Below are 113,141 nucleotides of genomic sequence, written 5' to 3'. Positions count from 1 at the left end.
GGGGCACGGCGCCGAACCCCTGCAGCGGGGGCGGCAGCTGGTCCTTGGCTGCCGGCTCGGCCGGGATCGTCGCCGTCTTCTCGATATGGAACCGGCCGCCGTCGCGCCACCAGGTCCAGATCGAGCCCTCGAGGTTGGTCGTGTCGACCACGACGCCGAGGAAACCGTACTCGCGCACCGGATCATGCGCCGGGCGCACCTCGAGCGCCATCTGGTGATTGGCGCCGAGATCGATGGTCTGGATGTTGCGGCGGGCGCGCAAGTCCCAGAAGTGGACCCGGTGGCCGTATTTGTTCGAGAGCAGGTCCTCCGGCACGAGGCCGTTCTCGAACTGCGGCGGCAGTGCCCACTCGCTCGTCACCATGTAGTCGCGCGGCAGGTTCCACCAGAAATCATAGTGCAGGGTCTGGGGGCCGCGATCGATCTCCCAGCGCCCGAGCACCTCGAACGTCTCGCAATCCATGATGAAGATGCCGGGTGGTCCATCGGTTCCGTCCGGGCCGCTGCCGCCCAGCGTGCTGACGTAGATGCCGTCCGGCCCGCAATGGACCGTGTGGGGGCGCGAGTAGCCGGTCTTCTTGAAGATCTCCTCGGGCTCGATGATCTTGCAGATCTGCGCCTTCGTGGGGTCCGGCTTCGTGTCCACGACATAGATGCGCGAGGACCGGATCCCGGGAATGATCAGGTAGCGCCGCTCGAGGAACGCGTGGCCGGAGAGCGGCGACAGGACCGAGGAACAGGCGTTCCAGCCGAAATGGTGAAACTCGTCCCCCTTGTTGGGCATCGTCACCAGATGGACGACCTGGCTGAAGGTCGGCGAGCCGGGCTTCACGTCGATCACGGCGAGGGCGTCCGGCTTCGAGAAGTCCGGGCTCAGCAGCAACGTATAGGCGATGTTCTCAGGGGCTGCTTCGATCGCCAGCTTGGGCGATGCGTGGAAGGTCGGATCGGGCCTCATCATGGGAGTGCCTCCCTGTCCGGGCGGGACGTATCTGACGGGAATGACGATATCGCCTCGCCATTCGACATGCCAGACGTAGTGGAAAGATCGCTGCTGCTGGCGATGGCGCTCGGGGCGTCGCCCCTTGGGGATCGGCGGGTCAGGTCTTATCTCTTCCGCCACCATCCCTGCGCTCGCGGCAACGCGCGTCTGCGTAAAGGGCCTGGGCAATGCGCTCGTGCAGGACTAGCGTATCCGGCCCTTGGACCGGCTTAAGGCGCATCACTCGAAGGCGGCATCGACGGACATCATGGCGGGCTACGATTTCGACCTCTTCACCATCGGCGCCGGCTCGGGCGGCGTTTCCGGCTCGCGCCGCGCGGCCTCCTATGGCGCCCGGGTCGGCATATGCGAGGACAGCCGGGTCGGCGGCACTTGCGTCATCCGCGGCTGTGTCCCGAAGAAGCTGCTCGTCTACGGCGCGCATTTCGCCGAGGACTTCGCCGACGCGGCCGGCTACGGCTGGACGGTCGGCGAGACCCGGTTCGACTGGGCGAGCCTGATCGCGGCCAAGAACCGCGAGACCGACCGGCTCAACGGCATCTACAAGAAGCTGCTCGCCGACAGCGGGGTGAAGCTCTACGAGAAGCGCGGCAGGATCATCGATCCGCACACGGTCGAGGTCGGCGGCGAGCGTTTCACCGCCGAGCGCATCCTGATCGCGACCGGCGCCCGGCCGGTGGCGCCCGAGATCCCCGGCATCGAGCATTCGATCTCGTCGAACGAGGCGCTCGACCTGCCGGAACTGCCGAAGCGTGTCGCGGTCGTCGGCGGCGGCTATATCGCAGTCGAGTTCGCCGGCATCTTCGCGGCCTTGGGCAGTGCGGTGACGCTCGTCATCCGCGGCGAGCGGGTGCTGCGCGGCTTCGACGAGGACGTGCGCGAGAGCCTGACCGAGGCGCTCAGCCGCCACGGCATCCAGATCCGTCCGCGCACTGAAATCGCCCGCATCGACAAGGGGGCGGGGGGGCTGATCCTGACGACGGCCACCGGGGCCACGATCGAGGTCGACCAGGTGCTCTACGCTACGGGCCGGGAGCCGAACACGCGCGCCCATTCGACGGCCTTCCGGGCGAATACCGAGGGCGTCGGGCTCGAGAATGTCGGCATCCCGACCGACGAGACGGGCGCCGTCGCAGTCGACGAATGGTCGCGGACGTGCGTGCCGTCGATCTATGCCGTTGGCGACGTTACCAACCGGCTCAACCTGACGCCGGTCGCGATCGCCGAGGCGCGGGCGCTCGCCGAGACGCTGTTCAACGACAATCCGACGAAGTTCGACCCGACCGGCGTGCCGACGGCCGTGTTCAGCCAGCCGCCGATCGCAACCGTTGGCCTGACCGAGGCCGAGGCACGGGCGGAGGTCGGTGCGGTCGACGTCTATCGCGCGCGGTTCCGCCCGATGAAGCACACGCTCACCGGGCGCGAAGAGCGCACGATGATGAAGCTCGTGGTCGATCGCGCGACCGACCGGGTGCTGGGCTGCCACATGCTGGGCGCCGACGCGCCGGAGATCATCCAAGGCCTGGCGATCGCGCTCAAGTGCGGCGCCACCAAGCGGCAGTTCGACCAGACGGTCGGCATCCACCCGACCGCAGCCGAGGAGTTCGTCACCATGCGCGACAAGCTCCCCGATCCGGTGGCAAAGGCTGCCGAATAGCAAGAGACGAGGCGGAAATGGCCGAGAAATGGTCCCCTGACAGCTGGCGCGGCCAGCCGATCGTCCAGGTGCCGGAATATCCGGACCGGGATGCGCTGAAGTCGGTCGAGGGGCTCCTGCGCAACTTCCCGCCGCTCGTGTTCGCGGGCGAGGCGCGGCGCCTGAAGACGGCGCTCGCCGACGCCTGCGAGGGCAAGGCCTTCCTGCTGCAGGGCGGCGACTGTGCCGAGAGCTTCGCCGAGTTCCGGGCGAACAATATCCGCGACACGTTCCGCGTCATGCTGCAGATGGCGGTCGTGCTCACCTTCGGCGCGGCCGTGCCGGTCGTGAAGCTCGGGCGCCTCGCCGGTCAGTTCGCAAAGCCGCGCTCTTCGTCCATGGAGACGATCGGCGAAGTGAGCCTGCCGTCCTACCGCGGCGACATCATCAACGGCATGGACTTCACCGCGGCCGCGCGCGTGCCAGATCCGCAGCGCATGGTGCAGGCCTACAGCCAGTCGGCGGCGACGCTCAACCTGCTGCGCGCGTTCGCGAGCGGCGGCTATGCCGACCTGCACCAGGTCCATCTCTGGAACCAGGGCTTCGTCGCGAAGAGCCCGCAGGGCGAGCGCTACCAGGCGCTGGCCGACCGGCTGACCGAGACGCTCGACTTCATGGCGGCTTGCGGCTTCACCTCGGCGACGAGCCCGCAGATCCGCGAGACCGAGTTCTTCACCTCGCACGAGGCGCTGCTCCTGCCCTACGAAGAGGCGCTGACCCGCGTCGATTCGACCTCGGGCGAGTGGTACGACTGCTCGGCCCACCTGGTCTGGATCGGCGACCGCACGCGCCAGCTCGACGGTGCCCATGTCGAATTCGCGCGCGGCATCAAGAACCCGATCGGGCTCAAGGCCGGCCCCACGACCAACCCCGACGACCTCCTGCGCCTGATCGACATCCTCAATCCGGCGAACGAGCCCGGCCGTCTCTCGCTCATCACGCGCATGAGCTCGGAGAAGGTGACGGAGCTGCTGCCGCCACTCGTGCGCGCGGTCGAACGCGAGGGCCGCAAGGTCGTCTGGGTGTGCGACCCGATGCACGGCAACACGCATACGTCCTCGACCGGCTACAAGACGCGCTCGTTCGACCGGATCATCAAGGAGGTGCGCGGCTTCTTCGACGTGCACCAGGCCGAGGGCACCCAGGCCGGCGGCGTGCATTTCGAGATGACCGGCCAGGAAGTGACCGAATGCATCGGCGGCGCCCAGGCGATCAGCGACAGCTCCTTGGGCGATCGCTATCACACCCATTGCGACCCGCGGCTCAACGCCAGCCAGTCGCTGGAGCTCGCGTTCCTCATGGCGGAAGAATTGAAGTCGCGGCGGCTCGCCATGGGCAAGCCGTCGGGGTCGGCGCTGGCGGCGGCGTCCTGACATGCCGGACGCTGCCCGCAGCCGTCGGCGAGCGGTCAGCCACATGCCGGACCTCGCCAATGTGCCGAAGCTGACCGACCATTATTTCCTGCGCACCAAGCAGGTGGTCGAGCGGTTCGGCGACAAGGAAGTGACCTATGCCGTGTTCATGCGCCGGCCGGTCATCTCGACGCCGCGCCTCGTCGTCGAGTTCCTGGAGAAGGCGGCGCGCGAGCGCGGCGTCCGCTTCGGGATCGAGCTCTTGCGCAAGGAAGGCGAATGGGTCGGCGCAGGCGACCCGCTCATCTACATTACCGGGCCGCTCCGGCACCTGATCGACCTCGAGACGCTCTATCTGCAGCGGCTGGGCGCGCCCTGTGTCGCCGCCTACAACGCCTATGTCATGTGCCAGGAGCTGCCGAAGGTCGCGTTCATCGCCATGGACGCGCGCCATTGCGCCGGCGCCGAGATGGCGGAGATGATGGCCTATGCCGCTTCGGTCGGCTCGGCCGCCGCCAAGGCCGAGGTCGGCGCCATCGGCTTCATCGGCAATGCCACGACCGAGACCGCGCACTATTTCGACCGGGAGAGCGGCCTCGGCACCATGCCGCATGCCCTGATCGGCTACGCTGGTTCGACCGTGCGCGCGGCCGAAATGTATCACGAGACCTTCCCGGACGAGCCGCTCACCATCCTTGCCGACTTCTTCGGCCAGGAGATCACCGACGCCCTGGCGGTCGCCCGGCGCTTCCCGGAGCTCGCGGCGGCCGGCCGGCTCTCGGTCCGGCTCGACACCCACGGCGGCCGCTACATCGAAGGGCTCGACCTCGCACGATCATACGAGGTGCTGGAGCGCCATGCGCCGAAGTCGATCCGCGGCTACCGGACCGAGGCGGAGCTGCGCTACCTGGTCGGCACCGGCGTCTCGGCGGCGGCGATCTGGGCGCTCCGCAAGGCGCTCGACAAGGCCGGCTTCAAGAAGGTGAAGATCGTCGGCTCCTCCGGCTTCTCGCCGGCCAAGTGCCGAATGATGGCGGCGGCCAACGCGCCCCTGGACGTGGTCGGCACCGGCTCCTACCTGCCCGACCAATGGCCCGAGACCTATGCGACGGCCGACATCGTCGCCTACGACGGCGTGCCGCTCGTCAAGCTCGGCCGCGAGTTCCTGCTGCGCAAGCCGGCCGACGCGGAAACGGCGGGGAAGTAGGGGGCGTTTGAGTCCCTCGCCCGCGTGAGCGGGAGAGTGAGGGCCGTTCGGCTGAAACACCCTCTCCCACTCGCGTGGGCGAGGGCTTGAAACTCCCTACCCCGGCAGGCTGACCAGCACCTGCAGGCCGCCTTCGGGGCGGTTGGTGAGGGCGATCTCGCCGCCGTGGCCGCGGATGATCGAGCGGGCGATCGACAGGCCGAGGCCGGTGCCGCCGGTGTCGCGGTTGCGCGAGGCCTCGAGACGGACGAACGGCTGGAATACCTTTTCCCGGTCGGTAGCCGCGATGCCGGGCCCGTGGTCGGCGATGGCGATCCGGCAGCCCTCGGCCGTGTCTGCAAACGCGATTTCGACCGCTTCGCCGTATTTGATCGCATTGTCGACCAGGTTGCCGAATGCGCGCCGGAGCGCCACCGGCCGGCCCTGGATGATGCGCCGGCTGGGGCCCGCGTAGCTCGCCTCGTGGCCGGCGTCGACCGCCTCGTCGACCATGCTTTCCAGAAGGCTCGGCAGGTCGATCGGGGTCATGGGCTCGTTCGCCGCATCGTCGCGCGCGAAGGCGAGCGTGGCCTCGATCATCTCGGCCATCTGGTCAAGGTCGCCCAGCATGCGGTCGCGCTGCTCCTCGTCCTCGACGAACTCGGCCCTGAGCCGAAGGCGGGTGATGGGCGTGCGCAGGTCGTGCGAGATCGCGGCCACCATCTGGGTGCGATCCTCGATGAAGCGCTGCACGCTCGCCTGCATGCCGTTGAAGGCGCGGGCGGCCCGACGCAGCTCGGTCGGGCCCATCTCGGCGATGGGTGCTGCCTTGGGATCGCGGCCGAACCGTTCGGCGGCGGTCGTGAACAGCTCGATCGGCCGGGCGAGCAGGCGGGTCGAAACGAGCGTCACCAGCGTGATCGAGAGCACGACGATCAGGATGCCAATGATGCGGCGCTCCCAGCGCGAGAGGCCCCAGCTGGGCTGGGCGACGGTGAAGACCACCCAGCTGCCGTCGGTGAGGCGGATGGCGCCGCTGCGGGCCCAGGTCAGGCGCTCGCCGTGATGGAACATCAGGGGCGAGTCGGGCGGCAGGTCCTTGGGCTTGAAGACGCGAATGTCGCGTGTCGGGTCATGCAGCAGGTGGCGCAATTCCTCGATCGGACCGTCATCACCCTGCGGGACTATCGTGGCGGCCGAGGCCTCCGGCAGGGTCGGGAACCAACGCAAGAAATGATCGCTGGTGCTGGCGGCTTCGGCCAGCGCCGGGCGCCCGGCTGGCGGCGCGGCATCGAGCAGGCGCAGGCCGACCGCGGCCTCGTTCAGCAACCCCGAGTGCTCCAACGGCGGTCGGGCGAGGTTGCTGTTGAGCAGCGTGATGGACGCACCGATCAAGGAAGCGACGAGGATCGTCGCAAGAGCCGTGAGCGCCAGCCGGAGCGCCAGCGAGTCACAGAACAGCCGTGGTCGCAGCATTTCAGTGCCGCGTCACGGTGGTGGAGAAGATGTAGCCGCCGCTGCGCACCGTCTTGATCAGGGTCGGCTCCTTCGGATCCGCCTCGATCTTGCGCCGGAGCCGGCTCACCTGCACGTCGATCGACCGGTCGAACACGTCGGTCGCCCGCCCGCGCGCGATGTCGAGCAGCTGGTCGCGCGTCAGCACCCGGCCGGCATGGTCGGCGAACGCGACCAGGAGATCGAATTCGCCACCGGTCAGCTGCACGAGCGCGCCCTCCGGATTGCGCAGCTCGCGCTTGGCGAGATCGACTTTCCAGCCGTCGAACTCCAGCATGCCCGACGAGATCTCCTCGGTCGGGCGCTGGCGCAGCGTGCTGCGGCGAAGCACGGCCTTGACCCGCGCCAGGAGCTCGCGCGTGTTGAACGGCTTGCCCAGGTAGTCGTCGGCGCCGAGCTCGAGCCCGATGATGCGGTCGGTATCCTCGCGCATCGCGGTCAGCATGATGATCGGCACGGCGGAGTTCGCGCGGATCTTGCGGCAGAGGTCGAAGCCGTCGTCGCCCGGCAGCATCAGGTCGAGAATGATGAGATCGATGGCGCTCACCTCGAGCGTCCGGAACATCTGCCTGCCGTCGCGTGCCGTGGTGACGCGATAGTCGTAGCGGGCGAGGAACTTGGACAGAAGCGAGCAGATCTGCTCGTCGTCGTCCACGACCATAATGTGGGGAGTGCGGTTCATGGGACGATTATAGGGAGCCGACCAACCACGCCGACCATAAATTTGCGTCGTAAGTTTGCTATCCGGCAACCCGCAATAGTTCGTTACAAAGCCTCATCTTTCGTCAGGTTTCCAGGCACTTCCGACATCATCGGCACACGCCACTCGCTTAAAGACCCGCCCTCGAACAGCGAAGGAGGGTTGGAGTATGCGAATCGGCAGGAACGGAGCAATCGGTCGGTGGGGCGTGGCCATGGCGGGATGCCTCGTCGTGCTGTCCCCGGCGGCGCGGGCGGAGGACGACGAGGCCCCGACCGGTGGCCATGGGCGGGTCTGGAACCTGACCTTGGGCGGCGGCGTCGGGGTGATCCCGCACTACGAGGGTGCCGACCGCAGCCGGATCGAACCTCTTCCCTTTTTCAGCGCCAGCTACCGCGACATCGTCAGCCTCGGCATCGAAGGCCTGGGCGTAACTGTCTTCCGGGCGGATGGCTTCTCGGTGACGCCGACCATCGGCTACGACCGCGGCCGCAAGGAATCGACCGACAGCAACTTGAAGGGGCTGGGCACGATCCAGGCGGCGCTGACGGCCGGGGTCGTGCTCAAATATGAGACCGGGCCGTTCTCCTTCGCGCTCGCCCCGCGCGAATCGGTCATCCAGAACCGGGACGGCTTCGAGGCGACCGTCTCCGGCACCTATGCCTGGCGCCCGACAGCACGTCTCAGGGTCTCGTTCGGGCCGGAACTCACGCTCGCCGACAACCGGCGCGAGCGGACTTATTTCGGCGTCGATGCGCTGCAGTCGGCGCGCTCCGGCAAGCGTCTCTATAACCCGAGCGGCGGCGTCGAGAGCGTCGGCGCTGCAACTACCGTGAGCTACGCGCTCGACGACCATTGGCAGCTCATGACGCGACTCGCGGACGACGTGCTGGTCGGCGACGCGGCCGACAGCCCGATCGTGCGGTCGAAGAACCAGGCGACGGTCATGACCGGCGTCACCTATCACTTCTAAGTTCAGTCGCCGAAGCCGTAGAGGCGGGCAGGGTTCTCGACCAGCACCAGATGCCGCTGCCGTTCGTCCGGCACCCAGGTCTGGAGCAGGTCGAGCAGCTCCCCGTCGTTCGCCATGGGGCCGTCGATCGCGACATGGGGCCAGTCGGAGCCCCAGACGAGCCGCGTCGGGTCGGCGTCGAGCAGTGCCTGCGCGAAGGGGATCGTGTCGCGATAGGGCGGGCCTTCGACCGAGATGCGGTTGGCGCCGCTGAGCTTGACCCAGGTCCGCCCCTCGCGCACGAGCCGCAGCAGCTGCTTGAAGCCCGGATGGTCGACGCCCGCCGAGGTCGGTATGTGACCCATGTGGTCGATCACGATGTCGACCGGCAAGCGGGCGAGCCGGGGGGCGAGGGCAGGGAGCGTGCGGCAGTCGAGCAGCAGCTGGATATGCCAGCCGAAGCGCTCGATCCGCCTCGCGAGATCTTCCAGGTAATCCATCGAGACGCCGCCGCGGAACAGCATGTTGAGCCGGACGCCGCGGATACCGTTGCCGGCCATCCGGGCGAGCGCGTTGTCCGTGATGCTCGGGTCGATGACGGCGATGCCGCGCAGGCGATTGCGGTGCTTGGCGAGCGCATCGAGCGTGCAGGCATTGTCGGTGCCGAACACGCTCGGCTGCACGACGACGCCGCGCTCCAGCCCCAGCGTGTCGAGCAGGTTACGATAGGCGGCGAGCGGCGCCTCGGGCGGCGTGTAGCTGCGGTCGTCCTGCAGCTCGAACAGCTGGAACGGGCCGATCACATGGGCGTGGCAGTCAGTGGCGCCGGGCGGCATCGCGAAACTCGGCGGCCGAGGCCACGGGTCGGGACCTTGGCAAAGCGGCGCGTCATCCTCGTCCGACTGGCTCATGTCGTCTGCTCCCGGTTCCGAAGACAAGGTGCTTTGCGACGATACCCGCGAGACTTCCTTGGGCTAACCCCGCCGGCTATTCCCAGCCGGCCGCGGCCATCGCCGCCTCGGCCGCAGGCGTGAGCTTGCCGAGCTCGCCTACCGCCGAGGCATCGATCTTGAAGCGCCCGAGCCCGGCCAGCACCGGCGCCGCGTCGACGCCGGCCACGACCGGATATTCAAAATTGGCGGCGGCGAACAGTTTCTGCGTGTCCGGCTGCAGCAGGAATTCCAGCAGCTTCGCGGCCGAGCGGGGATGAGCCGCCCAGCGCGAGATACCGGCACCGACGATGTCGATCACAGTGCCGCGGTTCGCCTGATTGGGAAAGACGATCCCGACGTTGCTCACGACTTCTTGCTCCGTGACCTTGTCTGACGCCGCGAAACGGGCCCAGTAGCGCGTGTTGACGATCGAGACCGAGCCTTCGCCGTCGGCCATGGCCTGCAGTTGGTTCGTGTCGCCGCCCTGCGGCGGACGCGCCAGATTGGCGACCAACCCCTTGGCCCATGCCTCGGTCGCACTCCCGCCCAAGCTCGCGATCATCGACGCGACGAGCGCCTCATTATAGGGGCTCGTCGCCGAGCGGACCAGAATCTGGCCCCGGAATTTCTCGTTCGTCAGATCCTCGTAATTGGCGAGATCGGATGCCGCGAACCGATCCTTCTGGTAGGCGATCACGCGCGCCCAGTAGGCGAGGCCGACCCAGCGTGCGTCCTTGTCGCGCAGGGCTGCCGGCACGGCCTGAAGCGCCGCCGCAGACGTGATCGGCTGCAAGAGGCCCGCATCGGCGCAGCGCGCGAGCGTGGCGGCGCCGACCGACAGGATGAGGTCGGCCGAGGTGTTGGCTCCCTCCTTGGTCAGCCGCTCGAACAGCGGGTCGAAGTCCTCGTCGACCACGTCGACCGGGATGCCGGTCGCCTTGGTGAAAGCCTCGAAGACCGTGGCGTCCTCGGCCTGATGCCGGGTCGAATAGACCGTGAGCGGCCCCTGTCTATCGCCTGCTCGTGCCGATGGGGCCAATGGCAGAAGGGCCAGGGCGACAGCCAGAAGGTGCGTGAATTTCATAGGGCCAAACTTCATGAGCCGGACGGATCCGCGACATGGATCAACTGCTTGCCGAGATTCTTGCCCGCGAGCATGCCGATGAAGGCTTCAGGTGCGCGGGCCAGCCCCTCCGTCACATCCTCGCGATAGTGGACGAGGCCACCGCGCAGCCAGGCGCTCATGTCGGCCAGGAACTCGGCCCGGCGCGGATCATAGTCGAACACGAGGAACCCTTCCATCCGCGCGCGCTTGGCGAGGATCGTGCGCATCCAGCGGGCACCTGTGTCCTGGGTTTCGAGCTTGTCGTAGATCGCGACCGCGCCGCAGATGATGATCCGGGCCCGGAGCGCCACGTTCATCATGGCCGCGTCGTGGATGGCGCCGCCGACATTGTCGAAATAGACGTCGACGCCATTGGGCGCGAGGGCTGCGATCTCGGCCGAAAGCGCCGTCGCGTCCTTGCCGCGATAATCGATCGCCGCGTCGAAGCCCAGATCCTTCGTCACATAGGCGCATTTGTCGGCGCCGCCGGCGATGCCGATCACGCGGCAGCCCTTGAGCTTCGCGATCTGCCCCACGACCTGGCCGACAGCGCCTGCGGCGGCGCTCACCAGCACGGTCTCGCCGGGCTTTGGCTGGCCGATGTCGAGCAGCGCGAAATAGCCGGTCATGCCCGGCATGCCGAGCACGCCCAGATAGTAGGAGAGGGGGGCGGCCTTGCCGTCGACCTTGATCAGCCCCTTGGCCGGCAGCGCCGCGTATTCCTGCCAGCCGGTACGGCCGAGGACCGTGTCGCCCGGCACGAAGGTCGGGTCGTTGGATGCCACGACCTCGCTCACCGTCTCGCCGATCATGACCTCGCCGATCTGCACCGGCTGGGCGTAGGACTTGGCCTCGCTCATGCGGCCGCGCATGTAGGGATCGAGCGACAGATAGAGCGTGCGCAACAGGACCTCGCCCGTCGCGGGCACCGGGATCGGCGCCTCCTCCAGGCGGAAATCCGTCGGCTGCACCGGTCGGTTGACCGGGCGCTCGGCGAGTGTGATGCGATGGTTGACCGGCATGAGGCCCCCTCCAAGGCACGGGAAAGGCGCGATAGTAGCGCGCCCGGCGCGCGCGGTCTGCGATCCTGCGCCGGGGGCGCCCGGATGTCATCCATGCGGAGACCGCTGGTCTCCTCCGCACGGAAACGGTGGCTGCGTTGACATGGATCGGCCCGGTTTCTAGGTTTCCGGAAGGCGGCGGCAATGTTCGCGCGCATCCATGAGAGGCCCTGATCCCGTGCCGAGTACCGATCGTCTTAAGATCTCCCTGGCGCAGCTCAACCCGACGGTCGGCGACATCGCCGGCAACGCCGCGAAGCTCAAGGGCGCACTCGCGACCGCGCGCGACCAGGGGGCAGACCTCGTCGTCTCACCCGAGCTGTTCCTGGCCGGCTACCCGACCGAGGACCTGGTGCTGAAGCCGGCCTTCCTCGACGCGATCGAGCAGGCGGTCGACGCCCTCAAGCAGGAGACCGCGTCCGGCGGGCCGGCGTTGCTGGTGGGTGCTCCCTGGCGGCATGAGGGGCGAGTTTATAATGCCGCCCTGCTGCTCGATCGCGGCGAGCTCAGGACCGTCCGCTTCAAGCACGACCTGCCGAACTACGGCGTGTTCGACGAGAAGCGCGTGTTCGCCGCCGGCTCGCCGCCGGGGCCGATCGCGTTTCGCGGCGTGCGCCTTGGCGTCATGATCTGCGAGGACATGTGGACGCCGGACGTGACCGAGACACTCGAGGAATCCGGCGCGCAGATGCTGATCGTCATGAACGGCTCGCCGTTCGAGGCGGACAAGCAGGACGAGCGCGTGCAGCTCGCGGTCCAGCGCGTCAAGGAGAGCGGGCTCGCACTGCTCTACGTCAACCAGATCTGCGGCCAGGACGAGCTGGTGTTCGACGGTGCCTCCTTCGCGCTCGACCGCGAGTGCCGCCTCATGCTCCAGGCGCCTTCGTGGCAAGAGGCGGTTGTGCCGACCGACTGGCGGCTCGACGACGACGAGCGCTGGGTAATCGAGCCTGGCCTGATGGTACCGCCGGAGGAGGGGTTGGCCGCCACCTATCAGGCGATGGTGCTGGGCCTGCGTGACTACGTGACCAAGAACCGCTTCCCGGGCGTCGTGCTCGGCATGTCGGGGGGCATCGATTCGGCGCTGTCGGCGGCGGTTGCGGCCGACGCGCTCGGGCCCGACAAGGTGCATTGCGTGATGCTGCCTTACCACTACACCTCGTCCGACAGTCTCGAGGACGCCGAGGCTGCGGCCAAGCTCCTGGGCGTCGATTATCGCTCGGTCGCCATCGCGCCGGCGGTCGAGGCGTTCGGGGAGATGCTGGCACCGGCCTTTGCCGGGCGCGACAGCGACATCACCGAGGAGAACCTGCAGTCCCGCGCCCGGGGCATCACGCTCATGGCGCTCTCGAACAAGTTCGGCTGGATGGTGCTGTCGACCGGCAACAAATCCGAGATGTCGGTCGGATATGCGACGCTCTACGGCGACATGTGCGGTGGCTATGCGGTGCTGAAGGACATCTACAAGACGACCGTGTTCGCGCTCGCGCGCTGGCGCAACGCGAACAAGCCCGCGGGAGCACTCGGCCCCGACGGGCCGGTCATGCCGGAGCGCATCATCACCAAGCCGCCGACCGCGGAACTGAAGCCCAACCAGAAGGACCAGGACACGCTGCCGCCCTACGACGTGCTGGACGATATCCTGGAATGCCTGATCGAGCGCGAGATGACGCCCGATGCGATCGCGGCGCGCGGCCATGCGCCGGACACGGTCATGCGGGTCTGGCGCATGCTGGACCGGGCGGAGTACAAGCGTCGCCAGGCGCCCCCGGGCGTCAAGACGACGCGCCGCGCCTTCGGGCGGGATCGGCGCTACCCGATCACCAATTCGTTTCAGGGCGGCTGAGTGACCCCCATTCTGCGTTTCGCGCCGAGCCCGACGGGCCGGCTGCATCTCGGCAACGTCCGAACCGCCATCGTCAACTGGCTCTATGCCAGGAAATCCGGTGGCCGGCTCATGCTGCGCATCGACGATACCGACCTCGAGCGGTCGACGGCGGAACATGCCGTCGCGATCGAGACCGATCTCAAATGGCTCGGTCTCACCTGGGATCTGTTCGTCCGCCAGTCGGACCGGTTCGCGGAATACGCCGCCGCGGCCGACAAGCTGCGCGCGTCGGGGCGGCTCTATCCGTGCTTCGAGACGCCGGAGGAGCTCGAGCTCAAGCGCAAGCTGGCGCTGTCGCGCGGCCGGCCACCGATCTACGACCGGGCGGCCTTGAAGCTGACGCCGAAGGAGATCGCCGACAAGCTTGCCGCCGGCGAGAAGCCGACCTGGCGCTTCAAGCTCGAGCGCGGCACGACGGCCTGGACCGATCTCGTGCGCGGCCCGGTCGAGATCCAAGCCGGCAGCATGAGCGACCCGGTACTGATCAAGGCCGACGGCCAGCCGCTCTACACGCTCTCCTCGGTCGTCGACGACATCGCGTTCGAGATCACGCACATCATTCGCGGCGAGGATCACGTCGCCAACACGGCGGTGCAGATCCAGCTGTTCGAGGCTCTGGGCGGCAAGGTGCCGACCTTCGCCCATTTCTCGCTGATCGCCGACGCGCAGGGCGGCAAGCTGTCGAAGCGGGCCGGCGCCATCAGCCTCGAGAACTTGCGCGACGACGGCATCGAGCCGATGTCGATCCTGAGCCTGCTCGCCAAGCTCGGCACGTCGGACCCGATCGAGCTCCGCACCGATCAGACCCAGTTGGTGGGCGAATTCGACATCGCGAAGTTCGGCCGCAGCCAGCCGAAACTCGATATCGTCGAGCTCGAGCATCTGAATGCCAAGCTGATGCATGCACTGCCGTTCGAGGCTGTCGCCGACCGGCTGCCGGCCGGCGCCGATGCCGCGTTCTGGGACGCCGTGCGCGGCAATCTCCTGCGTCTGTCAGATGCGGGCGTCTGGTGGCAGGTCGTGCATGGCGAGATCACGCCGGACGTGAACGATAGGGATTTCATGGCGACGGCGGCTGGCCTATTGCCGGCGGGCCCGTTCGACGGCGACAGCTGGGCGCGCTGGACCGAGGCGGTCAAGGCCGAGACCGGGCGCAAGGGGCGGAGCCTGTTCCTGCCGCTGCGCCTTGCGCTCACCGGCCTCGATCACGGCCCGGAACTGGCCCGGCTCCTGCCGCTCATCGGGCGGGACAAGGCCTTGAAGCGGCTCGAAGGCCATGCGGCGTAGCGCCGGCGGCGTTTTGCGAGGGTGTGCCTGTCCGGACTAGCGCTGGACTTGCGCGGCCTCAGCACCGCATAAACCCTTCGGATCAGCCGTCTTCGCCCGAGAAAGAAGCGCCCGTGCCGCTCACGCTCCACAACACCGCCACCCGCCGCAAGGAAGCCTTCCGGCCGATCGACCCGACGAACGTTCGCATGTATGTCTGCGGACCGACGGTTTATTCCTATGCCCATATCGGCAACGCGCGGCCGGTCATCGTGTTCGACCTGTTGTTCCGCGTGTTGCGCACGGTCTATGGCGCGGACCATGTGACCTACGCCCGCAACATCACCGACGTCGACGACAAGATCATCGCGGCGGCGGCAAAGAGCGGCGAGACGATCCGCGAGGTGACGGAGCGCACCGGCCGCCAGTACGACCTGGACATGGCGGCGGTCGGCGCCCTGCCGCCGACGCTGACGCCGCGCGCGACCGAGCATATCGGCGAGATGGTGCGCATGATCGAGACGCTGGTCGAGCGCAGTCATGCCTATGTTGCCGAGGGGCATGTCCTCTTCTCCGTCGCCTCCCTGCCGACCTACGGCAGCCTGTCCGGCCGCAATCTCGACGACATGATCGCCGGCGCCCGGGTCGAGGTGGCGCCCTACAAGGCGGCTCCGGCCGACTTCGTGCTGTGGAAGCCGTCCAAGGACGGCGAGCCCGGTTGGGACAGCCCCTGGGGCCGCGGCCGGCCCGGCTGGCATATCGAATGCTCCGCCATGTCGGAGGCGCATCTGGGCGAGACCTTCGACATCCATGGCGGCGGCGTCGACCTGATCTTCCCGCACCATGAGAACGAGCTGGCGCAGAGCCTGTGCGCGCATGGCGGCAAGCCGTTCGTGAACGTCTGGATGCACAATGCCTTCCTCGACTTCGCCGGCGAGAAGATGTCGAAGTCGCTCGGCAACATCGAGACGGTCCATGATTTGCTGAAGCGCTTCCCGGGCGAGGCGCTGCGCTATGCCATGCTGTCGGCGCAGTATCGCGAGCCGTTCGATTGGAACGATGAGCGGGTGCGCGAGGCCAAGGGGGCGCTCGACCGGTTCTACGGCGCCTTGCGCGCCGTGGCCGACGTGACGCCCGCCTATCCGGCCGAGCCGCCGGTGATGGCACCACTCGCCGACGACCTCAATACGCCGCAGGCCCAGGCCGTGCTGCATGAGCTCGCGACCGCGCTCAACAAGGCGAAGACCCTGACGGCGAAGGCCGAGGCCAAGGGCGCGCTGCTTGCGAGCGGCGAGGTCATGGGCTTCTTGGGCGAGGATCCCGAGGCCTGGTTCCGGTGGCGGCCGGAAGGAGCGGGCGGGCTCGATGATGCCGAGGTCGAGCAGTTGATTGCCGCCCGCATCGAGGCGCGGGCCCGCCGTGACTTCGCCGAGGCCGACCGGATCCGCAAGGAACTGACCGACGCCGGCATTTCGCTCGAGGACGGGCCCGGCGGCACGATCTGGCGCCGCGCGGAGATCTGAGCCTATGAGCGCTGAGCCCATGGTTGGGGGCCTCGCCGTCATCCTGTGCGAGCCGCAGCTGGGCGAGAACATCGGCGCCGTGGCGCGGGCCATGCTGAACTGCGGGCTCACTGACCTGCGCCTGGTCAATCCGCGCGACGGCTGGCCGTCGGAGCCGGCACGGGCGGCCGCCGCCGGTGCCGACATCGTGATCGACGGTGTGCGGCTGTTCGACACGACCGAGGCGGCGATCGCCGATCTCCAGCATGTCTACGCGACGACGGCGCGGCTCCGCGACATGGTGAAGCCGGTAATGTCGCCTGATGCTGCGGCCGACCGCATGGTCGCCGAGACCGCGCAGGGCGGCCGCTGCGGCGTGCTGTTCGGGCGCGAGCGTTCGGGCCTGACCAACGACCAGGTGGCGCTGGCCGACGCGGCCGTCACCTTCCCGCTCAACCCGGGCTTCACCTCGCTCAACCTGGCGCAGGCGGTGCTGCTCATCGGCTGGGAATGGCGCAAACGCACGGCCGAGCCGATGCCGGCCGAGACGGTGCCGGCAATCTCGCCACCGGCGACCCACGGCGATCTGGTGCACCTGTTCGCCCATCTCGAAGCCGAGCTCGACACCGGCGGCTTCTTCCACCCGCCGGAAAAGCGCGGCCACACGATCCGCAACCTGCGCAACCTGCTGACCCGCGCCAACATGACCGAGCAGGACGTGAAGACGCTGCACGGCGTCATCACCGCGCTGGTCCAGCTCAGGCGGCGGGGGTGAGGGCGCTGCGGCTAGGATGCGCATCGGCCATGCAAAGCGGGGCGGGCGGTTGACACGGGCCCGCGACGCCGTATAGTCCGCGCCTTCCCATTCCCGGGAATGTGGGGTTCCCGCCTTTGCGGGGGCTGCCCGCCTCCGTGGCCTGAGGGCAGGTCTGACGGGGGACTACCGGGACAATAGGGGACCGAAAACGCGGTCCCGAACGAGAGTGCCATGAGCAAGCGTCAGGAATCCAAGTACAAGATCAACCGCCGCCTCGGCGTCAACCTGTGGGGCCGCGGCAAGAGCCCGCTCAACCGCCGCGAATATGGTCCGGGCCAGCATGGTCAGCGCCGCAAGAAGCCGACCGACTACGGCACGCAGCTGATGGCCAAGCAGAAGCTCAAGGGCTATTACGGCAACATCGGCGAGCGCCAGTTCCGCCGCCTCTATGACGAGGCCGTGCGCCGCCGCGGCGACACCGGCGAGAACCTGATCGAGCTGCTGGAGCGCCGTCTGGACGCGGTCGTCTACCGCATGAAGTTCGTGCCGACCGTGTTTTCCGCCCGCCAGTTCGTCAACCACGGCCATGTCACCGTCAACGGCAAGCGCGTCAACATCGCGTCCTACCAGGTGAAGGACGGCGACACGATCGAGGTGCGCAACAAGTCGAAGCAGATGGCGCTGGTGCTGGAGGCGGTCGCCTCGGGCGAGCGCGATTTCGCTGGCTATCACGAGGTCGATGCCGGCTCGCTCAAGGGCAAGTTCGTCCGTGCGCCGAAGCTCGCCGACGTGCCCTATCCGGTGCAGATGGAGCCGAACCTGGTCGTCGAATTCTACTCGCGCTGATCCGGGATCGGTCCGACCGATTTTGGGAAAGCCGCCCTCCGGGGCGGCTTTTCTTTTATGCGCGAAGGGCTTGAGGCCGATCGCCCATCCGGCGGCGCCCGTGCTATGATCCCTCAGACCGACATGCTGCTCGAGATCCTGCTCCTCCTCTTCCTCGTTGTGCTCAATGGCGTTTTCGCCATGGCGGAGCTGGCGCTCGTCGGAGCCCGGCGCACCCGCCTGCAGGCCGCCGCCAACAACGGCAACCGGGGCGCGCAGGCAGCGCTGGCGCTGCTCAGCCAGTCCGGGCGCTTTCTCTCAACCGTCTCGATCGGCATCACGCTCATCGGCGTCAGCGTCTCGACCATCGGCGGCGATACTTTCGTAAACCCGCTCGCGGACGTGCTGGCAGACATCCCGGGGATCGGCGACTACGCCCATCCGCTTGCCGTCGGCATCATCGTTCTCAGCATCTCGTTCCTGACCGTCGTGATCGGCGAGCTGGTGCCGAAGCGCATCGCGATCAGCCATCCAGAAGCGATATCGCTGAGGCTTGCCCGGCTCATGACGCTGGTGATGCGCGTCGTTTCGCCAGCGGAATGGTTCTTGAGCGGTGCCACCAATCTCGTGCTCAAGCTGGTTCCGATCTCGAAGCCCTCCTCCACGCCGGTGACGGAGGAGGAAATCAACCTGATGATGCGCGAAGGGGCGGCGGCCGGCGAATTCCACGAGGCCGAATCCTCGATCGTGCAGATGGCGCTCCGGCTCGGCGACCGGCACGTCGACGCGATCATGACGCCGCGCACCCAGGTCGAGCTTATCGACATCGAGGACGGGCTCGAGGCCAATCTCGAGAAGATCAAGGCGTCGGACTTGTCGCGTTTCCCGGTGGTCGAAGGCGGCCCGGACAATGTCGTCGGCATCCTGCAGGTCAAGGATCTGCTGGCGGTGGCGCTGGCCGGGGAGAAGGTCGACCTGCGCGCGCTCATTCGGCCGCCGCTCTACGTGCCGAACACGGTACCGGCCCTGAAGCTGCTGGAGACGCTCCGCAAGACGGGCGAGCCGCTGGCGCTCATCGTCGATGAATACGGCGATTTCGACGGGATCGTGACCCTGCACGACATCTTGCAGGCGCTGGTCGGCGATATTGCCGAGCAGGGCGAGACGGCGGAACAGGGCATCGTCAAGCGCGCGGATGGCTCCTGGCTGATCGAGGGCCTGACGCCGGTCGACGACGTCAAGGACGCGCTGGGCTTGAAGGCGCTGCCGGAGGAGGATACCGGCGACTTCCACACGCTGGGCGGCTTCCTCATGGCGCGCATGAAGCGCGTGCCGCGCGTCGCCGACCACATCACGGTCGACGGCTGGCGCTTCGAGGTCGTCGACATGGACGGCCACCGCGTCGACAAAGTGCTGGTCGTGCCGTCGTCGGTTGGGGCGAACTAGGGTGAAAAGCTGATTGTGATGGTTTCAGGTGACCGTCGAAAGGGGCGGTGCGGTGTTGGTCCGTCTCATGCCGGTTCTCCGGCTCCGCCCGAGCACATAGCCCGTCACCAAGAGCGATAGGGCCGCGACCGAAAACGCCGCCCAGGTCAGAAGATCGAACTGACGGAGGAAAACTTGCGCCCGCGAGATCAGGTCGTCTCGCGCCGGCTCGCCGAGAGCGTGAATTGTGTTCGCCGCCGTGACGAAGTCGTTGAGCTCTTTCGCGACATTACTCGCGTTCGTTGCGGCGGTCTGGACGTTGGCCAGTTGCGCGCTGAGGTCTGCCAGCGCTTGCTTTTGCCCTGCCACCTGCTTCTGAAGATCCGTTGTCCCCGTCTCGGCTGTCGAAATGTTTGCGCTGACCCTGTCGAGGCGCTCGCCCAGCTGATGTTCCGAAACATCGACCTTTTCGTTCAGCTTGGCCAACGCCTCTTGAGCGGCCTTAGTGTTGGTCTGCATTGAGTCGACAATGCGCTGTGCCTCGATCGCTGCCTTTGCCGCGTCGTCTTTCACGAGCGCGATTTCGCGCTTAGCCGCCGTCGATGCTTGATCGACTTCCCCGACAATCCCACTGAAATGCACAGCGCCGAAAACGGTCCCACCGGCGAGGAGCACGACGACGAACGGCGTCACCCTGCGGAGCTCCTTGTAGAACAGGTCTTTGACCTCGCTATTCACCTGCGCCCGAAATTCGTCGCTGATCAGGGCAACCGGCATTCCTTCAACAATGCGGATGGCCGTGTCGATCGTCTCTCGGAGCCTCGCCGCGATCTCCTTCTCGTCGAGCGGTGGCGGTGGCGGTGGTGGAGGCGCCGCCGTCTGGTCTCCCTCCTCCGTTGCCTTCGTGCGCCGTCGCGAGCGCGTCGTCGTTGTGCCGTCTGCTGAACTTGGCAGCCGTTCGACCTGTTTTCGAAGCTCGGCGAAAATCGGGGCGCCACTCAATGCCACCTCGATTTCGGCTTTCCACGACGCGAGGCTTCGGCCGTCCTGCGTGGAAAGGGCGACGAGGCGACGAAGCCAGCCGACGCGTTGCTCGTACGACAGCCCGGCCGTTTTTTGATCAGGCTTCTTGCCGGGTGTTTCGCGTTTCAGGCCAGCTGCACCGAGCACTTTGGTTGCGATGGGAAGAACCATGTTGAAGTTCCTCTCGCATGACGCGGGACGATAAGATCCACACGAGCGACGAGAAGATAGCGCATCCAGTTACCTTTAAAGTGTGGCAATGCACACAAGATCGAGGAGCGGCGTTGGCCAACGCCTGGCCGAAACCATCCGTGGACGGCCGCTGCTGATTGGATTTTCGACCTAGGCGGCGCGCGCGGCGACCCAGTCTCCGACCAGTTCGCTGAGGATCGGCAGCGGCACCGAGCCGTGGCCCAAAAGCGTGTCGTGGAATTGGCGCCGGTCGAACCGGTGGCCGAGCTTCGCCTCGGCCTCGGCGCGGAGCCGCAGGATCTCGATCAGGCCCACGGCATAGGACGTCGCCTGGCCGGGGAAGACGAAATAGCGGTCAACCTCGATCGCGATGTTGAGCGGCGATTCCGCCGTATTCTCGGTCATGAAGCGGATCGCCTCGTCGCGGCTCCAGCCCTGGTGGTGGATGCCCGGGTCGACGACCAGGCGCGCGGCACGCCAGGCCTCCATAGAGAGCCGGCCGAAATCGGCGTAGGGATCCTGGTAGAAGCCCAGTTCCTTCGGGAATTTCTCGGCATAGAGCGCCCAGCCCTCGGCGTGGGCGTTGCAGATGTCGAGCCGGCGGAACAGCGGCAGCCCGTCGAGCTCCATGGCGATCGCGATCTGCAGATGGTGGCCGGGCACGCCCTCGTGATGCATCAGCGCCTCGATCTGGTAGATCGGGTTCTGCGCCACGTCGACGAGGTTCACCTCGAGATAGCCCGGCCGGCTGCCGTCGCTGGCCGGCTGGGTATAGAAGGCGGCCGTTGCCGAGCCTTGATTGAATCCCACCATCGGCGTGACCTCGAGCGCTGCCTTCGGCAGCCGGCCGACGATGTCGGACAAGCGGCGCTGCATGGCATCGACCGTTGCCTGGGCGCGGGCAAGATAGGCGGCCTTGCCGGCGGCGTCGTTCTCGAGATGCAGCTCGGGCGCCTCGCGCATCCAGGCGATGAACGCTGCGAGGTCGCCCGCAAACCCGACGCGCGTCATGATCGCGTGCATCTCCTCATGGATGCGCGCGAGCTCGCGCCGGCCGAGCGCGCTCACCGCCTCGGCGGAAAGCTCGAGCGTGGTCTCGCGGCGCAGCAGGGCGGCATAGGCTTCGCGCCCGCCGGGGAACCGGCAGAGGCCGTAAGCCGGCTCTACCTCCGCCTCGAGCCGCTCAATCGCGGCGATGAAGCGGCGATAGGCCGGCCCCATGTGCTGGCCCAGCGCCGCCGTCGCCGCGGCAGCGAGCGCCGCCCGCCGCTCGTCCGGCAGGGCGAGGCGATCGAGCTTGGCGGTGAAGTCGGCGAGGAGCGGGCTCGTGCCGCCCGGCCCGAACGGCTGGCCGGTGACGAGCGCCCGTGCCGCGGCGATCATCTTGGGATAGGTCAGGCCGGGTGCCGCGATGCCCCTGGCCCGGCGCGCCTCGACCGCGCTCAGCAGCTGGTCGATCGCCGGGCCGAGTCCGGCGAGCCGAGCCACGTAGGCCTCGGCATCGGCCGGTGTGGCAATCTGATGGGCCGTCACCAGGGTCATCGGCAGCAGGCTGTGCGGCCCCAGCATGTGGGTGACCGGGTAGAGCAGCCAGCGGTGCGGCTCGAGCGCCAGGCGCTGGCGGCAACGCTCGGAGAACAGGCGGTGACTGAGCCGGCCTTCGGGGCTGAGGCCATCGAGCGGGAAGCCGCGCTCGAGCTCGCCCAGCAGCCGTTCGGCCAGGCGGAACTCCGCCTCGCGCCCGGCATCCGATTGGTCGCCCCAGCGCGCCTTGCCCTCCGGCCGGCCCCACATGGTCGCGACCTCGGGCATGAGCGTCAGCTCCTCGCGGAAGGCGTCGTCCAGGAACTGGTTGAGGCGAGCGTCGGCGGCGTCGGGCATTGGGGATCTTTTCGAAGGGGAGGGGCTGGGGGGAAGGAGGCGGCATTCAAGCACGAACCAGCCAGCTTGGCGCGCGTCTTGACATGCAACTAAATGGTTGCCTATTGTTGAGGCCAATGAGCATGGATCAAGTCTTCAAGGCCCTGGCCGATGCCAGCCGCCGGCAGCTGCTGGACCGGCTGCACCAACGCAATGGCCAGACCTTGGGCGAATTGTGCGAGGACCTCGCCATGAGCCGCCAGGCGGTGACCAAGCATCTGGCGCTGCTTGAGGCGGCGGCGCTGGTCACGACCGTCCGGCGTGGGCGGGAGAAGCTGCATTACCTGAACCCGGTGCCGATCCACGAGATCTACGAACGCTGGATCGGCAAATACGAGCGCGACAGCGTGGCCGCACTCGGGCGGCTCAAACAACGCTTGGAGGAGAGGCAAGATGAATAAGCCGGATTTCGTCTACGCGATCTACATCGCCGCACCGATCGAGCGCGTCTGGGCAGCGCTGACGCAAGGGGCGGTCAGTCGCGAATATTGGGCCGGGCGGGAGATCGAATCGGCCTGGACCCTCGGCGCGCCGGTGCGCTTCCGCATGGCCGACGGCCGCTATGACGGCGTGCAAGGCGAGGTGCTCGCGATCGACCCGCCCCGGCACCTCGCGATCACCTGGACCTATGCCGCCGCGGGCGTGACCCCGCCGCCGCCGACACGCGTGACCTTCACGCTGGAACAGGCGAGCCCGGCCAATGTCCGCCTCACGGTGGTGCACGAGATCTGGGCCGAGGGCAGTGAGGTCGAGGATTCGGTCCGGAACGGTTGGCCAGCGATTCTCTCAAGCCTCAAGAGCTATCTGGAGACCGGCGAAGCGCTCGACTACACCAAGCGCTGGGTCGCGGAACCCTGCAAGGGCGCGAGTGCCGCCTGAAACGAAAGGCGGCGGCCCGGGAAGGGCCGCCGCCAAAGGTTCTTTAAAACGGGCTCAGTGCTGAAGGGCGGGCAGCACCGGCGTGCCTTCGAGCCGGACCGCGTCGAGCGCGCCCGGGTTGAGGCCGAGGGCGGCCAGCACGGTCGGGGCGATCTGGGCCGTCGCGACCGGCGTGCTGATCGTGTTCGGCGCCAGGGACGGGTGGGCGACCAGCAGCATGACGTTGGTGTCGTCATGGGCGAAGCCGCCGTGCTCGGCCAGCTTCTTCTTGCCGCCGGTGTAGACGACGCCGACGTTGGGCGTGACGATGATGTTGGGCACGCGCGGATCCTTGGCCGGGTCGTTGAAGAACAGGTTCAAGGTCGGACCGGCGTAGATCTGGCCGCCGGCGGCACCGATCTGGTTCGCATGCGCCTCGAGCAGCGCCACGTTGCCGGCGGTCTGGGTCAGGTTGTTCTCGCTGAGCCAAATGAGCGAGACGTCGTCCTCAAGCGCCTGCACGACCGGGAAGCCCGGCCCGACGCCGTTCGGGCTCAGGATCGCCGACGGTGGTGCCAGGCTCGAATTGTCCGCCGGGATGCGCAGGACCCGCTTCGGGTCGGTCGGCGACTGGCCGTGCTTGGCGCTGATGATGATGAGCGTGCGGTCGAGCAGGCCGCGCGTCCGGAGTGCCTCGACCATGAGGCCGATCGAATGATCGACGAACTTGATCTCGTCGAGCAGCGCCGGGGTCGGCACGCCATAGGGATCGGTGTAGCCGCCGGTGACGCCGATGCTCTTTTCGATCAGCTTCTGGCCGACGCTCACCGCCTGGAAATTCATGCCGAACACGTTCGGCACCGGCGCCGACGCCGTGCCGTCATGCCGGCGGCCGTTGATCTCGTTCAGGATCGCCTGGACCTTGAGGCTGTCGTAGCAGCGGATGTTGGCGAAGCTGTCGGTCCACGCGTCGCTGCTCGAGACCTTGGTCTGGTCGGGCAGCGGGTTGCAGGCGGCGAGCGTCACCTGGGGCAGTGCCACCGGGATCGAGTTGATCTCGGGCGCATAGAAATCATCGACGCCGAGGCCGCTCTTGCCCTTTACCAGCTCGTAGGACTGGTGCTTGTCGGACCAGGCGGTATAGCCGCCGTTCGCCTTCACCACCTCGAACATGGTGTTCACGCGGATGAAGCTGTGCGGATAGACCGGCGCGCAATGGTTCTTCGGATCGCGCGGCAGGTAGCCCGGATCGATGCCGCCGCCGGCGTCGATCTTCGTCAGGTCGACGTCGATCTCCTCGTCGAAGCCGATTTGCGTGCCTACGACCTTCGGGCAGAGATCGGCGCCGCCGACGATGCCGTAGGGCGTCGTCTTGGCCGGCGGCGACAGCGAGCGGTCGTAGCTCACGTCGTAGAAGGCACCCGTCGAGCGCGGCGAGCCGCCGGTGACGATGGCGGTCAGGCCCGGAAAGGAGTCGGACGGCTTCGACGTCGTCGCCTGCTCGTAGAAGACGGCGCGCTGTGCCAAGCCCGCAAGATGCGGGCAATAGGGCGTGCCGCCATCGATCGGGGCGACACCCTTGGAACAGTTCTCGAAGTCCACGGCGTGCATGCCGTCGATGCTGATGACCAGCGCGCGGTCGACGGTGCCGGACCCCAGAAGGGGATCGGCATAGGCAACGTGCGTCGAAATGGTAGCAAGCGTGGCGGCAGCGGCCACCCACTCCCGGTATCCTCGACGTAGCATTGCAGGCTCCCTTGTTGCGGTTATGGTTAAAGAACCGTTTCCAAGGTAGCGGTCGCGTTTTACCGCAGCGTGACGGGTCGGTGATTTGTGAGGCCTGCCGCTAGGGCTTCGTTGGGATTGCGGCTTTGGTTCGTTCGAACGCGGTGACAAACAGGCCCGGTGCTACCTCGCGCTCCCCGATCTCGACGAAGCCCAGCCGGGCATAAAGCTGGCGCCCCGGCTCGTTTCGGCTGCCGGTCGAGACGATGGTGCGCAGGGTTCGAAACTCCAGGGCTTTGACGAAGCCGATGAGGGCGCTCGCAATGCCGCGGCGCAGGAACTGGGGATCCACCATCACGCGGTGCAGGTCGAGCGTGTCGCCGATCACCTTGTAGGCGATGGCACCGCACAGCCGCTCGCCCTCGAAGGCGCCGAAGAAGGTCTCCCCGGACGATTGGAGATTGGTCAGGCTTTCACGAAGCGGCGGGATGTCGTCCGTGCCGATGAGCGCCGCCTCCAGCCGATAGGAGCGGCGTTGCAGGGCCAGCACTTGCGCCGCCTCGGCGGAATCGACGATGTTCAGGCCTCGGATCTTCATGAGCGCTTGGACCCCGGCCCATAAAAATGCAGAGGGCGGCCCCTCCCGTCAGGGAGAGCCGCCCTCAAGGCCGGAAAGTGCGGCCGGCTTATTCCTTGAACTCGATGCCCTTGTCGCGCAGCAGGGCGGCGAGTTCGCCGTTCAGGTACATCTCGCGTATGATGTCGGCGCCGCCGACGAACTCGCCCTTCACATAGAGCTGCGGGATCGTCGGCCACTGGGCGAATTCCTTGATGCCCTGGCGGATGGACGGATCGGCCAGCACGTCGATGCCCTTGAACTTGACGCCCATGCGGCTCAGCACCTGCACCACGCCGGCCGAAAAGCCGCACTGCGGGAAAACGGGCGTGCCCTTCATGTAGAGGACGACCGGATTGGTCGAAATATCGTCCTTGATACGGTCGAAAACGGCGGTGTCGCTCATGCTGGCGTGATCCTTGGGTAAAGCTCCGAGGCCGGAGGTAGGCCCGTCATCCAATATGTAGGACGATCCGTCTCAGGCGTCGAGGGGGTGAGTAGTAAGCTGCAATGCATGCAGCTCAGTGCCCATGCGGCCCTGCAGCGCCTGATAGACCATCTGATGCTGCTGGACGCGGCTCTTGCCCTTGAAGGCCGCGGACCGGACGGTCGCGGCATAGTGGTCGCCGTCGCCGCGCAGGTCGTCGATCTCGACCTCCGCGTCGGGCAGGGCCGCCTTGATGTATTCGGCGATACGAGAGGCTTCCATGGCCATGGGTGACGATCCTTCTGCTTACTCTTCCGCCGCCATATAGGCGGGCAGCCATTCGGTATTGATCTTGACGAGCTCGGTGAGCGACACGCGGCCGAGGCCCGGTGCCTCGATCGCGTCGCCGCCGGTGACGCCCAGGCGGAGCGCCGGCACGCCCGCGGCCTTGGCCGCGTCGATGAGGGCCGCCGCGTCCGTCGTCGAGACGAGATAGCGCGCCTGGTCCTCGCCGAAATAGGCGCCGTGCAGCGGCACGTCGGCCGGCACCGCGTCGATCCGGGCGCCACGCTTGCCGGCGGCGGCCATCTCGACCAGTGCCACCAAGAGGCCGCCGTCCGAGAGATCATGGCAGGCCGTGACCTTGCCGGCCAGGATCTGGCCGCGCACGAAATCGCCGTTGCGGCGTTCGACCGCGAGATCGACCGGCGGCGGAGCGCCGTCCTCGCGGCCCTCGACCTCGCGCAGGTAGAGCGAGGCTCCGAGCTGACCCGCCGTGGCGCCGATCAGCACCAGGCTCTCGCCGTCGGCGTTGAGCTTGATGCCGACCGCCTTCGCCACGTCGTCGATCAATCCCACGCCGCCGATCGCCGGGGTCGGCAGGATCGCCTCGCCGTTCGTCTCGTTGTAGAGCGAGACATTGCCCGAGACGACCGGATATTCCAGCGCCAGGCAGGCCTCGCGGATGCCCTGAATGGCGCCCACGAACTGGCCCATGATTCGCGGCCGTTCCGGGTTGCCGAAGTTCATGTTGTCGGTGATGGCGATCGGCAGGGCGCCCACCGCCGTGATGTTGCGCCAGCTCTCGGCGACCGCCTGGGCGCCGCCCCGGACCGGATCGGCGAAGACATAGCGCGGCGTGCAGTCGGTCGTGAGCGCCAGGCCCTTCCGCCGGCCATGGACGCGCACCAGCGAGGCGTCGCCGCCCGACTTCAGCACCGTGTCGCCCATGACCGAGCTGTCGTACTGCTCCCAGATCCAGCGCTTGCTGGCGACGTCGGGGCAGCCGATCAAGGTCTTGAGCGCGACGCTCAGGTCCTTGGGCGCCGCCACGTCCCGGGCCGTGATCTCGGCCTGGGCCGGCGTCGGCTCCCACGGGCGGTTATATTCTGGCGCCTGGCTAAAGAGCGGCTCCAGGGGCAGGTCGGCGACCGTCTCGCCATGCATCCTGAGCACGAGATGGCCCGTCGTCGTGACGTTGCCGATCACGGCGAAGTCGAGCTCCCACTTGTCGAAAATGCGCTTCGCCTCGGCCTCGCGGCCGGGCTTCAGCACCATCAGCATGCGCTCCTGGCTCTCCGACAGCATGACCTCATAGGGCGTCATGCCGGTCTCACGCATCGGCACCCGGTCGATGTGCAGCTCGATGCCGAGTCCGCCCTTGCCGGCCATCTCGACCGAGGAGGAGGTCAGGCCCGCGGCCCCCATGTCCTGGATCGCGACGATGGCATCGCCGGCCATGAGCTCGAGGCAGGCTTCGATCAGCAGCTTCTCGGTGAACGGGTCGCCGACCTGCACGGTCGGGCGCTTCGCCTCCGAATCCTCGCTGAACTCGGCCGATGCCATGGTGGCGCCATGGATGCCGTCGCGGCCGGTCTTGGCGCCGACGTAGATCACCGGATTGCCCGGGCCGGCGGCGGCCGAATAGAAGATCTTGTCCTGCTCGGCCAAGCCCACGGTCATGGCGTTGACCAGGATGTTGCCGTTGTAGGAGGCGTGGAAATTGGTCTCGCCGCCGACCGTCGGCACGCCGACCGAATTGCCATAGCCGCCGATGCCGGCAACCACTCCGGCCACGAGATGCCGGGTCTTCGGATGGTCCGGGCTGCCGAAGCGGAGCGCGTTCAGATTGGCGACTGGCCTCGCCCCCATGGTGAAGACGTCGCGCAGGATGCCGCCGACGCCGGTCGCCGCACCCTGGTACGGCTCGATGAACGACGGGTGGTTGTGGCTCTCCATCTTGAAGATGGCGGCCTGGCCGTCGCCGATGTCGATGACGCCGGCATTCTCGCCCGGGCCGCAGATGACCTTGGGACCGGTGGTCGGCAGGGTCTTCAGATGCACCTTCGACGACTTGTAGGAGCAGTGCTCGCTCCACATCATCGAGAAGACGCCCAATTCCGTCAGGTTCGGCTCGCGCCCCATGATGTTGAGGCAGCGCTGGTACTCTTCCGGGGTCAGTCCGTGCTGGGCGACGACTTCGGGAGTGATCTTTTCGCTCACGGGGGTCTGGCTCACGACAGGGCTCCGAGCAGGCTCTCGAAAATACCGCGGCCGTCGGTGCCGCCGGTCAAGGGATCGCAGGCGCGCTCCGGATGGGGCATGTAGCCAAGCACGGTCTTCGTTTCGTTGTAGATGCCGGCGATGTTGCGCGCCGAGCCGTTGGGATTGGCGTCGTCGCGGAGCTCGCCCGCCTCGTCGCAATAGCGGAAGGCCACGAGCCCACGGGTCTCCAGCCGGTCGAGCGTCGCCTCGTCGGCGAAATAGTTGCCGATCGAGTGGGCGATCGGGATCGAGATCACCGTGCCGGCCGAATATTTGTTGGTGAAGATCGTCTGGCTCTGCTCGACCCGGGTATGGACGAAGCGATTGATGAACTTGATGCCGCGGTTCTTCATGAGCGCGCCGGGCAGCAGGCCCATCTCGGTCAGCACCTGGAAGCCGTTGCAGATGCCCAAGACCGGCAGGCCCCGCTCGGCCTTGTCCTTGACCGTGCGCATGATCGGCGAATGGGCGGCCATGGCGCCGGCCCTGAGATAGTCGCCGTAGGAAAAGCCGCCGGGCAGTACGACCAGGTCGACCTCGGGCAGCTCCGTGTCGCGGTGCCAGACCATGTGCGGCTTGGTGCCGGTGATGTTCTCGACGGCGACGGCGACGTCGCGATCGCAATTGGATCCGGGGAAGACGACAACGGCGGTCTTCATGGATGCGGCCCTCTATGGCGTGGCGCGAAAACGAAAGGGCCGAAGGGCTTCAAGGCGCAACTTCGGCCCGAAGGGCGGCGAGGGAGGTCTGCCGCCGGCATCATGGCTAGCGGGACCTGCTGTTCGGCGACGGGCCGTCAGGCGAGGTCGATCGCATAATTCTCGATGACCGTATTGGCGAGCAGCTTGTCGCACATGGCACGCGCGGTCTCGCGCGCCTTGGCCGGATCGGTCTCGGCCAGGTCGAGCTCGATATACTTGCCCTGGCGCACGTTCTCGACGCCGGCGAAGCCCAGCGAAGCGAGGGCGTGGCCGATGGCGGACCCCTGCGGATCGAGCACGCCGGGCTTGAGGGTGACATGGACCTTGATCTTCATTCGCAGCTCATCCCTTGAGAGCAGGGTTATTGCATCGTCTTCGGACCTTTGAGGTCCGCAGGCCCGCCCTCCGGCAGGATGCCGAGCCGGCGGGCGACCTCCTGATAGGCCTCCTCGACCTGGCCCAGGTCCTCGCGGAACCGGTCCTTGTCCATCTTGTCGTTGGTCTTGATGTCCCAGAGGCGGCAGCTGTCCGGGCTGATCTCGTCGGCGATGATGATGCGCATCTCGTCGTTGTTCCACAGCCGGCCGAACTCGAGCTTGAAATCGACGAGGCGGATGCCGACGCCCAGGAACAGGCCGGAGAGGAAGTCGTTGACGCGCAGCGCCATGGCCATCATGTCGTCCAGGTCCTGGGTCGAGGCCCAGCCAAACGCCGTGATGTGCTCCTCCGACACCATCGGGTCGTGGAGCGGTTCGCTCTTGTAGTAATACTCGACGATCGAGCGCGGCAGCTGCGTGCCCTCGGCGATGCCGAGACGGGTCGCGAGCGAGCCCGCCGCCACGTTGCGCACGACGACCTGCAGCGGGATGATCTCGACTTCGCGCACCAGCTGCTCGCGCATGTTGAGGCGCCGCACGAAATGGGTCTGCACGCCGAGCTCGTTGAGCTTGGTCATCAGATATTCGCTGATGCGGTTGTTGAGCACGCCCTTGCCGGTGATGGTGCCGCGCTTCTGCTGGGCGGCGGCGTCATCCTTGAAATACTGGACGAGCGTGCCGGGCTCAGGCCCCTCGAACAGGACCTTGGCCTTGCCTTCGTAAATCTGTCTGCGGCGGGACATGCTTGCCACCCGTTTCCTATGAACTCGTTCCCACGGGGTCGGCGCCGGGTCGTCCACGCGGCCCCGGTCGGGACCGCCATCGTCATGATAGCCTGAGGTCGCGGTCCCTATAGCAAGAGTGTCACCGAATCACAATCACGGGGTCCCGAGCGGACCCCATGCCGATGGCTGGCCTGCGACGCGTGCAAAGCGACCGATCGACCGGACTTCGGCACCCGGCGCCGCCAGCGCCAGGAGCGCGCTCGACACGGTCGCGAAGCCGTCGGGCCGGGCGAAGCGCATGGCGCTGTCGACCGGCTCGCCGTCGCCCGGCACCGTGTCGCCGAGGAGATCCTGCCACGCCTGCCAGTCACCCGCCGTCGGATCGGGCGCCGTCGCATTCTTGAAGCGCTCGCGATAGCGCTGGATGCGCGGGCTCGACGGATCGTCGAGCTCGCGGGCCGTCAGCATATGCAGGCCGTCGGTCACCCGCACCATCGCGATCCGCCCGTCGCCGCGATGGGCGAGCCAGAAGGCGTCGCGATTGTCGGCGACGAGCAGGTTGAACGGCCGATAGGCGTCGGGGTCGATGTCAGAGAGGGCGGCGGCGGCCGCGACCGCGTCGGCATGATCGAGCGCGTCCAGCACCAGCTCGCCACGCGAGCGCTTGCCGGCCGCGGGGCCAAGTGTGCCGACCCGGTTCAGGATCGCGGCCACGACGCCCTCGTCATTGACGCCGAACCAGGAGCCGCCGGCGAGCTCGTCCAGGCCTGCGACCACGTTCGGCCGGTCGGCCCAGTGCCGCCCCGGCGCCTGCCAGGGCCGGTTCACCATCTCGTCCCGATTGGCGCCCAGGATCAGCGGCCATTCGTGGCCAGGGCGCCGCAGCAGGACGAGGGTGCACATGGGTTGAGGACTCCTCGGAAGCTCAGGCTTCGCCGAACACGCGCCGGAAGATCGTGTCGACCTGCTTCACATGGTGCGCGTCGTCGAACATGGCGTCGAGCTGGGCATGGTTCACCTGGCCCTTGATCGCCGGGTCGTTCTTCAACAGCGTCAGGAAATCGCCTTCGCCGCGCCAGGCCGGCATGGCGTTGCGCTGGACCGCGGCATAGGCGTCCTCGCGCGTGAGGCCGGCCTGGGTCAGCGCCAAGAGCACGCGCTGCGAATTGACGAGCCCGCCCAGGCTGTCGAGGTTCTTGCGCATCTGCTCCGGGTAGACCACCAGCTTGTCGACGACGCTCGTGAGCCGCGCCAGCGCGAAATCAAGCGCCACCGTCGCGTCCGGCGCCAGCAGGCGCTCGACCGAAGAGTGCGAGATGTCGCGCTCGTGCCAGAGAGCCACGTTCTCCATGAACGGCACCACGGCGGAACGCACGACGCGGGCGAGGCCGGTCAGGTTCTCGGTCAGCACCGGGTTGCGCTTGTGCGGCATGGCCGACGAGCCCTTCTGGCCCGGCGAGAAATATTCCTCGGCCTCGCGCACCTCGGTGCGCTGCAGATGGCGGACCTCGGTCGCGAGCCGCTCGATCGAGGACGCGATGACGCCCAAGACGCCGAAGAACATGGCATGCCGGTCGCGCGGGATGACCTGAGTCGAGACCGGCTCGGGCGTCAGGCCGAGCTTAGCCGCGACATGCTCTTCGACGCGCGGGTCGATCTGGGCGAAAGAGCCCACGGCACCGGAGATGGCGCAGGTCGCGATCTCGGCGCGCGCCGCTTCGAGCCGCGCCTTGTTGCGCGCGAACTCGGCATGGAAGCCGGCGAGCTTGACGCCGAAGGTCGTGGGCTCAGCATGGATGCCGTGGCTGCGGCCGACGGTCATCGTCATCTTGTGCTCGAGGGCGCGCTTCTTGAGCGCCGCCAGCAACTGGTCGAGGTCGGCCAAGAGAATGTCGGCCGCCTGCTTCAGCTGGACCGCGAGGCAGGTGTCGAGCACGTCCGACGACGTCATGCCCTGGTGGACGAAGCGCGCCTCGGGGCCGACATGCTCGGCGAGGTTGGTCAGGAACGCGATGACGTCGTGCTTGGTCTCGCGCTCGATCTCGTCGATCCGCTCGATCTCCCAGGCGCCGCGCTCCCACACGGCCTTCGCGGCTTCCTTGGGGATGACGCCCAGTTCGGCCTGCGCGTCACAGGCATGCGCCTCGATCTCGAACCAGATGCGGAAGCGGTTTTCGGGTGCCCAGATGGCGACCATGTCGGGGCGGCTGTAACGCGGAATCATTGGCGGCGGCGCTCTTTGGAGGGGAACCGGTAAGGCCCTTCAATAGCAGCGTCGAAGCCCCCTGCCCAACGCAAAGCGCGAAGGGGACGATCCCGCGCCATGCGGAACTTCGAGCCGAAGGGCAGGCGAAGGATCGGTCAGGCGTGCGCCGCGCGGTAGATTGCGGCGTACCATTCCTCCATCTGCTTCTTGAGGGCGGCGGCGTCGCCGCCCGGGATGTCGGACTGGCCATAGATCACGAGCCCGCTCACGCCCTCGTCGGCGTCGACCACCTCGATCGTCACCGTCAGGGTATGGTCGAACAAGCCGCCCGAATGGGTCTGGAACACGAGACGCAGGCCCTCGTTCGCGGACGAGATGAGCTCAGTCTTCGGCAGGGCCTCGATCGCGTGGCGCGCGATGAAGCGCATCTTTTCGGCCGGTACCTTGAAGGGCGGTGTCACCCCGTCCGGCTGGGCCAGGCAATAGGCCTCGGGGCAGGCGAGATAATGGGCGTAGCCCGCGGGCGGGGCAAAATCGCCGAAGCTCTGCGTGACCGGGTTGGGCGGGCTCGGCGCATGGGCGCAGGCGGCCACCACCAGTGCGAGCGCAGCACTGGCGAAGCGTCCGAAGCGGACCATCCATCGTCCCGACATCGTCATGAAATCGTCCCCATTCCGGTTCCAACCGGGGCGGGAGACTAGCTGGAGGCTGCTCAAAGAGACAAGGGATGCTCGACACGCGGGGCTGAAGGTCGAGCTATGCGCAAAAATATGCCCCCCGATCACCGATTTGGTTATTCGGGGGGTTGCCTCGGCCGCTGGAAGCCCTATCTTTGCAGTGCAGCATGATCCTCTTGATCTGCTGCACGCCTTTCCAGGCGTTTCCTCCCTAAACTCGGGCCGTACGCAAGTGCGGCCTTTTCTTTTTTTGCTTTCTTTCTGCGCGAGTGTCCCGCGCGGCTTTTCCCGGGAAACGACGCGGCGCCCGTTTGGTTCCCAAAAGTGACACGAGCCGGAGGGGCCCGTTCCGGTCAGCTCGAAGGGGCGTCCGCCCGGGTCCAGCGCTCGATCATCCGGGTGAGCTCGTCGACGCTGATCGGCTTCGAGAGATGGTCCTGCATGCCGGCCGCCAGGATATCCCGGCGCTCGGACGCGAGCGCATGCGCCGTAAGCGCGATGATCGGGGTCTTGGCGGAGCCGTTCTCGGCCCGCTGGATGTGCTGCGCCGCCTCGATGCCGCTCATGCCCGGCATCTGGATGTCCATCAGGATCAGGTCGTAGCGGTTCGCCCCCGCGGCCGCGACCACGGCGGCACCGTCGCCCGCGATAGTGACGCGGTGCCCCATGTCCTCGAGCAGCGCCTGCACGACCATCTGATTGATCTCGTTGTCCTCGGCGACGAGGATGTCGAGCGGCCGCGGCCGGGCTGCTGCCTCGACCGACAGGACGCGCGAGAGCGAGGCGAGGAGGGCTGGCCGTTTGATCGGCTTCGCCAGGATGTCGTCGAAGCCGATGCGGCTCGCTTCGTCGCTCGGGTTGGGCAAGCCCATTGAAGTCGCGAGCACCAGCTTGGTGGCGCGGATGCCCGGCGTCCGCCGGATCTGGCCGACGAGCTCGACGCCGCTCTGGCCCGGCATGTCCTGGTCGACGATCACAAGGTCGAATGGGTCGCCTTCGGCCACCGCGGTCTCGAGCGTCGAGACGACCGCATCGGGCGCATCCATCGTGATGACGCGCGCGCCCGAGCCGTCGAGCTGGCCCACGAGGGCCGCCCGGTTGATTGCGGTATCGTCGACGATGAGGATGCGGTTGCCGTCGAGCCGGACGCCGCTGCCCTCCGTAACCAGGCGCGGCAGGCCCAGCGCCGGCCTGAGCGAGACCGTGAACCAGAATTCCGACCCCTCGCCGACCTCGCTCATGAGGCCGATCTCGCCGCCCATCAGTGTGACGAGCTCCCGGCAGATCGCGAGGCCGAGGCCGGTCCCGCCGAACCGCCGGACCATGGAGCTGTCGGCCTGGGTGAATTTTTCGAACAGACGAGGCTGCAGTTCGGCCGGGATGCCGGGGCCGGTGTCGCGGACCCGGAAGTGCACGAGGAAGCAATCGCTTGCACGCTCCGCCGACGCGGTGACGGCGACCTCGCCCTCCTCGGTGAACTTGATCGCATTGGTGACCAGGTTGGTCAGCACCTGCCGGAGCCGGACCGGGTCGCCGCGCAGCAGCGCCGGCACGCCGGGCGCGACGCTCGAGTTGAGGGCGAGGCCCTTTGCCGCGGCCGTGCCAGCACAGTGGATGACGACGGTCTCGATCATCTGCGTGAAGTCGAAATCGATCTCCTCGATTTCGACGCGGCCGGCTTCGAGCTTGGAAATGTCGAGGATATCGTTGACCACGCGCAGCAGGATGTCGGCCGATGTCTGTGTCGCGCGCGCATATTGCGCCTGGAGCGGTGAGAGGTCCGTGTCGAGCAGCAGGCCGTTCATGCCGATGATGCCGTTCATCGGCGTACGGATCTCATGGCTCATCGTCGCCAGGAACTCGGATTTGGCACGGTTCGCCGCGTCGGCCTCGTCCCTGAGGCGAAGCAGCTCGCGGGCGGCGCGCTCCTTCGCCTTGGCCTCCTGGCCGAGGAAGATGCCGATCGCGATGGCGGCGCCCAGCGTCACGAGGATGCCGAAATCGTCGATGAGGGCCGCTCGGTTCCGGACCTCCGCAACGCGCCCAGCCTCGCGGGCGAGGTGTGCATTGTTGGCCGTATCGAACTCGCCGATCAGCGCTCGAATGTTTTCCATGGTCTGATGGCCGAGATCGGAGTTCACGATCTCGATCGCTTGGTCGCGATGGCCGGAGCGGAGCAGCACGACGGTCTGCGTCAGCTCGTCGAGCTTCTGCCCCACGAGCGTTTCGAGCGAGGGGAGCCGGTCGGCGATCTCCGGCCAGGCGAGGTGCCGCATTTCCTCCGTCGTGTCGGCGACACGCTTGCGCGCGTCGTCGTAGGGGGCCAGGTAGTTTGCGTGTCCGGTCAAGAGATAGCCGCGCTGACCCGTTTCCGCGTCCGTGATGTTCAAGAGCTGGCGGTCGAGCGTGCGCTGCAGTTGATGCGCGCGCTCGACCGCGTCGGCGCTTGCTTCGATCTCGACGTCCGTGCAGCGCGCGAGACCGACGGTCAAGAGCGCCAGCATGAAGATGGGCACGCACGTCAGGGATGGACGCATGAGGGCAGCAATCGCGCGGGCCACCTGCTTCTCCGTCAGCGAAGACATGCCGCGAGGAACGGAATCGAGCGTATCGCATCGGGCGGGCAAAGCGTTGGGAAAATATTCGCCGGAACGAGATCAGGGGCGAACGGCTCCGGTGCCGTCGGATGTCGTCCGTTCGAATCGGGTCGCAGGTCGATTCCCTATTCTCGACTGTCGGATACTGGCCGCCCGCGGCGCAGTCGACGATATGCCGGACCCCACGGTCTCGGGCCGTTCCACCGGGCGTGGCGATGACTGCGCGCTGTGCGTGTGCCATTCAGCGCGGCGGCCGCGTGCTTCCCGTCTCGCTTTGTGGCTGCGCTGCCGGGCCCTCGTCCGGGAAGGCCCGGTCGGCCTCGCCCTGCAGCCGGGCTTCGTGTCGTCGCAGCAGAAAGATCGCGGTGCCGAGGGTGGCGGCGCCGAGCACGCCGAGCGCCACCGCGAGCGGCGTCTCGAGCCGGCGGACCGCATGCCCCAGGAAATAGGCGCCGAAGCCATAGGTCGACGCCCAAAGGGCCCCGCCCAGGCCGTTCGCCACCAGGAAGCGCCGCCAGTCCATCCGGTTGGCGCCGGCAAGCACGGACGCAAAGGTCCGCAGCACCGAGAAGAAGCGTCCGAAGAACACGACCTTGCTGCCGTGGCGCTGAAAGAGGTAGCGGCCGAGCCGGATGCGGGCGTCGGTCAGGCCGATATGCTTGCCGTAGCGCCGGATCAGCCGGAAGCCGACGCTGCGGCCGATGATGTAGCCGAGATTGTCGCCGATTATCGCGCCGGCCGCGACGGCGGCCACCAGCGGCACGATGCCGATCTCATGGGTCGCGGCGGCATAGAGGGCGCCAGCGATGACAGCACTCTCGCCCGGCGCCGGAACGCCCATGCTCTCGAGCATGGTGACACCGCCCACGACGACCACTCCGTGGTGCCGGATCAGCGGCATGATCGTGTCGTGCAGCAGCGTGCTCATAGGCCGAGAGGGAGCAAAAGTTGTACTTCGCGGCTACAGGAGGCACCGAAGCGTGTACTTGCCGACCACATGAAGTATCCTGGCCCGTGATTTCTGCTCCATCTGCAAATTCAAGGCATACTGCGGAGTTCCGCGCAAGAGGCGGCCCCGAAACGGCGCCGGCTCGGCCCCTTCTGGCCCTCAGAACGACGCAGCGCAGTAAAAAAACGGAACCGTTCCGCCGGTCAGAAGTGTTCGCTTGTCGGTGTCACCGCGTCAGTCGAGTGATCCGCTCGTCATTTCTCATTTCGGTAGGTCCCCCTCATGAAGATCGCTCAAGTGTCATCGCTCATGGAAGCTGTGCCCCCGAAGCTCTATGGCGGGACCGAGCGTATCGTTGCCTATCTGACCGACGAGCTGGTCGAACTCGGGCATGAGGTGACCCTGTTCGCGAGCGGCGACAGCCAAACGCGGGGCTCGCTCGTGCCGGTCTGGCCGCACGCGCTCCGGCTCGATGCCGGTATGCGCGACTACCTGGCACCGCATATCATCCTGCTGGAGACGCTGGCGCGCCGGGCGCACGAATTCGACGTGATCCATCTGCACATCGACTATCTGGGCTATCCGCTGCTCGAGCGGATGGACGTGCCGTTTGTCACCACCCTGCATGGCCGCCTCGACCTGCCGGAGCTGCGCCCGCTCTACGAGGCCTTCCCGGATGTGCCGGTCGTATCGATCTCGAATTCCCAGCGTGAGCCGCTGCCGATCGCGAATTACGTCGAGACGATCTATCACGGCCTGCCCGAGGATCTCCTCAGCCCCGGCACGGGCGAGGGCGGCTATCTCGCGTTCATCGGCCGCATCTCGCCGGAGAAGGCGCCGGACGCGGCGATCCGCATCGCCGCCGCCGGCGGCATGAACATCAAGATCGCGGCCAAGATCGACAAGGTCGACCAAGCCTATTTCGAGGAACATATCGAGCAGTCGTTCTCGCTGCCGCACGTCGAGTACATCGGCGAGATCGACGAATCCCGCAAAAGCGAGTTCCTCGGCAACGCGGCCGGCCTGCTGTTCCCGATCGCCTGGCGCGAGCCGTTCGGCCTCGCGATGATCGAGGCCATGGCGTGCGGCACGCCCGTCATCGCCATGCGCCGAGGCTCGGTGCCCGAAATCATCGAGCACGGCGTCAGCGGCTTCATCGTGGACACCGAAGAGGAAGCGATCGCCGCGGTCGCACGGCTGCCGGAGCTCGACCGCGGCAGGGTGCGCCGCGCCTTCGAAGACCGCTTCACCGGGCGCCGCATGGCCGAGGACTATACCCGGCTCTATGAGCGCCTGATCGCGCTCGAGCAGCCGGCTCGTCTCAAGCTGGCCTGAAGGGATGGGGCGGGCATGACGACGGCGCCCACCGCACTCGCAGCTGCCCGGCCGGTCGCCTCGCCCTACTACATCGCGGCGACCGAGGCGGTGTCGACCCAGCGGCTGCGGGTCCTGAAGCAGGGCCAGGCCTTTGCCGTCCTCGACGATTTCGGCAACGCCCAGGCGCTGGGTCCCGCGGCCCAGGGGTTGTTCTTTGAGGATACCCGGTATCTCGCCCAGCTGGCGCTCACCATCGACGGCGTGCGGCCGCTGCTCCTGTCCTCGTACGTGGCCGAGGATAACGATGCGCTCATGGCCGATCTCACCAACCCGGACCTGGCGGGCGGGAACGGCCGCGCCATGGCCAAGGATACGGTCCATATCCTGAGCACGACGGTGCTCGGCGACGACGTGCTCTACCAGAGCCTGGCCGTGCGCAATTTCGGCGCCGAAGAAGCGCATTTCCGGCTCGAGCTCAATTTCGCAGCCGATTTCGTCGATATCTTTGAAGTGCGCGGCACGTCGCGCACGTTGCGCGGCGACCTGCTGCCGGACGAGCAGCACGCCGGCGGTGTCACGCTGGGCTATCGCGGCCGCGACGGCATCACGCGGCGGACGCGGCTTACCTTCGATCCGCCATCGGAGGCCGTGGCCCCACGCCGTGCTGCCTGGACCCTGGTGCTGGCGCCGGGCGATACGCGCGACATCGAGATCGCAGTCCAGTGCTTGCGCGATGGCCGCCGGAGCGAGCCGCCGGACCGCGGCGCCTGCATCGCGGGCGCGGCCCGGCATCGACGGGCGCGACAGGCCCAGACGACGCAGATCTTCACCAGCAACGAGAGCTTCAACAACTGGCTGAGCCGCTCGCGCGCCGATCTCGAGATGCTGATCACCGAGACGCCGCACGGGCTCTATCCCTATGCCGGCATCCCGTGGTTCTCGACCGCGTTCGGGCGCGACGGCATCATCACGGCGCTCCAGTGCCTGTGGCTCGATCCGGCGCTCGCGGCCGGCACCCTGCGCTTCCTGGCCGCGAACCAGGCGACCGAGCTCGATGCCAAGGCCGATGCCGAGCCGGGCAAGATCCTGCACGAGACCCGCCACGGCGAGATGGCGATCCTCGGCGAGGTGCCGTTCCAGCGCTATTACGGCGGCGTCGATTCGACGCCGCTTTTCGTCGTGCTGGCCGCGGCTTACTGGCGGCGGACCGGCGACCTGGCGCTCGTCCGGTCGATCTGGCCGCAGATCGAGGCGGCGCTCGGCTGGATGACGAGCTACGGCGATCCGGACGGCGACGGGTTCCTCGAATACGACCGCAAGTCGATCAACGGCCTCATCAATCAGGGCTGGAAGGACAGCAGCGATTCGATCTTCCATGCCGACGGCCGCCTGGCCGACGCGCCGATCGCGCTCGCCGAGGTCCAGGCCTATGCCTACGCCGCCTATCTGGGCGCCGCCGACATCGCCGTCCAGCTCGACCAGCCGGAGCGCGCGGCCGATCTCCGCGATCGGGCCGAGCTGCTGCGTCAGAAATTCGAGCGCACGTTCTGGCTCGACGATCTCGAGACCTACGCGCTGGCGCTCGACGGGCAGAAGCAGCCGTGCCGGATCGGCTCGTCCAATGCCGGCCATGTGCTTCTGGGCGGGCTCGCGGATCCGGCGCGGGCGGCGCGTGTCGCCGAACGCCTGGTGGCGCCGGCGTCCTTCTCCCACTGGGGTGTGCGGACGATCGAGGGCACCGCACAGCGCTACAATCCGATGTCGTACCACAACGGCTCGGTCTGGCCGCACGACAACGCGCTTATCGGCATGGGCTTCGCCCGCTACGGCCTGCGCGAGCCGCTGCTCAAGGTCATGAGCGCGCTGTTCGACGCCTCGCTGTTCGTGGCGGATCAGCGCCTGCCGGAGCTGTTCTGCGGTTTCGAGCGGCGGGCCGGCTCGTCGCCCACGGCCTATCCAGTCGCCTGCAACCCCCAGGCCTGGTCGTCCGCCACCGTGTTCGGCCTCCTGGGTGCGGTGCTCGGCATCTCGTTCGACCCGCCGGGACGGCAGATCCGCTTCATCCGGCCGGTGCTGCCGGCCTGGATGGACGAATGCCGCCTGACCGACCTGCGCCTCGGCGACGCGGTGGTCGACCTGGAACTGCGGCGCCATGGCGAGGACGTGTCGCTCCATGTCGTGAAACGGACCGGGGCGGTCGAGGTCGTGACGGTTAACTGATCCCGCCGGCAACTGGCGCTGCCGGCCGGTACCCAAGCTCCTTCCAAAGCTCCTTGTTCGGTAATTGCTCGAAGGTGAAGCGACGCATGTCCCTGCCTCGTTATGCATCGCGCGGCCCCGGCCGGTTCCTGCTGCACTACGTGGCCCGCCGCCTCGGCAGCCATCTCGTGGTGCTGGGCGCGGTGTTCGCCGCGGTCGGCTGCGCGATCGGCGCGCAATACGGGGTCAAGAACCTGGTCGACGCGCTGAGCGATCCCAACGTCGGCGACCGGCAGCTGTGGATGGCGGTGGGCGTGCTGCTGGCGCTTGTCGGCGGCGACAATCTGCTGTGGCGCCTTGCCGGCTGGGTTGCGACCCATGCCTTCGTCGCGGTCGGCGGCGACCTGCGCCTCGACCTGTTCGACCATCTGTCGGGCCACGGCACGCGCTATTTCTCCGACCAGTTCCCGGGCGCGCTCGCGGGACGGATCTCGACCGCGGCCAACACCGCCTGGACCATCGAGAATTCGCTGACCTGGACGACGATTCCGCCGGGCACCGCCGTCGTCAGCGCCATCATCGTGCTCGGCACGATCAACTGGCAGATCACCGCCGTGCTGTTCGTGCTCGTCGCCGCGCTGGGTGCGATCATCGCGAAGCTCGCCGCGAGCGGCCATGACCTGCACGCGCGCTTCGCCGGGCGCGCGGCCGCGGTCAGCGGCGATATCACCGACGTCGTCGCCAACATGAGCGTCGTGCGCGCGTTCGGCGCGGCCAAGCGCGAGCAGGATCGCCTGTCGCACAAGATCGAGCGGGAGATGTCGGCGCAGCGCGAAAGCCTGCAGTCGCTGGAACGGCTTCGCCTGTTTCACGCGGTCTCGGTGTTCGTCGTGACTGTGGGCGTGCTCGTCTGGGCGGTCGAGCTCTGGCGCCAGCATCTGATCTCGACCGGCGACGTGGTGCTGACGACGACGCTCGGCTTCACCGTGCTGCACGCGTCGCGCGACCTCGCCATGGCGCTCGTCGAGCTCACCCAGCAATTCGCCAAGCTGGGCGAAGCGATCGAGGTGCTGGGCCTGCCGCACGAGATGCAGGATGCGCCCGACGCGAAGCCGCTCATCGACCTGGGCGGCGGCGTCACGTTCGAGACCGTCACTTTCAACTACCCAAGCGGCGCGCCGGTGCTTCAGGATTTCAACCTTCACGTGCCCGCCGGTCAGAAGGTGGGGCTGGTCGGGCGCTCTGGTGCCGGCAAGTCGACCATCCTGGCGCTGCTGCAGCGCTACTACGATCCGACCGGAGGTCGGGTGCTGATTGACGAGCAGGATATTTCCAAGGTGACGCAGGAAAGCATCCGTCACGCGGTCGCCGTCGTGCAGCAGGACATCTCGCTGTTCCATCGCTCGGCGCTCGAGAACCTGCGCTACGGCAAGCCGGAGGCGAGCGACGCGGAGGTCTACCACGCCGCGGAGGCCGCCCACTGCACCGAGTTCATCAGCCGCCTGCCGCAGGGCTTCGACACGATCGTCGGCGAGCGGGGGCTGAAGCTGTCGGGTGGCCAGCGCCAGCGGCTCGCGATCGCGCGCGCCTTCCTGCGCGACGCGCCGATCATCCTGCTGGACGAGGCGACCTCGGCGCTCGACACCGAGTCCGAGCAGTCGATCCAGGAGGCGCTCATGCGGCTGGTCAAGAACCGGACCGTGATCGCCATCGCCCATCGGCTGTCGACGCTCAACTCGTTCGACCGCATCGTCGTGCTCGAGCGGGGCCGGATCATTGAGGACGGGCCGCCCGACGCGCTGCTGCGGCGGAACGGCGCCTACGCCCGCATGTACCGGCGGCAGCTTGCCTCCGGCGAGGAGAACCGCGGATGGCGCTCGGCCGGCGACGATTGATTAGAAGACGACCGATCAGGCGCTGGCTCCCCGGCACTTCGCTGCTGGCGATCCTGCTCGCGAGCCAGCCACTCGCCGGTGCCGCGGATGACCCGACGGCCACAAGCAACAAGTCTGAAAGCACCGAGCCCACGGCGTCCGTGCTGGATGCAGCGCCGGCGCCGCAAGGGCCATCCGGCGACCAGCAGGCACCCGCAGCACCGTCGCCGGCGGCGCCGGCCGATCAGCAAGCACCCGCAACAGCGTCCCCGCCACCACCGCCGCCATCCCCACCATCATCAGCGCCGGCAACTGCACCGGAGGCAGCCCCCGCGGACCAGGGCACCGCCCCGCAGGCGCCTGCGGCCGGGGAAACGCCGCCGCCCGCGGCCGGCGAGGCGCCTCAGCCAGCCGAGACACCACCACCGCCACCGCCGCCGAAGGGCGAGCCGCAGCCGCCGAAGAATCTGGAGCCGATCCCGAAGGCGGAGGCGATTTCGATCCTCGGCAAGAAGGTCAAGGGACCGGCGGGCGAGGACATGGGCCGGGTCGTCGACCTGCTGCTCGATCGTAATGCTGAGCCCAAGGCGGTCGTGATCGATTTCGGCGGCTTCCTCGGCGTCGGCAGCCGCAAGATCGCGATCGACTGGCGGCTCGTCCGCTTCGTGCCGGATGATGCAGACGCGCCGATCGCGCTCGGGCTTGGCAAGCCCGACGTCCAGGCGGCACCCGAATACAAGCCCGAACACAAGGATACGGCGACGCCCCCGGTGATGGTCGGGCCGCCGCCGTCCGACCCCGATGCCGCTCGATAGGCCCGCTGGCGAGACGAGCATGAACGGCGACATCCGGCACTCGCCGCTCGGTGCTGCGGCGCGCGGGCTTGATGGGCTCAACCTGTTCGTCGCGAACATCCAGACCGGCTTCGGCCCGTTCATCGCGGTGTTCCTGACCAGCATGGGCTGGACGCAGACGGCGATCGGCATCGCGCTCAGCATCGGCACCGTCACCGCCATGGTGAGCCAGGTGCCGGCCGGCGCCGTCGTCGATGCCGTCCAGCGCAAAAGCATGGTGGCGCTGGCAAGCGTGCTTGCCTTTGCCGGCAGTGCCCTGATGTTCGCGCTCTGGCCGATCCCGCTCTCGGTCTATCTGGCGGAGATCCTTCACGGTTTTTCGAGTTGCACGCTCGGCCCCGCCATCGCGGCGCTCAGTCTCGTCATCGCCGGCTCCTCGTCGCTGGGCGTGCGGCTCGGCCGGAATGCGCGCTTCGCCTCGATCGGCAACGGCGTCGGGGCGCTGCTCATGGGTGCCTGCGGCTATTACCTGCCGGAACGGTTCGTCTTCTTCCTGACGGCCGTCCTGACCGTGCCGGCGGTGGGCACGCTGGTGCCGCTCGCGCGCTACGAGCGGCTGGTGGCGACGGAGGCGGCCGCGTCGGAGGACGCCGAGCCGGAGCCGGTCCGCTCTGCCCGACGGAAGGCGATCGGCCAGCTGCTGCTCGATCGGCGGCTCGTCGTCTTCGCGCTCTGCGCGGCGCTCTTCACGCTCGGCAACGCGGCGCTGCTGCCGCTTGCCAGCAGCGCGCTCACCAAGCGTGCGGCCAGCGAGGCGAACCTGCTGATCGCTGCCTGCATCGTCCTGCCGCAGGTCATCGTGGCGCTGCTGTCGCCGACGATCGGCCGGCTCGCCGACCGGGTCGGGCGGCGCGTGATCGTCATGCTGGCCTTCGCGGCACTTGCGGCGCGCGCCGTGTTGTTCGCCGGGATCACTCAGCCGGTTCTGGTCGTGGCGATCCAGGCGTTCGACGGCGTCGCCGGCGCCTGCTTCGGCGTGATCGTGCCGCTGGTGACGAGCGATGTCGCCGGGCGATCCGGCCATTTCAACCTGTGCCTGGGGCTGGTTGGCTTCGCGATCGGCATCGGTGCCGCCGTCAGCACCGTGCTCGGCGGCTGGACGGCCGACCGCTTCGGCGAGGCCTGGACGTTCCTCGGCTTCGGCGCGATCAGTGTCGTTGGCGCCGGCCTCACCTGGGCGGCGATGCCGGAAACGCGTCCTGGGGCCGGCTGATCGCCGCTCGCCGCGCGCGGCGAGCCTCAAGGCATGGTAGTCTCGGTCGAATGAAACCATTCGCGCCGCTGCGCATTGTTAGCGGACGGCAGCGGGCGCGCCCCTGGGGCGTCCGCGATCTCGGAGGGACCCCATGTCCATTATCGGCTGGATCGTCTTGGGCCTGATTTCGGGCTTCATCGCGAGCAAGATCGTCAATCGCGCCGGCGCAGGATTCATCTTCGACATCGTTCTCGGCATCGTCGGCGCCTTTGTCGGCGGCTTCCTGTTCACGCATCTGGGCGGGGTCGGCATCACCGGCTTCAATCTCTACAGCATGGTGGTGGCCGTGATCGGCGCCATCGTGGTGCTGATCATCTATCACGCCTTGTTCGGCCGCCGGGTCATGTAGGGGCGCGGTCCCAAGGATACAGCCGGCGCGCCTTCGAGCTTGCTGGCACCTGAGTAACGCAAGCCCGAGTAACGCGAGCCTGATTCGCCGCGGGGACGGTCCGGACTGCCGGTCCGTCCGCCGGCGAACCGTTGCCGCCGCTTCCTCGCGGGACCGCGCAAGCTTGAAGTTCAGGCTGTACAGCCATGCGCTGATATTCAGCAAAGGCGATAGTGTTCGACTGACACATCGCCAATAGTATCCGAACAAATCTGATTCGATCGGCCGGGAACTTCGCCGCTCGGCGTGATGTTCGATCTATATGGGACGAGAAAAATTTGTCCTGTTTTTCTTTGGTTGTTTGCGATGCGGAGGAAATCTCTGCATCTTCCGTCGTCGTGAACTGGAGATCGGCGTGGTCGACAGCGATGAATTCAAGGCGGAGCTGGTCGAGAATCTGTCGCATCTGCGGGCCTTCGCGCATCTGATTGCGCGCAATCATGCGCTCGCCGAAGACCTGGTCCAGGACACGATCGTCAGGGCGCTCGCCAACCGCCATCAGTTCAAGCCGGGCACCAACCTCAAGGGCTGGCTGATCATCATCCTGCGCAACCGCTTCTTCAACGAGATGCGGCGCAGCAGCCGGAAGGCGGAAGTCAGCGTCGAGCACCTGGACAATCTGGTGGCCATCGACGGCGGACAGCAGGTGACGGTCGAGATCCGTGACTTCAATAGAGCGTTCCGGCAGCTGCCGCCGACCCAGCGCGAGGCGCTGGTCCTGGTCGGCGCCAGCGGCTTCTCCTATGAGGAGGCGGCCGAGATCGCCCATTGCCCGGTCGGCACGATGAAGAGCCGGGTCTCCCGTGCCCGGGCCGAGCTCGATGACCAGCTGCGCGGCGTCGAGCGGCCGGAACGCTGGGCCGATCGGACAGCGATCGAGGACGAGGCCAGCCAGGACGAGGCCAGCCAGGAAGAGGCTCATGAGTGGCGCCTGCTCCGGCGGGCCGGCCGGTAGCGACGGCGCTTAGCCGTTAGTTTCGAGCGGCCGGCGGCGGACCGGCATCACGCTTCGCCGTCGGGCTGCTTCACGGTCGGAGGTTCGGGCGTCGCGGTCTCAGCGCCAATGGTCTTGTCGTCCAGTTCGTGCAGCAGGTCGAGGAAGCGATTGGGCAGGGGCTCGCGCAGCACGAAATCATACATCGCGCGCAACGGGTCGGCGATATGGGCCGCGGCATCGGCATCGAGGCCGACGGCTGCCGCCTCGTGCCTTGGCGCGCCGCCGACCACGAAGAGGGTGGGTAGGCTCCATCCGCGATCCCGGCTCGATGCTCGCTTCGTCATCGAAAGCTCCCGCTGTACAGGCCCGGCGAATCACCTTCGGCCTTGTTGGTCTCCTCTCGTGCGGCCCAGCGGGCATCGCCGTTTCGGGATGCCGCGCGGCGCAGAACAGGGGTGCCGATCGCACAACAGTCTGGTCCCCCTATAGTTCCCCTGCGGTTTTCCGGATCGCGTGGCGCGATTCAGGTTAGGAGGGATCGATCAAGCAGCGCCAGGAATTCGGCGCGCTCGGCGGGGTTTTCGATCATCTCGGCGCAGCGTGCCTTGAGCTCGTCCCGGTTCGCCGCCCGGACGCGGGCGCGGGTGACGAGGCGCGGGGCGATCGGCCCCATGACGTGCAGCAGGGCGCGTGTCACAGCCGCGGCGAATTCATCCGTGATCTCTTCTGTGGCCGGGGCCGCGGGTTCCGTCACGCTTTTGGGCTCGGCTTTTTCCGGTTCGGCGGCTTCCGGTTCGGTCAGCTGCTCTTCGGCCGCCGGGGCGTCGTCGGGCGCCCGCGCCGATTGCAGGGCTTCGCGGATGAGCGCGTGCTGCGGCGTGCCCTCAGGTGCCAGCTCGCCCATCAGCCGATGAAATTCCTCGGTCGACTGGGCCTCGCGCAGGACGCGGCGCAGGTGATAACCGGCCATCGGGCCCATGTGGCTCGCGAGCTGGCGCTCCAGCGTGTTGAACGAAGCGCCGCTCAAGGACTTCGGCATGCTGCCGGTCGCAGGCCGGCTCCCGGAAAGCGGCGAGAGATCTGACGGCAGGATGAGGGTCGTGGGTTCGTCGGCCGGCCCCGCCGCCCCGTTTCCGGGGGCCGGGACGACGCCCTCGTCCAGTTGCCTGAGGGCGGCCGCCATGTCGGTCGCGGTCTGGAACCGATCCTCCGGGCGTTTGGCGAGCGCCCGGTCGATGACGTCGGCCAAGCCTTGCGACAGGTCCGGATTGACCGTCTGCGGCGGCTGATGGGGCTCGTGGGTCAGGCGGTAAAGCGTCTCGGCGAAGCTCGCCCCGGCGAAGGCGCGCTGGCCGCAGGCGAGCTCGTAGAGGATGCAGCCCAGCGAGAACAGGTCGCAGCGCTGGTCGAGCGAGGCGCCCCGGCATTGCTCGGGCGACATGTAGCTGGGCGTGCCGATCAGGACGGCGCTTTGTGTCGAATCGAACTCGAAGCGCGAGATGCCGAAATCGGTGACCTTGAGCTGGCCGGCGGCCGCGGCGAGCAGGATGTTCGCCGGCTTGACGTCGCGGTGGATGATGCCGAAGCCGTGGGCGTAGCCGAGCGCGTCCAGCACCTGCAGCGCGATCTGGACGACCGTGCCCTCCGCGACCGGCGTCCCGCGCGGGAAGGCGCGGCCCAGGTCCATGCCGTCGACATATTCCAGCACCAGGTACGGATTGCCCTCGTGGAACGCGAAATCGTAGAGCCCGATGATGTTCGGATGGACGCAGCGGCCGGCGACGCGCGCCTCGTTGCGGAAGCGCGCCAGGTAGCGCTCGCGGCTGTCGCCGTCGAGCAGGTCGGCGCGAATGAGCTTGATGGCGACCGTCCGCTCGATATGGGGGTCGTGCGCCTTGTACACGACGCCCATGGCGCCCTTGCCGAGCAGCCCCTCGATCTGAAACCGTCCGAGACTGGCCGGGACCTGGTCATCCATTTTTGCTCCGTCATTCCTCCAAGAGGCGCAGCGCCGCGGTCAGGCTGCGGCGCATCCGGTTGAACGAGCGGGAAAGCGAACCGATCTCATCCGTTCCCGACGTATCGAACTCGGGCACGGCCATGTTGCCGAGGCTGACCTCGTCGGCGAGCGCCGAGACGCGCCGGACCGGCCTGATGATGAACATATGCAGCATCAGGTTGAGCAGCGCCAGCATGACGGCGAACACGATGGCGAGCGAAGTCATGATGACATAGAGGCTCTGGCGCGCTTGGGTCAGCGCCACGCGTTCCGGCACGGAGACGACCTCGGCTCCGACGATGCTGCCGAGCTTCCAGCCGAAGCCGTTGTTGCGGCCATAGACGTCGATCATCGACGGTGGCGCCGCCTCGGGCGTCGAATGACAGGTGAGGCATTCCTGGCTGTCGACCTTCACCGGCCGGGAATAGGACAGGATCTTGCCGGCCTCGGTGTCGCGCTCGGTGACGAGCGACGTCAGGGTCGGCTCTGCGATCAGCGCCTGGATGATGTCCGCCTCCCACGCGAGCGGCCGGTCGGACGGGTTGGTCGGGTTGAGCGTCGGCTGGCGCAGCGTGTAGTCGGGAAAGTCCTTGGCCAGGTGGTCGAACGTCTGCTGGGCCGCGAAGAACGGGATCGCCTGCGGCACGAACTGCACGGCCATCTGCTTGGCAAGCAGCGGCGAGATCTGCGTATCGGTGTAATGGATGGTGGCGTTGGCCTGTCCCATCATCAGGGCCGCTTCCGACAGGATCGCCTTGCGCGCCGTGCGCTCGCTGAATTTGTTGAAGAACACGGCGGCGAGCGCCAGCCCGACCAGGAAGGCCGCCAGCATGACCAGGTTGAACTTGATCCGGAGCGTCATGGCGGCGCTACCAGTTGTTCAGCAGGCGCACGATCTCGGTCTGGGTCAGCGTGCCCGTCGGCGGATCGCCGATTGAGATCTGGTAGGACAGGATCGCCTGGATCGTGCGCGCGTCGGTGACGCCGTCGATCGGGCCGCTGTAGAGCTTGTGACGGGTGAGGGCCGCCTGCAGGCGCCGCGTCCGCTCGTCGCCCGCCGGCCGCGGCCGCGCCGTCTTGGCATTGCCTTGCTGGGTGGGTGCGGTCCCGGCGTCGCCTGGGGCAGGCGGAGCGGCGTCAGCGGAAGGGGCTGTCGTCGGCGCCGTCGGGGCCGGGACGGTCGTCACCGCCGCGACGGTGGGGCCGGCCGGCGTCGGATCGGGTGTCGGTTCGGATTTCGGCGCGGGTGCCGGCTGAGGCTCAGGCGCCAGTTTGGGCTCTGGCGTCGGTTTAGGCTCAGGTGTTGCTGGGGCTGCCGCCTGCGGCGCCACCGCGACGACGGCTGGAGCCTGGGGCGCAAGCGGCGTCGGCCGGGGCGTCGTTGCCGCGGCGGGCACCGGCGGCGGCTGGAACAGCGCGATCGCGGTCGGCGTTGCCTGGGGGGCTGCCTGGAGCGCTGCCGCCAACCGGTCCCAGCTCTGGTCGAGCGCGACGCTGTTGCTCGCGAGCCGGCCGCCCAGTGCGCCGATCTGCTTGCCGTCGCTGATGCTCAAGGCCAGGTGCAGCCCTTCCGGAACGCCGTCCTGCAATGCCGCCATAACCGGTGCCGCGTCGGCGCCCGGTCGCAGCGCCAGCTCGGCAATCATCGTGCCCTTGGTGCCGGCCATGCCGTTCAGCAGCGCCCGCATGACGACGCCCTGGGTCTCCGGTCGGAGCGGCCGCTGCAGGTCGACGTCCGACGGCAGCACGAACAGCCGCCGGTCGATCGCGGTCGCCTCGGCGCAGACATAGATCAGCGCCGGTCCGGACGAGGCGTTCGCCCGCGCGGCGAAGTCGCCGAGCGCGTCGCGGAGTGCTACGGCTGAGCCGTCGATGATTTCATTGACCGTAAAGCCCTGCTGGCGCAGGCGCGCCGCCACGCCGTGCGCCGCCTGGCTGCAGGCGGGCAGGACGGCCTGGCCGGTATATTGCGCGTCGCCTACGACCAGGGCGGTGCCGCTCGCCGCCGCCGCGGCACCCGTGGGCTGCAGCAAAAGGACGGCCTGCAGCGAAAGGGCGGCCGCGGCGAGGGTGCCGCCCAGCCGGCGGGCGGCGGCCGGTTTCCGATGTCTTGTCATTTCCGATTTCTCCCATTCGGTTGGCCACCCTTGGTGGCTTTGGGCCGCGCGGCGTCGGCCTCGAACACGGCTTCGACCCCGTCGCGCTCGCGCGGGGCCCCGGTCGGCAGCCAGGCATTCCGCCCGAGCCGGCGTGCTGTACCGGCGCCGAGTGTCACTGGCGGCACGGCGTCGGCGGCGAGGATCGGGTTGATCGCGAAGCCGGTCTCATCGTCGAGATAGGCGCGGATGAGCCCGGCGAGCCGCTGGAACAGCGGCTGGTCGGGCTGCAGCGCCTCGAAGGCATCGAGCGGCAACGGCCCGATGCGCAGCCGGATGCGGCACTGGATGTCCCAGCTACGGCTGCCGATCGCTGCGTTGACGCCGAGCGCGTTGAACCGCCCCGGCCGGTTCGCGGCCGGCAGGGTTGATACCTCGTCCGGCCCGAGCTTGAGCCAGGTGCCGTCGAACTGCTCGATCTCGACCTTGTGCTCCAGCCAGTCGGCAAGGATCGCGCCGAGCCGCTCGGTCGAGCGCGGGTAGGCGGCGAACAAGCCGGCATAGAACAGGATCGGCTCCGGCCCGGTCGCGAGGCGCTGGGCCAGATGCGGCGCGCCATAGCCGGTGAGCGCCAGCGCCATGTGGCGCAGCCCGTCCGCCTCCGGCCGCGTCCGACCCGGCTCGATCGCCGCCGCTTGCGCCGCGCGATGGGCGCGATACTTGATGCCGGCCATGGCAAAATTCGCGAGCGGGCGCTGCGCCAGCAGGTCGAGGAACGCGGCCAGGGCCGGCGAGCGGCGGCGATGTTCGGTATTGACCAGGTCTGTGACCGGCCGCGGCAGCACGCCGCCCGGACCGGTCAGGCCGAGGAGCCCGGTCGTGAGGCGGAAGCGCGGGCCTGCGGGTTCGACCGCCGCTACGTCCGATGCGACGAAGCCCAGGCCGACCGACGCGCGGAAGCGGATCGCCTCGCCCGGACGGCCTTTGCCGGCCGCCTGCATCGCGATCGTCACGGCCGCGTCGAAGTCGAACCGGTCCGGCTCGGCCTGCAGCAGCTCGAGCAAGCTGCGACGATCCTCTGCCACAGCAGCACTGGTCACAACAGCACCGGTCACAACAGCACCCGGGCGCCGGCGCGCGGTGGCGCGCGGAACACCGTGTCCTTGCGCCCGCGCAGCGCGGCACTCGTCCGCACGAAGGAATTCGCCGTCGCATGGAGTGCCAGGAAATGCTCGAGCACGGCCGAGAGCAGGTAGAGCCCGGCGGCGTCCCATGCGCGCATATCGAACTCGACTGTCACGTCGAGCCCGCGGCAGAAGCTGCCGCGCCGGGCGCCCGGCACGCGCGCGGTCGCGGGCTCCGACGACACGGCCAGCAGTCCGGCGATCGCGGCCCGGGTTTCGGGCGTGTCGCGCAGGTCGTAGAGCCGCAGCACTTCGCGCAAGCTTTCCGCCGCGGCCTCGCCGCCGACGATCGAGAGATGGCCAAGCGACAGGTGCGAGATGAGCCGCCAGGACCGGCGGTCGCGCAGCGGCGCGCGCAAGGTCGGCGTCGGCGCCGTCAGGCAGGCGATGTCGGTGACGGCGCCGACACCCTGGGTCAGGAACAGCCGTGGCTGGCCGCCGCCCCACGGCAGGGCCGCCGGCAGGTCGCGGTTGGTGCAGAGCGCGTCGACCGATAGGATCGTGTCGGCCGGCCGGTCGACGTCGAGCGCCGGGTCGAACGGCGCCAGGAACAGGTCGGTGCCGCTGCGCAGGCTGGCGCTGTCGCGGCGGATCGTGTTGTAGAAGCCGGCCGGCGCCTGGTCGGCCGCGGTGTCCGCCGGATGCCGGTAGAACGGGCGCCACGGCCGGCTCGTCCCGTCGGCGCGAAGCTCGCGCACCTGCTCGACGCTCCAGACCTCGAGCGCCGCCGGCCGCCGGGCGTCCGGCGTGATCGGATATTCGGTCTTCTCATAGGTAAGCGGGATCGGCTCGCATTGCCGGGCGAACAGGTTGACCATCGGCGTGCCGCCGAGGGCGAGCGCATCCGGCTGCAGCCGCGTCTCGAGCTCGGGCTTCGCCTGGTCGAAATAGATGAACAGTTCGAGCCGATTGCTCGTCTGCAGCAGGCTGCGCGCCTCAAGGCCGCCCAGGTCGACGAACAGGAACTTCTCCGGCAGCGCGAAATATTCGGTCAGCAGCCGGAAGCCGGAGAAGGAGCGAGCGGACCAGGGATAGAGCGCCTCCTCCGGTGCGAAGCCGACGGGCCGGATCGGGTTCCCGGGCACCAGGGTCGGCCGGTCGTCGTTCGGGCCGTCGGCGAGCGCCATGCCCAGGACATGGCCGCTCAGCAATTCATAGAGCGCCAGGCTCTGCTCGAGCGGGCCGCGTAGGAAGCAGCGCAGCCGGTCGACGCCGAGCTCGGCGAAGCTCGCCTCCGGATCGGCGGTCTTGAGCACGATGCGCAGGCTGCTGCGGGCGCCCGAGAGGCCCGGGAAGACCGGTGCGGCGAGCGGCAGGCCGGTCAGCCGCACGCTCTCGATCTCGACCGGCCAGAGCACCGTCTCGTAGGCGGTGCGGAAGCGGCATGGCTCGCCCTGCACCGGCTCGGTCTCGAGCGCCGTACCCGCCGGCACGATGACCGGCACCTTCAGGCCCGGCTGGCAGCCGAACTGCACGATCGCGGCCGACGGCACCGGCGAGAGCGCATGCGGGTAGAGCACGCTCAAAAGCGCGTCGCTGATCTCCGGGAACTCGTCGTCCAACCGCTGCTGCGCGCGCGCCGAGAGGAAGGCGACGCCTTCCATCAGCCGCTCGACGAACGGGTCGTCGATCTTGTCGGGGGCCAGACGCAGCCGGCCGGCGATCTTCGGATTCGCCTCGGCGAAGTCGCCGGCGAGGCGGCGCAGCGCGTCGAGCTCGCGGTTGTAGTGGGGCAGGAAGTCGTCCGACATGGGCCTAGTAGCCGTAGACCGGGTTGAGCACGACATCGGCGGTCGTCGTGTCGATCATGGTGTCGAACACGATCGGCTCTGGCGCCGGATGGGTGCGCAAGAGCGCGTCGATCGACAGGCGCAGCGTCGCGCGCAGCAGGTTGCCGTCGTCGCTGAGCCGCACCTGGACCTGGGCAAGGCGCGGCTCGAAGCGCTGGATGGTCTCCTCGATCTCCGCGCGCAGCACCTCGCGCTGCTGCCGGTCGTTGTAGGCGCCCGCCGTGAAGTCGGGGATGCCGTAGGTCACGGGCGAGAGCCTGAGTGCCGGGAAACGGTCTGCGACCGTGCGCCAGGGACGGCGCGCGTTCAGCAGCGCCTCGAGGTCGCGATGCACGGCCCGGCGCAGCAGCGCCACCGATTCGGCGGGCGAGGCGGGCCGATCGACCGCGCGATCGGGCTCGGCATCGAGCAGCCGGTCGAGCAGCGGTGCCAGCACCGGCGCCGGGCTGCGCCGCGCGCCTGGGCTCGACGGCGCGGTCATGCGAACTCCATCCGCGTCAGCTGCCGGAACGGGATGCCGTCGTCGCCAACAAGGAGGATGCGCTGACCAGAGCCCCGGACCGGTGCCGTTTCGCTCCATTCCGTCCGTCGGCCGAGGCGCAGCGCGTCGTCGTCCGTGGCGGCGCCGTCATAGAGCGCCGGCAGATAGACCTCGCCGTCCGGGCCGTCGCGCACGATCATGGTGCAGCGGCGCCAGAACAGGTCGCGCGGCCGCTTCGGCGCATGGAATTCCAGGCTGACCACCCGCTCCGCGGGGATCCAGAAATACTTGCCGTTCGTGGTCAGCACCTCGAACGTGCCGCTCCACAGGTCGTCGGCATCGCGGCAATCGGCGAAATCGCCGTCCGGCGTCGTGCCCGCGACCGCCGGGCGGGCGGCCTCGGCGGCAAGGGCTGCGGTCTCGGCCGCCGCCGCATCGCCGGCTCGAAGCGCCGTCAGCGCCTCCAGCAGGTGCGCTTGGGCCTGGGTCGGCTCGCCCAGGAATTCCGGCACCCGGCCCTCGTGCAGCACCTGGCGCCGGGCGACGGCGGCGCGCAGCAGCTGCCGGAACTCGGCCGCGACGAGCGCCAGTGTAGGGTCGACCGCCGTGGTCGCCTCGAGCACCGCGTCGGCCCGCTCGAGATTGCCGGCATAGAGCAGCAGTTCGGCGAGCAGCAGGCGCGGACTTGCGTCACCGGGCGCGGCCCGAACGGCGTCGCCCGCGGCCTCGACCGCCGCGGTAAGGCGGCCTTCCTGAAACAAGCTTCCGGCGTCGGACGTCGTCATGGGTATCTCCTGAATTGGGGGAGGAACATTGGTCAGAACTCGCGGCCCGCGGCGGTGAAGCCGGTGACCAGGCGGAAGGTCGCCGAGACGTCGTCGAGCTGGTAATAGGGCTGCAGATGGATGACGCAGCCGAACGAGCCCGGCCGGTCCGGCAGCTCGTGGATGCTGACCCGGCTGGACGCGAGCGGGTGGCGCGCGCGTGAGTCCGGGTCGGGGTTCTGGCTCGCGTTCGTGTAGCCTGCGAGCCAGCTCTGCAGGCGCCGCTCGATCTCGCCGGCGGTGAGGAAGGCGCCGGTCAGCTCGCGGCCGATGATCTTGATGTAGTGGGCGAAGCGCGACACGCAGAGCATCGAGTTGATCTGCGCCGAGAGCCGCATGTTGGCGCCGGCAGCCGTGGGCGCGCGGCCCGCGGGCTCGGCCTGGCGAGCCTGCAGGCTGTGGACGGCAGCGAAGGCCGCGTCGCCGTAGGGCAGCGTGTTGAGCGGCATCAGCCCGGCCAGCACCAGCTCCTGCTCCTGCCGGTCGGTCAGCGCCAGGTCGAGCGACGGGCGGTGCCACGCGGTCTCGGCGCCGAGCACGAACGGCTCCGCCGGCAGGTCGGTGACGAGGCCGCCGCCGATGCGGTCGGGTGCAACGCCGCGCACGTCGCCCGGCCAGTTGAACGCTGCCTGCGCCCGGCCGACCGCGGCCGCGAAGGCATAGCCCGCGACGCACCAGGTGCGATCCTGCGGCCGTGCCGCCCGTTCTTCGTAACGCAGGCCGGCCCGTTCCTGGCTGCCGGCCCGCCAGCGCGGGCGCGCCAGCATGCGTGGCAGGGTCACGCACAGGAAGCGCGCATCCTCCCGCTGGGTGAGCGCGCGCCAGCGGGCGTGCGTGTCGCTGCGCAAGGCGGCGGCAATGTCGTTCGAGAGTGCCAGATCGGTGAACTGGTCGACGCCGAGAAGCGCCGGTGACGCCGCCAGCACCATGGGCACGAAGGCCGCCGCCGAAATGGCGCTCAGGCTCGAGAGCACGGAGACGTCGTCGACCGGCGCCTGGGCCGCTGCGGGGTCGCGCCGCTGCGGCATGTGGCGCAGCTCGTGATCGATGACCATGAGGCCGAACGGCTCGCCCCCAGCCGTGCCGAATTCGTTTTCGTAGATGAGCCGAAACAGCGCCGACTGGTCGAACTGGCTCGCCCGTGCCAGGTCGCGGTCGATCTCGTCCCAGCGGATGGACAGCAGCCGCGTCTTGATCCGGCCGCCACCGTCGAAGCCACCGATCATCCAGGCCAGGCCGCGCCAGGAGCCTTCCAGGCGCTGCAGGCGCGGATGATGCAGCACGGCATCGAGCTGGCGGGTGATCAGCCGGTCGATCGCGACGATATCCCGCTCGACGAGGTCACGCACGGCGCGCGGATCATGGCCGAGCGCCTGCGCCTGGTCGACGCCGAGCCAGAGGGCGAGCGCCCCGCGCTCCTCCGTCAGGAGCGACAGCAGGTCTTCAGCCGCGTCCTCGGACCCGGCCCGGGCGAAATGCCCGGACAGGATCGCGTGCCGCAGCGAGCCGGCCGCCGCCTCCCGCGGCGGCGACCCGGTTGCGGTCGAGAGCATGGTTCAGGTTCTTTCCGGGATGCGCGCGACCATGCGCAGGCTAGTCGTGAGCTCCTCCATCTGCAGCCAGGGCCGAAGATAGGCGACAGCGCTGTAGGCGCCGGGCCGGCCCGGGATGGCGTGCACCTCGACACGGGCTTCGCGCAGCGGGAACTTGGCCTTGCTCTCGGCCCCCGCCTGCTCGTTGGTGTTGACGTAGTTTTTGATCCAGCGATTGAGCCAGACCTCGCAGTCCTCGGCCTCCATGAAGCTGCCGATCTTGTCCCGCGCCATGACCTTCAGGTAATGGGCGAAGCGGCTGGTCGCCATGATGTAGGGCAGGCGGGCCGAGATGCGGGCGTTCGCGGTCGCATCCGCCCGGTCGTACTCCTTGGACTTCTGCACCGTCTGCGCGCCGAAGAACACGGCATAATCCTGGTTCTTGTAGTGGCAGAGCGGCAGGAAGCCGAGGTTGGAGAGCTCATATTCGCGCCGGTCGGTGATGCCGATCTCGGTCGGGCATTTCGCATCCAAGTCGCCGTCGTCCGACTGGAAGACGTGCTGCGGCAGGTTCTCGACCCGGCCGCCGCCCTCGGCACCCCGGATCGCGGTGCAGAAGCCGTAGCGCGAGAAGGCTTCGGTCAGCCGCGTGCCCATGACGAAGGCCGCGTTCATCCAGCAATACTGCTCGTGGTGCATCGGCAGCGGTGCGCCGTCCGCAGCGATCGGCGATTCCTCGTAGGCAAACTCGTCGATCGGCTTGGTGCGGGCGCCGTACGGCACACGCGCCACGACGCGCGGCATGACGAGCGAGACGAAGCGGCTGTCCTCGCTGTCGCGGAAGCCGCGCCACTTGGCATATTCGATGGTGTCGAAGATCTTGGCGAGGTCGCGCGGGCGGGTCAGTTCCGTCCATTGCTCGAACCCCATCATCTCCGCGCCGGCGGCCGAGATGAATGGCGCGAAGGCCGCGGCGCTGACGTTCGAGACGAGCCGCAGCGTCTCGACGTCGTCCGGGTGGTTCGTCCACTCATAGTCGCCGATCAGCGCGCCGTAGGGCTCGCCGCCCGGCGTGCCGAACTCGTTCTCGTAGATCTTCTTGAACAGCTGGCTCTGGTCGAACTCGACCGCGCGGGTGAGGTCGCGGTTGAGCTCGCGCTTGCTCACGTTCATCAGGCGGATCTTGAGGTTCGAGCTCGTGTTGCTGTTGGTCACGAGATAGTGCAGGCCGCGCCAGCTGCCTTCGAGCTTCAGGAACTTCGGATCGTGGATGACCTCGTTCAGCTGGGCCGAGAGCGTCTGGTCGAGCAGTGCTATCGCCCGCTCGATGGTGCGCGGCAGGTTGCGATCGAACTTCACCGTGCCGCGGTTCGCCTGCTCGACGAGGGTGCGCACGAGCTCATGCGCCCGGTCCGGCTCGGTCTGCTTCGTCGCGGTGACGACCTGGTCGAGCAAGCTTGCCGCTTCGGTCTCGGTCGCGGTGACGGCCTGCTGGGCGTTCGATGCGGTATCGGACATGGCTCAGGCCTCCTTGGGCAGGCCGAGCTCGTCGGACAGCCGGTTCATTTCGGTGGGGTTCTTGAGGACGGTCTCGAGCAGGGTCTCGAGCTCCTCGGAGCGGTCGGCCTTGCTCAGCAGGTCGCGCAGGCGGTTGCGCGTCTCGAGCAGGGCCTTCAGCGCCGGGATCTGGTTCAGCACGCGCGCCGGCTCGAAATCCTCGATGCTGTCGAAGCGCAGCTCGACCGGAATGGTGCCACCGTCGCCGGTGAGCTTGTCCTCGACCCGAAGCTGCAGGCCCGGGCTCAGGCGCTTCATCACCTCGTCGAAGCTGTCCATGTCGATCTGGATGAACTTGCGCTCGGCAAGCGGGCGCAGCGGCGTCCGGGGATCGCCGGAGAAGTCGCCCATGACGCCGACGACGAACGGCAGCTCGCGGACGATCTGCGCGCCTTCGGTCTCCACCTCGTAGGTGATATGGACGCGCGGACGGCGCACCCGGCTCAGCTTTTCATGGATACTGTTGCTCATCGTCGTCATTCCTCATTCGATGCTTGGCTTGTCGGGTGGGGGGCTTGTCGGGTGGAGGGAACGGGCTATTCGAGCGTGGCGTTGATGCCGAGGCCGACCAGCAGGGCTGCGCGCGGGGCTGCGTCGGGCATCATTTCCTTCAAGAGTTCGGGCAGGGTGAGCCGGGCGCGCCGGATCGCTTCCTCGAGCGTGTAGCTGATCGGCGAATTGGGCTCGGTCTTGCGGAAGAGCGCCGCGATGCGGCTGAGCTCGGCGAGCAGCGCCTCTCGGTCCGGCTGCGCCTCGGCGGCTTGGACATGGACGACCGGTACATCCGCGGCCTGGATCGCCTCGACCGCCGTCGCCTCGACGGCGGCCGCCGGCAGGCCGGCATAGCGGGCGGCGACCCGGTGCAGCTTGTTCAGCAGGTCGAGGACGCGGCCGAGCGCCGGCGCGTCGCGCCCGGCGGCGGCGTCGAGCGCCGTCTTCAGCGCGCGCCAGGCGGCGATCGCATGGGCCGCATCGGCGACCATGGCGGCCAGCATCGGCCGGCCGGCGCCGCGTGCCTCAGCCTCGAGTTCGGCGAACGGCGGCACGCCGGCGGCGAGCCGCTGGTTCTTGCGCGCCGTGTCGGCGAGCGCCGCCACGTCCTCCGACTGCTCGAACTGCCAGAAGCTGACCGGCGTGCCGTCGCCGCGCTCGAACATGACGAGCTTGCGCAACGGCTGCAGCAGCGCGCCATTGCCGCCTTCGCCGTCGAGCCCGGCGATCGGCGCCAGGCGGCCCTCGAGGCCATCTTCGTCCGGCGGCGGGAACAGATTGCGCTCCCAGAACCGCTCGACCAGGCCGCGCAGGAGCTCCGCACCGACGACGAGGCCGGCAAGCCCGTCGCAGCGCACCAGGCTCTCGGTCAACCAGGCGGCGATCTCCAGGTCCTTCGTTTCCGCCGCGAGTGCCGCGATCGCGAGCTCGCGCACCGCCGTCCAGTGACGGAAACCGTCGTCGGTCGCCGTCGGGTCGTTGTCGGCGATCCGCTCCTGGGCGCGACCCTCCGATCGGGCGTCGCGCAGCCGGAAATACAGTGACTGCGGCGTCACATCCAGTCGAAGATCTCGCCCGGTTGGCGTCTCTTCACTTAAATTGATCAACAGTTCTTCCGGCGATGGAAGCGTTCTCTCATCCGTCATGCCGTCAGTCCCATAATATAAAATGGTATTCGCCGTGGCTTATCAGCGACGAATGCATTAATATATAGGGCACTGCTACAGGATGATTTCAGTGTTAGTGAGTTAGATTACGATGGTAACTCACCTTCTGTAGACGATCTCGAAACTCGCCGATACCGTCGCCGCATCATCGAATGCGACCCAACGCGAACGGAGAAGGCGGATGCCGAGCGTTGATCTGAAACTGCTCGTCGAGCGGCTGGACCAGTCTTGTCGCCGCGCGCTGGAAGCGTCGGCCGGCCACACGCTGTCGCGCACCCACTACAACGTCGAGTTGGAGCATTGGCTGTTGCAGCTGATCGGCCAGCCCGATGGCGACCTCAGGCGGATCCTCGACCATTTCGACGTCCAGCCGGGGCGTCTCGAGGCCGAGCTCAATGCGGCGCTCGACCGGATGACCACCGGCAACGGCCGGGCGCCGAGCCTGTCGCCGGAGCTGGTCGGCGTCGCGAAGGAGGCGTGGCTCTTCGCCTCGATCGAGTTCAAGGCGCCGGCCGTCCGCTCGGGCCATCTCTTATGGGCCATGCTGGCGGAATCGTCGGTGGGCGAGCGCCTGCGCAGCGTGGCGCCGCAGTTGCGCCGCATCATTCCCGATACGCTCCGAAACGCGTTCCTGACGATCGTTGCCGGCAGTGCCGAGGAACCGGCCGCGCCGGTCCAGGCCTCGGGGCCGGGGCCGGTCGCGGCGCCGGGCGGCGGCGGCGCGCTCGAGCGCTATACGATCGATCTCACTGCCGAGGCGCGCGCCGGCAAGATCGACCCGATCCTCGGGCGCAACGACGAGATCCGCCAGATCGTCGATATCCTGATCCGGCGGCGCCAGAACAACCCGATCCTGACCGGCGAGGCCGGCGTTGGCAAGACGGCCGTCGTCGAGGGCTTGGCCCTGCGCATCGCCACCGGCGATGTGCCGGCGCCGCTCGCCAAGGTGGCGCTCCGCACCCTGGACCTCGGCCTGCTGCAGGCCGGCGCCGGGATCAAGGGCGAGTTCGAGAACCGCCTGCGCCAGGTCATCGACGAATGCCAGGCGAGCCCGCACCCGGTCATCCTGTTCGTCGACGAGGCGCATATGCTGATCGGCGCCGGCAACACGGCGGGGCAGGGCGACGCGGCCAACCTGCTGAAACCAGCGTTGGCCCGCGGCGCGCTGCGGCTGGTCGCCGCCACGACCTGGGCCGAATACAAGAAATATTTCGAGAAGGATGCGGCGCTGACCCGCCGCTTCCAGGTCGTCAAGGTCGAGGAGCCGTCGCAACCAACGGCCGCCGACATGGTGCGCGGCCTGCTGCCGACACTCGAGGCCCATCACGGCGTGCGCATCCTCGACGAGGCGGTCGAGGCGAGCGTCCGGCTGTCGTCCCGCTACATCCCGAGCCGCCAGTTGCCGGACAAGGCGGTGAGCCTGATCGACACGGCATGCGCCCGCGTCGCGATGAGCCAGGCGACGACCCCGGCCGCGATCGAGGATCGGCGCCGCCGCATCGGCCTGATCGATGTCGCAACCCGTCTGCTCGACCGCGAGATCCTGTCGGGCATCGACCACACCGCCCGGCGGCAGGCGCTCGACGACGAGCGGGCTACGCTCGATGCGGAGCTCAGCACGCTCGAGGCGCGCTGGGCGGAGGAGGGCGAGCTGGTCGCGACGGTGCACGAGCTGCGCCGGCGGGTCGAGGCGGCCGAGGATCCGGCGCCGCTGCAGGCCGAACTTGCGGCCGCGAGCGCCGCGCTCAAGGCGCTCCAGGGCACGCGGCCGCTCGTCTTCCCGGTCGTCGACGCGCAGGCCGTGGCCGAGATCGTCGAAGGCTGGACCGGCATCCCGGCCGGCCGGATGCAGGCGGACGAGATCGAGACCGTGCTGACGCTCGAGGCCGCACTCGGCCGCCGGGTCGTCGGCCAGGACCATGCGCTGGCCGCGGTGGCGGAGGCGATCCGCACCTCGCGCGCCGGGCTCACGGATCCGAGGAAGCCGGTCGGCGTCTTCCTGATGGTCGGCACTTCCGGCGTCGGCAAGACCGAGACCGCGCTGGCGCTGGCCGAGCTGCTCTACGGCGGCGAGGCGAACCTCACCACCATCAATATGAGCGAGTTCAAGGAAGAGCACAAAGTCAGCCTGCTGATGGGCAGCCCGCCGGGCTACGTCGGCTATGGCGAAGGCGGCGTGCTGACCGAGGCCGTGCGCCGGCGCCCCTATTCGGTGATCCTGCTCGACGAGATCGAGAAGGCGCACCCGGGTGTGCAGGACGTGTTCTTCCAGGTGTTCGACAAGGGCACCATGAAGGACGGCGAGGGGCGGGATATCGATTTCCGCAACACCGTCATCATCCTTACGTCCAACGCCGGCACCGACCTCATCGCCTCGCTTTTCGCCGACCGCGACACTGCGCCGCCGGCGGCGGCGCTCACCGAGACGCTGCGCCCGGAGCTCACCAAGACCTTCAAACCGGCGTTCCTCGGCCGCCTGACCGTCGTGCCGTACCTGCCGCTCGCCCCCGAAACGCTGCGGCAGATCGCAACGCTGCAGGTCGAGCGCATCGCGCGGCGGGTGCGCGAGAGCTTCGGCGCCACGGTCGAGTACGGCGCCGACGTGATCGATTTCATCGGCGCGCAGGCGATCGACGGCAGCGTCGGCGCCCGTGGCATCGAGGCGCTGCTGACGCGCGCGCTGCTGCCGCCGCTGTCGGCGCAAGTCCTGTCCCGCATGGCCGAAGGCTCGGCGGTGCAGCGGGTCGTCATCGAAGCCAGCGAAGGCGGCTTGCGGTGCACCCTTCACTAACGGAGAACGGAGAGTAGCAATGGCCATCTATATGCAGTTCGACGGCATCCAGGGCGACGTCACGGAGACGAAGCACACGACCTGGATCGAGCTCAACTCGTGCCAATGGGGCGTCGGGCGCGGCATCTCGAGCACGGTCGGTTCGTCGGCCGAACGCGAATCCACGGCGCCGACGATCAGCGAGATCGTCGTCACCAAGGAGAACGACGTCGCGAGCGGCAAGCTGATGCAGGAGGCGCTGTCGGGCCACGGCAAGCAGGTGCAGATCGATTTTACGCGTACCTTCAAGGACTCGCAGGAAATCTATCTGACGATCACGCTGACCAACACGATCATCAGCGGCTATTCCCACTCGTCGAGCGGCGAGCGGCCGATGGAGACCCTGTCGCTCAACTTCACCAAGATCCAGTACACGACCAATCAGATGAAGCCGGACGGGACCCAGGGCGATCCGGACCATGTGATCTACGACCTGTCGACCGCCCAGACCTCGTAGCCATGACCGGACCGGGCCGGACCCTCCCGTCGCGAGGGCCCGGTCCGACCGCTTTTATCTCGCAAGACCGAAGCCAGCATGGGCGTCAGCCAGCACAGGCGTCCGCGGACGACGCTCGCCTCGTCGACCGCTTCCCCGAGAAAGGTCGAACGGCGATGTCCAATTCCTACATGACGGCGGCGAAGCGCGAAGAGGCGCTCAAGGCCGCCGGCCTCACAAGCTTCGACACCGAGAATATGGCGCTCCAGGGCCTGGCCCTGATGCTCGCCGTCATCGAGCAGGAGGTGCCGGCAACCTCGGCCACCGAAGCCGTCAGCCAGGGCCATGCCCACCATAACCCGTTCAAGGCGGGCGGATATGGCCTGCAGATGATCGTCGACGGCCTCAAGGGCAAGGACAGCCGCGGCGCCGAAGCGCTCAAGGGCCTGGCCAAGAAGGCCAACCCCTATTTCACCGCGTTCGGGGTCGAAAAGGAGACCGAGAGTCCGGTCACCCAGCGCTACCTCACCAACCGGCGCTGGAAGAAGGTGGGTGCCAGCGCCGTGCAGCTCCTGGGCGAGCTCGCGAGCCTGGCGGGTCCGCCGGTCAACGTGCCGGGTGCCGTGCTCCATGGCCAGGCGACGGCGCTCACCGGCGCCCACATGCTGGGCCTTGCCGCGATCGCCTACGAATATCGCAATGCGCAAACCGTTGCCGGCTGGTGCAAGCTGATCGCGACGCTCAAGGGTGCCAAGCTCGGCGTACGCGGCACACAGCTCGCCGGCGTGTTCGTGCCGGCGGCCAGCCTGCCGTCCTCGATCATCGCGGCGCTGATGAAGGCCGGCATCAAGAACCTGTCGCTGCTCGGCGCCTGCTACGCGGCCGCGGCGCAGATCCACTGGATCGCCTACAATGAGCAGGGCTACCGGACCGATGGCGACACGGCGAACGCTCCGGCGCCCCAGCCGGTGCCGAATTTCAGCCGCCCGCTGCCGCCCCTACCCACTGCGGGCGGCCGACCGCTGCCGGTTCCGCCGGGCGGGTCCCGGCCGTTGCCCGTGCCGCCGGGCGTGCGCCCGCTGCCGGTTCCGCCCGTCGCCGCCGCGCGGCCTCTGCCGCCCGTGCCGAATTTCAGCCGTCCCTTGCCGCCGCTCGAGCCCAATCGGCGCATGCCCGATCCACCGCCCGTCGAGCCGCGCGGCGCCAACGCCGGCCCGGCCTCGAAGATCTTCTGGGAGATCTTCACCCGGCGCGGCTTCACGCGCTTCCTCGGCGCCTATGAGATCGAGGCGCTCATCAAGGAGCCGGCCGGCTGGATGGCACTCGGCGACAAGCTCACGCTGATTTGAAGGTCGAGGGGACGAGGCGGCCGGCCAGCATCGCCTCGTTCTGTCATATCGGGTGGCGACGCGGCGTCACACGCCCAGCCGAGACCACTCTTGGCGCCAGATCAGGTACTGGCCGCCCGAGATGCTCGCCATCGCTTCGAATTCCAGGAACGCGGTGAGTTCCCATTGTGGCGCGTCGCCACCCGGCGGGAAATCCGTCACCTGATCGTTCGGAACGATCTTCACGATAAGATCACCGCCGTCTCTTACGTTCACCCGCCAGGCCTGGCCAATCATGAATCGTTTGATTGCGCCATCTATTTTCGCATCGTCGTAATTATATTTCTTGGCAAATTCCTCCCGCAGCAGGAACTCGCACAGGACAAATTCGCCACTCTGCGCGTCGAAGGTGAATCCTGCGGAGTCTCGTGTCACCCCTCGCCATTTGAAATGCGGCAGTGCTACGGGCGAGACCAGGCGGTAGAGCGTATAGCCCTTCTTCAGTGCCCCACGTCCATAGCCGATCGTATCCTCGATTTCCTCCGGCGACTTGTTCAGGATCGAGGAGAGCGTCGTCACATAGCCCCTTCTTCTGACCTTGGTGCTTAGCTGCTTGGTGGGCTGAGCGGCAGGAGAATCGGCAGCATCCGTGGCGGGCGGCGCCTGCCCTGTTGACCGAGGCAGAAGGTGAAGCGGGCTCGCGGCGGACGGTCCAGGGGTGACGTCGCCAGCGGAGAACGAGCGAGTGGAACCAGGGCCCGCGGCTTGCGGGCTGGTGGAGTGAAAGCTGGTGGTGCTCAGGCCTGTGGTGTTGAGGCCGGTGGCATGAGAACCGAGGGCGGCGGAGGGGATGGCGGCAACAGGGCGGACGTCCAGGAAGGTTTTGCCACCAGTGCTATGGCGAAGCCTGCGCATCTGCTGACCCATCCTTCCCGTTTGGCGATCCGACACAAATTTATGCTCCCGCATAAGCGGTGTACAGTTCGATGGGGCGCGTGCCGGCGCGATCTCTCCCAGGGCCTCACGCCAGCTGTGCGGCCAGTATGAGCACGCCATGCGGCGTCCACCAAAGGCGGGGTTGCGACGGCTCAGCGGTAGGCGGCCTGTGGGGCGGCGACCACGACGGTGACGTTGTCCCGTGCGGTCTGCGCCAGAGCCCGGGTGATGAGCTGCTGCGCCACGTCGGCCGCGTCGCCCATCGCGGTGCGCGCGATCTCCTCGACCTCGAGCGTCTTGTAGAGCCCGTCGCTGCACAGCAGGAACCGGTCGTCGGGCTGCACCTCGCCGATCGATTTCGCGATGGAGAGTGCCTCCGGCCCGGCGCCGACGGCGCGGGTGATGACGTTCTGGCGCGGATCCTGCTCCGCCTCGGCCTCGGTCAAGGCGCCGGCGCTCACCAGGCTCTGGACGACGCTATGGTCGGTCGTCAGCCGGTGCAGCACGCCGTCGCGCAGCAGATAGGCGCGGGAATCACCGGCCCAGAGGCAGGCGAAATGGTCGCCGTCCAACAGCAAGGCAACGATCGTCGTCGCGGGTGCAATGTGCGAGCCCGGCTGCCGCGCCATGTCCAGGAGTGCTCGATGGGTGTCCTGCAGCCCGGCCCGGACCGCCGCCAGCCGTGCCGCCGGTGCCAGCCCGTCGGGGATCAGGCTCAGCATCTCCATCACCCGGGCGGCCGCAATCTCGCCGCCGTTGTGGCCACCGACGCCGTCGGCGACGGCGAACAGGCCGATCTCCGGCCGGCAGAGGCAGGCGTCCTGGTTCTGTGTCCTGACGGCGCCCGGATGGGTCGCGGACCAGGCCCGGATCGACGGGGTCATCGAACCGTCGGGCACCGGAAGCCCTCCAGCAGGTTGCGGCCAATCGGGTTGCGCGCGGAACCGGCCTTGAGCGTGAAGCTCGCCTGGTGCTCGCCCATGCGGAAGTCGAGCCGGAAGGCTTCCGGCGCCGCGCCCGGCGTCACCTTGGCGCGGTCGAGCAGGCGGAACAGCGCCCAGCTGCCGTCCGCGGCGAAGGGCGTGCCCGCGGCGGGCTCAAAGGCGAGGCCGGCCGTCGTCATGCCGTCGCTGCCGGGCCAGGCGAGCGATGTGGCGGGTCCTTCATGTCCCGTGTTCGGAATCATGGTGTTGCCAAGCGTGACCACGGCGCGGGTGGCGCCGGGATCGAGCGACAGCGGCGCCAGCGTGAAGCGCAGCTGCGGCTCCGTGCCGCCGTTCGGGAAGAACGCGTCGCGGATCGCGGCCGCGCGCTGGAACCGGGCGATCGAGGCTGCGTCGACCGGCGGCGCCACGCCGCCCGCCGGCTGTGGCTTCCAGGTGCTGCCGCTCATGTCGACATAGGGCCGGATCTGCGCCTGGAAGAAGGCGTCGAGCAGGCCGCCCGGGGCGAACAGCCGGGCGAAATCGTCGATCGGCGCCTCGTTGGCGGCGGTCGGGTCGAACGGGTAACGGCCGGTGACGACGGACTGGCAGAACTGTGCCGGCCCGGCGTTGGCGGTGAAAGCCGCCGCTGCGGCGGCCTGGGCGGTGCCCGTGAGCGCGCCACGCCCGCCGTCGACGATCTGCTGCAGCCAGCGCGCCATCGGTTTCGGCTGGCGCTGGGCCTCGGCGCTCAGGAGCTGGAGCGAGCCGCCGCCCTGCGCCGCCGCGGCGGCGCCCGCCTGGCCGGATTGGGCGAGGTCGGTCTGAAACCGGCTGATGAGACGCAGCACGCCGCCGAGCGGTGCCGCGTCCTGACCATCGCCGACGAGCGTGCGCAGGCTCGCGTAATGCTGCTCGATGGCACTCCCTGCCGTCGGGCCGGAGTGCGGATCGGAGTGCGGGTCGGCGGCCGCGGCCGGTGCCACCACCGCGGCGAGCGGACCGCTTGATTGCGGCTTGGTGTCGGCGGCGGGCGGCGGAGCGGCAAGCGTGAGCTCGCGGGCGACGGCGACCAGCAGGTCGCGCATCGGCGATTGCGGCGAGGACAAGAGGTAAAGCCGCTGCACCGTCGAATCGCGATTGCCGAACGGCGCCAGGGCGATGTCGTCGAGCAGCCCGTCCCATTGCTTCTCGAATTCCGCAACATAGAGGGCGATCACCGCCTGCTCGAGCCCGTCGACCGCTGGCCCCTGCGGCGCGATCTCGTCCTTGCGGCCCAGCACCCAGCTCTCGTCGGCGACGCTGCGCGCGCTCGCGGCCAGATGGCCCAGCAGGATCTTGCGATAGCCGTCGGCCGTGAAGAAGCCGGGGATGCCGTCGGTGAGCGGCTTGCCCGACAGCCGCGTGAACAGCGGCTGCCCCGCCGTGCCGAGCGCATCTGCCGGCGCCCAGTCGGGCACGGTCTCGCCGGTAGCCTCGGACTTGACCCGGCTATAGACCCGGTCGGCCAGCGGCACGTGGCTGAAAGCGACACGGGCCGCGCTCACGAGCGCATCGTCGAGCGGCACGGCCGGCAGCGGCTCGGCCAAGAGCGCGTCGAGATGGCGGGCGAGGCTGTCGCGCAAGGCCTGGTTCAAGGTGCCGGGAAAGCGGGCGCGCCAGTCGAGCGTCTCCCAGCTGCGCACGAGCGCGCGGTCGAGCGGCCCGGCGCCGCCCAGCATCAGGTAGACGCGTGTCGCCTGATAAAGGAAGTCGGGATCGCCGAACCGCTCGTGCATCTGCGCCTCGAGCCGGAAGACGAGGCGCGGCAGCAGGATGCGCTGCAGCGCGTCGCGATAGGCCATGTGGGTCGTGTTCCACAGCTTCTCGCGCTGGGAGAGACCGGGAACGTCGGTCAGCCACAGGCCCTCGCCATGCGGCAGGGCCGCCGCCGCGTCCAGGACCGGGACGACTTTGGGCAGGTCGTCCTCGGCGACCGGCTCGAGCTTGACGGTGCCGAGCTGGTTGCGATAGGCGGCCAGCGCCGCATTGGCCTCGGCGACCGCGGTCCGGTTCTGCGACTGGATCGCGTAGAGCGCGATGCCGCCCGCGACGAGCACTATGGCGGCCGCGGCATAGCCGCCTACGCGCAGCCACCAGGCCCGCCGCCGCCAGCGGGAGCGGGTGGTGACGAGCTGTGCCTCGCCCAGCAGGATCTCGCTCACCATCTGCTTCAGGAAATAGCTGCGCCCGGCAACCGGCCGGAGAGCGGGCGTCCGCTTCTGGTCGACGCCGAAGCTGCGCGCGAGCATGCCGGTCAGCCGGTCGATCGGCGTGCCTTCCTGGGTGGCCGAGCTCAGGTAGACGCCGCGCAGGAACGGCGCCGGATCGAGCTTCGTGCCGCTGAACGCGTGGTGGAGGAAATCGGCGAGCGGCTCAGCGAGCGAGGCGACCTGGGTCGGGAAGCCCGCGAGCAGCGCGCGCCGGTCGGGCGCTCGCTCGGCCTGCAGCCGGTCGATGAGGCGTTGGTCGAGCCGGTCGAGCAACAGCTTGAATTCCGCCTCGAAGCTCTCGACGCCCTGGGCAAGCGGGAAGGTCATGCCCCAGACCTGGGCGCGCGCCTCCGCATCGAGGTCGGCGAAATATTCGTTGAAGCCGGTGAGCCGGTCCGTCTTGCTGAACATGACATAGACCGGCACGCGCAGGCGCAGCCGGTCGGAGATCTCGACCACCCGCCGGCGCACGGCGCGGGCATGTGCCTTGCGTTCCTCGAGTGTGGCCGCCGCGATATCCGTGATCGACACGATCACCAGCACGCCATTCACCGGCTGGCGCGGCCGGGCCGTGCGCAGCAGGTCGAGGAAGCCCTCCCAGCCGGCGCGGTCGACCGCCGCGTCGGAATCCTGCGTCGTGTAGCGCCCAGCCGTGTCGATCAGCACGGCCTCGTCGGCGAACCACCAGTCGCAGAGCCGGGTGCCGCCGACGCCGCCGACCGACGGGTCATCGCCGTCGTCTGCCGCCGCCGGGAAATTGAGGCCGGCGTTCATGAGCGCGGTCGTCTTGCCGGCGCCCGGCGGGCCGATCAGGACGAACCAGGGCTGCTCGTAGAGGTAGCCGCGCCGCCGCCGGTTGCCGCGCAGCCGCCTGAGCGCCGTCTGCATGCGCCGGCGCAGCCGGGCGACCTCCTCGGCGGCATCGGCCTTGGCGTCGCGTCCATCGGGTGCGCCGCCGGATACGCCATCGGTCACGCCGGCCGCGAGCCGGCGCTCGCGGCGGCGGCGGAACCAGCTGATGGCGCCGTTGACGACGCCCCAGGCGAGCACGACCGCCAGGATCAGCAAGGCGCGCGTCAGCGGCTGGCCGAAGCCCGGCACCAGCGGCCCCAGGTACCAGACCAGCATGCAGGCGATGGCGATGCCGGCGAAGCTCGTGGTCCAGCGGGTGATGAGATAGGCCAGGAGACTGGAGACGTTTTGCATCATTCATTACCGCTTCTGCGCAGGATCAGCTCGATCCGGCGGTTCCGCTCGCGACCGGCGGGCGTGTCGTTGGACGCGACCGGATCGGCGTCGGCCCGGCCCTCGGCCCAGAGCCGCGACGGATCGATGGCGGCGCCGATGATCCCGGCCGCGGCCTTGGCGCGGGCGGTCGACAGCTGGAAATTCGACGGGAAGGCGACCGTGTGGATCGGCACGTTGTCGGTGTAGCCGATGACCGACACGGGTCCCGGCTCGGCCTTGAGCGCTTCGCCGATCCGCTTCAAGAGCGGCAGGAACGACGGCTCGATCTCCGCACTGCCGGAGCGGAACATGCCCGACGTCTGGATGCGGATGATCGGCACGGCATCGGTGCCGGCGATACTGACGAGGCCGCTCGCGACCTCGGGGGCGAGCAAGCCTGAGAGCTTGTCGCGCTCCGGCGTCGGCTGGGGCACGACCGGCGCCGGCTGCGGCGGCGGCGTGCGGGCGATCGCCGGCAAGTGGCCGGGCGGCAGCGTGAGCGTCGCTTCGAACAGCCGGTCCGACGCGTCGTTCAAGCGGAAGGTCAGCAGCACGTAGAAGAGGGCCAGCAGCCCCACGGCACCCATGGCCGCGACCCAGGCCGGCAGTATGGCGCGGAGCGGGCGGTAGGGTGCAGAGACGCCGCGCCAATGGATCGACAGCGCGCGCTCGGCCGGCCGGCGCAGCCGCATGAGCAGCGCATAGGTCTCCTCGCGCACCCGGTCGAGCTCGGCCGGCCCGCGCGGCGACAGGCGATAGCGCCCCTGCATGCCGAGCGACATGCAGACATACATGAGCTCGATGACCGGCAGGAACTTGCCCTGTTCGCGGCAGAGCTGCGCCAGCACGTCGAAGAAGCGCTCGCCGCTGCGCACCTCGCCGTGGAATGCCGCGACCAGCGACGTGTCCGCCCAGGGACCCTGGCTGCCCCAGGGCGTGTTGCGCACGACGTCGTCGAGGCTGGCACAGAGCGCATAGTGGGCGGGACGGATGAGGTCGAGCGGCACGGCCTGCGTGCGCAAGGTCTGCTCAAAGCGCCGGATCTCCTCGACCGCACGCTCGCGGAGCGCGCCGGCGTCGGGCAGGGTCAGCACGTTGCGCAGCCGGGCGAGCAAGGCCAGGAGCGGCGTCGCCGCCGCGAGGATGGGCGAGGCGCCGACCGGCGGGACCGCCTCGAAGTCGATCGCCGCAACCGGCGCCGCTTCGTTCGCCTCGGCGACGGCGCGCAGCGGCGTCGGCCCGGGCGGTCGTGGTGGCGGCGGCGGTGCGGCGCGCTCGCGCGGCAGCGGACGGATGATCGTGCTGTCGTCGTCGCCGTTCTCGAGGAAGGGATTGTCGCTCATGTGGCCCCCTCAGCCCCGGATGGCCCACAGGTCGAGGACCAGGTTCGGGAAATCCCGCGAGACATGGACGGCGAAGCCGCCCGAGGTCTGCATGTGCTGCCAATGCGGGCTGTTGCGGTCGAGCTCGAAATAAGTGGCGCCGGCGATGAACGGCATCTGGCGCGGCGCCACTGGCAGCGCGTTGACCTCGATGCCGGGCAGCGCCACGTTGACGAGCTCGCGGATATGCTCGACCGCGCCGATCTTGACCGTGCTGGGGAAGGTGCGCCGCAGCACCTCGGCCGGCACGTCCGCCTCCACGACCAGGATGAAGCTCGAGCCGCTGAGCAGCGAGCGGTCCTGCAGGGGGCCGACGCGCACGCCGTGCCGCCGCTCCTGCAGCGGAATGCGGATCGCCGTCTGCTCCAGCACGGCCGAGAGCGAGCGGCGGATGTCGGCCATGACCGGTGTCAATGTCCGCTGCAGGTCGTCGTGCCGATAGGCCGGGTAGGTGCCGGGCCGGCGTTGCGCATCCGTAAAAGTCGCGAACTCGCCCGCCATGCGCACGAGCTCGCGATAGAGCGATTCCGGATGGATGTTGCCCGAAGCAGCCAGGTGGGCGAGCAGCGTCTGCCAGCCGTTGACCGTCTGCAGCAGCAGGAAATCGGCCACCTCCGTATTGCTCTTGGTGCCGACTGCGGTGATGCGGGCGGCGAGCGCCTCGCCGCGCTGGTTGAGCAGGCCCGCGAGCTCGAGCGGCAATGCTGCCAGCTGGGGGATCGCGGCGCAGGTCAGCGCCGGCGGGATCCAACGCTCGTCCAGCACGACGCGCCGGTCCGGCGTCACCTCGACGATGCGGGCGATCGGCAGGCACATGTAGCCGTCGCGGTCGTCGGTCTCGAGCAGATAGGTAAGGCGCAATTGCCCGATCAGCAGCTCGACCGGCTGCGGCGCGCCCGAGTGGGTGTCGTACGCTTCGAACTCCTGGACCGAGTAGCAGCCCTCGTCGTCCTCGTCGGCGATCTCGGCCGAGCCCGGCCGGCGGATGCGCGCGGCCAGATAGAGCAGCACGTTGCGCGCGGTGGGCGGCACCTCGAGCGGCGGCGGCAGGGGCGTCTGGTCCGGCGTCGAGAACGGCGTGCCGTCATCGAACAGCCCCGCTGCTGCGGCGAGCGCTACCCGGCCGGTCGCCAGCATATCCTGGGCGACGGCAAAACGCGTCAGGCCCCAGGGGTGAGGTCGGAGGGCGCCGAAGCTGCTGCGCACCTGGTTCTCGACCCAGCGGTCCTGCTGCTGGAAATGCTGCGCCTGCAGGAACATGCCTTCCTGCCAGGCGACCCGGTTGGTCCAAGTCACGTCGGTCTCCCTCAGCGGTCGCGTTCGCCGGCCGCGGCGTCCGGCCGGTCGGCCGAGACTTCGCTCAGCGCACGTTCGTAAGCGCGCATAAACGAAAGGCCGAACACCGTGTCGAAATCGTCGGCGAGCGCACGGGTGGTGGTGTGGTGCAGGTCCTGATAGGCGCGCCACTGCCGGGCGGCGCGGCGCCAGGGCAGGAAATCGAGCGCGTCGGCGGGCGCCCGCCCTTCGATCCGCGACGGTTCCAGGCTCGCCAGCAGGTCGCGCACCGCCTGCTGCATCGCCGCGGCCATGGCGAGCTCGTGCAGCCGGATGTCGCGCATCGCCTCCGCGACGGCCTGTTCGGCGGTCATGCCGGTGCGCCGGCCGACGCCCAGCAGGGCGGTCATCGCGTCTTCGTCGTCGGCCGAGAATTTCAGCGGATTGTTGCCGACGGCCTGGATCATGGTCTGGTCGATGCGGAACTCGCCCTTGACCGCGGCACGGGCGATCATGGCCTGGCGCAGCCCGCCGACGAAGGCGCGGAACGCGGCGCCCAGGCTCGCGAGGGTTTCGAGTGGGTCGGCCGGCGGCGGCGTCTCGATGCCGGCGCCAGCCGCAAAAGCGGCGAACGCGCGCGCCTCTGGCGTGCCGGCGGTCGGCAGGCTCTGGATCGCCGGTTGCGCCCTGAGTTCGGGTTTCGGCGGTTCAGGTTTTGGCGGTTCGGGCGTCGGCAGTTCGGGGGGCAGCGCCGCTGGTTCCGGCGTTGGGGCCGCGAGTGGCGGGGGCGGCGGCAGGTCGAGGTCCCAGTCGGCCGGCAGCACCTCGACCACGGGGCGCGGCGGGCGGAAATTCTGCGCGAGCGCCGACACATGGTCCGGCGTCGTCCGGGCGAACCCGGCAAGCGGGTCGGCAGGCCGATCGTTGAGCGGCAGGGCGATGCCCAGGTAATCGGCGTCGATCGATGGGAAGGGATCGCCGACCAGCCGATCCTCGACTGCGGCGCGCGACGGTGCGGCCCCCGGCTGCTCGATCGCCGCCTCGATCTCGTACGAGCCGAGCAGCAGACGATCGCCGCTGCGCAGCTGGCGCGGCTCGTCGGGCGGCAGCCGGACCAGTTCGTGATTGACGAAGGTGCCGTTGGCGCTGGTGTCGGTCACGTGCCAGGCGTTGCCCTCGAAGCTCACGACGCAATGCTGCTTGGAGAGCACGCGGTCCGGATCCGGCAGCACCCAGCCGGCCGTCGGGCTGCGGCCGATGCTCAAGCTGCCGCCCGAGAGCCGCCGTGTCTCGGGCGGCACGCCGTCGGGACAGCGCAGGATGGCGAGGGTCAGGGTCATTCGGGGGCACTCCCATTCTGTCCGGCCGCCTTCTGTCCGGCTGCCCTTTGTCCGGCTGTGGGCGCCAGGCGGCCGGCGCCGCCGCGGGCGATGTCGCGTCCGCTGGCGATGAAGCTCGCAAGCAGCGGGGCGCGCTCGGCCGGGGTGTGGCGGGCGATGGTGCGGTCGACGGCGGTCTCGACGCCGCGGCCGCCGCGCAGGTCGTCGGGCCGTTCAGGCCGGCTCCAATAGGCGGCAAGCGCCGCCCAGGCGCCGGGCGCCTGGTAGCCGGCGGCGGCCGCGGCCCAGGCGGCCTGGCGCCGGTTCTCCGCGTCAGGCCGGCGCACCCAGGCTTCCGCGGCATCGAGCGCCTGGCGTTCCGGTACTGGGAGATCGGCCGGGGCGGCATGGTCGACGCACATGCAGGACCACCAGACCGCCTCCCGGGGCGGCAGCGCATAGGCCAGGAGCCGGGCCGCCTCGACGAGCAGCCGTCGTTCGACGAGCCGGTCGAGCAGCGCGCCAGGCCCGTCGGCCTCGTCGTAAAGGGCCGCGTGATCGGGCGGCAGCTTCAGGCGCGGGCGGAGCAGCGCCGGCTCCAGCGCGCGCAGTTTGGAGCGGGTTGGCCGAGTATCCGTCATGGCGAGGCCGGCCATCGTCAGACCGGCAGGTCCGGCGGCGGCACCGCAATGAATTCCGCCGTCTCGATGTCGACGGAGGTCGCGGCCATGATGTTGACCTCGAGCGCCTCCGTCGTGACCGTCCCCGGCGTCATGATGTTGACGCCCTCCGGCGTCAGGCTGATCGAGGTCGGACCGACCCGGAGCGTCAGGGTGGTCAGGGCCGTGATCTCGACCTGGCCGAGGGTGGCCGTGATCGTGATGTTGCCGCTGCTGCTGGTCAGGCTGTGGTTCTGCCCGACCGTCACGGTCTCGTCCTGGCCGATGCGTACGGTCCGGTTGTTGGTGACGGTGAGGCTCTGGTCGTGCTCGACCTCGGTCGTGAGATCCTTCTGCGCATGCAGGAAGACGAGTTCCTGCCCCTTGCGGTCGTCGAACGACAGTTCGGAGAATTCCTGAGTCGTGCCGCGGAGCGTCGAGCGGCTGCGGAAGCCCTGCCGGGTCTGCTGCTCCGGGATCGGGAAAACCGGGCGCATTTCCTCGTGATAGAAGCAGCCGACGATGACGGGCGCGTCGGGATCGCCGTTCATGAACGACACGGCGACCTCGGTGCCGACGCGCGGCAGGTGCTGCCAGCCCCAGGTGTTGCCCGACCAGGGCTGCATGACGCGCGCCCAGATCGCCATGCCGGCGACGGTCTCCTTGCGGTGGTCGAACAGCAGCCGGACTTTGATGCGGCCGATCGGGTCGGCGTGGATCTCCTCGCCCGGGTTGCCCAGCACGATCGCCGAGAAGATGCCCGTCATGGCCGGGCGCGGGATCGACAGCGGATCGCGCCAGGGCACGGATTGCAGCAGGCAGGTGAAGCTGTTCTCGTATTCCGGCTCGGTGCCGCCGGTGATCCAGGTGTCGTCGACCGCCTTATGCTCGACGCTGTGGATCGCGTGATCGATGCCCTCGGCCTCGGTGAACGGGTCCTTGGCGAGCGTGAAGCGCCGGCCGGGGCAGAATTCCGGGTCATAGCCATGGCCTGAGCGCAGCACCGCCTCGGCCTCCGAGGCTTCGATGCGGAAGCGCGCCCGGTCGCCGGCTATCTGGTTGTCCGTCGTCATGGCGGGCCAGCTGAAGACATCGCGCTCGCTGGCACCGGCCACGGGCGAGGTCGTCGTCTGCTGCCCCTGGACCGGCGTGCTGGGCTTGGTCGGGTCGTAATCCTGCAGCCGGATCGCGCCGTGCGCGGTCTCGAGCGCTTCGGTCCAGCGGTCGAACACGTCGATGTTGTTGCCGCCGTGGACCACCCAATGTTCGGGGTGGTCGGTCGGCTTGAACGACTGGTTGCGGTCGGTGATGACGAGCGTATGGGCTGAGGCCGAATGCTCGAAGAAATAGAAGTAGCCGGCCTCCTGCATCAGCCGCTGCGCGAAGGTGAGGTCCGTCTCGTTGAACTGTGTCGTGTATTCCCGCGTGGGCTGCGCGCCGTAGATGCGGAACTCGACCGGCGCCACGCCGTGCTCGGCGAACAGCTGCTGCAGGATGTCGACGACGGTCTTCTGCTGGAAAATCCGGCAGTCCGCCGCCTGTTCGAGGAACCAGAGGCGCGGCACGATCTCCAGCCGATAGGTCCAGCGGTCGCGGCGGGCGAGGCCGACCGCCTCCATGCGTCGGACCAGGCCGTGAAAGAAGCGGTCGGCATGCGGGCGCTTGCGCAGCGTGATGCAGACTGGCTGATAGACGAGCTCGGTCGGGTCGATCGCGCGCACGGTCGAGACGGCGGTGAGCTCGATCCGAAACGGCCGGCTCAGTTCCTCCCGTGCCGTAAGGCCGATGGCATGGAGCGTCCCCTGCTGAATAGGCAGCGTGTCGTCACCGAGCGGCGAGCGCAGGAGCAGCAGCGGCTGGGACCGGCCGCCGGTCATTTGGCCGGTCCCCCGTCGCCCGCGCAATTGTAGGTCCGGATATTCTTGATGTCGGTCAGCACGCCCGCAGCGCCGTCGGGCCGCCAGGCATAGACCGCGTCGGCATAGACCTGGCCGTTCGAGCCGGTGACGGTCGCCAGCGTGTGCCCTTCGCCCTTCGTGCCGATGCTGAGGAGGACACCGGTGCCGGCTTCGTCGGCGCGGACGGTGACGTGCTGCTCAGCGCCGCGTCCCTCCGTCGGCTTGCAGACATAGGTGCGAGGTTCGGCCGGAATCGGTTGCGAGGTTGCCTGTTGGGCGCAGCCTGCGAGCAGCAGGATACCGAGGCCGAGCGGGGCGGTGGATGCGAGCCGTGACATGGGGAAGCTCCGGACGACGGGAAGATGCGGGTCGATGAAGGCGGGGAGGAGGGTCAGCGGCCGTTCTCGCCCTGATCGGTCTGAGTGGGGGTGGGCTGAGCGGGGGCGGGCTGATTGGTTTTTCCGGGGCGCAGGAACGAATAGGTCGCCTGGTAGGGCACGGTCGTGACCGCCCCCTCACGGGCTTTGCTGCAGCCGTCCGCGGGGGCGACGCCGCCGACAGTCTCGGTGCGCAGCACATAGGTGACGCCGTCAAGCGCACCGTGGCCGTCGTGGGACGAGGCCTCGAGCACGAGCCAGGGGATGGCGGCGGCGGGCGACGGAATGGTCTCGATCGTTCGCCCGACGATGCTGCTGCCGTCGGTCGCGGTCCAGCGCGGGCCGACGCTATGGTGGCCCGTGACGTGGCCGTCGGCGTCGGTCAGCATCGCGTCCGGCTGTCTCAGCATCCAGGCATAGCCGTCGACTGACTTCTTGCAGTCGTAAATCTGGACGCCTTCGCCGTGCCAGCGGATGACGCCCTGCGTGCCGGCGGGCGTGTTGGCCGACGTGCTGGCCGCCGGGGCGGCGGTCGCGAGCGTCGTGAGCGCCATCAGGATGCCGCGCTGAAACATTTCCGTCCTCGCCGACTTCGCCTTCGTTGGAGACGAGCCGAGACTGCGGGGGCGGCGTTACTGAACGATGCCGGTTGCGGGCGTTCGCGTTACCGCTGTAGCACGGGACGCGTTCGCCCGGCCGTTACACGCGGCTCCCGCTCGGCTCCAGACAGCGGCGCAGTGCGGTGGCGACGCCGGCCGGGTCGAGCGGACGGCTCACGATTTCCACAATGCCGGCGCCGGCGAGCGCCGACGCGTCGACACCGTCGGCGCTGGTCGTGGCGAGCAGGATCGGCAGGTCGGGCGCGCTCGCGTGCAGCAACCTGGAGAAGTCCGTCAGCTCTGCCGCCGGCCCGGTGTGGGCCAGGATCAGCGCATCGAAGCGGTCGGGCGCGTCGCGGCAGGCGGTGAGTGCATCCGCCGGCCGGCTGAAGCCAACCGGCTCGTAGCCGATCGCGGCCAGGATCTCCTCGTGCCGTTCCAGACGCCCCCGATCCTCGTCGATCAGCAGGATGGTCTTCAGCCGATCGAGCGCCGGCGCGGGCGGGACATTCTCCGCCGCGACGGCGGCGCTGGCCTGCGGCAGCCAGACGTCGAAGCGGCTGCCGTGTCCGGGGTGGCTCTCGACCTCGAGCCCGCCACCGTGCTCAAGCACGATCTCGCGCACGGTCGCGAGGCCCAGGCCATGGCCGGCGCGCCGCGTCGTGAAGAACGGCTCGAAGATCCGGGCCAGCACTTCGGGACTCATGCCGCGACCGGTGTCGCTCACCGCGATGCGCACATAGGGGCCGGCGGTGAGCGTGCCGTGGCCGAGCACGCGTTTGTCCGCGACCTCGTGCAGGTCGACGGCGATCCCGATGCGGCCGGCGGACGTGAGCGCCTGCGCCGCGTTATTGCAGAGATTGAGCACCACCTGCTGTAACTGGGCACCCTCGCCCATGACGATGGCCGGTATCGTCTCGTTCGGCACGACCAGCTCGACTGTCGGCGGTAGGGACGCCCGCAGCAGCGACGCGGCTTCGGCGATGAGCGCATCGACCCGCACGGCTACCTGCTCGCCGTGGCGAGGCCGGCCGAAGGCGAGGATCTGGCTCACGAGTTCGCGCGCCCGCTCGCCGGCGGTGCGGATTTCCCTGAGGTTCCGGGCGATGCGGCCACCGAAGGCGACGTCGGTCTCGACCATTTCCGAATAGCCGAGGATGGCGCCGATCAGGTTGTTGAAATTATGCGCGATGCCGCTCGTGAACGCGCCGACCGTCTCCATGCGCCGGGCCTGCTGCAGGCGCGTCGCGAGCCGTGCGCGTTCCTCTTCGAGCCCTTGGCGCGTCACGGCATTGGCCAGCACGTCGAGTGCCACGCGCGCAAAGCCGACGTCGGCTGTCTCGGTGAGCCGTCCGGGGCCGAGCGCGTCGAATCCCAGGAAGCGGCGCGTGCCGCGGCGGTCGTTCGCCGTCATGCAGAGCCAGCCGGCGAGCCCGGCGGCGGCGAGCGTGTCGCGCTGCGGACTGGCGGGCAGCCGGCCGATGCGTGCGACATGGACGAAGCCCATGTCGGCGACGCCGAGGGCCGCGCAAAGGGCCGGCACCTGGTCCGGCCAGCCGGCGGGCGGCAGGGGTGCGTCGTTTCGGCGCCACAGATGCAAGCGGGTCGACTTGCCGACCTGCAGGAGATAGGCGCGGTCAGCGGCGAAGGCCGCGGCAAACTCGCCCAATGCCTGCTCGATCTCCGCGTCGCACAGATGCAGCGGCACGCTGAGGAAGCGCATCGACACGCTGGCGACAAGATGGTCGAAGGCGGCCCGCTCCCGGAGCGCGCGCGCCCTGAGGCGCAGGACGCGCGCGAGGTGTGCCAGGAAGCCGAGCAGGATCAGCGCGAAGCCGTACAGCACCAGCCGGAGCTGCTGCGCCTGCTCGCTCAGCGCGTCGCGCCGGGCTAGCACGAGCGTGCGCAGCCGGTCGCGCTCGTCCTTGATCGGCAGGGCGTGCAGCGCCTGCAGCACCTCGTCCGTCCGGGGCAGCAGGGCCTGAAGCAGCGTGCCGTGCGCAATGAGGCCCAGCCGCGCGTCGGCCGGATTGGGATCGGGCGGCAGGGCCGCCAGCCGTTCCAGGCGATCGGCCACCGCCTGCGCGGTCTCGTCCGAAGTGTCGAGCGTCAGCTGCAACATGGCGGCATCGAGCGCTGTCACCGCCGCGACGGTCGCCGGGTCGTCGGACTTGCCGAGCTGCCCGCTGAACAGCCGGAAATAGGCGAGTGAATTCTGCAGCAGCGCGTTGTTGCTCTTGAACTGCTCGGCGAACCCCGAATGCTGGTCGACAAGACCGGCGAGGCGAGCCACGACGTCGGCCTCGTCCGGAACGTCCACGGTCATCGCCCTCAACTGATCCGTCACGTCGCCGAGCGCCCGGCCTGCGCGCGCCATCGTGTCGTAGTTGCGCAGCATGCCGGCACGCGCCGACAGCGCGTCGCGATCTATCGCCGCCTCCAGCATCGCGAACCGGTCGAGGGCAACGAGGATGCGGTCGAGCGACCTGTCGCCGGCGTCGATCGACCGGAGCGCGATCCAGGTCAGCACCAGGAACAGCAGGGCAAGCGCCCCCGCGATCTGCATCAGTCTCACGGCGGCGCCGGTGCGGTGACGGTCGGTGTGGTGACGGTCGGGCTGGTGACGGTCGGGGCGGTGACGGGCCGGCCGCGATAGTTGCCGGTCAGCGTTCCGAGAAACGCGACGATATCCTGCACCTGGTCGTTCGACAGGACCTGGTTGAGCTGGGCGAAACCCATCTGCCGCACCGCGTCGCCGAGCGTAGGCGCGCTGCCGTCATGGAAATAGGGCGGCGTGGTCGCGATGTTCCTGAGGCTCGGCACGCGCAGGATCTCCGGCTTTGGCGAGGCCAGCGGATGGAAGATGCCGTGCCGTTCATAGAGATTGCCGCCGACGTTGACCCCCTGATGGCACGAGATGCAGCCGAGCGACTTGAAGAGGTGGTAGCCGTTCATTTCCTGCGGCGAGAGCGCCGTCTCGTCACCCATGAGCCAGCGGTCGAAGCGGCTGCCGGGGGTGATGAGCGAGCGTTCATAGGTCGCGATCGCGTCGAGCAGGCTCGACCGGTCTGGCCCGTGCCCATAGGCCTCGGCAAACTGATGGGCCGTGTCCGGGTCGGCTCGCAGCCTGCCCAGCACTTCATCGACGCTGGTCGCCATCAGGGTCGTCGCGTTGAGCGAGAATTCCGCCTGATCCTCCAGCGACCGGAACCGGCCCTCCCAGCCCAACCGGAAGCTGAGCGCCGAATTGAAGACCGTGCTCGTGTTGAAAGCGAGCGGCGTGCCGTCCGGCGCCAGGTCGGTCCGGCCGGCGTCGGCGCCGTTGGTGTGCGGGTCATGGCACGAGGCGCAGGAGCGGGAGCCGTCATGCGACAGCCGCGGGTCGGCGAACAGGCGCTCGCCCAGCGCGACCTTCCGAGGATCGGCCGCGGGCGGCTGCGGCAACGGCGAGATCGGCTCGTTCTGGGCGTTGGCGTCGACCGCCTTCGCCGTCCGCACACCTCCCAGCAGCGCGCCAACCGGAACGCCCGCCATGACGATCAGCAGGAGCGAGAGGCGGGTCCACCGTCGCCGCGGCATTCTAATAAAAGGCATAATCAGGGTTTCAGCCGATATCCGCGGTCGGGTCTCCGGATGCGTGGCCTGGCCGCCCGGGCGAGAAGGCTGCGACGACAAGGCTGCGCGGCAACTTCGCCATGGCATCGTTACCGGATTGTCGCTTGCCGGCGGAAAGCGGTTACGGTCGTAACAAAACGGCCAACGACACCCGCGTTGCCGCGGGCCGTCATCCGATTTCGGGTCACACGATCTCGACGGGCAGCGCGAAGATGTAGCCGACGCCGCGCTCGGTCTGGATGATCCGGGGCGCGCTCGGGTCATTCTCGAGCTTGCGGCGCAGGCGGAGGATCTGCACGTCGATGCTGCGGTCGAACACATCCTCGTGCACGCGCGTCGCCTGCAGCAGCTGCTCGCGCGACAGCGGCCGCTGCGGCGCGTCGAGGAAAGCGGTCAAGAGCGCGTATTCACCCTTGGTGAGCGGGACAGGCACGCCGTCGGGCGCGGACAGCCGGCGCAGGCGGCGATCGAGCAGCCAGCCGCCGAACCGGTACTTGCCGCGCTCGGGCCCCCGCTGCTGCGTCACGCCGCCGGCCTCGTGGCGACGGAGCACGGCGCGAATGCGCGCCAGGAGCTCGCGCAGGCCGAACGGTTTCGTCACATAGTCGTCGGCGCCCAGTTCCAGCCCTACGACCCGGTCGATCTCGTCGCGCCGATAGCCCGTCGTGATGATGACGGGCACGTCCGAGCGCGACCGGATCTCGCGCAGGAGGTCCAGGCCGTCGTCCTGGCCCAGCCGGAGGTCGAGGATGACGAGGCTCGGCTCGTAGCCCGCGATCTGGCGCACCATTTCCTGCCGCCCGGCGGCGCCGACCGCACGGATGTCCTGCTCCTCCAGATAGTTCACGACCATCTGGCGCATTGTCGGATCGTCGTCGACGACCAGTATGCGCGCATTCCTGCCAGCCTCGGTGCTGACGCTGCTGCCGTCGAAAATCATGCTACCCACGGAAGATATTGGCGCGAATTTGCTCATGGTCTGAAGGAGCCGCGTCGGAGGTGGGAGAGCCAACCGACGCTTGGGCGCGTCGAGCGGGGTGCCATTTCGACACAAATTGCGTCCGGCGCCGGGGGGAAGCCTCCGACCCAGCGACCATGAAAGACACGGAAGCATTCGCCGCCGCGATACGCGCGTGAACATCATCACTTCGCGGAGGGAATCAAGCTTTGACATTTTGCATATCAGCCATGCGTTCTGCACATTTTCAAATGTTTGTGATGAACGAGGAAGACGTCAGCTCGGCTGTTGGTTGAGAAACGCTGGTATTTGGCGAATGCCTGATGGAAATTTTTTTCCTTTATTTCAAGTGTAACGACCGACTTTCCTGCGCCTATCTTGGAAGGACGCAGGCGATTCCTCGGACTTCGCCTGAGACAGGCGAACATTCCACGAGCGATCGAATTCCTTCATCTGTAGCGCTTCCCCGATCGGCCGAAACGATGTCGTAGCGCCGCGCTCGATAAGTTCAACTGCAGAGACGAAGAAATTCTCGTTCACGCGGTTGCTTCAGTTGTCGAAGCAACGTGCGTCGATTTTTCCAAATCTTCTTTCGGAGAAGGTGCTTTCTCGCGATCGTTTCGGTCGTGAACGGCAGCGTCCTCTTCGAAATCCGGAAATCGATGGAAGTAATGAATGGCCCTCAAGGGCTTTTTATCGGGAAAAGGGGTTCTGGAATGAAGGGTTTCTTTGGCGCAGCAGCGCTGCTCGACCCGGTGCTCACCGAGAAATACGCCAGCGCCACGGTGAACGTGGGCCTGCGCTACCACTTCTGATGCCGCCGCCCCCGGAGCGGCGTCTCGGCGTCGCCCGGGGGTTTCCCTCGATCTTAGGGCCAAGCCCCAAGGAGTGCTCCCGCCATGACGTTCTCTCCGACCCGCCGGCAGATGCTGGCCGCCGCACCGCTCCTGGTTCTTTCTGCTACGACGGCCGGCTGGCCGCAGGGCGCCCGCGCCGCCGCGACGGGCCCGTTCGTCCAGCCGGCCCTACCGTTCGAGACGGCGGACCTGACGCCGGTCATCTCGTCGGCCACGGTCGAGCTGCATTACGGCAAACACCATGCCGGCTACTTCACCGCGCTCAACGCGCTGGTCGAGGGCACGCCCTACGCCGCGATGCCGCTTGAGCAGGTCGTCGTTCGCTCGGCGCACGACCCGGGCGCAGAGAAGATCTTCAACCAGGCGGCCCAAGCCTGGAACCACAACCAATATTGGGAAAGCCTGAAGCCCGGCGGCAACCGGGCGCCCCGGCGTGAATTGGCCTCGGCGATCGAGCGGGACTTCTCGGGCCACGCGGCATTCCAGGACGCCTTCGTGAAGCAAGCGTCCGAGGTGTTCGGCAGCGGCTGGGTCTGGCTCGTCGCCTCGGCCGGCCGGCTCGAGATCCTGGGCACGAGCAACGCCGACAATCCGCCGGCGCACGGCAAGCAGAGCCTGCTCGGCATCGACGTATGGGAACATGCCTATTATCTCGACTACCAGAACCGGCGCGCCGATCATGTGCGGGCCGTGCTCGATCGCCTGGTCAACTGGTCGGTCGTCGAGGATCGGCTCGCCCCCGTCTGAACGCTGCGGCGCCGGATTTGACCGCAAGAGCCGGAGTGCGCGGCCGTCCCTCGGGGTGCGAGACAGATCTCGGGCCAAGAGAGAAGGAGACGATCATGGGCACGACGACCCGCGAGGCAATGATCCGCGAGGCGAACAACGGCGCGCGCCGCTCCGGCGATGAAGACCGCGGCGTGAGTGACGGGGGCAAGGCCGAGGGGGGCTGGGCGACCCGGGTGGCGGCGGTCGATTGGCCGGCCGTCACCACGGCTCTCGATGCAGAGGGCTGGGCGCTGCTGCCGAAGCTGCTCGACGGCGCCGAATGCGACGCTGTCGCCGACCTCTATGACCGGGACGTTGGTTTCCGCAGCCGCGTCGTCATGGCGCGGCACGGCTTCGGCCGCGGCGAATATCGCTATTTCGCCTATCCGTTGCCGGCGCTGGTCGGGGAGTTGCGGACGGCGCTCTATCCGCATCTGGCGCCGATCGCCAATCGCTGGCACGCGCGGATGGGGCTTGCCGAGCGCTTCCCGGTCGATCATGCCGCCTTCATCGACCGCTGCCATCGAGCGGGCCAGACCCGCCCGACGCCGCTGTTGCTCCGTTACGGGCCAGACGACTACAACTGCCTGCATCAGGATCTCTATGGCGCGCATGTCTTCCCGCTGCAGGTCGCGGTGCTGTTGTCGGCGCCGGGCCGGGATTTCGAGGGCGGCGAGCTCGTGCTGACCGAACAGCGGCCGCGCATGCAGTCGCGCGCCTCGGTCGTGCCGCTCGGCAAGGGCGACGCGGTCGCCTTCGCCGTCAACAGCCGGCCCGTCGCCGGTACACGCGGCGACTATCGCGTGACCCTGCGCCACGGCGTCAGCACGGTCAGAGCCGGCCAACGCCATACGCTGGGCGTGATCTTCCACGACGCTGCCTGATCGGCCTGTCAATCCCGCGACCGATGGGCTACTGGTCGATCGTCAGCCGGAACAGCGAGAGGGAAGAAATACCGCCCATGAAGCCGCAGCATCCTGAAACCGTCGCTCCGCCGGACGCGGCCGCGCGCAAGGGCGTGGCACCGGTGATCTGCTATCCGATCGAGACGCTGCCCGCGGCCGATGTCGCCGGCTATCGGGCGGCCCGCACCGGCTGGACCAAGATTGACGAGGTGGTCGTGCCGGCGCGCGACGCGCGCAGCTTCACGGTCCCGGCGGGGCATTTCTTCCGGATCGTCAGCGTCGAAGGCCCGCAGGTCGGCGATCTCAATCTCTGGAATGCCGACGATACGAGCGAACGCTTCTTCTCGGGCAAGACGCGGGCGCTGCACGGCACGCATGTCTCGACCGGCGACCGGCTCTGGTCGAACCTGCCGTATCTCCGGCCCATGGCGACGATCACGGAGGATACGCTCGACTGGTACGGGTTCGACGAATTCGGCGGGGCCGTCCATGACGTGATCGGCACGCGCTGCGACCCCTATACCAACATGCTGCTGCAGGGCAGCGAGTATCATTACTGCTGCCATTCGAACCTGACCCGCGCCTTCGCCGATGCGTCCCACGACACGCTCCGTCACGCCGAGCCCCATGTGCACGACGTGTTGAACGTGTTCATGTGCACCGGTTTCACGCGCGACACCGGCCAGTATTTCATGAAGACGACGCCGGTGCGCCCGGGCGACTTCCTCGAGTTCTTCGCCGAGATCAATCTCTTGGGTGCGCTCTCGGCCTGTCCGGGCGGCGATTGCGGCTCGAAGCATTCGAGCGACGTCGCCCAATGCCATCCGCTGCTGGTCGAGGTCTATCGCCCTAAGGCAGCTCCGGCGGGCTGGCACTCGCCCGCGCGCAACGCCTACAGCGGCAGCCACGGGCGCTGACGGTCAGCGGGGAACCGCCTCTGCCGCCTGGCGCAGCAGCCAGGTCTTGAACAGCCGAACCTTGCGGGCGCGGTCGGCCCCCGGCCGATGCAGGATGTAATAGGCGGTGTCGGGCCGGACGGTCTCGGCGATCGGCTGGATCAGCCGGCCGGCCGCGAGTTCCGTCCGGACGAGGAACAGCGGCATGAGCGCGAAGCCCATGCCGGATGCCGCTGCCTCGGCAAGCATGAACAGATGCTCGAAGGCCGGCGCCTGGGCAAGGTCGGGCGCCGGCACGCCGAAATGTCCGAAATAGCGTCGCCAGCCGTCCCGGCGGGTCGTGTGCTGCAGCAGCGCCCGGCCCGCGAGATCGGCCGGTCCTGTTACATCTTGGGCGCCCGACAGGTGCGGCGCGCAGACGACGCCGACCTCTTCCGTCATCAATCGTGCCGCTGCCGCGGCGGGCCAGGGCGGCAGGCCGTGGCGGATCGCCATGTCGACCCGGTCGGTCGCGAAATCGACCGGCCCGTCGCCCGCGGCGAGGTCGACCTGGATGTCGGGATGCGCACGCTGGAACGATGGGAGCCGCGGCACGAGCCAGCGCATCGCGAGTGTCGGCAGCGCGCTCAGGGACAGGACGCCGGCCCTCTCGAAGCCGCGCGCGTCGCTCGTGGCGGCGGCAATGCGGGCGAGCGCTTCCGTGATCTCGCGATGATAGGCGGCACCGGCCGGCGTCAGGCCGATCGCCCGACCGTGCCGCTCGAACAACTGTACGCCGAGCTCCGTCTCGAGCGACTGGACCATGCGGCTTACCGCCCCTTGGGTCACGTTCAGCTCATGGGCTGCAGCCGTGAAGCTCAACAGCCGGCCCGCGACGGCGAAGCTTCGTACGGCATTGAGCGAGGGCAGTCGGCCCGGGTCCATGCGTTCAATCCATGAGAAAAAGTCATGATGTGAACGTATATCTCGTTTGTCAATCGGCTGGCGATGCCGCCTTACTTGTGCATCGCAGCAAGCTATCCAGAGGACCCATGAGCGCGCTCAGCCCCTTCCATATTGCCTTTCCGGTCGATGATCTGGCCGCGGCCCGGCATTTCTACGGCACGGTGCTCGGCTGCCCTGAAGGCCGCAGCGCCGACACCTGGATCGATTTCGACCTGTTCGGCCACCAGATCGTCGCCCATTACAAGGCGCCGGCGGAGGCGGCGGACGCGGCCCACCACAATCCGGTCGACGGGCACGACGTGCCGGTGCCGCATTTCGGCGTGGTGCTGCCGATGGATGAGTGGCATGCGCTGGCCGAGCGGCTCAAGGGCGCCGCCGTGCGCTTCGTGATCGAGCCCTATATCCGCTTCAAGGGCCAGGTCGGCGAACAGGCGACGATGTTCTTCCTCGACCCGGCCGGCAACGCGCTCGAGTTCAAGGCCTTCGCGGATGTTTCGCAGCTGTTCGCGAAATAACAATCCCCGCCGGATCGCTATCCCGGCTGGCTGTCTCTAACGTGGGCGGAACCGATCTTCGGTTCCGCCCAATCGCGTTTGAGAAATTTCCTCAATTATAATATGGCGGTCCGCTGAGCGTCCTCGATCAGGAAACGGAGCATCCTCATGTCCGATCCGGCTCTCGTCACCATTCCCGCCCGCCGCGGCAAGGCCGCTCGCGTCAAGCAGGGGCAGATCGTCAAGGTCATCAACACCCACGGCGACCAGGTGGTCGACACCTGGGCGTTCAATGCGGACGACCTGAACGAATTCATGTCGATGGAGCACACGCGGCCGCACATCATGAAGATCATGCCTGCCGTGGGCGACGCGATGCTGACCAACAAGCGGCGGCCGATCCTGACCTTCATCGAGGATACGTCGGGCGGCGTCCACGACACGATCATCAGCGCCTGCGACCGCTACCGCTACAAGTTCCTGGGCGTCGAGGGCTACCACGACAATTGCACGGACAATCTCCAGGCGGCGATGGGCGAGCTCGGCCTCGCGGCGCCGGAGACGCCGTGCCCGCTCAATCTGTTCATGAACATCCCGGTCCATGCCGATGGCAGCCTGTCGTTCGAGCCGCCGGTCTCGACAGCGGGCAGCTACGTGGCGCTCCGGGCGGAGATGGACCTGGTGATCGCGTTCAGCGCGTGCCCGCAGGACATCCTGCCGATCAACGGTGTCGGCCACCTGCCGACTGAAGCCCATTTCTCGGTCGACTGAGGCAAGCAGACTCAATCCTCGGCGAACAGATGCGTGCGCTCGATCGGCCAGGCGAGTGCCACGCGCATGCCGCGGGCGAGCGGGCTCGCACTCGTTGAGCCTGAGCGCTGCACGGTGGTCCAGACGGCCCCTTCCTCGGGCAGGTCTACGGTCACGACACTATGGTCGCCCATGAACACCAGGTCGCGGATCTCGCCGGCCAGCCGGTTCTCGCCATTGCACGCGTCCGTTTGCGCGGCGACCCGCACTTCATGCGGCCGCACCATCAGGCGGAGTGACCGGGTGGACAGCTTGCCATTGGGGGCAGCCTTCAACACGCAACCCGTGCGGCTCCGCACGAGGCCGGGCGCGCCGACCTCGCCCGTCACGGCAAGAAAATTGGCATTGCCGAAGAAGCCTGCGACGAAGCGGCTGGCCGGCTGGTGGTAAAGCTCATTGGGCGAGCCGAACTGCGCGATGCGGCCGGCGCCGAACACGGCGATCCGGTCGCTCAAGCGCAGCGCCTCGTCCTGGTCGTGGGTGACGAACAGGATGGTGACGTCGAGCCGGCGATGGAGCTCCTTGAGCTCGACCTGGATTTCCTCGCGCAGGCTCTTGTCGAGCGCGCCCAAGGGCTCGTCCATCAGCAGGAGCGGCGGCTCGTAGACGAGCGCGCGAGCGACCGCCACCCGTTGCTGCTGGCCGCCCGACAGCGTCATGGGCCGCCGGTCCGCCATGCCGCCCAGCTGCACCAGGTCGAGTGCCCGCGCGACGCGCGCTGCGATCTCCGCCTTAGGCAGGCGTCGAACCTGCAGCGGAAAGGCGATGTTCTCGGCGACCGTCATGCGCGGGAACAACGAATAGCGCTGGAACACCATGCCGATATTGCGGCGGTGCGGCGGTATCGCTTGCAGGGATCGGCCACCCAAGAGGATCTCGCCGCTGGTGGGAGCCTCCAGCCCGGCAATCATGAACAGCGTCGTGCTCTTGCCGGAGCCGCTGGCGCCGAGGAAGGTCACGAGCTCGCCGCCTTCGATGGTGAGGTTCACGTCCTCGACTGCGGCGACCGGCCCATAATGTTTCGAGAGGCCCTTGAGCTGCAGGCTTGCGGTAGCCGACCGGTTCATGCGCGGCGCCGTCCGATGAAAGCGAGGCCCGCCAGGATGGCGAGCGAGACGGCGAGCAGCAGGGTCGCGACCGCGGCCACGGCTGGGCTGAGATCGAGCCTGAGCGCCGCCCAGACCCGAACGGGCAAGGTCTGCAGATCCGCATTCGCCATGAAAATACTCACGACCACCTCGTCCCAGGATGTGAGAAAGGCGAAGAGCGCGCCAGCCAGGATGCCGGGCGCGATCGACGGCAGGGTCACCCGCAGCACGGCCACGACCGGCGAAGCGCCGCAGATCACGGCCGCGCGCTCGATCGCCCGATCGAATCCTGCGAGCGCATTGGCGACCGACAGGATGGTGAAGGGCAGGGCCAGCACCAGATGGGCCAGCACGAAACCCAGATAGCCGCCGGTCAGGTGCAGGCGCAGGAACACGGCATAGAGCGCCACGCCGATGACGATCACCGGCATCACCATGGGCATCATGAGAAAGCCGCGGATGGCGGCGCGCCCGCTGCGATGGCCGCGCACGATGGCGAAGGCCGCCGGCACGCCCAGCAAGACCGAGGCGACCATGACCATCGTCGCGATCGCGAGGCTGTGCCCGGCCGCGGCCAGCCATTCCGGATCGGCCAGCACTTGGCTGTACCAGCGCACGGTCCAGGTCGGCGGCGGAAAGGCGAGCCAGCGCGAGCCGTCGAACGACAGCGCCACGACGAACAGGATCGGCAGCAGCAGGACGGCGGAGACCAGCGCCGTCCAGAGTGCCAGCGCCGAACGGCCCCAGCCCATGCCGGTCGGGCTCAGCAGCATGATCGGCCTCGCTTGCTCACTATCGGCCTCACTCCGTAATCACCGCACGCCGTTCGACCGTGGCTGCGAAGCCCAGATAGAGCAGGAGTGCCGCGGTCAGGAGCACCAGGGCCGCAGCGCTGCCCAGGCCCCAGTTCAGGAACGACTGGATCTGCTCCGCGATCAGCTCCGCCACCATCATGGTGCCGGTGCCGCCCAGGAGCGAGGGCGTGATGTAGTAGCCGAGCGACATGACGAAGATCATGACCGCCGCCGTGGCGATGCCGGGCAGGCTCATCGGCAGCAACAGCCGGCGGAACACGGTGAACGGCCGGGCGCCGCAGACCGAGCCCGCCTGCAGCAGCACCGGGTCGATCGTGGCGAGCGTCGCCTGCAGCGGCAGGACGGCGAACGGCAGCATGATGTAGGTCATGCCGATCACCACGCCGGTGAGATTATTGACCAGCGGCAGCGGCTCGGAGATGACACCCAGCTGCATGAGCAGCGTGTTCACGACGCCCGACCGCTGCAGCAGCACGAGCCAGGCATAGGTCCGGGCCAACAAGTTCGTCCACATGGACAGGAGCAGGATCGCGAGCACGAGTTTGCGCGTGCGCTGGCGCATGAGGGTTAGGGCCCAGGCGACCGGATAGCCGATCGCGATCGAGAGTACCGTCACGATGCCGGCCAAGAGGAACGTGTTGGCCAGCACCTTGGCGTAGGTCGCATTGCCGAGCAGTGTCGCGTAATTGCCGAAGCCCCATTGCGGCTCGCCGAAGCTGCGGGCGAGGAACAGCAGGGTCGGCAGCGCGAAGAACAGCGCCAGGAACAGGAGCGCCGGCAGGGACAGCAGCAGGCCGCTACTCCTCACACGTCCAGTACGCACAGGTTCAGTACGCACGCGTCCCGCCAAGTCTCAGGCCACCTGCCAGGCGTTCCAGCGCTCGGCGATGGCAGCACCGTTTGTCGCCCAATATTGCGCATCGAGGCCGATCTGGCTGTCGGTGTGCGAGGTCGGGCTCGACGCGGCGATGCTCTTGTCGAGCAGCGGCACGGCGTCGAGATGGATCGGCGCGTAGGCGGTCGCATTGTCGAAGGCGGCTTGCGCCTTGGCGCTTGTCGCCTCGGCGATGAAGCGCATCGCCGCTTCCCGATTGCGCGTGCCCTTGGGTACCACCAGCATGTCGGAGAAGGTCAGGTTCTGCTTCCACACGGGCGCCACCGGTGCCTTTTCCTGCTCCAGATAGTGAATGCGGCCGTTCCAGAACATGCCGAGGCTCGCCTCGCCGGAGGCGATCAGCTGCTGGGATTGCGCGCCGCTGCCCCACCACAGGATCGAGGCCTTGATCGTGTCGAGCTTGCGGAACGCCCGGTCGAGGTCGAGCGGGTAGAGCTTGTCCGGGGTGACGCCGTCGGCGAGCAGCGCGATCTCGACGACGCCGGCCGACGGCCATTTGTAGAGCGCACGCTTGCCGGGATATTTTTTTAGATCGAACAGCGCATCCCAGCCCGCAGGCGCCGCCCCGTGCAGCGCCTGGGTATTATAGGCGAGCACGAAGGCGAAGAAGAAGCTGCCGACGCCGTAGTCGAACACGAAGCGCGGGTCGAGCCGGCTGCGGTCGATCACCGAGAAATCGAGCTTTTCCAGGAGGCCTTGCGCCGCGGCGCGATGGGCGAAATCCGCCTCGACATCGACCACGTCCCAGCTGACGGCCCCGGCGTCGACCATGCTCTTGAACTTGCCGTAGTCGGTCGGCCCGTCCTGCTTCACCGTGAAGCCGCTGCTCGTCGTGAAGGGCTGGGCCCAGGCGGCCTTCTGGGCGTCCTGCGTGCTACCGCCCCAGCTCGTGAAGGTGAGGGCCCCGGCATCGGCCGCGAAGGCCGTGCGCCGCACCGCCAGGCTCGACAGCGCCGCAAGGGAGGAAACCAGGACGGATCGGCGATTCATGTAAAGCATGGGGGCGGCCCTCGGCTTGGCGGTGTGGGTCAGTGGTCGGTGGTCAGTGGTCGGGGGTGTCGCTTTCGGTCGTCTTGCGGTAGGCGAACGTGGCGTTGAAGCGGTTGAGCAGATGCTCGCCGGCGCGGATCGGCGGATAGAGCGGCGGCTGCTCGGCCGAGTGGCAGCTTGGCAGGCACTCGACCAGCGCATCGAAGTTCGGATCGAAGAAGAACGGCACGGAATAGCGCTCGCGCCCGCTCGTGTTGATGACACGGTGCAGCGTCGCGGCGAAGGCATCGTTGCTCCAGCGCGCCATCTGGTCGCCGATGTTGACGACGAAGGTGCCCGGGATCGGCGGTGCTGCGATCCACTCCCCGGCGCTGTTCTGCAATTGCAGCCCGCCGACCTCGTCCTGCGCCAGGATGGTGAGGCAGCCGTAGTCCGTGTGGGCGCCGCAGCCGAGCGTCTTTTCCTCCACGTGCCCCTGCTGGGGCGGATAGTGCAGCAGCCGCAGCTGGGCCAGCGGCTTGTCGATCTTGTCGGCGAAGAAGTCGGGCGAAAGGTCGAGCGCCACGGCGAAGGCGCGCATCAGCCGCTCGGCGAGCTGGCGCATCTCGCCGTAATAGCGTTCGAGCGTCGGGCGGAAGTCCGGCAGCGCCTCCGGCCAGACATTGGGCCCGTGCAGCGGCACGCCCGCCTTCACGTGCGGGTCGTCCGGCGGCAGGTCGAGCGCCATGTCGAACCCTTCCTTGAGGTCGGCCGTCAAGGTCGGGTCGGTGTTCTCCTCGAACATCGGGAAATAGCCGCGGTGATGCGGCGAGCGGGCGATGTGGATCGCCATCTTCGCGTCGAGCGGCTCGTCGAAGAAGCGTCGGCCGAGCGCGAAGACCGTGTCGACCAGCTCCTGCGGCACGCCGTGATTGCGCACGTAGAGAAAGCCGACCGTGCGGCAAGCTTCGCCGATCGCCGCCGCGGTGGCCCCATGCGCCGGGTCGGCGAGGAGCGGCGCCAGATCGATGACCGGCACGGCTTCAAACGGAATACGCCGACCGGCGAGGCCCGCGGCCAGGCTCGGTGCGTTCAAAGCGGGGTTCAGGTCTGCCATCGCCGCGCATCTCCGTTGCTGAGGATCGTGTTAAGTATGCACTTAATTAAAAGCGCTGCAATGCTGAAAATACCGCGGTCGGCGATATTCGGGTAAGCGATCCGGTTCGGGCTTTGCGGGAGCGGAGGAAGCGAGCGAGGATGTCGGCCATGAAGCAGCTTGAGGCAGCCGCAGCGGTCGCGCCGCCGGCATTGACGACGGAGCGCAAGCGGGCTCCCCGGGATTCCGAGGCGGCGCGGGCAGCAATCCTGAAAGCGGCGATCGACGAATTCGCGCGGGAAGGCTATGGCGGCGCGCGGGTCGACAAGATCAGCCGAAGCGCCGGCACGAACGAGCGCATGCCTTACTATTATTTCGGCAGCAAGGAAGGCCTGTTCCGGGCGGCGCTCGAAGCGGTCTACGGCGATCTGATCGGCGCCGAGCAGGCGCTCGACCTTGAGACGACCGAGCCGGTCGAGGGTGTCCGGCGCTTCATCGCCTTCACCTGGACCTATTACCTAGAGCATCCGGAATTCATCAGCCTGCTCAATACCGAGAATCTCTATAAGGCGGTCCACGTCCGCGAGTCGCAGCGGATCCAGAGCCTGTCGTTCCCGCAGGTCGGCATCCTCGAGGATCTCTTGACGCGCGGCCAGGCGGCCGGCTGCTTCCGGCAGGATGCGGAGCCGGTCGAGATGCTGCTGACCATCACGGCGCTCGCCTATTTCTACCAGTCGAACACGCACACGTTCTCGCATTACCTCGGGCAGAACCTGGCGGCTCCGGCGGCGCGCGAGCGATGGCTCCAGCACATCACTCGAGTGGTGCTGGAGTTTCTGGCGATACCCGCGGACCGGGCGTGAGGGGCGGGCTCCTCCCCCCCCCCCCCCCCGCGAGAGGCTCATGCCAGCAGCCGCGTGGGGATGCCGAGCATAGGTCCTGCCTCAGCAAGCCGCTGATCGAGCGTATGGACCGTGGCGCCTTGTTCAGACGCCGTTGCGAGGTGGAGCGCGTCGCCCGCACGCAGGCCGAGAGCATGCTGATCGACGAACTTCGCCGCCGCCCGAAAATGCCCGCCAGACACCGGCAGGACGGTGAAGCTCTCCGAGACCAGCTTATGGAACATCGCCAAGGCCGCTGCGCGTTGCTGAAGCGTCATCTGACCGGTCCTGAGCTTGATCGCCAAGGCGGACGACAGCTCAGTGATGGTCCAGTCGCTGATCAGGAGCTGCGCCGGATCCTGCTCCGCCAGCCAGGTTTGCACACGAGCGGTTGCGGCCTCGTTGGAAAGCGCCGCGACGATCAGCGACGTGTCGAGATAGAGCATCAGTAACGATCGCCATCACGCATCGATCGTATAAGATCGGCTGCGTTCTGCGCCTGCGGCGGCATGACAGCCGTCAGGGCTCGAAGCATGGCCACGTCGATCCGCTTGCGGGGCTTTTCCACGGCGGTCAGTTGCGCAACCGGCTTGCCGCGCCGGGTGATGTTGATCGAATCGCCGGCCTCCACCCGATCGACCAGCTCGCTCAGATGCGCTTTGGCTTCAGCCAGATTCATCGTGTCCATGTCGCATTCCTGACCATGTAGATGGTCATATAGCGCTTGAGGCCGAATAATTCCAGCAGCGACCGCGCCGGTCTTCAGGGTGTCGTTTCCAATGTAAGCGGCCGAACTCCCGGCGTGGCGGCCGTGCGCGGCGCCAGCCCGGTCGCCAGATAGAGCAGCATCCCGGCCATGAGCAGGAAGACGCCGAGGATGATGATGCCGAGCTGCGGCCCGGCGTAGCCGATGATCATGGCGCCGAGGATGCCGGACAGGCTGCCGAACGAATTGATGCCAGCAAGCCCGACCGCCGCGGCCTTGCCGGTCAGGATGCGACCGGGCAGCGTCCAGAAGATCGGCATCAGCGACAGGATGCCGGCGGCCGCGACGGCGATGAGCGCCAGCGAGGCGGCAAGGTTCTGGGAGAAATAGGCGCTCAACGGGAGTGCCAGGCCCGCGAGGATTGCCGGTGCGGCGCCATGGAGGCGCTTCTCGCCGGCCTTTTCCGAATGCAGTGCGTTGAGCCGCATGGCAAAGGCCGCGACAACGAACGGGATCGCGGTCAACAGGCCGACGTCGAGATCGCTCTTGATGCCAGCCGCCTTGACGATCGACGGCAGCCAGAACGACAGGCCGTAGAAGCCGGTGTTGAACAGGATCATGATCGCGAGCAGCAGATAGACGCGGCCGGTCCGGAGCAGCGTCCAGATGTCGCCGGCCTTGTCGCGCGCCTCCTCGGCGACGCGGGCGGTCAGCAGCTGCTTTTCGCCCTCGGAGAGCCAGCGGGCGCCGGCGATCCGGCTGTCGAGCCGGGCCAGGATGACGAGGCCAAGCAGGATCGCCGGCAGGCCTTCGATGAGGAACAGCCATTGCCAGCCGCTGATGCCGAGCCAGCCGTTTGCCATGTCCAGGATGGCGCCGGACAACGGGGCCCCCAGCACGAGGCTGACCGGCAGCGCCATCAGGAACAGCGAATAGAGGCCGCTCTGCCGGGTCGAGGGCAGCCAGCCGTTGACGTAGAACATGACGCCGGGCACGAAGCCCGCCTCGCACACACCCAAGAGGAAGCGCAGCGCGTAGAAGGCGGTTTCGCTGCGCGAGAAGATCATCAGCATGGAGACGATGCCCCAGCTGATCATGATCCGCGCGATCCAGACGCGCGCGCCGATCCGGTGCAGCACCAGGTTGCTCGGGATCTCGAACAGCATGTAGCCCCAGAAGAAGACGCTGGCGCCCACGGCAAAGCTCGTGTCGCTGAGCCCGAATTCGCGCGCCATCTGCAGCTTGGCGAAGCCGATGTTCACCCGGTCGAGATAGGAGATGATGAAGCCCAGGAAGAGCAGGGGGACGATGCGGTAGATGACCCGCCGATAGAGCTGCTCTTCGCTGGCGCCGGTCTCTCGCGTGGGCGCCTGGTCGCCCGCCACTGGGTCGATCGTGGATGCTGCCACTTTGCTTCCTCCCGTTCTGCGCTGCCGTGGGGCCCGCGAAGATCCGCGGGCTGGTGCCGCTTGCCGTTGTGCCGTGCCCGTCCGCGCTTTGCGGTTCGGGTATCGGCTTCGGTATTTTTTGACATATTGTGAAATTTCAGTTTGGCGCGCAAGAAACTTTCTGCATAGGATGGTGAAGACTTGAATTCGAGGCGAGACCCCATGGCAACTCGGCCCCCGTCTGAGACGGCAGAGATCCTGCCGCATCCGAGCGCGCAGCGCTTGAGCCTGGCCGAGCTCGCTTACGAGCGGCTCGAGGCCCAGATCGTCCGGTGCGGGCTGCGTCCCGGTGCTGAGGTCACGCTGCAGGATATCCAGGCACTGATTGGCCTCGGGCGCACGCCGGTGCACGAGGCGGTGAAGCGGCTCGCGGCCGACACGCTCCTTTCCGTCCGGCCGCGCGCCGGCCTGCGAGTCATGCCGATCGATCTCGCCCGCGAAGCCACGCTGCTGCAGCTGCGCCGGGAGATGGAGCGCTTCGTCGTCAGCCTCGCTGCACTCCGCGCGAGTGCGGCCCAGCGCAGCCAGATGATGCGGCTCGCCCGCAAGCTGCGCGAGCGGCGCGATGTCATGACCGTGGACGAGTTCAACGTCTACGACCGGCTGCTCGACCGGATCCTGCTGGAGGCCGCGGCGGAGCCGTTCCTGGCGCACACGCTGAGGCCGCTCCACACCATGTTCCGCCGCACCGGCTGGCTCTACCTGACCCATGTTGGCACTGCGGACGAGGTCAAGGCCAGCATCGATGGCCATATCCCGATCCTCGACGCGGTGATCCGGCAGAATGCGGAAGCAGCGAAGGCCGCGTCCGACCTTGTGATCGGGCTCGCCGGCGCGATGGTCGACCGGCTGGAGCAGGAGATCGACCCGGCGCTGCTCGACGTCGGCCTCGATATCGAACCCGCACTCAGCTGAGGACTCCTCGATGCAGATCGTCTTCCATGGCCGCAACGCGGCGACTTTCGCCGAGGGCATCGAGGCGCTGCTCGACGGGCCGCACGACATCCGCCTGCTGCCGGACCGGCTGCGCACAGCCGAGGAGGTGGCGGCCTATGAGACGGCCCAAGTGATCGTCAGCAGCTTCTACAATGCCGAGCTGCCGGCGCCGCGCGCGCTGCGCCTGTTCCATGTGCCGGGCGCCGGCACCGATGCGGTCGACCTCAAGCGCCTGCCGTCGGCAGCGGCCGTCTGCAACTGCTTCGGGCACGAGACGGCGATCGGCGAATATGTGATGGCGGCGCTGTTGCGCCATGTCGTGCCGATCGACCACGCCGACCGGGAACTCCGGCGCGGCGAGTGGGCCTATTGGTCGGCGCGCGACGGCTCGCTGCATGGCGAGCTCGCCGGCCGCACCATCGGGCTCCTCGGCTATGGCCATATCGGCCGGCGCATCGCGCGCCTCGCGGACGCGTTCGACATGCGCGTGCTGGTCGCGAACCGCCGGCCCGTGGCAGCCGAGCCGCCGGTCTCGGCCAGCTATACGCTCGACCGGCTCGAGGAATTCTGCGCCGCGGCCGAGTTCATCGTCTGCTCGCTGCCGCACCTGCCGGAGACCGAGGGATTGCTCGGCGCCGCGGCCTTCGCCGCCATGCGGCCCGACGCGGTCGTCGTCAATGTCGGCCGCGGGCCGGTCATCGACCAGCAGGCGCTCTATGACGCCCTGGCAGAGCGCCGGATCGGCGGGGCGGTGATCGACACCTGGTACGTCTATCCGCCGGCCGGCGAATCCTCCGGCACACTGCCGGCGCGGCTGCCGTTCCACGAACTCGACAATGTGGTGATGACGCCGCACATGTCGGGCTGGACCGACGGCATGATGGCCCGGCGGCGCCAGACGATCGCCGAGAACATCGGCCGGCTCGCGCGCGGCGCGGCGCTCGCGAACCTGGTCAGGGCCGCCGGGTAGCCGCGGCACTCACTGGACGAGGAAGCGCCGCGCCGTCGCCGTCACGGCCCGCGTCACGTCGGCGAGGGCGGCCTCGACCGCGCGCGACCATTGCCAGTTGAGTGAAACGTCGAGCGGTGAGATTGCCAGCAGCACCAGGTGGCCGCTCGCCAGATGGTGCCGCACCAGCGGCTCGGGGTTCATGCCCCAGCCGAGCCCGGCAAGCGCGCCGTCAACGAACGCCTGGGATGCCGGCAGCCAGTGGGTCGGCGTCGCCACCGTCCGGTCGATAAGATTGCGGATCCAGCGGGCTTGGAGCTCGTCCTTCTGGTTAAAGCGCAGGCACGGGGCTGCGCGCAACGCGGCCTCGTCGACGCCGTCCGCGAACCAGCGCCGCATGAACTCGGGCGAAGCCGTTGCGACGTAGCGCAGCGCACCGAGCGGCCGGCTGCCGCAGCCCTGCACGCTGCCGGTGGACGCGGTGACCGCCGCCGCGACCTCGCCGCGCCGGAGCCAGTCGGCGCTATGGTCCTGGTCGTCGAGCACGAGGTCATAGAGCACCCCCTCGGTCGCGGCCATCGCCTCGACGAACCAGGTCGCGAGGCTGTCGGCATTGACTGCGATCCGGATCGTCGTGGGCTGCGCCGCGAGGCCGAGTTCGCCGAGATCGGCGCGGAGCGCGCGTTCGAGCAGGCCGACATCCTCCGCATGGCGGCAAAGCCGGGCGCCGGCCGGCGTCGCGACATTGGGCTGGCCGCGCACGACGAGTGCGGCGCCGATCCGCTCCTCCAGCAGCTTCAGGCGCTGCGAGACCGCCGATGGTGTGACACCCAGCTGCTGCGCCGCCTTCTCGAAGCTGCCGGTCCGCACGACGGCGGCCAGCGCCGACAGATGATCGTAGTCGAGCATTAGCGATGTTAAATTCAGCTAATAGAAATTAAATTCTCTAACGATCCCGGCTCGGCTAGTCAAACGGCTCGTCCTTGGGAGGGCCGTATGCTCAACGCCTATCTGCCGGGCTTCTTGCTCGGCCTCAGCCTGATCGTCGCGATCGGCGCGCAGAACGCGTTCGTGCTGCGCCAGGGCCTGCGTCGGACGCACGTGTTCGCCGTCTGCCTTGTGTGCGCACTCTCGGACGCGGTCCTGATCACGGCCGGCGTCGCCGGCTTCGGCAGCCTGGCGCGGTTCCTGCCGTGGCTGGGCGGCGCCATGCGCTACGGTGGAGCGGTCTTCCTCGGCCTCTATGCGCTGCGCAGCCTGCGCTCGGCCTGGCGGAACGAAGCGGGGCTGGTGCCGTCGGACGCGGACGAGGCGCCGCTGGGCCGGACCATCGCCTTCTGCCTGGCCGTTACCTGGCTCAATCCGCACGTCTATCTCGACACGGTCTCGCTCTTGGGCTCGGTATCGACGCGCTATGACGGCCGGCGGGCGCTGTTCGCGGCGGGCGCCATGACCGCGTCCTTCCTGTTCTTCTTCGGCCTCGGCTACGGCGCGCGGCTGCTACGCCCGCTGTTCGCCGATCCGCGGTCCTGGCGCGTGCTCGACGCGCTGATCGGCCTCGCCATGGGCGGCATCGCGACGAGCCTCGTCGTCCCGTCCTGAGCGGCTGGCAGGTTCCTGCGCCGGAACCCGCACGGGCTGCAGGGCGATTCCTCCTGGCGAGGAGGTGTTCCATGACCCGATATAATGACGCCCGCGGCTGAAGGCGCAACTGACGGCAGCGTGCTCGACACCGACATCCCGGCCCGGCTCGACCGGCTCAGCTGGGGTCGGTTCCACACGCTGGTCATTGCGGCGCTCGGCATCACCTGGGTGCTGGACGGGCTCGAGGTGACGCTGGCCGGCGCCGTGTCCGGCGCGCTGCAGGCGAGCCCGCGGCTGGCGCTGAGCGATGCGCAGATCGGCCTGTCCGCGAGCGCCTATCTGATCGGCGCGGTGTCGGGCGCGCTCTATTTCGGCTGGCTGACCGACCGCTGGGGCCGCAAGCGCCTGTTCAACATCACGCTGCTGCTCTACCTGGTCTCGACGCTGGCCAGCGCCTGCGCCGTCGATTTCTGGAGCTTCGCGCTGCTCCGCGCGCTGACCGGCGCCGGCATCGGCGGCGAATATGCCGCGATCAATTCGGCGATCCAGGAACTGATCCCGGCACGCCTGCGCGGCCGCACCGACCTCCTGGTCAACGGCAGCTTCTGGCTGGGGGCGGCGGCCGGTGCCGGCGGTGCCGTCTGGCTGCTGCAGCCGGGCCTGCTGCCGCCCGACATGGGCTGGCGTCTCGCGTTCGGCATCGGCGCGGTGCTGGGCCTCATCGTGCTGCTGCTCCGGCAATGGGTGCCTGAAAGCCCGCGCTGGCTCATGACGAAAGGCCGCATTGCCGAGGCGGAGGCGATCCTGGCGGAGATCGAAGAGCGCTGCGGCCAGCCGGCGCCTGCTGGGTTGCCGAGAATCCGGCTCCGCACGCGCGACCGTGCGATCGGCTTCGTCGAGCTCGGCCGCAGCCTGTTGCGCGACCATCGCCGCCGCGTCGTGCTGGGCCTCGTGCTGATGGTCGCGCAGGCCTTCTTCTACAACGCGATCTTCTTCACCTATCCGCTGGTTCTCGGCCGCTTCTACCAGGTGCCGGCCGACCGGATCGGGCTCTATATCCTGCCATTCGCTGCCGGCAATTTCTTCGGGCCGATGCTGCTCGGCCGCCTGTTCGACACGGTCGGGCGCAAGGTGATGATCACCCTGACCTATGCGCTCTCGGGCGGGTTGCTGCTGCTGTTGGCGGGTTTGTTCGCGGCCGGGCAAGTCGATGCTGTCGGCCAGACCATCGGCTGGAGCGTCATCTTCTTCTTCGCCTCGGCCGCGGCAAGCTCGGCCTATCTCACGGTCTCGGAGAGTTTCCCGCTCGAAATCCGCGCGCTCGTGATCGCGCTGTTCTATGCGCTGGGCACGGCGGTCGGCGGCGTCGCCGGGCCGGCGGTGTTCGGCCAGCTCATCGGCACCGGCGCGCGGCTCCAGGTCGGCGGCGGCTATGTCTTCGCGGCGGCGCTGATGCTGATCGCCGCGGTCGTCGAGCTCCGTCTGGGCGTTGCGGCCGAGCGGCGCCCGCTCGAGGAGATCGCGCGGCCCCTGGCTGGCATCGACTAACCGGCGTCGAGGGATCCCAAGCGGCTTTCACCACGCGGTGACTGCTGCTAGACCACGCGCCATGGCCACCCATGTCGTCGCACTCTATCAATTCGTCGCCCTGCCGGACTGCCGCGTGCTGCAGGCGCCCGTGCGCGCACTGTGCGAGAAGCTCGGCCTGCGCGGCACGCTGCTGCTCGCCGCCGAAGGTCTGAACGGCACGCTCGCGGGGACCGAAGCCGCGATCGACGTGCTTGTCGCGGAGCTGACCCACGGCGCCCTGTTTGGTGGCCGGCTCGACAATCTCGAGCTCAAGCGGTCGACCGCCGCCGGGATGCCGTTCGGCCGGCTCAAGGTGAAGGTGAAGCGCGAGATCGTGACGCTCGGCGACCCGTCGGTCGATCCGGTGCACCGGGTCGGGACCTATGTTGCGCCAACGGACTGGAACGCGCTCATCGCGGCACCCGATGTGGTGCTCATCGACACACGGAACGCCTTCGAGGTCGCGATGGGCAGCTTCAAGGGCGCGCTCGATCCGGGGACGATGTGCTTCAGCGAGTTCCGTGCCTTCGTCGATCGCACCCTCGATCCCACGGTCCACAAGAAGGTGGCGATGTTCTGCACCGGCGGCATCCGTTGCGAGAAAGCGAGCGCCTACATGCTCGCCCGCGGCTTCGAGACGGTCTACCACTTGAAGGGCGGCATCCTGAAATACCTGGAAGAAGTGCCGGCCGAGGCGAGCCGCTGGTCCGGCGACTGTTTCGTGTTCGACGAGCGGGTGGCGCTCGGCCAGGGGCTGGTCGAGCGGCCGGGAACGATCCCGGGCGAGGGGAGGGAGACCGCCGATGAATGATGCCGACGCGCTGGCTCGCCGGATCGACGCGCTCGAAATGCGCCTCATGCATCAGGACGAGGTCATCGAAGACCTGAACAAGATCGTCATCGAGCAGTGGAAGCGGATCGATCTCCTGACCCAGCGGCTCGCCCGGCTGTCCGATCAGCTGGAGGCGTTGCGTTATGGCGCTGGCACGGATCCGCGGAACGAGCCGCCGCCCCCACACTACTGAATGGCGCACCACTGAATCGCGCTATGGTGCGATCTATCAGTTCATCAAACAAACTGTTTGCCTAACAAACATAACCTGCTCTAATCGTGACTGCGAGAGCACGCCGCTTGAGGGCGTGCCGATGGTCGTGGGAGGAGCGGGACGATGCGGACGCAGGTTGGGATTGTCGGTGCGGGGCCTGCTGGCCTGCTATTGTCCCATCTGCTGCACCGCTGCGGCATTGCCTCGGTCGTGCTCGAGGCGCGCAGCCGGAAGTATGTCGAGGAGCGTATCCGCGCCGGCGTGCTGGAGCAGGGTACGGTCGACCTGCTGAACGAGGCGGGCGTCGGTGCGCGCATGCGGCGGGAAGGGCTGATGCATCACGGCATCGAGCTGCGCTTCGGCGGCCGCAACCACCGGATCGATTTCGCCGAGCTGACCGGCGGCCACGGCGTCACGGTCTATGGCCAGCATGAGGTGGTGAAGGACCTGATCGCCCAGCGCCTTGCCGACGGCGGCGATCTCCGGTTCGAGGCCGAGGACGTCTCGGTCCATGAGTTCGACGGCGCGCGGCCGAAGATCCGCTTCCAACACCAGGGCACCGCGCAAGAGCTCGAATGCGATTTCATCGCCGGTTGCGATGGGTTCCACGGCGTGTGCCGCCCGTCGATTCCGGCGGACCGGATCAAGACCTTCGACCGCATCTATCCGTTCGCCTGGCTCGGCATCCTGGCGAAGGCGGCGCCGTCGCAGGACGAGCTGATCTACGCCAATCACCCGGACGGCTTCGCGCTCTATTCCATGCGTTCGCCGGAGATCACGCGGCTCTATCTGCAATGCCGGCCGGACGAGGACCTCAGCCAATGGTCGGACGAGCGGATCTGGGCGGCGCTGCACAAGCGGCTCGGCGACCGGGCCGATGGCTGGCGGCTCAACGAGGGGCCCATTCTGCAGAAGAGTGTGACGCCCATGCGCAGCTTCGTGACCGAGCCGATGCGCTACGGCCGGCTGTTCCTGGCGGGTGACGCCGCCCATATCGTGCCGCCGACCGGCGCCAAGGGGATGAACCTTGCCGTCGCCGACATCCGCGTGCTGGCCGAGGCGTTCGACGCCTTCTACCGGCTGGGCAGCGAAGAAGGGTTCGAAACCTATTCCGAGACCTGCCTGAAGCGCATCTGGCGCATGCAGCGCTTCTCCTGGTGGATGACCTCGATGCTGCATCGTTTCGACGATCGCAGCGATTTCGACCAGCGCGTCCAACTGGCCGAGCTCGACTATGTCACGAGCTCGCGCGCGGCCTCGGAAAGCCTTGCCGAGAACTACGTCGGCCTGATGCGCCGTTGAGGCCGAAAAGGACCGCCGGTCGTTTCAAGGGCGACCGGCGTATAGCTCGCATGTGAGCCCGCGCATGGCGCGGGCGTCACGGGATACCACGTCTTCCGAGAGGTCGAACGAGGGTGCCAGACTCCTTCGGTTGGAGAGGCCGATGGAATGAGCCGGTTCGGCCGGCGGTCTTGGGACCGCAGGTGCTTTGGAGGATCGTGCCATGTCCGCTCATCTATTCCGCTTACGCCGGGCGCTCCCCGCCGTTCTCTTTGCCGTCGCCGTCGCGTCGGGCGTTGCCGCCTGTGCCGACTTCCAGCCCGACAACTCGCCGCACAGCCCAAACTTCCACAGCTTCACCGTGCCCTGATCGATCGGGAGCGGCTTTCCCGGCGTGGCTGTGCGCGAAAACGCGCATAGTGATTTCGATTGCGAACATTTCCCCGGCCGCCTTATTCTATATGAGCACAAGGCGAGGGAAGCGCGATGAACGGAAGCCAACAGGTCGATGTGCTGGTCATCGGCGGCGGCATCAACGGCGCCGGCATCGCGCGCGACGCCGCGGGACGCGGCTTGAAGGTGCTGCTGGTCGAGCAGGGCGACTTGGCGAGCGCCACGTCCTCTGCCAGCACCAAGCTGATCCACGGTGGCCTGCGCTATCTCGAATATGGCGAGTTCCGCCTGGTGCGCGAGGCGCTGATCGAGCGTGAGCGGCTCTTGAGCCTGGCGCCGCACATCATCTGGCCGCTGCGCTTCGTGCTGCCCCATCCGCCGGGCCTGCGTCCGGCCTGGATGATCCGGCTGGGATTGTTCCTTTACGATCATTTAGGTGGCCGGCAGCGCCTGCCCGGTTCGCACGCGGTCGATCTGACGCGCGATCCGCGCGGGGCCGGCCTCGATCCCTCGATCAAGCGCGGCTATGTCTATTCCGACTGCTGGGTCGAGGATGCCCGCCTGGTCGTGCTGAATGCGCGCGACGCGGCGGAGCGGGGGGCGGAGATCCGCACCCGCACGCGCTTCGTCTCGGCCGAGAGGCAGGGCGATCATTGGGTCGCGACCATCGAGGACCTGGCCGACGGCAGCCGGCGCCGGGTCGAGGCGCCGATTCTGGTGAACGCGGCGGGGCCCTGGGTCGGCGACGTGCTGCGCCAGCGGCTCGGCAACCCGAACGGCAAGGCGCCGCGGCTCGTCAAGGGCAGCCACATTATCGTGCCGCGCCTGTTCGAAGGCGAACAGGCCTATATCCTGCAGAATCCCGATAAGCGCATCGTCTTCGCCATTCCCTACGAAGGCCGCTTCACGCTCGTCGGCACGACGGACGTGCCCTACAAGGCGGATCCGGCCGCGGTCGCGATCGACCGGGATGAGACCGCCTATCTCGCCGAGACGGTGAGCCGCTATTTCAAGACGAAGGTGACGCCCGCCGACGTGGTGTGGAGCTATTCCGGCGTGCGGCCGCTCTATGACGATGCGGCGTCGAATGCGTCGGCGGTGACGCGCGACTATGTGCTCGACGTCGAGGGCGCCAAGGGCGAGCCCGTGCTGCTCTCGATCTTCGGCGGCAAGATCACGACCTTTCGGCGCCTGGCCGAACATGCGCTCCAAAAGCTCGAGCCGTTCCTGCCGCGGCCGACCCAGCCCTGGACAGCGACCGCTCCGCTCCCGGGCGGCGATCTGCCCGGCGATGATTTCGATGCGTTCCTCAAGCAGCTGCAGCAGACGAAACCTTGGCTCCCGGCGCCGCTCGCCCGGCGCCTCGCCCGCGCCTACGGTAGCCGTGTCGACCGGATCCTGGCCGGTGCCACCGATCTTGCCGGGCTAGGCCACGACTTCGGCGGCGGCCTGACCGAGGCCGAAGTCGTCTATCTGCGCGACCAGGAATGGGCTCGGTCGGCCGACGACGTGCTGTGGCGCCGCTCCAAGCTCGGCCTGCACGTGCCGCCCGGCACGCGCGAGGCGCTCGACCGCTTCTTCTTGGGCTCAGCCGGCGCGGATATGCGCCAGGAACGCTCCAACCTGGCTCTCTAACTCGACCGACTGGCGGGCCAGCGCGGCCGCGACCTCGGCGACCGAGGCCGCTTCGGTCCCGGCGTCCGTCACGGCGCCGCTGACCTCGGTGATGGTCGTCGAGACGCCTTCAGTGCCACGCGCGGCACCGTCGACGTTGCCGGCGATCTCCCGCGTCGTCGCCTCCTGCTCCTCCACGGCCGCCGCGATCGTCGTCGTGATGCCGTCGATCTTGGAGATCGTCGTGCCGACGCCGCGGATTGCCGCCACGGCGCGGCCGGTGGCGCTCTGGATAGCGCTCACATGGGCACCGATCTCTTCCGTCGCCTGGGCGGTCTGCTGGGCGAGCACCTTCACCTCGCTTGCCACGACCGCGAAGCCCTTGCCGGCTTCGCCGGCACGCGCGGCCTCGATGGTCGCGTTCAGCGCCAAGAGGTTGGTCTGGCTTGCGATCTGGCTGATGAGCGCGACCACTTCGCCGATCTTTTGGGCGGTCTCGGCGAGGCCGCGCATCTCGGTATTGCCGTGCTCGGCCTCGTCGACGGCGCTGCCGGTGGCGCGTGTCGCTTCCGTCACCTGGCGGGCGATCTCGGCCACGGATCCTGCCATCTGCTCGGTCGCGGCCGCGACCGCCGAGACCCGTTCCGATGCGCGCGTCGCGTCGGCCTCAACGGCGATGGTGCGGTCGCGCGCCACCGTCGTCCGGTCGGCGAGCGTGCCGGCAGCCCGGGTCATCTGCGCCGCCGACTGTGAGACGGCGGTGACGACGGCGCCGACCGTCGCCTCGAAATCCCGCGCCAGGGTGATCAGCGCTGCCCGGCGGTTCGCCTCGGCATCGCGGCGTGTCTGCTCCTGGTCCCGGCGTAGCGCCTCGGTCTCGCCAAGCCCGTCCTTGAACACCTGGACCGTGCGCGCCATGTCGCCGATCTCGTCGCGCCGCGCGACGCCCGTCACCTCGCTTGCGAGGTCGCCGCTGGCCAGCCGCGCCATCACCTGGCGCAGGCTCTCGAGCGGGCGGGTGATCTCGTTGCGGACAATGAGCCAGGCGAGCGCCAAGCCGATCGCCGAACCGCCGAACGCCAGCAGCATCAGGAGACCGCGGTTGGTGACATAGCTGCCGCGGGCCTGGGCGAGCTCGCCCTGCATGGCCTGGTTGGTCTCGTCGAGCCAGGAACGGGCGGCCGCTTCGGCCGCGTCGAGCGCCGCCTTGCCGCGGGTGGTGGCGATCGTCTGCGCCTTGCCGTCGCCGTTCTCGCGCGTCAAGCGCCGGATCTCCTTGTCGACGGCGAGCCACTGGTCGAAGCCGTCGTCGACGATGTTCATCTGGTCCATCATCTCCGGCGGCGCCAGCTGAGAGCTCGAGAAGGCGCGGACCTTGTCGCGCAAGTCGGAAATGCGATCGGCGGCGGCGTCGAGGTCCTTTTCGAGCTGATCGAGACGCTGGTCGTCGATCTCGGCGATCGTGTCCTTCTCCAGACCATAGAAGTGGTTGAGTTCGGCGAGCAGGCGCAGGCCGGTGCCGATCATGCGCTGGACCAGGACGTTGCGCTCGCTGTCGGCAATCTTGGTCTCGGCATCGATCATGGCCGACACCTGGCTTTCGACCTTGTGGAAGGCTTCGGCCCCCTTGGTGGACGAGAGGGCGAGCGCGCGCGACTTCGAATTGAGCTTGGCGAGACTGGTCATCTCGTCGACGATCGCGCCGTACTTCCCGGCCTGGTCGAGGAAATCCTTGAGCTTGGCCGACTGGGCGGCGCTCGGCAGCGCCTGCAGGCTGTCGCTCAGCGTCGCGAGATTCGCCTTCTCGGCCGCGATCTCGGTGATGGCGGCCGCCTTGCCGGCATCCGTGCGCTCGATCACCAGATCGCGTGCCGCGCGGGACATCTTGACCAGGCTCAGGACCGCGTTCTGTGCCAGCGCCGTCTGCCGTACCGGCCCCGAGGTCAGCGCTTCAAGCCGGGCGTTCTGGGCCGCGAACTGGCTCAGCGACAGCGCGATCATCGCAACGACGGTCGCAACGAGCAGGCCGAACGCGGCACCCAGCTTGACCGACAGGCGCTGGTTGCTGAAGGCGGTGAGCATAAACGTCCCTCCCAAGACCGGCTTGGTATTCGTTGTCCGACGGTCAGGCCAATTTGGCCGGGATTGGTGCATTTCATGTTAACGGATGCGGGCGAGGGCGGCAGCCGTGTGATCGTGCTGCGCCGGATCATCATCCCGCATGCCATGCCCGGCATCGTCGCCGGCTCGATCGTCGTCTTCATGCTGACGATCGGCAATGTCGCGACCGCCGTGCTGCCCTCGTGCCGTTCCTCAAGCCGGCGTTGTTTGGCGCGTTCCTGATCGCGTTTCTGATGTCCTTCGAGAATTTCAACACCACGTTGATGCTCGTCGGGTCGGACCCACCGTTGCCGATCTACATGCACGGGCAGATGCGCAAAGCGACGACGCCGGCGATCAGTGCCATCAGCCTTGTCCCCGTGCTGGTGACCAGGCTGCTCGCCGGCGGCGCTGACGCTCCGAGTCGCGCCCGAGGAGCCGCGCCCGAGGAGCCGCGCCCTAGGAGTCGCGTCCGAGGAGTTGTGTCCGAGTCGGGGCGGAATCGGCTGAAGCGGCGTGAAATCCGGGCCTTGTCGGGGGCGTTCGCCAGCCATGGTCAACCGCTTGAGGCCTGCGATCGGGCTATCGGCGCGCCACAGTGAGGCATTCTTGCTACGGTCTTCGGCGCGATGAAATCTGCGATTTGCCGCGGATTGATTTCGGTTTCCGGGCGAGCGTACAACTGCGGACAGTCGGGTTGCTCTCGCTTAGGGCGCCACAGTGCTGCTGCCGCCGACTATATTCCCAATGTCAACTGCGCGGTCGATATTTAAACGCGACAGTCGATCTTGCCGTTTTTGCCAGTTTCTAAGAATTTATCGCAATAGCCTGTGTCAAATTTCGGCGAATCCCTTGTGAAAGGTGGTTGCTAAGTCTTGGCGTCATGGTAATAGTGCTATCGTGAACAATGGGTGGGTCGTCAGGGCCGGCCAAACACCGGAACACCGATCACTCTCGCACCCAGAACAGCCGTTGAAAGTCAGGAGATCTCCATGAAGGCCCTCGTTTCCGCTCTCGCCCTGCTGTCGTTCGTCGGCGCCGCCACGGTCCCGGCCGTTGCGTTCGCTCAGGACGCGACCACGACCACGAAGCCCGCCAAGAAGGCAGCGAAGAAGCACACCGCTCACAAGACCGCGAAGAAGTCGAAGAAGAAGGCTGCGACCCAGTCGTAATCGACGGATCGGTTCTTCCGATTAAGACCCCCGGGGCGACGGCCTCGGGGGTTTTTTGTTGCCGGTGTGCGCGGGGTCGCCCAGTCGTGGATGCAACCAAGGATGGTTCTGCCGCGCTGCCGTCATCTGACTGTGACTTGCGGCTGAGACGAGACGGCACACCGCCGCTCAAGGATCGAGCGCGCGGCGCGCGATACGGTCGAAACTGCCGTCCAGGCGCATCGCGGCGAGTGCTGCGTCGAACCGGCTGAGCTCGTCGCGTTTGCCGGCCGACTTGTTGAAGGCGATGAAGGTCGGGATGTTGGAGAGCGGCGGCGTCAGCGCTTCGACCCGCTCCTCCAGGTGACGCCGGCGGATCACGGCGAGGCCTGCCTCGCGGATGGCGAGGATGCAGTCGATATGCCCGACCTCGAGGACGGCGAAATTCTGCGCGTCGCCTGACGCATCCTCGGCCGCGAACAGACCTTGCCGGCGCGCATCGTCGAATGCGTCGCCGTAGCTCCAGCCGCGAATGACGCCGATCGTGCGCCCTGCGAGATCGTCGATCGTCGCGAACGGGAAACCATGACCCTTGCGCACGTAGATCTGCAGGATCTCGTCGAACAGCTTGTCGGAATAGTCGTATTTCTCGAGTCGGCTCGTCGTCTTATAGAGCCCGCCGATGCCGCTCCTGCCCTCGTCGGCATCGTCGAGCGCGCGTTTCCAGGGCATGGTGGTGATCGTGACGGCGATGTTGATGCGGCGGTACGCCTCGGCGATCAGCGCCGGATAGAGGCCGGCCGGCCGGCCGTCGGCCTCGTACATGAACGGCGGATCGGCGGCATCGATCGCAATCAGGCTCTGGGCATCCGCGGCGCCCGGCAGCGCCGCCAGGAACAAGAAACTGCAGCCGACCAGAAACACCTTCATGTGCGAAACCTTCCCACCCGCCCGGACCGCCCGCCCGGACCGCTCGTCAGGCGCGGGGCCATCCCGAGGGAGGCCACGGTATCGCAAGTTTGTCGGCGGCTGTGTGACGCCCCTACGGCTGTGTGACGCCCCTATGGGGCGTTGCCGGGCGCAGCCGCGAGGCGCCCGCCGGGTCAGCGTCGGCGGTTCGTCCTGAAGGGCAGGATCACGGCATGGCTGGTCGTGTCGTCGATCGTCTGAGCCCGTTCCTTGGGCGCATGCTGCTCGACGAGGCCCAAGAGCTGGTTGCAGAACCATTCCGCCCGGCGGGCGCGTTCCTCGATGTCGGGATGGCCGCCCACAATCTCGGCGACGATCGCCGTCAGGGTCGCGGGGAAGGCCCACGGGTCCAGTTCGCCGGCTTCGATCCGCCGGGTGCCTTCCCGCCAGATCCCGCAGCGCAGGCAGCGGCAGTCTTTCGCGTGCTCGATCATCAGCCCCGGAACCAAAATGCTTAAGTCGTGCCGTTTCTACCACCGGACGAGTTAACTATTCGTGTGGTTGATCAGCGCCGGGTGTTTTTCGCGTTTTGCTCCAGGGGGATGCCGCCCGGCCCCCAGCATCGTGAACTGGGTGTGTGGGACCGGGCGGCACGGAGGTTCGTGCCGGTCAGTGCGGCCGTTCGACCGCGATCGCCGTCGCTTCGCCGCCACCGATGCACAGGCATGCGATGCCGCGCGTGAGCCCGCGGTGCTCTAGCGCGTGCAGCAGGGTTACGATGAGACGAGCGCCTGTGGCGCCGATCGGATGGCCAAGCGCGCAGGCGCCGCCATTGACGTTGAGCCGGTCGCGCGGGATCGCGAGATCGTGCTGGGCCGCCATGGCGACCGCGGCGAACGCCTCGTTGATCTCGAACAGATCCACGTCGCCGACGCCCCAGCCGGTTTTGTCCAGGAGCTTGCGGATCGCCGGGATCGGCGCGGTCGTGAACCAGGCGGGATCCTGGCTGTGCGTCGCGTGACCCTTGATCTCGGCCAGGATCGGCAGGCCCTCCTTGAGCGCGACCGACTTGCGCGTCAGCACGAGGGCGGCAGCGCCGTCGGCGTTGGCCGACGAGCTCGCCGGCGTGATCGTGCCGTTGGCACGGAACGCTGGCTTCAGGCCCGGGATCTTCTCAGGCGCCACCTTGAGCGGATGCTCGTCGGTCTCGACGAGCCGCTCGCCGCCCTTGGCCGGCACGGTGATCGGCACGATCTCCGCCTTGAAGGCGCCGGAGTCGATTGCCGCCCGGGCGCGGGTCAGGGTCTCGACGGCATAGGCGTCCTGGTCGGCGCGGGTGAAACCGTACTTCTCGGCCGTGGCCTCGCCGAAATCGCCCATCTGCCGGCCGCCTTCGTAGGCGTCCTCGAGCCCGTCGAGCAGCATGTGGTCGAGCACGCGGTCATGGCCGAAGCGATAGCCGGCGCGCGCTTTGGTCAGCAGGTAGGGCGCGTTCGACATGCTCTCCATGCCACCGGCGACGACGATGTCGGCCGAGCCGGCGCGGATCAGGTCGTGGGCGAGCATGGTCGCCTTCATGCCGGAGCCGCAGACTTTGTTGACCGTGGTGGCGCCGGTCGCATCGGGCAGGCCCGCGCCGCGCGCCGCCTGGCGCGCTGGCGCCTGGCCCTGGCCGGCCGGCAGCACGCAGCCCATCAGCACCTCGTCGATGCGGCCGGGCGCGAGCTTGGCGCGCTCGAGCGCCGCGCGAATGACATGGGCGCCCAGCTGCGGCGCGGCGAGCGGCGACAGCTCGCCCTGGAAGCGGCCGAGCGGCGTGCGGGCGGCCGCGACGATGACGACGGGATCGGAATTCGACATGGGAAATCCCTCAATTCTATGCTGAGACGGAAGAACGGCCGGCCCAGCCCTGTGGGAAGCGCTGATAATTGCGTCATGCAAGTAACCTACGATCGCCGCTATCGTTCTGCAAGTGACAACGGGTCGCCTCTACCGGGGCGGACCGGCCGGGACAAAGATCGACGCCAGGAGGAGAAACGATGACCGAACCGACAAACTCAGCGGCGCGCCGGCGTCTGACGCTCGACGACCTCACGGTCGGCCAGCGCTTCGTCAGTGGCACCTATGCGCTCGACGCGGACGAGATCAGGGGCTTCGCTCAAGTCTACGACCCGCAGCCGTTCCATCTGGACGATGCGTCGGCGCAGGCGACTTTGTTCCGCGGCCTGGCGGCCAGCGGCTGGCACACCGCCGCCATCACCATGCGCCTTAATGTCGAGAGCGGTCTGCCGCTCGAAGGCGGCATCATTGGCGCCGGGGCCGAGATTTCCTGGCCGCGCCCGACGCGCCCGGGCGACGTGCTGCGTGTCGAGAGCGAAGTCATCGAGATCACGCCGTCCCGCTCGCGCCCCGACCGCGGCATGGCCACGGTGCGCAGTGAAACCAAGAACCAGCGCGACGAGGTCGTGCAGGTGCTGGTGGCGAAGCTCGTGCTGCCACGGCGGGTCGTGGCGCCCGGTCAGCCATGACGATGCGCCCGACGGCCCTGGCCTGAGCAACGGTCCTGGCCTGAGCAACGGTCCTGGCCTGAGCAACGGTCCTGGCCTGAGCAACGGCCCTGGCGCGAGTAACGGCTCAATCGCGGCCTTCGCCGCGTTTGATTCGATCGATCAATCACCATTGAGCGCGCCTGGACGCCGCGCGGCTTTCGCCGTCAATTCGCGGTGGATATGCTGTTTGATGAAGAGAGCGGGCGACGAACGGGTGATATTGGGCTCTTGTTTGTGTTTTAACCAATACGTGCGACACGAAAGAATGCTGGCAGGACGGCGGTCGATCCGGAGATAGTTCAATTTTCGGGATTGGGGGCATTGGACAAGCAGTCATCCGCCATAGACGTTGATGCGATGCTGCAGCGTCTCGCTGACGAAATCGCGCGGCTTGAGGTCTGGGGTGCGCACCTGGTCGTCGACGGTATCGGGCCGTTCGTGGCGGCGCTTGATATGGCGCGGCGGTTGGGTGATGAAGTCCTGCTCGCCCGCGCATTATGCATCGCGGCGCGGGCCGAGCTGTTCTGGGGCCGTCTCGAAGCCGGCATTGCCCTGGCCGAAGAGACGATCGGCATTCTCGAGCGACTGACGGGAGAGGAGCAGCTGCGGCTGTCCGGGCTCCATGCGGAAGCGTGGCGGGTCGTGGGTAATGGCCGGCTGAAGCTCGGCGACGTCGCAACGGCCCTGCCGCTGTTCGAGCGGGCGATCATGCTCGCCGAGCACGGCGTCGAGGCGGCGATCTCCAAAGAAGCAATGCTCTCGACCCTTTCGGCGCCGGGCGCGCTCGTGGCGGCGCTCAATGGCCTCGGCGTCGCATTCATCAGCATGCGCGAGGCGACCGGGGCCAAGGAGGTGCTGCTGCGCGCGCTCGACGTGGTCGATGCTCATCCAGAGACCCGGGACAACGTGCCGGACGATATCGTCTATACCGTCGATAATCTGGTCGAGCTATTGCAGCATGAGGTCCGCGACCGGCTTGCTGCCGGCGAAAATGCCGATGCGCAGCTGACCCAGGCGCACGACTTGCTGGAGGCGCGGGCCGCGCCGCTCATCGCACGCCGGGGCGAGCCGGGGTGCCGGGTGTCTGTGCTGGCTCAACGGGAATTCCTGGAGATGTCGAGCCGACATCTGCTGCTCGAAGGCCGGCTCGATGACGCGCTCGAACAATTCCAGAGCCTGGCCGACAGCGGCGGCGTCGATCGCTGGCGCGGCGCCATCGGCGAGCGCGGCCTCGCGGAGACGCTGCTGGCGCTCGGTCGGCCGGCCGAGGCGCTGGCGCATGCCCGTGTGGCGCTCGCCGCCTATGACGAGAACGAGGAGATCGGCGAGCGGGCCGGCGTGTTCGAGGTGCTGTCCCGTGTGCATCGGGCGCTTGGTCAGGATTACGAGGCTTTCGAGTGCCTGCAGGAGCACAACCGGTTGCGCGGACGGCTCGACGCGCTCGCCGCCCGCCAGTATGCCGCGCATACGGCGGCCCGGGTCGGCCTGGAACGGGCGCGGGCCGAGGCGGAGGCGCAGCGGCGGATCGCCAGCGAGCTGGCCGCGCTGAACTCGAAGCTGGTCGATCAGGCGGCGGCACTCGAAAGCCAGGCCCAGGCGCTCGATGTCGCGCGGAAGGCGGCCGAGGAGGCGAGCCGCGCGAAATCGGCGTTCCTCGCGAACATGAGCCACGAGCTGCGCACGCCGCTCAATGCGATTCTCGGCTTTGCGGAGATGATGCGTGACGGCTACGGCGGGCCGCCCGGGCCGGCCTGGGGCAACTATGCCGGCATGATCCACGAGGCCGGCAGTCATCTCCTGTCGGTGATCGGCGAAATTCTCGATCTGTCGAAGATCGAGGCGGGGCGCTTTGTCCTCTCGATCGAGCCGGTCGATCTGCAGGGCCTGCTGGACAGCTGCAGGGAGCTCGTCGCACCCCAGATCAAGCGGGGCCAAATCGATTTCGCGGCCTGGCGCGACCCGTCCCTCGCCGAGATCCAGGCCGATCCGATTCGCTTGAAGCAGATCCTGCTCAATCTCTTGTCGAACGCCGCCAAGTTCACGGAGCCTGGTGGCGTTGTTACGCTGTCGGTCCAACCCGGGGTGCCCGGCTTTGTCGATATCTGCGTCGCCGACACGGGCATCGGCATGACCCCTATCGAGCAGAAGCTGGCACTCCAGGTGTTTGGTCAGGTCGAAAGCAGCGTTGCGCGCAAGCATCAAGGCTCCGGTCTCGGCCTGCCCATTGCAGTGGGTCTGGCCGAACTCCATGGTGGCTCGCTCAAGCTCTGGAGCGAGAAAGGCGCCGGCACCAAGGTCACGGTGACGCTGCCGATGGGCCGGTAAGAAGCGAACAGTCAAAGTTTCTCATTAATCCTGCGGCGAACTATCTTGATATACTCGCCGAAGACAGGCAGGCTTTTCGCATTGCAATGACATCGGGGGACATTTTATGCGGACCGACGATTGCATCGCCGAGTCTTATGATAGTGCCGTGCCCGGATTTCCGAATCTGTTCAGTCAATCGGAAACGGGTCTGAGTGAGAGGCGCGCGATCGATGCGCGCTTAGAAAAGGTCGCTGCGAGCCCTGTCATTGTTCAGCCTCAGTCGCCCGTTCGCTTGTCGCCGATGACGCGCCCGTTCCCACGGTCGATGGGCGCATCGGATGCGCCGAAGGGCCCGCCGTTCCCGCCGCCGCCGGAGAACCCGCCCGGTACGCCGCCGAAGGGCCCGCCGTTCCCGCCGCCGCCGGAGAACCCGCCCGGTACGCCGCCGAAGGGCCCGCCGTTCCCGCCGCCGCCGGAGAACCCGCCCGGTACGCCGCCGAAGGGCCCGCCGTTCCCGCC

Annotated in this window: 103 protein-coding genes (1 of these 103 running past the window's edge); 43 read left to right on the top strand and 60 right to left on the bottom strand. The window is 68.0% G+C overall.

Features of this window, described 5'->3' with window-relative positions:
* Nucleotides 1-961: the 5' portion of a selenium-binding family protein gene (locus IEY58_RS23320; protein ID WP_229743904.1), read on the bottom strand. The gene continues 437 nt to the left of window position 1, outside the view; only the first 961 of its 1,398 coding nucleotides appear in the window; its start codon is at nt 959-961; its stop codon lies off the left edge, out of view.
* A 289-nt stretch (nt 962-1,250) separates the two neighbouring features.
* On the opposite strand from IEY58_RS23320, the gene gor reads away from it, so the two are divergent.
* From gor to IEY58_RS23305, 3 genes are read left to right on the top strand one after another with little or no spacing between them, the layout of a single operon-like run.
* Entirely contained in the window at nt 1,251-2,660 is a 1,410-nt protein-coding gene (gor, locus tag IEY58_RS23315) for a glutathione-disulfide reductase (RefSeq protein ID WP_189050288.1), read from the top strand.
* 17 nt (nt 2,661-2,677) lie between these two features.
* Nucleotides 2,678-4,072: a class II 3-deoxy-7-phosphoheptulonate synthase gene (locus IEY58_RS23310; RefSeq protein WP_189050286.1), complete on the top strand. Its 1,395-nt coding sequence runs from the start codon at nt 2,678-2,680 to the stop codon at nt 4,070-4,072.
* Between the two features lies 1 nt (nt 4,073).
* Nucleotides 4,074-5,258 carry a nicotinate phosphoribosyltransferase gene (locus tag IEY58_RS23305; RefSeq protein WP_189050285.1) on the top strand — a complete coding sequence of 395 codons (1,185 nt, stop codon included), beginning with the start codon at nt 4,074-4,076 and terminating at the stop codon, nt 5,256-5,258.
* Nucleotides 5,259-5,354: 96 nt separating this feature from the next.
* On the opposite strand, the gene IEY58_RS23300 is transcribed toward IEY58_RS23305, so the two are convergent.
* Both IEY58_RS23300 and IEY58_RS23295 read right to left on the bottom strand, forming a co-directional pair.
* Entirely contained in the window at nt 5,355-6,713 is a 1,359-nt protein-coding gene (locus IEY58_RS23300) for an ATP-binding protein (protein ID WP_189050283.1), read from the bottom strand.
* Nucleotide 6,714: 1 nt separating this feature from the next.
* Entirely contained in the window at nt 6,715-7,434 is a 720-nt protein-coding gene (locus tag IEY58_RS23295; protein WP_189050281.1) for a response regulator, read from the bottom strand.
* Between the two features lie 232 nt (nt 7,435-7,666).
* Between IEY58_RS23295 and IEY58_RS23290 the strand changes: the two genes are divergently transcribed.
* Nucleotides 7,667-8,425 (top strand): MipA/OmpV family protein, encoded by a 759-nt coding sequence (locus tag IEY58_RS23290; protein WP_189050279.1) that lies wholly within the window; start codon nt 7,667-7,669, stop codon nt 8,423-8,425.
* Between the two features lie 2 nt (nt 8,426-8,427).
* On the opposite strand, the gene IEY58_RS23285 is transcribed toward IEY58_RS23290, so the two are convergent.
* From IEY58_RS23285 to IEY58_RS23275, 3 genes are all read right to left on the bottom strand, one after another.
* Complete coding sequence (locus IEY58_RS23285) at nt 8,428-9,315, bottom strand: amidohydrolase family protein (RefSeq protein ID WP_189050278.1); 888 nt, start codon at nt 9,313-9,315, stop codon at nt 8,428-8,430.
* 76 nt (nt 9,316-9,391) lie between these two features.
* Nucleotides 9,392-10,420 carry an extracellular solute-binding protein gene (locus IEY58_RS23280; protein ID WP_189050276.1) on the bottom strand — a complete coding sequence of 343 codons (1,029 nt, stop codon included), beginning with the start codon at nt 10,418-10,420 and terminating at the stop codon, nt 9,392-9,394.
* Nucleotides 10,421-10,431: 11 nt separating this feature from the next.
* Nucleotides 10,432-11,463, bottom strand: coding sequence for an NADP-dependent oxidoreductase (locus IEY58_RS23275; protein WP_189050275.1), 1,032 nt, complete (start codon nt 11,461-11,463; stop codon nt 10,432-10,434).
* Nucleotides 11,464-11,680: 217 nt separating this feature from the next.
* On the opposite strand from IEY58_RS23275, the gene IEY58_RS23270 reads away from it, so the two are divergent.
* From IEY58_RS23270 to IEY58_RS23245, 6 genes are all read left to right on the top strand, one after another.
* Nucleotides 11,681-13,348: an NAD+ synthase gene (locus tag IEY58_RS23270; protein WP_229743903.1), complete on the top strand. Its 1,668-nt coding sequence runs from the start codon at nt 11,681-11,683 to the stop codon at nt 13,346-13,348.
* Nucleotides 13,349-14,677 (top strand): glutamate--tRNA ligase, encoded by a 1,329-nt coding sequence (gene gltX / locus IEY58_RS23265; protein WP_189050273.1) that lies wholly within the window; start codon nt 13,349-13,351, stop codon nt 14,675-14,677.
* Nucleotides 14,678-14,790: 113 nt separating this feature from the next.
* Nucleotides 14,791-16,179 (top strand): cysteine--tRNA ligase, encoded by a 1,389-nt coding sequence (cysS, locus tag IEY58_RS23260; RefSeq protein ID WP_189050272.1) that lies wholly within the window; start codon nt 14,791-14,793, stop codon nt 16,177-16,179.
* Nucleotides 16,180-16,183: 4 nt separating this feature from the next.
* Nucleotides 16,184-16,933 (top strand): RNA methyltransferase, encoded by a 750-nt coding sequence (locus IEY58_RS23255; RefSeq protein WP_189050271.1) that lies wholly within the window; start codon nt 16,184-16,186, stop codon nt 16,931-16,933.
* 213 nt (nt 16,934-17,146) lie between these two features.
* Nucleotides 17,147-17,761: a 30S ribosomal protein S4 gene (gene rpsD / locus IEY58_RS23250; RefSeq protein WP_189050270.1), complete on the top strand. Its 615-nt coding sequence runs from the start codon at nt 17,147-17,149 to the stop codon at nt 17,759-17,761.
* 105 nt (nt 17,762-17,866) lie between these two features.
* Entirely contained in the window at nt 17,867-19,186 is a 1,320-nt protein-coding gene (locus IEY58_RS23245; RefSeq protein ID WP_189050268.1) for a hemolysin family protein, read from the top strand.
* A 24-nt stretch (nt 19,187-19,210) separates the two neighbouring features.
* On the opposite strand, the gene IEY58_RS23240 is transcribed toward IEY58_RS23245, so the two are convergent.
* Complete coding sequence (locus tag IEY58_RS23240) at nt 19,211-20,359, bottom strand: hypothetical protein (protein WP_189050266.1); 1,149 nt, start codon at nt 20,357-20,359, stop codon at nt 19,211-19,213.
* A gap of 171 nt (nt 20,360-20,530) precedes the next feature.
* Complete coding sequence (locus IEY58_RS23235; protein WP_189050264.1) at nt 20,531-22,261, bottom strand: DUF885 domain-containing protein; 1,731 nt, start codon at nt 22,259-22,261, stop codon at nt 20,531-20,533.
* A gap of 122 nt (nt 22,262-22,383) precedes the next feature.
* On the opposite strand from IEY58_RS23235, the gene IEY58_RS23230 reads away from it, so the two are divergent.
* Nucleotides 22,384-22,701 carry an ArsR/SmtB family transcription factor gene (locus IEY58_RS23230; RefSeq protein ID WP_189050262.1) on the top strand — a complete coding sequence of 106 codons (318 nt, stop codon included), beginning with the start codon at nt 22,384-22,386 and terminating at the stop codon, nt 22,699-22,701.
* Entirely contained in the window at nt 22,694-23,179 is a 486-nt protein-coding gene (locus IEY58_RS23225) for an SRPBCC family protein (RefSeq protein WP_189050260.1), read from the top strand. Before IEY58_RS23230 ends, IEY58_RS23225 begins: the two co-directional genes overlap by 8 nt.
* A gap of 54 nt (nt 23,180-23,233) precedes the next feature.
* Here IEY58_RS23225 and IEY58_RS23220 read toward each other — a convergent pair whose 3' ends face one another.
* The 13 genes from IEY58_RS23220 to IEY58_RS23160 form a co-directional block, all read right to left on the bottom strand.
* A complete protein-coding gene (locus IEY58_RS23220; protein ID WP_189050258.1) occupies nt 23,234-24,904 on the bottom strand; it encodes an alkaline phosphatase family protein in 1,671 nt (556 codons plus the stop codon).
* A gap of 100 nt (nt 24,905-25,004) precedes the next feature.
* Nucleotides 25,005-25,481, bottom strand: coding sequence for a GNAT family N-acetyltransferase (locus tag IEY58_RS23215; protein ID WP_189050256.1), 477 nt, complete (start codon nt 25,479-25,481; stop codon nt 25,005-25,007).
* Between the two features lie 88 nt (nt 25,482-25,569).
* On the bottom strand, nt 25,570-25,905 hold the full coding sequence (gene grxD, locus IEY58_RS23210; protein ID WP_189050254.1) for a Grx4 family monothiol glutaredoxin: 336 nt from the start codon (nt 25,903-25,905) through the stop codon (nt 25,570-25,572).
* Nucleotides 25,906-25,977: 72 nt separating this feature from the next.
* The gene (locus IEY58_RS23205; RefSeq protein WP_189050252.1) at nt 25,978-26,214 is read right to left on the bottom strand and encodes a BolA/IbaG family iron-sulfur metabolism protein; all 237 of its coding nucleotides are present in this window, start codon (nt 26,212-26,214) and stop codon (nt 25,978-25,980) included.
* Nucleotides 26,215-26,232: 18 nt separating this feature from the next.
* Nucleotides 26,233-28,443, bottom strand: a complete 2,211-nt coding sequence (purL, locus tag IEY58_RS23200; protein WP_189050250.1) for a phosphoribosylformylglycinamidine synthase subunit PurL — start codon at nt 28,441-28,443, stop codon at nt 26,233-26,235.
* Nucleotides 28,440-29,129, bottom strand: a complete 690-nt coding sequence (purQ, locus tag IEY58_RS23195) for a phosphoribosylformylglycinamidine synthase subunit PurQ (protein ID WP_189050248.1) — start codon at nt 29,127-29,129, stop codon at nt 28,440-28,442. Before purQ ends, purL begins: the two co-directional genes overlap by 4 nt.
* Nucleotides 29,130-29,266: 137 nt before the next feature.
* Nucleotides 29,267-29,506, bottom strand: a complete 240-nt coding sequence (purS, locus tag IEY58_RS23190) for a phosphoribosylformylglycinamidine synthase subunit PurS (RefSeq protein WP_189050246.1) — start codon at nt 29,504-29,506, stop codon at nt 29,267-29,269.
* Nucleotides 29,507-29,532: 26 nt separating this feature from the next.
* On the bottom strand, nt 29,533-30,291 hold the full coding sequence (gene purC, locus IEY58_RS23185) for a phosphoribosylaminoimidazolesuccinocarboxamide synthase (RefSeq protein ID WP_189050244.1): 759 nt from the start codon (nt 30,289-30,291) through the stop codon (nt 29,533-29,535).
* Between the two features lie 135 nt (nt 30,292-30,426).
* Complete coding sequence (locus tag IEY58_RS23180) at nt 30,427-31,176, bottom strand: NRDE family protein (protein ID WP_189050242.1); 750 nt, start codon at nt 31,174-31,176, stop codon at nt 30,427-30,429.
* Between the two features lie 22 nt (nt 31,177-31,198).
* Complete coding sequence (purB, locus tag IEY58_RS23175; protein WP_189050240.1) at nt 31,199-32,497, bottom strand: adenylosuccinate lyase; 1,299 nt, start codon at nt 32,495-32,497, stop codon at nt 31,199-31,201.
* Between the two features lie 137 nt (nt 32,498-32,634).
* Nucleotides 32,635-33,117: a hypothetical protein gene (locus IEY58_RS23170; RefSeq protein WP_189050238.1), complete on the bottom strand. Its 483-nt coding sequence runs from the start codon at nt 33,115-33,117 to the stop codon at nt 32,635-32,637.
* 392 nt (nt 33,118-33,509) lie between these two features.
* Complete coding sequence (locus IEY58_RS23165; protein WP_189050237.1) at nt 33,510-35,741, bottom strand: response regulator; 2,232 nt, start codon at nt 35,739-35,741, stop codon at nt 33,510-33,512.
* A gap of 253 nt (nt 35,742-35,994) precedes the next feature.
* Nucleotides 35,995-36,681 (bottom strand): DedA family protein, encoded by a 687-nt coding sequence (locus IEY58_RS23160; RefSeq protein WP_229743902.1) that lies wholly within the window; start codon nt 36,679-36,681, stop codon nt 35,995-35,997.
* 330 nt (nt 36,682-37,011) lie between these two features.
* Between IEY58_RS23160 and IEY58_RS23155 the strand changes: the two genes are divergently transcribed.
* From IEY58_RS23155 to IEY58_RS23125, 7 genes are all read left to right on the top strand, one after another.
* Entirely contained in the window at nt 37,012-38,037 is a 1,026-nt protein-coding gene (locus tag IEY58_RS23155; protein WP_456057528.1) for a glycosyltransferase family 4 protein, read from the top strand.
* A 15-nt stretch (nt 38,038-38,052) separates the two neighbouring features.
* The gene (locus IEY58_RS23150; RefSeq protein ID WP_189050235.1) at nt 38,053-40,239 is read left to right on the top strand and encodes an amylo-alpha-1,6-glucosidase; all 2,187 of its coding nucleotides are present in this window, start codon (nt 38,053-38,055) and stop codon (nt 40,237-40,239) included.
* 86 nt (nt 40,240-40,325) lie between these two features.
* Entirely contained in the window at nt 40,326-42,113 is a 1,788-nt protein-coding gene (locus IEY58_RS23145) for an ABC transporter ATP-binding protein (protein WP_189050234.1), read from the top strand.
* Entirely contained in the window at nt 42,089-42,907 is an 819-nt protein-coding gene (locus IEY58_RS23140) for a PRC-barrel domain-containing protein (protein ID WP_189050233.1), read from the top strand. Before IEY58_RS23145 ends, IEY58_RS23140 begins: the two co-directional genes overlap by 25 nt.
* A 19-nt stretch (nt 42,908-42,926) precedes the next feature.
* Nucleotides 42,927-44,159, top strand: a complete 1,233-nt coding sequence (locus IEY58_RS23135) for an MFS transporter (RefSeq protein WP_189050232.1) — start codon at nt 42,927-42,929, stop codon at nt 44,157-44,159.
* 133 nt (nt 44,160-44,292) lie between these two features.
* The gene (locus IEY58_RS23130; protein WP_189050231.1) at nt 44,293-44,550 is read left to right on the top strand and encodes a GlsB/YeaQ/YmgE family stress response membrane protein; all 258 of its coding nucleotides are present in this window, start codon (nt 44,293-44,295) and stop codon (nt 44,548-44,550) included.
* Between the two features lie 394 nt (nt 44,551-44,944).
* Nucleotides 44,945-45,544 carry a sigma-70 family RNA polymerase sigma factor gene (locus IEY58_RS23125; RefSeq protein WP_189050229.1) on the top strand — a complete coding sequence of 200 codons (600 nt, stop codon included), beginning with the start codon at nt 44,945-44,947 and terminating at the stop codon, nt 45,542-45,544.
* Nucleotides 45,545-45,591: 47 nt separating this feature from the next.
* Here the strand turns inward: IEY58_RS23125 and IEY58_RS23120 are convergent, their stop codons facing one another.
* The 12 genes from IEY58_RS23120 to tssA form a co-directional block, all read right to left on the bottom strand.
* Nucleotides 45,592-45,870 carry a NepR family anti-sigma factor gene (locus IEY58_RS23120; protein ID WP_189050227.1) on the bottom strand — a complete coding sequence of 93 codons (279 nt, stop codon included), beginning with the start codon at nt 45,868-45,870 and terminating at the stop codon, nt 45,592-45,594.
* Between the two features lie 179 nt (nt 45,871-46,049).
* The gene (locus IEY58_RS23115) at nt 46,050-47,504 is read right to left on the bottom strand and encodes a serine/threonine-protein kinase (RefSeq protein ID WP_189050225.1); all 1,455 of its coding nucleotides are present in this window, start codon (nt 47,502-47,504) and stop codon (nt 46,050-46,052) included.
* A 10-nt stretch (nt 47,505-47,514) separates the two neighbouring features.
* Nucleotides 47,515-48,387, bottom strand: a complete 873-nt coding sequence (locus tag IEY58_RS23110; RefSeq protein ID WP_189050223.1) for a Tll0287-like domain-containing protein — start codon at nt 48,385-48,387, stop codon at nt 47,515-47,517.
* Nucleotides 48,388-48,394: 7 nt separating this feature from the next.
* Nucleotides 48,395-49,642: a caspase family protein gene (locus IEY58_RS34675; protein ID WP_189050221.1), complete on the bottom strand. Its 1,248-nt coding sequence runs from the start codon at nt 49,640-49,642 to the stop codon at nt 48,395-48,397.
* Complete coding sequence (tssG, locus tag IEY58_RS23100; protein WP_189050219.1) at nt 49,639-50,685, bottom strand: type VI secretion system baseplate subunit TssG; 1,047 nt, start codon at nt 50,683-50,685, stop codon at nt 49,639-49,641. The genes IEY58_RS34675 and tssG overlap by 4 nt, the downstream gene beginning before the upstream one ends.
* Nucleotides 50,686-50,732: 47 nt before the next feature.
* On the bottom strand, nt 50,733-52,556 hold the full coding sequence (tssF, locus tag IEY58_RS23095) for a type VI secretion system baseplate subunit TssF (RefSeq protein ID WP_189050217.1): 1,824 nt from the start codon (nt 52,554-52,556) through the stop codon (nt 50,733-50,735).
* Nucleotides 52,557-52,560: 4 nt separating this feature from the next.
* Nucleotides 52,561-53,076 carry a type VI secretion system baseplate subunit TssE gene (tssE, locus tag IEY58_RS23090; protein WP_189050215.1) on the bottom strand — a complete coding sequence of 172 codons (516 nt, stop codon included), beginning with the start codon at nt 53,074-53,076 and terminating at the stop codon, nt 52,561-52,563.
* Nucleotides 53,073-53,861, bottom strand: coding sequence for a type VI secretion system accessory protein TagJ (locus IEY58_RS23085; protein WP_189050213.1), 789 nt, complete (start codon nt 53,859-53,861; stop codon nt 53,073-53,075). Before IEY58_RS23085 ends, tssE begins: the two co-directional genes overlap by 4 nt.
* Before the next feature lie 32 nt (nt 53,862-53,893).
* On the bottom strand, nt 53,894-55,453 hold the full coding sequence (gene tssC, locus IEY58_RS23080) for a type VI secretion system contractile sheath large subunit (protein ID WP_189050211.1): 1,560 nt from the start codon (nt 55,451-55,453) through the stop codon (nt 53,894-53,896).
* Between the two features lie 3 nt (nt 55,454-55,456).
* Nucleotides 55,457-56,950: a type VI secretion system contractile sheath large subunit gene (gene tssC / locus IEY58_RS23075; protein WP_189050209.1), complete on the bottom strand. Its 1,494-nt coding sequence runs from the start codon at nt 56,948-56,950 to the stop codon at nt 55,457-55,459.
* Between the two features lie 3 nt (nt 56,951-56,953).
* Complete coding sequence (tssB, locus tag IEY58_RS23070) at nt 56,954-57,460, bottom strand: type VI secretion system contractile sheath small subunit (protein ID WP_189050207.1); 507 nt, start codon at nt 57,458-57,460, stop codon at nt 56,954-56,956.
* 65 nt (nt 57,461-57,525) lie between these two features.
* Nucleotides 57,526-58,626, bottom strand: a complete 1,101-nt coding sequence (gene tssA / locus IEY58_RS23065) for a type VI secretion system protein TssA (protein WP_189050205.1) — start codon at nt 58,624-58,626, stop codon at nt 57,526-57,528.
* 202 nt (nt 58,627-58,828) lie between these two features.
* Here tssA and tssH point away from each other — a divergent pair, with 202 nt between their 5' ends.
* The 3 genes from tssH to IEY58_RS23050 all read left to right on the top strand — a co-directional run bounded on the left by tssH (nt 58,829) and on the right by IEY58_RS23050 (nt 63,262).
* Nucleotides 58,829-61,438: a type VI secretion system ATPase TssH gene (gene tssH, locus IEY58_RS23060; RefSeq protein ID WP_189050203.1), complete on the top strand. Its 2,610-nt coding sequence runs from the start codon at nt 58,829-58,831 to the stop codon at nt 61,436-61,438.
* A 19-nt stretch (nt 61,439-61,457) separates the two neighbouring features.
* On the top strand, nt 61,458-61,934 hold the full coding sequence (locus IEY58_RS23055) for an Hcp family type VI secretion system effector (protein WP_189050201.1): 477 nt from the start codon (nt 61,458-61,460) through the stop codon (nt 61,932-61,934).
* 155 nt (nt 61,935-62,089) lie between these two features.
* Nucleotides 62,090-63,262 carry a hypothetical protein gene (locus IEY58_RS23050; RefSeq protein WP_189050200.1) on the top strand — a complete coding sequence of 391 codons (1,173 nt, stop codon included), beginning with the start codon at nt 62,090-62,092 and terminating at the stop codon, nt 63,260-63,262.
* Nucleotides 63,263-63,328: 66 nt separating this feature from the next.
* Here the strand turns inward: IEY58_RS23050 and IEY58_RS23045 are convergent, their stop codons facing one another.
* The 13 genes from IEY58_RS23045 to IEY58_RS22985 all read right to left on the bottom strand — a co-directional run bounded on the left by IEY58_RS23045 (nt 63,329) and on the right by IEY58_RS22985 (nt 80,643).
* On the bottom strand, nt 63,329-64,156 hold the full coding sequence (locus IEY58_RS23045) for a hypothetical protein (RefSeq protein ID WP_189050198.1): 828 nt from the start codon (nt 64,154-64,156) through the stop codon (nt 63,329-63,331).
* Nucleotides 64,157-64,329: 173 nt separating this feature from the next.
* A complete protein-coding gene (locus IEY58_RS23040; protein ID WP_229743900.1) occupies nt 64,330-65,076 on the bottom strand; it encodes a PP2C family protein-serine/threonine phosphatase in 747 nt (248 codons plus the stop codon).
* Nucleotides 65,058-68,561 (bottom strand): type VI secretion system membrane subunit TssM, encoded by a 3,504-nt coding sequence (gene tssM / locus IEY58_RS23035; RefSeq protein ID WP_189050196.1) that lies wholly within the window; start codon nt 68,559-68,561, stop codon nt 65,058-65,060. Before tssM ends, IEY58_RS23040 begins: the two co-directional genes overlap by 19 nt.
* On the bottom strand, nt 68,558-69,922 hold the full coding sequence (gene tssL / locus IEY58_RS23030) for a type VI secretion system protein TssL, long form (protein ID WP_189050194.1): 1,365 nt from the start codon (nt 69,920-69,922) through the stop codon (nt 68,558-68,560). Before tssL ends, tssM begins: the two co-directional genes overlap by 4 nt.
* 9 nt (nt 69,923-69,931) lie before the next feature.
* On the bottom strand, nt 69,932-71,257 hold the full coding sequence (tssK, locus tag IEY58_RS23025) for a type VI secretion system baseplate subunit TssK (RefSeq protein WP_189050192.1): 1,326 nt from the start codon (nt 71,255-71,257) through the stop codon (nt 69,932-69,934).
* Between the two features lie 11 nt (nt 71,258-71,268).
* Complete coding sequence (gene tagH, locus IEY58_RS23020) at nt 71,269-72,576, bottom strand: type VI secretion system-associated FHA domain protein TagH (protein WP_189050190.1); 1,308 nt, start codon at nt 72,574-72,576, stop codon at nt 71,269-71,271.
* Complete coding sequence (locus IEY58_RS23015; protein ID WP_189050188.1) at nt 72,573-73,196, bottom strand: DUF6931 family protein; 624 nt, start codon at nt 73,194-73,196, stop codon at nt 72,573-72,575. Before IEY58_RS23015 ends, tagH begins: the two co-directional genes overlap by 4 nt.
* Before the next feature lie 17 nt (nt 73,197-73,213).
* Nucleotides 73,214-75,091 carry a type VI secretion system Vgr family protein gene (locus IEY58_RS23010; RefSeq protein WP_189050187.1) on the bottom strand — a complete coding sequence of 626 codons (1,878 nt, stop codon included), beginning with the start codon at nt 75,089-75,091 and terminating at the stop codon, nt 73,214-73,216.
* The gene (locus IEY58_RS23005) at nt 75,088-75,450 is read right to left on the bottom strand and encodes a hypothetical protein (RefSeq protein WP_189050185.1); all 363 of its coding nucleotides are present in this window, start codon (nt 75,448-75,450) and stop codon (nt 75,088-75,090) included. Before IEY58_RS23005 ends, IEY58_RS23010 begins: the two co-directional genes overlap by 4 nt.
* Nucleotides 75,451-75,503: 53 nt before the next feature.
* Nucleotides 75,504-76,064 carry a DUF3455 domain-containing protein gene (locus IEY58_RS23000; protein WP_189050183.1) on the bottom strand — a complete coding sequence of 187 codons (561 nt, stop codon included), beginning with the start codon at nt 76,062-76,064 and terminating at the stop codon, nt 75,504-75,506.
* A 124-nt stretch (nt 76,065-76,188) separates the two neighbouring features.
* Nucleotides 76,189-78,654, bottom strand: coding sequence for a two-component system VirA-like sensor kinase (locus IEY58_RS22995; protein ID WP_229743914.1), 2,466 nt, complete (start codon nt 78,652-78,654; stop codon nt 76,189-76,191).
* A 5-nt stretch (nt 78,655-78,659) separates the two neighbouring features.
* A complete protein-coding gene (locus tag IEY58_RS22990) occupies nt 78,660-79,667 on the bottom strand; it encodes a cytochrome-c peroxidase (protein ID WP_229743899.1) in 1,008 nt (335 codons plus the stop codon).
* Between the two features lie 220 nt (nt 79,668-79,887).
* On the bottom strand, nt 79,888-80,643 hold the full coding sequence (locus IEY58_RS22985) for a response regulator (RefSeq protein ID WP_189050468.1): 756 nt from the start codon (nt 80,641-80,643) through the stop codon (nt 79,888-79,890).
* 917 nt (nt 80,644-81,560) lie between these two features.
* Between IEY58_RS22985 and IEY58_RS22980 the strand changes: the two genes are divergently transcribed.
* The 3 genes from IEY58_RS22980 (at nt 81,561) to IEY58_RS22970 (ending at nt 84,108) form a co-directional block, all read left to right on the top strand.
* The gene (locus IEY58_RS22980; protein WP_189050179.1) at nt 81,561-82,265 is read left to right on the top strand and encodes a superoxide dismutase; all 705 of its coding nucleotides are present in this window, start codon (nt 81,561-81,563) and stop codon (nt 82,263-82,265) included.
* 95 nt (nt 82,266-82,360) lie between these two features.
* Nucleotides 82,361-83,170 (top strand): 2OG-Fe(II) oxygenase, encoded by an 810-nt coding sequence (locus tag IEY58_RS22975; RefSeq protein WP_229743898.1) that lies wholly within the window; start codon nt 82,361-82,363, stop codon nt 83,168-83,170.
* Nucleotides 83,171-83,247: 77 nt separating this feature from the next.
* Nucleotides 83,248-84,108, top strand: coding sequence for an urea carboxylase-associated family protein (locus IEY58_RS22970; RefSeq protein WP_189050177.1), 861 nt, complete (start codon nt 83,248-83,250; stop codon nt 84,106-84,108).
* Nucleotides 84,109-84,111: 3 nt separating this feature from the next.
* On the opposite strand, the gene gcvA is transcribed toward IEY58_RS22970, so the two are convergent.
* Nucleotides 84,112-85,011 carry a transcriptional regulator GcvA gene (gcvA, locus tag IEY58_RS22965; protein WP_189050175.1) on the bottom strand — a complete coding sequence of 300 codons (900 nt, stop codon included), beginning with the start codon at nt 85,009-85,011 and terminating at the stop codon, nt 84,112-84,114.
* 107 nt (nt 85,012-85,118) lie between these two features.
* On the opposite strand from gcvA, the gene IEY58_RS22960 reads away from it, so the two are divergent.
* Both IEY58_RS22960 and IEY58_RS22955 read left to right on the top strand, forming a co-directional pair.
* Nucleotides 85,119-85,547: a VOC family protein gene (locus IEY58_RS22960; protein WP_189050173.1), complete on the top strand. Its 429-nt coding sequence runs from the start codon at nt 85,119-85,121 to the stop codon at nt 85,545-85,547.
* Between the two features lie 147 nt (nt 85,548-85,694).
* Nucleotides 85,695-86,297 carry a DUF1989 domain-containing protein gene (locus IEY58_RS22955; RefSeq protein ID WP_189050171.1) on the top strand — a complete coding sequence of 201 codons (603 nt, stop codon included), beginning with the start codon at nt 85,695-85,697 and terminating at the stop codon, nt 86,295-86,297.
* A gap of 11 nt (nt 86,298-86,308) precedes the next feature.
* On the opposite strand, the gene IEY58_RS22950 is transcribed toward IEY58_RS22955, so the two are convergent.
* The 5 genes from IEY58_RS22950 to IEY58_RS22930 are packed head-to-tail and all read right to left on the bottom strand — an operon-like array spanning nt 86,309 to nt 91,220.
* Nucleotides 86,309-87,403 carry an ABC transporter ATP-binding protein gene (locus IEY58_RS22950; protein WP_189050169.1) on the bottom strand — a complete coding sequence of 365 codons (1,095 nt, stop codon included), beginning with the start codon at nt 87,401-87,403 and terminating at the stop codon, nt 86,309-86,311.
* Nucleotides 87,400-88,197, bottom strand: a complete 798-nt coding sequence (locus IEY58_RS22945; RefSeq protein ID WP_189050167.1) for an ABC transporter permease — start codon at nt 88,195-88,197, stop codon at nt 87,400-87,402. The genes IEY58_RS22950 and IEY58_RS22945 overlap by 4 nt, the downstream gene beginning before the upstream one ends.
* Nucleotides 88,198-88,225: 28 nt before the next feature.
* Complete coding sequence (locus tag IEY58_RS22940; RefSeq protein ID WP_229743897.1) at nt 88,226-89,047, bottom strand: ABC transporter permease; 822 nt, start codon at nt 89,045-89,047, stop codon at nt 88,226-88,228.
* A gap of 45 nt (nt 89,048-89,092) precedes the next feature.
* Nucleotides 89,093-90,133 (bottom strand): ABC transporter substrate-binding protein, encoded by a 1,041-nt coding sequence (locus tag IEY58_RS22935; protein ID WP_189050163.1) that lies wholly within the window; start codon nt 90,131-90,133, stop codon nt 89,093-89,095.
* 43 nt (nt 90,134-90,176) lie between these two features.
* Nucleotides 90,177-91,220: an isopenicillin N synthase family dioxygenase gene (locus tag IEY58_RS22930; protein ID WP_189050161.1), complete on the bottom strand. Its 1,044-nt coding sequence runs from the start codon at nt 91,218-91,220 to the stop codon at nt 90,177-90,179.
* A 149-nt stretch (nt 91,221-91,369) separates the two neighbouring features.
* Here IEY58_RS22930 and IEY58_RS22925 point away from each other — a divergent pair, with 149 nt between their 5' ends.
* Nucleotides 91,370-92,062 (top strand): TetR/AcrR family transcriptional regulator, encoded by a 693-nt coding sequence (locus tag IEY58_RS22925; protein ID WP_189050159.1) that lies wholly within the window; start codon nt 91,370-91,372, stop codon nt 92,060-92,062.
* A 38-nt stretch (nt 92,063-92,100) separates the two neighbouring features.
* Here IEY58_RS22925 and IEY58_RS22920 read toward each other — a convergent pair whose 3' ends face one another.
* From IEY58_RS22920 to IEY58_RS22910, 3 genes are all read right to left on the bottom strand, one after another.
* Nucleotides 92,101-92,526, bottom strand: a complete 426-nt coding sequence (locus IEY58_RS22920; RefSeq protein WP_189050157.1) for a type II toxin-antitoxin system VapC family toxin — start codon at nt 92,524-92,526, stop codon at nt 92,101-92,103.
* The gene (locus tag IEY58_RS22915) at nt 92,526-92,768 is read right to left on the bottom strand and encodes a type II toxin-antitoxin system Phd/YefM family antitoxin (protein WP_189050155.1); all 243 of its coding nucleotides are present in this window, start codon (nt 92,766-92,768) and stop codon (nt 92,526-92,528) included. Before IEY58_RS22915 ends, IEY58_RS22920 begins: the two co-directional genes overlap by 1 nt.
* Before the next feature lie 74 nt (nt 92,769-92,842).
* Complete coding sequence (locus tag IEY58_RS22910) at nt 92,843-94,195, bottom strand: MFS transporter (protein WP_229743896.1); 1,353 nt, start codon at nt 94,193-94,195, stop codon at nt 92,843-92,845.
* A gap of 201 nt (nt 94,196-94,396) precedes the next feature.
* Between IEY58_RS22910 and IEY58_RS22905 the strand changes: the two genes are divergently transcribed.
* Nucleotides 94,397-95,149 carry a GntR family transcriptional regulator gene (locus IEY58_RS22905; protein ID WP_189050152.1) on the top strand — a complete coding sequence of 251 codons (753 nt, stop codon included), beginning with the start codon at nt 94,397-94,399 and terminating at the stop codon, nt 95,147-95,149.
* A gap of 10 nt (nt 95,150-95,159) precedes the next feature.
* Nucleotides 95,160-96,140, top strand: a complete 981-nt coding sequence (locus IEY58_RS22900) for a 2-hydroxyacid dehydrogenase (protein WP_189050150.1) — start codon at nt 95,160-95,162, stop codon at nt 96,138-96,140.
* A gap of 9 nt (nt 96,141-96,149) precedes the next feature.
* Here the strand turns inward: IEY58_RS22900 and IEY58_RS22895 are convergent, their stop codons facing one another.
* Nucleotides 96,150-97,028, bottom strand: a complete 879-nt coding sequence (locus IEY58_RS22895; protein WP_189050148.1) for a LysR family transcriptional regulator ArgP — start codon at nt 97,026-97,028, stop codon at nt 96,150-96,152.
* An 87-nt stretch (nt 97,029-97,115) separates the two neighbouring features.
* Here IEY58_RS22895 and IEY58_RS22890 point away from each other — a divergent pair, with 87 nt between their 5' ends.
* From IEY58_RS22890 to glpD, 7 genes are all read left to right on the top strand, one after another.
* On the top strand, nt 97,116-97,721 hold the full coding sequence (locus tag IEY58_RS22890; protein WP_189050146.1) for a LysE/ArgO family amino acid transporter: 606 nt from the start codon (nt 97,116-97,118) through the stop codon (nt 97,719-97,721).
* 84 nt (nt 97,722-97,805) lie between these two features.
* On the top strand, nt 97,806-99,251 hold the full coding sequence (locus tag IEY58_RS22885; protein WP_189050144.1) for an MFS transporter: 1,446 nt from the start codon (nt 97,806-97,808) through the stop codon (nt 99,249-99,251).
* 61 nt (nt 99,252-99,312) lie between these two features.
* Nucleotides 99,313-100,083: an oxygen-dependent tRNA uridine(34) hydroxylase TrhO gene (gene trhO / locus IEY58_RS22880; RefSeq protein WP_189050143.1), complete on the top strand. Its 771-nt coding sequence runs from the start codon at nt 99,313-99,315 to the stop codon at nt 100,081-100,083.
* Nucleotides 100,076-100,297 carry a SlyX family protein gene (locus tag IEY58_RS22875; protein ID WP_189050142.1) on the top strand — a complete coding sequence of 74 codons (222 nt, stop codon included), beginning with the start codon at nt 100,076-100,078 and terminating at the stop codon, nt 100,295-100,297. Before trhO ends, IEY58_RS22875 begins: the two co-directional genes overlap by 8 nt.
* A 144-nt stretch (nt 100,298-100,441) precedes the next feature.
* A complete protein-coding gene (gene pobA / locus IEY58_RS22870) occupies nt 100,442-101,620 on the top strand; it encodes a 4-hydroxybenzoate 3-monooxygenase (protein ID WP_189050141.1) in 1,179 nt (392 codons plus the stop codon).
* Nucleotides 101,621-101,822: 202 nt separating this feature from the next.
* The gene (locus IEY58_RS22865; RefSeq protein ID WP_189050140.1) at nt 101,823-101,969 is read left to right on the top strand and encodes a hypothetical protein; all 147 of its coding nucleotides are present in this window, start codon (nt 101,823-101,825) and stop codon (nt 101,967-101,969) included.
* A 116-nt stretch (nt 101,970-102,085) separates the two neighbouring features.
* Entirely contained in the window at nt 102,086-103,627 is a 1,542-nt protein-coding gene (gene glpD, locus IEY58_RS22860; RefSeq protein WP_189050139.1) for a glycerol-3-phosphate dehydrogenase, read from the top strand.
* Here the strand turns inward: glpD and IEY58_RS22855 are convergent.
* Complete coding sequence (locus IEY58_RS22855; RefSeq protein ID WP_189050138.1) at nt 103,580-105,688, bottom strand: methyl-accepting chemotaxis protein; 2,109 nt, start codon at nt 105,686-105,688, stop codon at nt 103,580-103,582. The two genes, glpD and IEY58_RS22855, sit on opposite strands and share 48 nt — an antisense overlap.
* 75 nt (nt 105,689-105,763) lie before the next feature.
* Between IEY58_RS22855 and IEY58_RS22850 the strand changes: the two genes are divergently transcribed.
* The 3 genes from IEY58_RS22850 (at nt 105,764) to IEY58_RS22840 (ending at nt 106,878) form a co-directional block, all read left to right on the top strand.
* Nucleotides 105,764-105,949: a hypothetical protein gene (locus IEY58_RS22850; RefSeq protein WP_189050490.1), complete on the top strand. Its 186-nt coding sequence runs from the start codon at nt 105,764-105,766 to the stop codon at nt 105,947-105,949.
* Entirely contained in the window at nt 105,910-106,308 is a 399-nt protein-coding gene (locus IEY58_RS22845; RefSeq protein WP_189050137.1) for an ABC transporter permease, read from the top strand. Before IEY58_RS22850 ends, IEY58_RS22845 begins: the two co-directional genes overlap by 40 nt.
* Nucleotides 106,309-106,698: 390 nt before the next feature.
* A complete protein-coding gene (locus IEY58_RS22840; protein WP_189050135.1) occupies nt 106,699-106,878 on the top strand; it encodes a hypothetical protein in 180 nt (59 codons plus the stop codon).
* A gap of 168 nt (nt 106,879-107,046) precedes the next feature.
* Here the strand turns inward: IEY58_RS22840 and IEY58_RS22835 are convergent, their stop codons facing one another.
* From IEY58_RS22835 to IEY58_RS22825, 3 genes are all read right to left on the bottom strand, one after another.
* Nucleotides 107,047-107,787 carry a substrate-binding periplasmic protein gene (locus tag IEY58_RS22835; protein ID WP_189050133.1) on the bottom strand — a complete coding sequence of 247 codons (741 nt, stop codon included), beginning with the start codon at nt 107,785-107,787 and terminating at the stop codon, nt 107,047-107,049.
* Between the two features lie 173 nt (nt 107,788-107,960).
* Entirely contained in the window at nt 107,961-108,260 is a 300-nt protein-coding gene (locus IEY58_RS22830; protein WP_189050131.1) for a hypothetical protein, read from the bottom strand.
* A 175-nt stretch (nt 108,261-108,435) separates the two neighbouring features.
* Complete coding sequence (locus tag IEY58_RS22825; protein WP_189050129.1) at nt 108,436-109,626, bottom strand: acetyl-CoA C-acyltransferase; 1,191 nt, start codon at nt 109,624-109,626, stop codon at nt 108,436-108,438.
* A 179-nt stretch (nt 109,627-109,805) separates the two neighbouring features.
* On the opposite strand from IEY58_RS22825, the gene IEY58_RS22820 reads away from it, so the two are divergent.
* The 3 genes from IEY58_RS22820 to IEY58_RS34450 form a co-directional block, all read left to right on the top strand.
* A complete protein-coding gene (locus IEY58_RS22820) occupies nt 109,806-110,294 on the top strand; it encodes a MaoC family dehydratase (protein WP_189050127.1) in 489 nt (162 codons plus the stop codon).
* A 378-nt stretch (nt 110,295-110,672) separates the two neighbouring features.
* Nucleotides 110,673-112,640: an ATP-binding protein gene (locus IEY58_RS22815; RefSeq protein ID WP_189050126.1), complete on the top strand. Its 1,968-nt coding sequence runs from the start codon at nt 110,673-110,675 to the stop codon at nt 112,638-112,640.
* 283 nt (nt 112,641-112,923) lie between these two features.
* A partial coding sequence (locus IEY58_RS34450; protein WP_229743895.1) for a hypothetical protein occupies nt 112,924-113,141 on the top strand: 218 nt, incomplete at its 3' end.

Origin of the sequence: Aliidongia dinghuensis, assembly GCF_014643535.1 — a bacterium.
Taxonomy (GTDB): domain Bacteria; phylum Pseudomonadota; class Alphaproteobacteria; order ATCC43930; family CGMCC-115725; genus Aliidongia; species Aliidongia dinghuensis.
This window is presented reverse-complemented; position numbering and strand designations above follow the sequence as displayed.

Bases quoted from the DNA above. Each gene is read 5' to 3' on its own strand.
- gor (WP_189050288.1), top strand. From the start codon at position 1,251: ATGGCGGGCTACGATTTCGACCTCTTCACCATCGGCGCCGGCTCGGGC.
- IEY58_RS23310 (WP_189050286.1), top strand. From the start codon at position 2,678: ATGGCCGAGAAATGGTCCCCTGACAGCTGGCGCGGCCAGCCGATCGTC.
- IEY58_RS23305 (WP_189050285.1), top strand. From the start codon at position 4,074: ATGCCGGACGCTGCCCGCAGCCGTCGGCGAGCGGTCAGCCACATGCCG.
- IEY58_RS23300 (WP_189050283.1), bottom strand. From the start codon at position 6,713: ATGCTGCGACCACGGCTGTTCTGTGACTCGCTGGCGCTCCGGCTGGCG.
- IEY58_RS23295 (WP_189050281.1), bottom strand. From the start codon at position 7,434: ATGAACCGCACTCCCCACATTATGGTCGTGGACGACGACGAGCAGATC.
- IEY58_RS23290 (WP_189050279.1), top strand. From the start codon at position 7,667: ATGGCGGGATGCCTCGTCGTGCTGTCCCCGGCGGCGCGGGCGGAGGAC.
- IEY58_RS23285 (WP_189050278.1), bottom strand. From the start codon at position 9,315: ATGAGCCAGTCGGACGAGGATGACGCGCCGCTTTGCCAAGGTCCCGAC.
- IEY58_RS23280 (WP_189050276.1), bottom strand. From the start codon at position 10,420: ATGAAATTCACGCACCTTCTGGCTGTCGCCCTGGCCCTTCTGCCATTG.
- IEY58_RS23275 (WP_189050275.1), bottom strand. From the start codon at position 11,463: ATGCCGGTCAACCATCGCATCACACTCGCCGAGCGCCCGGTCAACCGA.
- IEY58_RS23255 (WP_189050271.1), top strand. From the start codon at position 16,184: ATGAGCGCTGAGCCCATGGTTGGGGGCCTCGCCGTCATCCTGTGCGAG.
- rpsD (WP_189050270.1), top strand. From the start codon at position 17,147: ATGAGCAAGCGTCAGGAATCCAAGTACAAGATCAACCGCCGCCTCGGC.
- IEY58_RS23245 (WP_189050268.1), top strand. From the start codon at position 17,867: ATGATCCCTCAGACCGACATGCTGCTCGAGATCCTGCTCCTCCTCTTC.
- IEY58_RS23240 (WP_189050266.1), bottom strand. From the start codon at position 20,359: ATGGTTCTTCCCATCGCAACCAAAGTGCTCGGTGCAGCTGGCCTGAAA.
- IEY58_RS23235 (WP_189050264.1), bottom strand. From the start codon at position 22,261: ATGCCCGACGCCGCCGACGCTCGCCTCAACCAGTTCCTGGACGACGCC.
- IEY58_RS23230 (WP_189050262.1), top strand. From the start codon at position 22,384: ATGGATCAAGTCTTCAAGGCCCTGGCCGATGCCAGCCGCCGGCAGCTG.
- IEY58_RS23225 (WP_189050260.1), top strand. From the start codon at position 22,694: ATGAATAAGCCGGATTTCGTCTACGCGATCTACATCGCCGCACCGATC.
- IEY58_RS23220 (WP_189050258.1), bottom strand. From the start codon at position 24,904: ATGCTACGTCGAGGATACCGGGAGTGGGTGGCCGCTGCCGCCACGCTT.
- IEY58_RS23215 (WP_189050256.1), bottom strand. From the start codon at position 25,481: ATGAAGATCCGAGGCCTGAACATCGTCGATTCCGCCGAGGCGGCGCAA.
- grxD (WP_189050254.1), bottom strand. From the start codon at position 25,905: ATGAGCGACACCGCCGTTTTCGACCGTATCAAGGACGATATTTCGACC.
- IEY58_RS23205 (WP_189050252.1), bottom strand. From the start codon at position 26,214: ATGGCCATGGAAGCCTCTCGTATCGCCGAATACATCAAGGCGGCCCTG.
- purQ (WP_189050248.1), bottom strand. From the start codon at position 29,129: ATGAAGACCGCCGTTGTCGTCTTCCCCGGATCCAATTGCGATCGCGAC.
- purS (WP_189050246.1), bottom strand. From the start codon at position 29,506: ATGAAGATCAAGGTCCATGTCACCCTCAAGCCCGGCGTGCTCGATCCG.
- purC (WP_189050244.1), bottom strand. From the start codon at position 30,291: ATGTCCCGCCGCAGACAGATTTACGAAGGCAAGGCCAAGGTCCTGTTC.
- IEY58_RS23180 (WP_189050242.1), bottom strand. From the start codon at position 31,176: ATGTGCACCCTCGTCCTGCTGCGGCGCCCTGGCCACGAATGGCCGCTG.
- purB (WP_189050240.1), bottom strand. From the start codon at position 32,497: ATGATTCCGCGTTACAGCCGCCCCGACATGGTCGCCATCTGGGCACCC.
- IEY58_RS23170 (WP_189050238.1), bottom strand. From the start codon at position 33,117: ATGGTCCGCTTCGGACGCTTCGCCAGTGCTGCGCTCGCACTGGTGGTG.
- IEY58_RS23165 (WP_189050237.1), bottom strand. From the start codon at position 35,741: ATGTCTTCGCTGACGGAGAAGCAGGTGGCCCGCGCGATTGCTGCCCTC.
- IEY58_RS23160 (WP_229743902.1), bottom strand. From the start codon at position 36,681: ATGAGCACGCTGCTGCACGACACGATCATGCCGCTGATCCGGCACCAC.
- IEY58_RS23155 (WP_456057528.1), top strand. From the start codon at position 37,012: ATGGAAGCTGTGCCCCCGAAGCTCTATGGCGGGACCGAGCGTATCGTT.
- IEY58_RS23150 (WP_189050235.1), top strand. From the start codon at position 38,053: ATGACGACGGCGCCCACCGCACTCGCAGCTGCCCGGCCGGTCGCCTCG.
- IEY58_RS23145 (WP_189050234.1), top strand. From the start codon at position 40,326: ATGTCCCTGCCTCGTTATGCATCGCGCGGCCCCGGCCGGTTCCTGCTG.
- IEY58_RS23140 (WP_189050233.1), top strand. From the start codon at position 42,089: ATGGCGCTCGGCCGGCGACGATTGATTAGAAGACGACCGATCAGGCGC.
- IEY58_RS23135 (WP_189050232.1), top strand. From the start codon at position 42,927: ATGAACGGCGACATCCGGCACTCGCCGCTCGGTGCTGCGGCGCGCGGG.
- IEY58_RS23130 (WP_189050231.1), top strand. From the start codon at position 44,293: ATGTCCATTATCGGCTGGATCGTCTTGGGCCTGATTTCGGGCTTCATC.
- IEY58_RS23120 (WP_189050227.1), bottom strand. From the start codon at position 45,870: ATGACGAAGCGAGCATCGAGCCGGGATCGCGGATGGAGCCTACCCACC.
- IEY58_RS23115 (WP_189050225.1), bottom strand. From the start codon at position 47,504: ATGGATGACCAGGTCCCGGCCAGTCTCGGACGGTTTCAGATCGAGGGG.
- IEY58_RS23110 (WP_189050223.1), bottom strand. From the start codon at position 48,387: ATGACGCTCCGGATCAAGTTCAACCTGGTCATGCTGGCGGCCTTCCTG.
- IEY58_RS34675 (WP_189050221.1), bottom strand. From the start codon at position 49,642: ATGACAAGACATCGGAAACCGGCCGCCGCCCGCCGGCTGGGCGGCACC.
- tssF (WP_189050217.1), bottom strand. From the start codon at position 52,556: ATGTCGGACGACTTCCTGCCCCACTACAACCGCGAGCTCGACGCGCTG.
- tssE (WP_189050215.1), bottom strand. From the start codon at position 53,076: ATGACCGCGCCGTCGAGCCCAGGCGCGCGGCGCAGCCCGGCGCCGGTG.
- IEY58_RS23085 (WP_189050213.1), bottom strand. From the start codon at position 53,861: ATGACGACGTCCGACGCCGGAAGCTTGTTTCAGGAAGGCCGCCTTACC.
- tssC (WP_189050211.1), bottom strand. From the start codon at position 55,453: ATGCTCTCGACCGCAACCGGGTCGCCGCCGCGGGAGGCGGCGGCCGGC.
- tssC (WP_189050209.1), bottom strand. From the start codon at position 56,950: ATGTCCGATACCGCATCGAACGCCCAGCAGGCCGTCACCGCGACCGAG.
- tssB (WP_189050207.1), bottom strand. From the start codon at position 57,460: ATGAGCAACAGTATCCATGAAAAGCTGAGCCGGGTGCGCCGTCCGCGC.
- tssA (WP_189050205.1), bottom strand. From the start codon at position 58,626: ATGACGGATGAGAGAACGCTTCCATCGCCGGAAGAACTGTTGATCAAT.
- tssH (WP_189050203.1), top strand. From the start codon at position 58,829: ATGCCGAGCGTTGATCTGAAACTGCTCGTCGAGCGGCTGGACCAGTCT.
- IEY58_RS23055 (WP_189050201.1), top strand. From the start codon at position 61,458: ATGGCCATCTATATGCAGTTCGACGGCATCCAGGGCGACGTCACGGAG.
- IEY58_RS23050 (WP_189050200.1), top strand. From the start codon at position 62,090: ATGTCCAATTCCTACATGACGGCGGCGAAGCGCGAAGAGGCGCTCAAG.
- IEY58_RS23045 (WP_189050198.1), bottom strand. From the start codon at position 64,156: ATGCGCAGGCTTCGCCATAGCACTGGTGGCAAAACCTTCCTGGACGTC.
- tssM (WP_189050196.1), bottom strand. From the start codon at position 68,561: ATGATGCAAAACGTCTCCAGTCTCCTGGCCTATCTCATCACCCGCTGG.
- tssL (WP_189050194.1), bottom strand. From the start codon at position 69,922: ATGAGCGACAATCCCTTCCTCGAGAACGGCGACGACGACAGCACGATC.
- tagH (WP_189050190.1), bottom strand. From the start codon at position 72,576: ATGACCCTGACCCTCGCCATCCTGCGCTGTCCCGACGGCGTGCCGCCC.
- IEY58_RS23015 (WP_189050188.1), bottom strand. From the start codon at position 73,196: ATGACGGATACTCGGCCAACCCGCTCCAAACTGCGCGCGCTGGAGCCG.
- IEY58_RS23010 (WP_189050187.1), bottom strand. From the start codon at position 75,091: ATGACCGGCGGCCGGTCCCAGCCGCTGCTGCTCCTGCGCTCGCCGCTC.
- IEY58_RS23005 (WP_189050185.1), bottom strand. From the start codon at position 75,450: ATGTCACGGCTCGCATCCACCGCCCCGCTCGGCCTCGGTATCCTGCTG.
- IEY58_RS23000 (WP_189050183.1), bottom strand. From the start codon at position 76,064: ATGTTTCAGCGCGGCATCCTGATGGCGCTCACGACGCTCGCGACCGCC.
- IEY58_RS22995 (WP_229743914.1), bottom strand. From the start codon at position 78,654: ATGCAGATCGCGGGGGCGCTTGCCCTGCTGTTCCTGGTGCTGACCTGG.
- IEY58_RS22990 (WP_229743899.1), bottom strand. From the start codon at position 79,667: ATGCCGCGGCGACGGTGGACCCGCCTCTCGCTCCTGCTGATCGTCATG.
- IEY58_RS22985 (WP_189050468.1), bottom strand. From the start codon at position 80,643: ATGATTTTCGACGGCAGCAGCGTCAGCACCGAGGCTGGCAGGAATGCG.
- IEY58_RS22980 (WP_189050179.1), top strand. From the start codon at position 81,561: ATGACGTTCTCTCCGACCCGCCGGCAGATGCTGGCCGCCGCACCGCTC.
- IEY58_RS22975 (WP_229743898.1), top strand. From the start codon at position 82,361: ATGGGCACGACGACCCGCGAGGCAATGATCCGCGAGGCGAACAACGGC.
- IEY58_RS22970 (WP_189050177.1), top strand. From the start codon at position 83,248: ATGAAGCCGCAGCATCCTGAAACCGTCGCTCCGCCGGACGCGGCCGCG.
- gcvA (WP_189050175.1), bottom strand. From the start codon at position 85,011: ATGGACCCGGGCCGACTGCCCTCGCTCAATGCCGTACGAAGCTTCGCC.
- IEY58_RS22960 (WP_189050173.1), top strand. From the start codon at position 85,119: ATGAGCGCGCTCAGCCCCTTCCATATTGCCTTTCCGGTCGATGATCTG.
- IEY58_RS22955 (WP_189050171.1), top strand. From the start codon at position 85,695: ATGTCCGATCCGGCTCTCGTCACCATTCCCGCCCGCCGCGGCAAGGCC.
- IEY58_RS22950 (WP_189050169.1), bottom strand. From the start codon at position 87,403: ATGAACCGGTCGGCTACCGCAAGCCTGCAGCTCAAGGGCCTCTCGAAA.
- IEY58_RS22945 (WP_189050167.1), bottom strand. From the start codon at position 88,197: ATGCTGCTGAGCCCGACCGGCATGGGCTGGGGCCGTTCGGCGCTGGCA.
- IEY58_RS22935 (WP_189050163.1), bottom strand. From the start codon at position 90,133: ATGCTTTACATGAATCGCCGATCCGTCCTGGTTTCCTCCCTTGCGGCG.
- IEY58_RS22930 (WP_189050161.1), bottom strand. From the start codon at position 91,220: ATGGCAGACCTGAACCCCGCTTTGAACGCACCGAGCCTGGCCGCGGGC.
- IEY58_RS22925 (WP_189050159.1), top strand. From the start codon at position 91,370: ATGAAGCAGCTTGAGGCAGCCGCAGCGGTCGCGCCGCCGGCATTGACG.
- IEY58_RS22920 (WP_189050157.1), bottom strand. From the start codon at position 92,526: ATGCTCTATCTCGACACGTCGCTGATCGTCGCGGCGCTTTCCAACGAG.
- IEY58_RS22915 (WP_189050155.1), bottom strand. From the start codon at position 92,768: ATGGACACGATGAATCTGGCTGAAGCCAAAGCGCATCTGAGCGAGCTG.
- IEY58_RS22905 (WP_189050152.1), top strand. From the start codon at position 94,397: ATGGCAACTCGGCCCCCGTCTGAGACGGCAGAGATCCTGCCGCATCCG.
- IEY58_RS22900 (WP_189050150.1), top strand. From the start codon at position 95,160: ATGCAGATCGTCTTCCATGGCCGCAACGCGGCGACTTTCGCCGAGGGC.
- IEY58_RS22895 (WP_189050148.1), bottom strand. From the start codon at position 97,028: ATGCTCGACTACGATCATCTGTCGGCGCTGGCCGCCGTCGTGCGGACC.
- IEY58_RS22890 (WP_189050146.1), top strand. From the start codon at position 97,116: ATGCTCAACGCCTATCTGCCGGGCTTCTTGCTCGGCCTCAGCCTGATC.
- IEY58_RS22885 (WP_189050144.1), top strand. From the start codon at position 97,806: ATGACGCCCGCGGCTGAAGGCGCAACTGACGGCAGCGTGCTCGACACC.
- trhO (WP_189050143.1), top strand. From the start codon at position 99,313: ATGGCCACCCATGTCGTCGCACTCTATCAATTCGTCGCCCTGCCGGAC.
- IEY58_RS22875 (WP_189050142.1), top strand. From the start codon at position 100,076: ATGAATGATGCCGACGCGCTGGCTCGCCGGATCGACGCGCTCGAAATG.
- pobA (WP_189050141.1), top strand. From the start codon at position 100,442: ATGCGGACGCAGGTTGGGATTGTCGGTGCGGGGCCTGCTGGCCTGCTA.
- IEY58_RS22865 (WP_189050140.1), top strand. From the start codon at position 101,823: ATGTCCGCTCATCTATTCCGCTTACGCCGGGCGCTCCCCGCCGTTCTC.
- glpD (WP_189050139.1), top strand. From the start codon at position 102,086: ATGAACGGAAGCCAACAGGTCGATGTGCTGGTCATCGGCGGCGGCATC.
- IEY58_RS22855 (WP_189050138.1), bottom strand. From the start codon at position 105,688: ATGCTCACCGCCTTCAGCAACCAGCGCCTGTCGGTCAAGCTGGGTGCC.
- IEY58_RS22850 (WP_189050490.1), top strand. From the start codon at position 105,764: ATGTTAACGGATGCGGGCGAGGGCGGCAGCCGTGTGATCGTGCTGCGC.
- IEY58_RS22840 (WP_189050135.1), top strand. From the start codon at position 106,699: ATGAAGGCCCTCGTTTCCGCTCTCGCCCTGCTGTCGTTCGTCGGCGCC.
- IEY58_RS22835 (WP_189050133.1), bottom strand. From the start codon at position 107,787: ATGAAGGTGTTTCTGGTCGGCTGCAGTTTCTTGTTCCTGGCGGCGCTG.
- IEY58_RS22830 (WP_189050131.1), bottom strand. From the start codon at position 108,260: ATGATCGAGCACGCGAAAGACTGCCGCTGCCTGCGCTGCGGGATCTGG.
- IEY58_RS22825 (WP_189050129.1), bottom strand. From the start codon at position 109,626: ATGTCGAATTCCGATCCCGTCGTCATCGTCGCGGCCGCCCGCACGCCG.
- IEY58_RS22820 (WP_189050127.1), top strand. From the start codon at position 109,806: ATGACCGAACCGACAAACTCAGCGGCGCGCCGGCGTCTGACGCTCGAC.
- IEY58_RS22815 (WP_189050126.1), top strand. From the start codon at position 110,673: ATGCTGCAGCGTCTCGCTGACGAAATCGCGCGGCTTGAGGTCTGGGGT.